The following is a 115,343-nucleotide window of genomic DNA, read 5'->3' as shown; positions in this document are numbered from 1 at the left end:
TTATCTACAGTTTTAAATAAATAGAAGCAATTCCAAACTTATAAACGTTTACACCTCCTTAGGCAAAAACACCTCAGCCATCATACAACGCGCACTACCACCTCCACAAGTTTCAATAGTCTCTAATGAACTCGACAAAATCGGACAATGTTTTTCTATTCGATTGATTTGGTCTTTTGTTAAACTCTTGTGTGCAGCTTCACTCATTACCAAATAGCGGCTTTCATTTCCACGTAGTTGTAACATATTGCCCGCAAACTGGTGCATCTGAGCTTCAGTAATAGAAATAATCTCTTTACCATCTTGCTTTAAATGCTTCACTACATTTTTACGTTCTTTTTTATCATCAATACTGTCCAAACAAATCACAGCGAAGTTTTCAGCCAAACACATCATTACATTGGTATGATAAATTGGCAAACGATCATCATCTACAGTTTGGTTGGCGGTAAAAATGACTGGAGTATATTCGAAATCTTCACAGAATTCTATAAACAAATCCTCATCTGCTCGTGGTGACAAAGCACAATAGGCTTTTCTGTTCATACGATCCATTAAGATACTTCCCGTGCCTTCTAAAAAAACACCTTCATCTTCTGCAGACGTGTAATCAATAATATTTTCAATTTTAAACCCTTCTTTTTCGAGTCTCATAAAGACTTCATCTCTGCGTTCACGTCTCCTATTCTCAGCAAACATTGGATATACAGCTACATCACCATTACTATGGAAACTTACCCAGTTATTCGGAAATATAGAGTCTGGAGTATCTCTTAACTTGTCATCTTCTTCAACAATCACATTAATACCAACAGCTCTCAATTTTTCAACAAAAGCATCAAATTCCTCCTGTGCTTTCGTATTGATTTCAGCATTTTTAATATCTAAATCTTCCTGAAAATAGTTGTTGACGGCAGTTTGCTCGTTCATTCTGAAATTAACAGGACGAATCATTAATATGGTATCTGTGGTTTGTTGCATGTATTAAATTTTGAAAGTTTTGCAAAATTAGTGATTTTTCTAATCTGAATTTTATGAAGTTGGTAATTTTTATTCTTAAAATCTGTAAGTTTGAAGCACAATCCTATTCATCATGAAAAAACTTTTAATTCTACTATTATTAATCACTTCTTGTTCAGAAAATAAGGAAAATAAAGTGGATAACCATACGGATATTGACTTTACCACTGTGTTTGAAAAAAGCAAAGGTTTAGAAACGGCAACCTATGACGAAACAATTCAATATTATTCAGATTTGGCGGATAGTTATTCTGAAATTTCAATCCAGGAAATTGGTGAGACCGATTCCGGGAAACCCTTGCACATCGTTACTTTAAACATGAACAATTCTGGTGATGATTTTGAAACGCTGAGAAAAGATAACCGAATTCTGCTTATTAATAATGGTATTCATCCTGGCGAATCTGATGGTATCGATGCTACCATGATGCTCTACAGGGACATTGTGCAAGGCAAGATTGAAGCACCAAAACGTACGATTTTAGTGACCATTCCAATCTATAATGTCGGTGGAAGTCTCAACCGAAATTCAGGTACACGCACCAACCAAAACGGACCAAAAGAATATGGTTTTAGAGGTAATGCACGTAATTATGACCTCAATCGGGATTTTATAAAGTCCGACACTAAAAACGCCAAAACTTTTGCGCAGATTTTCCATTTGGTACAACCCGATGTTTTTATAGACAATCACGTGAGCAATGGTGCCGATTACCAATATATCTTAACCCATTTATTTACGCAGCACAACAAACTAGGCGGAAAATTAGGAGATTATCTACATACCGAAATGATGCCACAATTAGAACAAAAACTCGAAGCAAAATCTTGGGACATCACACCTTACGTTAATGTATTTAACCGCACACCAGAATCTGGCTTCACACAGTTTATGGATTCACCTCGATACTCAACAGGCTACACCACATTGTTTAACACCTTGGGCATGATGGTAGAAACCCACATGCTAAAACCTTACAAGCAACGTGTAGAAGGCACATATGAATTAATGAAAAGCATGTTGGAAATCACGGAAGAGCAAGGTGACAGAATCACCCAACTACGTGCTGAGCAATTCAACACGTGGTCTGCTGGAGATACCTACCCTTTAGCTTGGACTGTTGATACCATACGAGCATCAACCTTAAATTTTAAAGGTTATGAAGGCGAAATGATAGAAAGCGAACTAACTGGTGCACAACGTTTAAAATATGACCGATCAAAACCTTTTACCAAAGAGGTTCCTTATCAAAACTATTTTGTGCCAACCACAGAAGTTAGCATTCCAAAAGCTTATATCATTCCGCAAGGTTGGCATCATGTGATGGATTTATTAGAATTGAATAACGTAGCGTTTACACAGATTGAAGCCGACACCACATTAACCGTAGAATCCTACAAAATAGATATTTACGATACACGTCGCAATGCTTACGAAGGCCACTACCCACATTACAACACCAAAGTAAAATCCTCTGAAGAGAAAATAAGGTTTAGAAAAGGGGATTATATGGTAAGTACAGACCAAAAGGCGATGCGCTACCTGCTCGAAACCTTAGAACCAACGGCTCCAGATTCATTTTTTAATTGGAATTTTTTCGATACCATTTTACAGCAAAAAGAAGGCTTTTCCCCTTATGTTTGGGAAGACAAGGCTAAGCAACTTTTAAGCGCAAATCCAAAACTTCAGATTGAATACAATATTAAAGTGAGCTACAATGAGGATTTTGCCAACAACTGGTTTGCGCAATTAGATTGGATTCATAAGCAGAGTGGTAATTATGAAAAGGCGCATTTGCAGTATCCTGTTTATAGGGTAAACTAAATCAAAACCCTAATATCAGGACAGCTATTTTCCTATTTCGTATTGGTCTTTTATTTTAAGTATTGAACTTTGTCTTCAACTCTTCAACAATCATTTCTATTTCTAAATTCTTTTCGTCTTCTTCTAGAACCATCGGAGGTGCCTGCCTAACTTCACAATTCTCAATAGTACATCGTTCACAAGTAACACCCACTTCTTGCTTAACAATATTTGAGTCTGAGAGGAAGTTAATTTTCCGCTGAAGTTGTTTGTTAATTAGCAAGCCGACACTAATACTACGATAATAATCTTCACTAAATGGATCTTTAGTGGCTGAAGATAATACCAAATACTTTCTACCTTCATTAGTATAATTTGAAATCTGAATATCGAATTGATGATCATTATCATTTGTGCTTATTTCATTTAATACCTGCAAAGACACCCATCGCCTACAGTAATGCTCGTTGCGCTCGTTAGCTCGAGGAGAATGTTGGTGTGACAAATGCAATTCTTTCTTAAGATGAAATCTACCACTATTCACTTTATGTGTGAATCGTAAAAAAAACAAATCCTGAATATTAAATACTTCTGGTAAAATATTGGTCAGTCTTTGATAAAATGATTCAGGCGAAGCATTAAACGCCTTAATAGCCATTAAGAACGACACCCTATCAAATACATCTTTTTCAAATATATCCTCTAAAAGACCAACAATCATCTCTTTAGGAATAGTTAGAGCTCCTGCAAAATAGGAGGCGTAGAAATTATTAAGCACTTGATCAAAAGTGTCAAATTTTATCCATGGAAATGTAAATAATCGTTCCTTAATTCCTAAAAAATTATAAGCTAATTCTTTTGCATAGATAAAGGCGCGTTGTCCCTCGTCAATCTCATTAGTAAGTAACAAGGTTTTTGTTTTAGGTACGTATACTGAGCGTAAATTATCCAAAGCTTTGTACTTACTCAATTCATCGTGTATGATTTTATAATCATATTCCTCTATCAAAATATCTTCTAAATCCTTAGCAGAAATACTATGATTTGTATCTATTTGATAGGCCTCTATAAATTTTGAAACCTGTAATTCTATATCACCAAAATAATTGTTATTCGCTTCTTGAAAAGATCTTACAGAAGCCAAAAAGAAATTCTCGCGAGTAAAATTATAATGTTGTGCAATTTTTATAATCGTACTAATAAATGCATTTACTTTTGCTGGTGCATTGGCAACAATATCTATAAGGTGGCTCTCTTTTATACCAAAAAGCTCCAAAGGAATTTCTTTAAAAATTTTGGAGCGCAATAATTCACCAATCGGAGCAAGGTTTTTGTCCAACTTTAACGACACCATTTGGTCGTAAGGCACATTCAGTTTTTCTGAAAGTGTCACGATTTTATCTGGTTTGGGATATTTTTTGCCATTTTCAATCTCATTGAGATATGATTTTGACAATCCTGAAATCTTGGATAACCCGAACAACGACAGGTTCTTTTCCGTTCTAATCTGCTTTAGTTTTAGCCCAAATATGAGCTTAATGTAATCTTCTTCCATATATAATTCAAAGATAATATAATTTGCGAATAAACTAATTTTTGTGAATTTTATCGTTTTAGCGAACGTTCGCTTGTTTTTTAAAAAACTTTGTTCTAATATTGTTTCAAAATAATTTAGATATGGAACAAACGCTTCTCAAACAAACCAAAATTAACTTCTCTAAAGAAGTGAATAATTATTTTCCCGAAATACTAACCGATGAAGCTCTCGATTTTCTTATTGCGCTTCATGAGAAATTCAATTCAAAAAGATCGGGACTTCTAAAATCCCGAGTTGAGCAACAGATGGTTTTTGATAATAGTGAATTTCCAAAATTTCCACCGGAAACCAAAAACATCAGAGAAAACGACTGGACAGCAGGCGAAATTCCTGCAGATTTACAGGACAGACGTGTGGAAATCACAGGACCTGTGGATAGAAAAATGGTAATTAACGCCTTGAATTCTGGCGCCAAAACTTTTATGGCAGATTTGGAAGATAGCAACGCTCCAACATGGAAAAACACTATTAAAGGTCAGCGAAACCTAAAAGATGCCAATAACAGAACCATCTCATTAACGGATTCCAAACGTGGCAAGTATTATGAGCTCAACGAAAATCCTGCTGTGTTATTGGTTAGGCCAAGAGGTTTGCATCTTGATGAAAAACATATCTTAATAAATGATGAAGTTACTTCTGGCAGCTTGGTGGATTTTGGACTTTATGTGTTTCATAATACCAAAACCTTAATGGAAAAAGGAACGGCTCCGTATTTCTACCTTCCAAAATTAGAGCATTATTTAGAGGCGCGCTGGTGGAACGACGTTTTCAATTTTGCCCAAGAGTATTTGAATGTTCCAATCGGCACATTTAAAACAACCGTTTTGGTTGAAACCATTACAGCGAGTTTTCAGTTAGACGAAATCATTTATGAATTGAAAGACCATATTGTTGGTCTTAATTGCGGACGTTGGGACTATATTTTTTCATACATCAAAAAATTCAGAAACCACGATGGCTTTTTAGTGCCAAATCGCGACCAGGTAACGATGACCACGCCTTTTATGGATGCCTATTCAAAACTTGTGATTCAACGTTGCCACAAACGAGGAATTCTAGCAATTGGTGGCATGGCAGCACAAATTCCGATTAAAAACAATCCAACAGCAAACGCTGAAGCTTTGGAAAAAGTAAGAAAGGACAAAGAACGTGAGGTGAAAAACGGACACGATGGCACTTGGGTGGCGCATCCTGCTTTGGTAGAGGTTGCTATGAATGAATTCAACAAGCATATGCCAACCGCAAATCAATTACATGTCACTCGTGATGATATTTCCGTTACCGAAAAAGATTTGGTCGAACTGCCAAAAGGCACCATTACCGAAGCTGGAATAAGAAAAAACATAAACGTTGGCATTCTTTATACTGAAGCTTGGTTACGTGGCCACGGAGCCGTAGCGCTCTATAATTTAATGGAAGATGCTGCAACGGCTGAAATTTCCAGAACGCAAGTGTGGCAATGGCTTAAAAACGAAGCTAAGCTTGAAGATGGAAGAACGTTTAACATGGCACTTTACAAAACATTGTTTGATGATGAAATTGAAAAAATTATCAAGGAAGTTGGCGAGGGTAATTGCAGTAAAACCAAATTTAAACTGGCATTTGAGCTTTTCAATAAACTGGTAGTTTCAGAAGAATTTGTAGAATTTTTAACGCTTCCTGCGTACAAGCATATATAAAAGCGATCCTGCGATTGCGGACACAATCAACAGGATCTAATTATTAATCAAATAATCATTTCAAAATTATGAAAAATTTATCACAACTCAATTACAGTTCTGCATTGGAAACCATTCAGAATCTTAAAGCAAAGTATGGCGAAACTTGGAACGCTATCAAATCTGAAAATGCTGCCAGAATGGTTGCACAAAACCGTTTTAAAACCGGTCTGGACATTGCGAGATATACAGCTGCAATTATGCGAGAAGACATGGCAGCTTATGATGCAGATTCATCTAACTATACACAATCATTGGGTTGCTGGCACGGGTTTATAGCGCAGCAAAAAATGATTGCCGTTAAAAAGCACCATAAAACCACGAGCAAAAGATACCTATATCTTTCTGGTTGGATGGTTGCTGCACTACGTTCAGAATTTGGACCGTTACCAGATCAATCCATGCATGAAAAAACTGCTGTTTCTGGTCTCATTGCAGAAATCTATGATTTTCTGAGACAAGCTGATGCGATAGAGCTAAACGATTTATTCAGAAGGCAGGAAAATGGCGAAGACGTACAGGATGAAATCGATAATTTTGAAACACACATTGTACCAATAATAGCAGACATTGATGCAGGTTTTGGCAATGAGGAAGCGACGTATTTATTGGCAAAAAAAATGATTCAAGCTGGGGCTTGTGCCATTCAAATTGAAAATCAAGTGTCAGACGCTAAGCAATGTGGCCACCAAGATGGTAAGGTTACCGTACCTCACGAGGATTTTGTTGCCAAATTAAATGCCATTAGATATGCCTTTTTAGAATTGGGTGTAGATGATGGTATCATAGTCGCAAGAACAGATTCCGAAGGTGCAGGTTTAACACAGAAATTACCTGTAAGCAAAGAGCCAGGTGATTTGGCTTCCCAATATTTGGATTTTGTTGAAGCTAAAGAAATTGCTATTGAAGACGCTTATGAAAATGACGTGCTTATAAAAAGAGGCAACAAATTGGTTCGTCCAACACGTTTACCAAATGGCTTGTATAAATTTAAGGAAGGCTCAAATATAGATCGCGTAGTTTTGGATTGTATTACCAGTCTTGAAAATGGTGCCGACTTACTTTGGATTGAAACTCCAACACCAAATGTGAAGCAAATTGCCAATATGGTAAACCGAGTTAGAGCTGTTGTGCCAAATGCAAAATTGGTGTATAACAATTCGCCATCGTTTAATTGGACGCTGAACTTCCGTAAGCAAGCCTATGAAGAAATGGTGGCAGAAGGAGAGAACATGACCGCTTATGATAGAAACAATTTAATGGCTGCAGAATATGATGGTACTGAGTTATGCTATCGCGCAGACCGAAAGATTAAAACATTTCAAAAGGACGGAGCAAGAGAAGCTGGGATTTTCCACCACCTAATTACACTTCCAACGTATCACACTACGGCACTTCACATGAACGATTTAACCAAAGACTATTTTGGCGATGAAGGTATGTTAGCTTATGTAAGAGGTGTTCAAAGACAGGAAATCAGAAAAGGTGTGTCTTGTGTTAAGCACCAAAGAATGGCAGGTTCTGACCTTGGTGATGACCACAAAACATTTTTTGCTGGTGACAAGGCCTTAAAGGCCGGAGGTGAGAAGAACACATCCAACCAATTTAAGTTGAAGCCAGAAAACCAAAAGAAGAAGAAAAAATTAGGTGTGGTTGCCTAGATAAAAATGGCAAATTAATTAATAGTAAGAGGCAAATTATTTTAATCGGTAATTTGCCTTTATTTTACATTCTATATGGAAATCTTGAAAGATTATACCTTTCGTAGAAATCCTAGCTCTACACCAAAACCCGAATATTAGCATAACTATTTTCCAAAGCTTCTTGAGACGCTTTTTCATCTAGCCACTTTACTTTGGTAATGCCTTCGCTTTTTTCTGGTGATAATTTACCTTCAAAACTGGTTTTCATTTCAAACCAATACGTGATTTTTATTTTATGCTTTCCGTTGCGTTTAAAGATGTGGTAAGTGGTTGAGAGTGGTTTTGTTATTTTCAGTCCTTTTACACCTGTCTCCTCTTCTACTTCCCTTATTGCAGTCTCTTCAATGGATTCCTTTCGCTCTGCTTTTCCTTTTGGTAAATCCCATTTCTCGTTTCGGTAAATAAAAAGAACTTCGTTTTTATCATTGTAAACCTTTCCACCACCAGCAACAACGTTTGGCAATAGCTTCAAGAACTTTTTTAAAAGCTTATCAGGGTTTTTATGGATAAGGTGTACAGCCTGCAAGTCCGTATTGTTGAGGGTTTTAATCACCTTGCCTATGTTTACCGATTTTAACAAAAAATTCTTAAAGTCGGTTTCTTGCTTAATTTCTGTAGTTAATATTATAGGCTTATCACCTACATAAATAGTGTGCATGGATTTGGTCCGTTATTACTTTCTACTTGTAAAAATATTATTTTTTAGCGTAATCGCTTAGTCTCAAAAATTAATTTACCATTAAAAAATGTAATACTTGCAAAAATCATTAATTTTGCGCCATGATTTTTAATAAAGAAACCGCTAAAAAAACCGCAGAAGTTTTATTGCAGATTAATGCTATAAAACTACAGCCCAATGATCCGTTCACCTGGGCATCTGGATGGAATTCACCCATTTACTGCGATAACAGAATCGTTTTATCCTATCCTCTTATTAGAAATTACATAAGAGAAACTATGGCTCGAGAAATTGAGGAACTGTATGGTAAGCCAGATGTTATTGCAGGTGTAGCAACAGGAGCAATTGGTATTGGTGCGTTAGTGGCAGACTATCTAAATCTTCCATTTGTATATGTAAGACCAGAAGCTAAAAAACATGGTCGCCAAAACCAAGTTGAAGGCTACCTTGAAAAAGGACAAACCGTTGTAGTGGTTGAGGATTTAATCAGCACAGGAAAAAGTAGCCTCAATGCAGTCGCAGCACTTAACGAAGCAGAGGTAAATGTAAAAGGAATGGTGGCAATTTTTTCTTATGGTTTTGATGTGGCAAAGAAAAATTTTGAAGACGCCAATGTAGAATTACATACGCTGGGCAATTATGAAAATCTGTTAGAACAAGCCCTAGACACGCGTTACATCACTAAAAAACAACAAGACATTTTAGCCCAATGGAATGCCAATCCTAGCGAGTGGAACGCTAATTGATATGCAATATGTGGATTTGTTTAGTTGTGGAATTTTTTAATTGATTTTTAATCATGAACCTTTAACGTAACAAGACAACTTAACGACTAAACAAAAAACGAATAAACATTTTTAAACATGAATTTAGAATCGCCAAAAGTAACCTTAGATAAGTCTCCTGAAGAAACGTTCAACTTTTTGTCTGACGTAAAAAATTTTGAAAGCTTAATGCCAGAAAACATTAGCAAATTTGAAGTTTTGGAAGACGACAAATTTCTCTTCGCCCTAAAAGGAATGCCAGAGATTATCCTTAAAAAAAAGGAAGCTGTTCCTTATAATAAAATTGTTTTAGGTGCTGCCGGCGGAAAATTGGATTTTTCATTAACAGCAGACATTACAAGAGCTGAACAAGATAAAAGCGATGTTCAATTATCATTTAATGGTGAATTTAATGCCATGATGGCCATGATGATAAAAGGACCAATCAGCAAGTTTATTGAAACTCTTGTCACCAATATGAAAACTGCTGTTTAGTAAAGCAGTGTCAGTTCCTTTAGATCAAAGGTTTTTATAATTTCATCTTCTGTCCAAACTTTTAGTTTTCCAGATTTGTTAACCCCTTTTATAATGCCAGAGAAGGTTTCATCCTTTGAGGTACTAAAGGTTGACGGCTTATCTTTTCTGAATAGCAATGCTTCATATTCAGACTTTAATTGCTCGAATTGTTGAGATTCCAAAAGTTTAAAATAAAATTGAAGCTCCTTTAAAATTTTTGATAAAACTTCGTCTTTATTGTAGAGAACTCCTGTTAATAAGCTCATTGATGAAGCTTGTGGTAAGTTGTCAAAAAACTTCTGGTTGACATTCAGTCCAAAACCAATGACAGACCCTTGAAACTTGTTATGTTTAATGACGTTTTCTATCAGAATCCCACATATTTTTTTATCTGCTGACAAAATGTCGTTAGGCCATTTAATACTAATTTTAGGGATTTGAAAGGTTTTAAGCACCTTACAAATCGCCAATGAAACCACCATACTAATGTAAAACTGATTGCTAACCTTAAACCCTATCATTTTCTTAAACACACTAGCTGTAAGGTTTTTACCGCTTTCCGTTTGCCATATTGTACCCATTTGCCCTCGTCCTTCAGTCTGGTGCTCCGCGACTACAACTGTGTAATCCTTAGGCAAAGCAACCGATGCCATAGTCTTTAGATGCGAGTTTGTTGAGTCAATGGCATCAAGTTTGATAATATACATTTAAACAGCGTTTTATTTTATAGTTTTCTTATGACAATTAGGGCTTACAAGAACTAAAAAAATAATAACTTTGCATAAATTTAATTCAATTTAATGACGAAAGAAAAAACCAGTGCAGACCAACTCATTACAACAATCATTGGAGGAATAGAAGAGGTTAAAGGAAAAGAAATTACAATTTTAGATTTAAGAGATATTGAAAATACGGTTTGCGATTATTTTATAGTTTGTGAAGGTACTTCTAATACACAAGTAAACGCTATCGTCAACTCCATACAAAAACAAGTTAGTAAAACCCTTAAGGATAAACCTTGGCATATTGAAGGTACAGATAATGCCGAGTGGGTTTTAATGGACTATGTTAATGTGGTTGTACATGTGTTTCAAAAGCATATTAGAGAGTACTATGACATTGAAAGTCTTTGGGGAGACGCTAAAATGACGCAAATAGAAACAAGTTACTAAATTAAACAGATGACCGCATTTGCGGAAACAAGATGGCAAAAGACAATAAAAATCCAAATAAAAAACCTAAAGTAAATCCGTATTGGATATATGGCGTTATCATTGCTGTATTCTTATCCATACAATTATTTTCTGGCGGTTTTGGCAGTTCTACAGGAATACAAACCACTCCTTCTCAATTCTTACAATACCTAGAGAATGGTGATGTTGAAAAAGTTGAAATAGTTAATAAACGAGAAGCAAGAGTTTACTTAACCAAAGAAGCACAAGAGCAAGAAGTACATAAAAAATCGAAGCCAAAATCCATTTTGCCTTCAATGACTCCTGTCCCAAACTACAAATTTGAGTTTGGTGATCTTCAAAATTTTGAGAAAGATATACGTGAGATTAAGGAACAGAATAATTTAGATACTGAGGTTAAGTATGAAACCGAACAAAATGTTTGGGGAGATTTCTTATTGACCTTACTACCATTTATTTTAATAATTGGTGTTTGGATCTTCATTATGCGTCGTATGTCCTCTGGTGGCGGAGGTGGTGCTGGTGGACAGATTTTCAATATCGGAAAATCTAAAGCCAAGCTATTCGATGAAAAATCAGATACTAAAACATCATTTAAGGATGTTGCTGGTTTAGAAGGGGCAAAAGAGGAAGTTCAAGAAATTGTTGATTTCTTAAAATTCCCAGAAAAATATACAGCTTTAGGTGGTAAAATACCAAAAGGAGCATTGCTTGTAGGACCTCCAGGAACTGGTAAAACCTTATTAGCAAAGGCTGTAGCAGGTGAAGCCAAAGTACCATTCTTCTCTTTATCAGGTTCTGATTTTGTGGAGATGTTTGTAGGTGTAGGTGCATCTCGTGTAAGAGATTTATTTAAACAAGCGAAGGAAAAATCACCTTCTATCATATTCATTGACGAAATTGATGCTATTGGTAGAGCTAGAGGTAAAAACAACTTTTCTGGTTCTAACGATGAACGTGAAAACACCTTGAATCAGCTATTAACCGAAATGGATGGTTTTGGTACAAACACCAATGTTATTGTACTTGCCGCAACCAATAGAGCTGATGTATTAGATAGTGCCTTAATGCGTGCTGGTCGTTTTGATAGACAGATTTATGTAGATCTACCAGATGTAAGAGAGCGTAAAGAAATTTTTGAGGTTCACTTACGTCCACTTAAAAAAGAAGAAACTTTAGATATTGACTTCTTGGCAAAACAAACTCCAGGTTTTTCTGGTGCGGATATCGCCAATGTTTGTAATGAAGCCGCTTTGATTGCAGCTAGAAAGGGCAAAAAAGCAGTAAATAAACAAGATTTCTTGGATGCTGTTGATAGAATTATCGGTGGTTTAGAGAAGAAGAACAAAATTATAACTCCAGATGAAAAACGTGCAGTTGCATTCCATGAAGCTGGTCATGCTACAGTAAGTTGGATGTTAGAGCATGCTGCTCCTTTGGTAAAAGTAACCATTGTTCCTAGAGGGCGTTCCCTTGGAGCTGCTTGGTATTTACCTGAAGAACGCTTAATTGTTCGTCCTGAGCAAATGTTGGACGAAATGTGTGCTGCTTTAGGTGGTAGAGCTGCTGAGAAAGTTATTTTTGACAAAATCTCTACTGGTGCATTAAGCGATTTAGAAAAAGTAACCAAACAAGCTAGAGCTATGGTTACTATATATGGTCTTAGTGACAAGGTAGGAAACCTAACCTATTATGACTCATCTGGTCAATCTGAATATGGATTCACAAAACCTTACAGTGAACAAACAGCTGAGCTTATTGATAAAGAGATTTCAGATATCATAGAAGAGCAGTATGAACGTGCTATAAAACTCTTAGAAGCAAATAAAGATAAGCTTACCGAACTTGCTGAAGTTCTTCTAGATAAAGAGGTGATATTCAAGGATAACCTCGAAAAAATCTTCGGAAAACGTGCTTTTGATAAGGAAGAAACGATTATAGAAGAAGAAGAGTAATAGCTCTACAGACTTATAAAAAACTTAAATTGACTTAATGTTAGTTTAAGTTTTTTTATATTTGATAAATGCACTAATTACAAGATTAATAGCAACAATTGAATGAGCTTATTTCGTAAACTCTTCGGAAAAAAATCTGATCAGTCCGAAGAACAAATACCAAATCAAGAGCGTGGCAAATATATGCCTGAAGTTAAGTTGCCTGCTGATGAACGTTTTACCATAAACTTTAAAGCAAACGGCGGAAAATTCTTGTATTGCGAAAACATGAAAGAAGTAAAGGATAGCTTCAATTCTATTTTGGATGAAAACCAATGGCACAATGACAAGGTTTTTCTAATTGATGAGCGTTTGTCATCTTTGTTTAAGGACTTTAATCTTAATACTACTAAGAAGGTTTCTGAAAGTTCTTATTTCTTATCTACCTGTGAGTATCTTATTTCAGATGATGGTTCGTTATTAATTTCCTCAAATCAAATTGCTGAGAAAAAGCTTAAAGAATTACCTGAGCACTTTATTATTTATGCGACCACAAGTCAGTTTGTAGAAAATATTGGTGAGGGTTTAAAAGGTATAAAGGAAAAAAGCAAAACTTCTATTCCTACAAATATCACAACGATAAAGCATTTTAAAACTGCCGATGATAAAGACTTTCTTACTTATGGTAGTAGTGCTAAGGATCTATACCTGATATTATTAGAAGATTTATAATGAAAGAACTATCCATTAGAGCTATTTCTGGTGCTATATATGTTTTATTACTTATTGGGTCACTATATTTTCAGACAGGACTCATCATTCTACTCGCAGTTTTCGGTATATTAAGTTTAGTAGAGTTTAGCAAATTGATTAAACTAAACGCCAATGTTCAATATATCATATTCATATTCCTGTATTTTTTATTTTGGCACATCTGCGTGTATCAAACTGATTTTATAGGGAGCGGTGAAGCCATCAATATTTTACTTGTAGTAACTATATTTGTTAACCTCATTCTTTTAAAAGACTTATTCACCTTTAAGAAAATACCACTTTTTGAGACCAAGCGCTACATTACTACCACGTTTTACTTAAGTAGTGGTTTTATTTTTATGTTGCTGATTGCCAACTTTCAAAATGTATTTACGCCATTGCTGTTATTGGGTGCATTCATTTTAGTTTGGGTAAATGATAGTGCCGCTTATTTAATTGGTAAAAATTTTGGAAAGCAGAAATTGTTTCCAAGAATCTCCCCAAAAAAGACCGTTGAAGGATTTTTAGGAGGACTATTTTTTGCTTGCATAGCGAGTTATTTTATAGCACTATATACTGAGGCTCTAAATTCCACACATTGGTTGGTCCTAGCGATAATAGTTAGTGTTTTTGGTACGTTTGGTGATTTAATTGAATCTAAGTTTAAGCGTCAGGCTGGCGTTAAGGACAGTGGAGTGATTATGCCAGGACATGGCGGACTCATGGATCGCTTAGATAGTCTTATCTTTGCATCGCCATTTATCTATTTATTTTTAAGAATTGTAAGTTATGTTTCATAAAGAAGGTCATAAAATAATATTTTTCACACTTGTAATCGTCGTTGGTTCATTTTTTTTGATTGATGAATTCATTACAAACGAATGGTTGAGAACGGGTTTAATGATTGCCATCCTGATATTCTTTATTTTAATTCTTCAATTTTTTAGAAACCCTAAACGACATACACATGCTGATGAAAAACACGCTTTATCACCAGTAGATGGAAAAGTTGTGGTTATTGAAGAGGTAATGGAGAATGAAGTTTTTAAGGACAAACGCATTCAGGTGTCTGTTTTTATGTCGCCTATTAATGTTCATGTTACTAGATATCCAATCAGCGGAAATATCACTTATAGCAAGTATCATCCAGGAAAGTATTTAGTTGCTTGGCACCCTAAGGCAAGTGAAGAAAATGAACGTACAACTGTGGTTGTAGAGAACGATGGATTTGGTAAAGTGCTTTACAGGCAAATTGCTGGAGCAATGGCAAAGCGCATTGTAAATTATGCCATAAAAGATTCTACTGCTATTCAAGGGGCGGATTCAGGGTTTATAAAGTTTGGGTCTAGAGTAGATTTATTTTTACCTTTAGATGCTGAGATAAAGGTAAAACTCAACCAAAAAGTACGAGGAGGAGAAAGTATCATTGCAGAAATGAAATGACATCAGAAGAATTAAATATAGAATTTGAAGCAGCTGTAGAGCGTATCAATGCTCATACAGAACCTTTTCCTGCAGATTTTTTACTTCGTCTGTATGCCTATTATAAAAAAGCTACTAATGATTATGGAAGACCTAGTAGTCGTAAACCCATAATAAATGCCTTTAAGACCAATGCATTATTTCAAGTGCAAGATATTACTGAAGATGAGGCCAAACAAGAGTATATAGATCTTGTTAATAATTACTTCTTATATAGAAAGTAAATCTAATCCCTTATTAAAGGTAACGTTGAACAACGTAATAAACCCTCTTGCTTAGCGATTTCTGCATAAGGGACCTCCTCAACCGTGAAGCCATTATCTCTTAGCCAAGTATTAAGTCGTGTAAAATTTCTTTCAGAAATTACCACATCTTCCGAAATGGAGAATACATTACTGTTCATATTGTACATTTCTTCTTTTGTGATTTCGAATACGTTTTCTTTTCCGAAAAAATTAACCAACCACTCATACTCGCTTTCTACTAAAAACCCGTTTTTATGAAGTATCGCTTTATCCTTTCCGATGGGTTGGAAACAACAATCTAAATGCAGTGCATTTTCTTTAGCAACAGTATTTGATTTTCTTAACTCAAAAGATTTTACGGTCTTGTGAGGAAACAATTCTTGAATAGCCTTTACTGCTTCAATATTGGTACGAGCTGTGATATAATCTGGATAATTGGCACCTGTATAAGTACCAATAAAGATATAATCATTCCAAGGCATAACATCTCCTCCTTCTACATGGCACTCTTCTGGTAGGATAATAACTTTATCCTTATCAATCTGCTCTATAACATGTTGAATGGCTTGATACTCTCCTTCTCTATCTGGTAAAATATTAGCCTTAATAAATTTGTCTTCTATAACAAAAGCAATATCCCTTGAAAATATCTGGTTATAATCTTCAATTACTTTTGGTCTGTAAACCTTAACGTTATATTTTTCAAAAACTTTAGCGACGGCTTCCATTTCTTTGACCATATCAGCTTCTTTGGGATAAGTCCCTGCTTTTATATGTTCAACAGATTTTGGGTCGTAAGCTTCTTCTATTGATGGAATTGGACCAACGCTTTTGGCCGTCCCTAAAACAACAGCTCTAAGTCTTGAAGTTTCGTTTTTTATATTCAATTTCATAGGTAACGAAAATACAAAAAGCTCCATAAATATATGAAGCTTCTTATTATTCTTAATCTAGAAATTTATCTTTTATCGATAGACTTAAATTCTCTAGAGGTTTCACCAATATACAATTGTCTTGGGCGACCTATTGGCTCGTTACGCATACGCATTTCTCGCCATTGAGCTATCCATCCTGGAAGTCGGCCAAGCGCAAACATTACCGTAAACATCTCTACAGGAATTCCCATAGCTCTATAAATTATCCCTGAATAGAAATCTACGTTAGGATAAAGTTTTCTATCCACAAAGTACGGATCCTTTAACGCTTCTTGCTCAAGACCTTTGGCGATATCCAAAATCGGGTCCTCAACACCTAAATCACCTAATACTTCATCTGCAGCCACTTTAATAATTTTGGCTCTTGGATCGAAGTTTTTATACACACGGTGACCAAAGCCCATTAAACGGAAAGGATCGTTTTTGTCCTTAGCCTTGGCCATATATTTCTTAGTATCACCACCATCTTCTTTAATGGCTTCAAGCATTTCTAATACCGCTTGGTTTGCTCCACCATGTAATGGTCCCCAAAGTGCCGATATACCTGAAGCAAGAGATACAAATAAACCTGCATGAGATGAACCAGCTATTCTTACAGTAGATGTTGAACAATTTTGCTCATGGTCTGCGTGAAGTATTAGTAACTTATCCAACGCATTCACCAAAATAGGATTTTGTTCATATTCACTATTTGGGCTCTTAAACATCATTTTAAGAACATTCTCTACATAACCCAAATTTTTGTCACCATAGTCTAACGGTAATCCTTGCTTTTTACGCATGGTCCATGCCACAAGTATTGGAAATTTTGCCAATATCCTTACAATGGCATTGTACATCGCCTCCTCTGATTTTACATCAACCGAAGACGGGTAAAATGCAGTCAATGCACTTGTTAATGACGATAATACTCCCATTGGGTGAGCCGACTTTGGAAACGCATCCAAAATCTTTTTAATATCATCATCTACAACAGATCTTTCCTTTATGTCAGCTTCGAATTTGTTTAATTGCTCATGGGTAGGTAATTCACCAAAAATCAAAAGATAAGCCACTTCTAAGAAATCTGCTTTTTCAGCGAGTTCTTCAATAGAATACCCTCTATACCTTAAAATACCTTTTTCACCATCTAAAAACGTAATGGCGCTTTCGCAACTTCCTGTGTTTTTATAACCAGGGTCTATAGTAATAACACCTCCGGTTGCATTTCTCAAGGTTTTAATATCAATGGCAACTTCGTTTTCTGTACCAACTTTAATTGGAAATTCGTACTTGTCACCATTAATTTCTAAGGTCGCTTTATCTGACATATGTATTTGTGTATTTTGTAATTTTTAAAGGATTGTAAAATTACGAAATATCAAGTGATTTTGGAAGTAGAATTATAATCGTTTTAACAATTGAAGTATTTGGTTTTTCTATAGAAAACAAAAGCGATTATCCTTCGATAATCGCTTTTTATAATTTAATTAGTGGTTTTTAAATTTATTTCACCTTAAACGCATTTTCCTGAGGAAAATAAGCTACATCACCCAATTCTTCTTCAATACGTAATAACTGGTTGTATTTTGCCATACGATCACTACGAGAAGCAGAACCTGTTTTAATCTGTCCTGTATTTAATGCTACTGCCAAATCTGCAATGGTATTGTCTTCTGTTTCACCAGATCTATGCGACATTACAGATGTATAGCCTGCATTGTGTGCCATATTCACTGCCGAAATGGTTTCAGTCAATGTACCTATTTGATTTACTTTAATTAATATGGAATTAGCTATGCCATTTTCAATACCTCGCGATAAACGCTCTACATTTGTCACGAACAAATCATCACCAACCAATTGTACTTTGTCTCCTATTTTTTCTGTCAATAACTTCCAACCGTCCCAATCATTTTCATCCATACCATCTTCAATTGATATAATTGGGTATTTTGAAGCAAGTTCAGCTAAGTACTCAGCTTGTTCTGCTGATGTTCTTACTTTACCTGAATCTCCTTCAAATTTAGTATAGTCATATTTTCCATCTACAAAAAACTCAGCTGCCGCACAGTCTAGTGCAATTTTAATATCGTCGCCAAAGGTGTATCCTGCTTTTTCAACAGCAACTTTAATGGAATCCAATGCATCTTCAGTTCCTCCTTCCAAGTTTGGTGCAAAACCGCCTTCATCTCCAACAGCAGTACTCAGACCTCTATCGTGCAATACTTTTTTAAGGTTGTGGAAAATCTCTGTTCCCATCTGCATAGCATGTGTAAAGTTTTTTGCTTTAACAGGCATCACCATAAATTCTTGAAACGCAATTGGCGCATCACTATGTGAACCTCCATTGATAATGTTCATCATTGGTAACGGTAAAGTATTTGCCGAAACACCGCCAACATATCTATATAATGGCATATTTAATTCATTTGCTGCTGCTTTGGCAACTGCTAAAGACACTCCCAAAATAGCGTTGGCACCTAAAATAGATTTGTTTGGTGTACCATCTAATTTTATCATTAGATTATCTATGGCATTTTGCTCAAACACAGAAACTCCCATAAGTTCTTGAGCTAAAATCGTATTAACATTTTCCACTGCTTTAGACACGCCTTTGCCCATATAAGCATCGCCTCCATCTCTTAATTCAACAGCTTCATGTTCACCTGTAGAAGCACCAGAAGGTACTGCTGCACGTCCCATAATTCCATTTTCAGTTACAACATCTACCTCTACGGTTGGGTTTCCTCTTGAATCTAAAATTTGTCTTGCGTGTACATTAATTATAATGCTCATTATGTTTAGTTTAAGTTATTTTAATTTTGAAAATCAAATTTACAAAATAGTTAACCTAATTAATATCTCTTGATATTAGAATTGCATTAAATCTTAACTATAATGTTTTCGTAAAACAAAATTGGCAATGAACTTTAGGTTTCATTGCCAATTTGATATTAGTTATTTTTTATATTTTCAATAAACTGATCAAATAAATACCCTGAATCATTTGGTCCAGGGCTTGCTTCTGGGTGGTATTGTACTGAGAAACAGTTTTTGTCTTTTATCTTAATACCTGCTACTGTATCATCATTTAGATGTACATGCGTAATTTCTACATCACTATTAGCTTCTGTTTCTTCTCTGTTGATAGCAAAACCATGGTTCTGAGACGTAATTTCACCTTTACCGGTTATTAGGTTTTTAACCGGATGATTAATACCTCTATGGCCATTATGCATTTTATAGGTTGAAATACCATTTGCCAAAGCTATAACCTGATGTCCTAAACAGATACCAAACAAAGGTTTGTTTTTAGATATAATTTCCTTTGCCACAGCTTGAGCTTCAACCAACGGCTCTGGATCACCAGGTCCATTTGATAAGAAATAACCGTCTGGATTAAAAGCCTCTAAATCTTCAAACTTTGAATTGTAAGGAAACACTTTAATATAAGCGTCTCGCTTTGCTAAGTTTCTAAGAATGTTCTTTTTTATACCAATATCTAAAGCGGCAATTTTGTAGGTCGCATTTTCATCTCCAAAATAATAAGGCTCTTTAGTTGATACCTTAGAAGCTAATTCTAGACCTTTCATCTCTGGCTGCTCAGCCAATTGTTTCTTTAGCCCATCTATATTATCCACCTCTGTAGAAATAACAGCATTCATGGCTCCATGATCTCTAATATAACTTACCAAAGCTCTTGTATCGACATCTGCAATAGCTAAAGTATTATGCTTTTCGAAGTAATCTTCTAACGCGGCATCGCCTGCAGGTCTCGAATATTCAAAACTGAAATTTTTACAAATCAATCCAGCAATTTTTACTGTATCCGATTCATTCTCATCTTCTTTAGTACCATAATTACCAATATGGGCATTTGTGGTGACCATTAACTGCCCATAATAAGAAGGGTCAGTGAAAATTTCCTGATAACCTGTAGTACCAGTATTAAAACATACTTCACCAAATGCCGTACCTTCTTTTCCTATGGATTTTCCGTAGAAAATTGTGCCGTCAGCTAATAGAATAAGGGCTTTTTTTCTTTGTGTATATTTCATGTGTTGTATTATTGTTTTTTAAGCTATGCCTTGTTTTAGTCTCTTCTATTAATTGCACTTAGACTACACTCAGTGCAACGCAAAATTCCAAAAAAAAAGGATAAACTTAAAAAGTTTATCCTCTATATTTATTAATCGTTATCAACACTCGATTATTCTTCTTCGTTAGTAGCTTTAGTTTCTACTGGTGGAACAGCAGCAGTGCTCTTTTTACCACCTCTTCTTCTACTTCTACGTGTTTTCTTCTCAGGCTTACCAGCAGTATAGATATCGTTGTAATCTACCAACTCTATCATTGCCATATCAGCGTTATCACCTAATCGATTTCCTAATTTGATGATACGTGTATAGCCTCCTGGACGATCAGCTACTTTTGCAGCAACATCTCTAAACAATTCAGCAACAGCCTCTTTTTGTTTTAATCTAGACATCACAATTCTTCTATTGTGAGTAGTGTCTTCTTTAGATTTAGTAATTAAAGGCTCCACAAACTGTTTTAAAGCTTTGGCTTTAGCAGTTGTTGTGTTAATACGCTTGTGCTCAATTAAAGAACAAGCCATATTGGCTAACATTGCTCTTCTGTGTGCAGTCTTTCTACCTAAGTGGTTGAATTTTTTTCCGTGTCTCATGACATTTGTTTTATCATCTTGCTACCAAACTCTTTATTCGAGGAGCAAAAATATGATTAATTATTAATTTTTGATTTACGATGTTAGATTTACGAATGAGTTTTAAAAAATCGTCATTCGTAAATCAGCAATCGTCAATCCTTAGTCTTTGTCTAATTTATATTTGCTTAAATCCATCCCGAAGTTAAGCCCCTTTACATTCACTAATTCTTCTAGCTCAGTTAAAGACTTCTTACCAAAGTTTCTGAATTTCATTAAATCATTTTTGTTGAACGATACTAAGTCACCTAGAGTATCTACTTCTGCAGCTTTTAAACAGTTAAGTGCACGTACAGAAAGATCCATATCCACCAATTTGGTTTTCAATAGCTGTCTCATGTGAAGTGATTCTTCATCATAAGTTTCAGTTTGTGCTATTTCATCAGCTTCAAGAGTAATACGCTCATCAGAGAATAACATGAAGTGGTGAATTAATATCTTAGCTGCTTCAGTTAAAGCATCCTTTGGATGAATAGATCCATCAGTTTGGATTTCGAAAATTAACTTTTCATAATCCGTTTTTTGCTCAACACGGAAGTTTTCTATACTATATTTTACATTCTTTATTGGAGTGTAAATAGAATCTGTAAAGATAGTTCCGATTGGTGCTGAAGCTTTTTTGTTTTCTTCAGCAGGAACATATCCTCTACCTTTCTCGATAGTTAATTCCATATTGATGTTTACTTTTGGATCTAAGTTACAGATTACTAAATCCGTATTTAAAACTTGGAAACCAGAAATAAACTTTTGAAAATCACCAGCTGTGATTTGATCTTGTCCCGAAATAGAAATTGTAACTGTTTCGTTATCAACTTCATCAATCTGACGCTTAAAGTTAACTTGCTTTAAGTTTAAGATCATTTCAGTAACATCCTCAACTACACCAGAAATTGTAGAAAACTCGTGATCTACACCCTCGATTCTCACTGAAGTGATTGCAAAACCTTCTAATGATGATAATAAAACTCTTCTAAGAGCATTACCAACTGTTAACCCGTATCCTGGTTCTAGTGGTCTGAATTCGAATTTACCTTCGAAATCAGTAGAATCAATCATGATTACTTTATCAGGCTTCTGAAAATTTAATATTGCCATTTTTTTCTTCGTTTTAATTGTTATTTAGTTGCGCGGTCTAAAAGTTTGAAGAAGACCAATAAACCCTTTGGCTAAATCCCAATATGATTAATTTATTATTTAGAGTAAAGTTCAACGATGAATTGCTCGTTGATTTGTTCTGGAATTTGGATTCTAGCAGGAACAGAAACATAAGTTCCTTCCATTTTGTCCTTATTCCAAGTAATCCATTCGTAAACATTGCTAGAATTAGCTAATGAATTTTGAATAGCTTCTAATGACTTCGATTTTTCTCTAACACCTACAACATCACCAGCCTTTAATTGGTAAGAAGGAATGTTCACCTTTTCACCATTAACGGTAATATGTCTGTGAGATACTAATTGTCTGGCACCACTTCTTGTTGGAGCAATACCCATTCTGTAAACAACGTTATCTAAACGCGACTCACATAACTGTAATAATACTTCACCTGTGATACCTTGAGCTGCAGTTGCTCTTTTAAACATGTTTCTGAATTGACGCTCTAAAATACCGTAAGTATATTTTGCTTTTTGCTTCTCCATTAACTGGATAGCATATTCAGATTTTTTTCCACGACGACGGTTGTTTCCGTGCTGTCCTGGAGGATAGTTTCTTTTTTCGAATGCTTTATCTTCTCCGAAGATAGCTTGCCCGAATTTACGAGCGATTTTAGTTTTAGGACCAGTATATCTTGCCATTTTTAATTTGTTTTGAGAGTGTTTAGTGAATTAAGGTCTTAATCTTATCCTTCAAAAAACGTTTGTCTCTCGTTGATACTTGTTAATAAATTCGATTTTTTCAGTTTGCAAATTTACGTATAAAAAAATTAATATCAACCGAATAAACGACTGATATTAATCTTCTTAATGATGTAAATTATACACGACGTCTTTTTGGTGGACGACAACCGTTGTGCGGCATTGGAGTAACATCAATAATCTCAGTTACTTCTATACCTGAGTTATGTATAGATCTGATAGCAGATTCTCTACCGTTACCAGGACCTTTTACATATACTTTCACTTTCTTTAAACCAGCTTCTTTAGCTACACCTGCAGCATCTTCTGCAGCTAATTGCGCTGCATAAGGAGTATTCTTTTTAGAACCTCTAAAGCCCATTTTACCAGCTGATGACCAAGAAATAACGTCACCTTTTTTATTTGTTAAAGAAACGATGATGTTGTTAAAAGATGCTGTGATATGAGCTTCTCCTATTGCATCAACAATTACTTTGCGTTTTTTTGTACTTGACTTTGCCATATTTTTTAGTTTCTAGTTGTTAGCTTTAGTTGTTAGAATCCTAAACTTTTACATTTCAGGCAGATTCATCTAACTTCTAAACTAATGACTAATGTCTGTTATTATTTAGTTACTTTTTTCTTGTTAGCAACTGTTTTTCTTCTACCTTTTCTCGTACGAGAGTTATTCTTAGTACGTTGTCCTCTTAATGGAAGACCAGCTCTGTGACGAATTCCTCTGTAACATCCGATATCCATTAATCGCTTAATGTTTAACTGAGTTTCAGAACGTAATTCACCTTCGATTTTGAAAGTACCAACAGCTTCACGGATCGCTCCTATTTCGTCGTCAGTCCAATCTTGTACTTTAGTGCTTTCGTCAACTTTAGCAGTTTCTAAAATTTCTTTAGCTCTACTTCTACCTATTCCATAGATATAAGTTAAGGATACTACTCCTCTTTTTTGTTTTGGTATGTCTACACCTGCAATTCTTGCCATATAATTTAGTTTTTAGCTGTTAGCTTTTAGTTGTTAGAATCCTAAACCTTTCGATTTCGAACAGATTCATCTAACTACTAATTACTAATGACTTTTTTTTATCCTTGTCTTTGTTTGAATCTAGGATTCTTTTTGTTAATGACGTAAAGTCTACCTTTTCTACGTACTAATTTACAATCAGCACTTCTCTTTTTAACTGATGCTCTTACTTTCATCTGTTTCTGTTTTAAAATACCAGTATTTAGTATCTATAAGTTATACGAGCCTTAGTTAAATCGTAAGGACTCATTTCTAATTTTACTTTATCTCCTGGTAACAACTTAATGTAATGCATACGCATTTTACCAGATATGTGTGCAGTCACAATGTGACCATTTTCTAATTCTACACGGAACATAGCATTAGATAATGCTTCTATTATCGTTCCGTCTTGTTCTATTGCTGCTTGCTTTGCCATAAATAATTTTTAGTATTCAACCCTCAATTAGCAAATACCTTGCCGTTTTTTGGTGACTGAACTTTCTAAGTTTTATAGTTATGCGGTAACAGATTTTCTGTTTTTACCCGTTTTCATCAAGCCGTCATAATGCTTATTTAATAAATAAGAATTAATCTGCTGCATTGTATCAATAGCTACACCAACCATAATTAATAGTGATGTACCACCAAAGAATAATGACCAACCTTGCTGTACACCTGCAAATTGAAATACAAATGCTGGGAATACTGCTACCAGAGCCAAGAAAATAGATCCTGGTAATGTAATTTGAGACATTATCTTGTCTAAATACTCAGCTGTTTCGGTACCTGGTCTTATTCCCGGAATAAATCCTCCACTACGTTTTAAATCATCAGCCATTTTATTAGTAGGTACAGTTATCGCTGTATAGAAATATGTAAATACAATAATCAATAATGCGAATACAAGATTGTACCAAAATCCGAATAGGTTGTTACCAAATTCTGCTTGTAGCCATTGTCCTGTATCAGTACCTTCCAAAAATGATGCCTGCCCTATTAATCCTGGTACAAACATAATTGCTTGTGCAAAGATAATTGGCATTACACCTGATGCGTTTAGCTTCAATGGTAAGAATTGACGAGATCCGAATACATTTTTCTCATAACCACCAGATGCAGTTCTTCTTGCATACTGTACGGCAATTTTTCGGACTGCCATCACTAAGAACACTGATGCTAAAATGATTAAGAACCAAATCACCATCTCAATTAATATCATCATAAATCCACCATTACCACCTTCTAATCTAGAAGCCGCATTTTGTATAAATGACTGTGGCATGGTTGCAATGATACCAACCATAATTAATAATGATATACCATTACCAATACCTTTATCTGTAATCTTCTCACCTAACCACATTGCGAATACACAACCAGTTACCAAGATAATTACTGAAGAAAAGTAAAAGATGTTTTCAGAAAAACCAGGAACCAATAAATTACTCATAGATTGTGCTCCAGATAATGCTGGGACACTCGCTAGGTAACCAGGTGCTTGTACTAAACAAATACCTATAGTTAACCAACGTGTAATCTGTGTGATTTTCTTTTGTCCACTAGCTCCTTCTTTCTGAAGTTTCTGTAAATAAGGAATCGCAATACCCATTAACTGAACAACGATGGATGCAGAAATATAAGGCATAATTCCTAAAGCAAATACGGATGCATTAGCAAATGCACCACCTGTAAAAGCATTTAACAATCCTAAAATACCACCATCAACTCCTGCTTGTAAACCACCTAATTTATCAATATCAATACCAGGTAATACAACCTGAGCACCAAAACGGTAAACTAATAACAAACCTAAGGTAAGAATGATTCTATCCTTAAGTTCCGTGATTTTCCAAACGTTTTTTAATGTATCTATTATTTTCATCCTTATATTCTTATAAAGTTACAGCTTCACCACCAGCAGCTTCAATAGCAGCTTTTGCCGTAGCAGTAAATTTATGAGCAGTTACTTTTAATTTAGATTTTAATTCACCTCTACCTAAGATTTTAACTAGATCGTTCTTTCCAGCTTTACCCAATGATACAAGTGTTTCAAAATCTACAGTATCCTTAATTTTCTTTTCGTCTACTAACTGTTGTAAAGTATCTAAGTTTACACCTTGGTACTCTACTCTATTAATATTAGTAAATCCGAATTTAGGAACACGTCTTTGCAAAGGCATTTGACCACCTTCAAATCCTAATTTCTTAGAATAACCAGAACGTGACTTTGCACCTTTGTGTCCTCTTGTCGCAGTGCCACCTTTACCAGATCCTTGACCACGTCCAACACGCTTTCCTTGATTTTTTACTGAACCTTCTGCAGGTTTTAAATTACTTAAATCCATTTTTAAGTTATATTTTTAAGCTTCCTCTACAGAAACTAAATGTTCAACTTTTTTTACCATACCAAGGATATTTGGTGTGGCATCGTGCTCTACTACTTGACCAATCTTTTTTAGACCCAAAGCCTCTAATGTTAGCTTTTGTCTTTTAGTACGATTGATTGCACTCTTTACTTTAGTTACTTTAATCTTTGCCATCTTGTGTTTATCCTTTAAATACTTTTTCAAGTGAAATTCCACGTTCTTTAGCTATAGATTTAGCATCTCTTAATTGTAATAAAGCGTCAAAAGTTGCTTTTACTACATTATGAGGGTTAGAAGATCCTTGAGACTTTGATAATACATCATGTACACCAACTGCTTCAAGTACTGTTCTTACAGCTCCACCAGCAATAACACCTGTACCAGGTGCAGCTGGGATAATGTTTACTCTAGCTCCACCATACTTACCTTTTTGCTCGTGTGGTAATGTTCCTTTTATAATAGGAATTCTCACTAAGTTTTTCTTAGCATCTTCAACAGCTTTAGCAATTGCAGTAGCAACGTCTTTAGATTTCCCTAAACCTTGTCCTACAACTCCTGCTTCGTCACCTACAACAACAATAGCAGAAAAACCAAATGCTCTACCACCTTTTGTTACTTTAGTTACACGCTGTACACCAACTAAGCGATCTTTTAAATCTAATCCGCCTGGTTTTACTAATTCTGCGTTTTTATATTTTTGATACATAATGTCTTAAAATTTAAGTCCTGCTTCTCTAGCACCTTCTGCTAATGATTTTACTCTTCCATGATATAAGTAACCACCTCTATCAAAAGAAATAGTTTCAACACCAGCTTTCATAGCTTTTTCTGCAACAGCCTTACCAACTAAAGCCGCAACCTCAGTTTTGTTTCCTTTAGACTTTGCGATATCCTTATCTCTTGAAGATGCAGCAGCTATAGTTTCACCAGTTACATCATTCACGATTTGAGCATAAATTTCTTTATTGCTTCTAAAAACAGCTAATCTTGGTCTTTCTGAAGTACCAGATACTACCTTGCGGATTCTGTTTTTTATTCTTGTTCTTCTTTCGTTCTTTGTCAATGCCATAACTTAATTATTAAGCTGATTTACCTGCTTTTCTTCTAATTTCTTCACCAACAAACTTGATACCCTTTCCTTTGTAAGGTTCTGGCTTACGGAAACCACGAATCTTAGCGGCTACCTGACCTACCAATTGTTTGTCATGAGATGTTAATTTAACGATTGGGTTTTTTCCTTTTTCTGAAACGGTCTCAACTTTTACTTCTGGAGCAATGTCCATTACGATGTTGTGAGAGAAACCAATAGCTAAATCTAATTTCTGTCCTTGATTTGATGCTCTGTAACCTACACCAACTAATTCCAATTCTTTGGTCCAGCCTTTAGAAACACCTTCTATCATGTTAGCAATTAACGCTCTGTAAAGACCGTGTTTTGCTCTGTGATCTTTTTTCTCAGACGGACGTTCTAATGTAATTGTACCGTCTTCTATTTTAATTTCAACTTCTGAATACTCTTGAGTTAATTCACCTAATTTACCTTTAGCGGTAATTACGTTATCTTTAACTTCAACTGTAACACCTTCAGGAATTGTTATCGGGTTTTTACCTATTCTTGACATAATTTCCTGTTTTTAGTAAACGTAACATAATACTTCGCCACCAACGTTTTCTCTTTGCGCTTGTTTACCTGTCATCACACCGTGAGACGTAGAAACAATTGCAATACCTAAACCATTTAAGATTCTTGGCATTTCGTTAGAGCCAGCATACTTACGTAAACCTGGTTTACTGATTCTTTGAATTTTTTTGATAACAGACTCCTTAGTGTCTTTGTTATACTTTAAGGCAATCTTAATTGTACCTTGTGCAGTAGATTTGTCATCAAACTTGTAACTTAAAATAAAGCCCTGATCGAACAATATTTTAGTTATCTCCTTTTTTAAGTTAGATGCAGGAATCTCAACCACTCTGTGGTTTGCTTTCACAGCATTTCTAACTCGCGTTAAATAATCCGCTATTGGATCTGTGTACATAGTTATTAATTTGCGGTAGCGGTTTTTGGCACTATTACCAAACCTGAAACCAATTTATAATTTTACCAACTTGCTTTCTTTACTCCAGGAATTAACCCTTTGTTAGCCATTTCTCTAAACATTACACGAGAGATACCAAATTGTCTCATATAACCTTTTGGTCTTCCTGTAAGTTTACAACGGTTGTGCATACGTACTGGTGATGCGTTTTTTGGTAACTTTTGTAATGCTTCGTAATCGCCAGCTTCTTTTAAAGCTTTACGTTTTTCAGCATATTTTGCAACCATCTTTGCACGCTTCACCTCACGAGCTTTCATTGATTCTTTAGCCATACTTAATTCTTTTTAAATGGTAATCCTAGTTCTGATAACAATGACTTTGCCTCTTTATCTGTATCGGCAGTAGTCACAAATGTAATATCCATACCATTGATTTTATTGATTTTGTCAATATCAATTTCTGGGAAAATGATCTGTTCTGTTACACCTAAGTTATAGTTTCCACGACCATCAAAACCTGAGGCTTTGATACCGTTAAAATCTCTTACTCGTGGTAAAGCAGAAGTCACTAAACGATCTAAGAACTCATACATTTGCTCCCCTCTTAAAGTTACCTTAGCGCCAATTGGCATCCCTTTACGTAACTTAAAAGACGCAACGTCTTTCTTAGACATAGTAGCAACTGCTTTTTGTCCAGTGATTTTTGTTAACTCATCCACTGCGTGATCAATTAACTTCTTATCTGCAACAGCAGCACCAACACCTCTAGATAAAACTATCTTTTGAAGCTTAGGTACTTGCATCACATTTTTATATCCAAATTCTTCTGTAAGAGCTGGGATTACTTTATCCTTATACTCTTGTTTTAATCTTGCAACGTAAGCCATAATTAAATTACTTCATTAGATTTTTTAGAAAATCTTACTTTGTTGTCTCCATCCATTCTATAACCTACTCTTGTTGTTTCCCCTTTTGAAGTTAACAACGACAAGTTAGACATATGAATTGATGCTTCCTTCTCTACAATACCACCTTGAGGGTTTTGTGCACTTGGTTTAGTATGTTTCTTCACCATGTTTACACCTTCTACGATAGCCTTGTTCTTATCTTTTAATACTTTAAGCACCTTGCCTTCAGAACCTTTATGGTCTCCAGCAATAACTTGTACTGTATCTCCTGATTTTATTTTAAGCTTTGTCATCTTATTTATCAATTAAAGCACCTCTGGTGCCAATGATACAATTTTCATGAATTGTTTATCACGAAGTTCTCTAGCTACAGGTCCAAAAACACGTGTTCCTCTCATCTCACCCGTTGGGTTTAATAATACACATGCGTTGTCATCAAATCTGATGTAAGAACCATCTGGTCTTCTTACCTCTTTTGCTGTACGAACAACAACGGCTGTAGAAACAGCACCTTTTTTGATGTTCCCGTTTGGAGTCGCATCCTTAACAGATACTACAATCTTGTCTCCAACCGACGCATAACGTCTTTTAGTTCCTCCTAGCACACGGATAGTTAAAACTTCCTTTGCACCAGTATTGTCAGCTACTTTTAATCTTGATTCTTGTTGTACCATAATTACTTCGCTCTTTCAATTATTTCTACTAATCTCCAACATTTGGATTTACTCATAGGTCTTGTCTCCATGATCTTTACAGTATCTCCTTCGTTGCAGTCGTTTGTCTCATCGTGTGCGACATATTTCTTTGTCTTTAACACGAATTTTCCATACATAGGGTGTTTTACTTTTTTAACTTCAGCAACTACAATAGATTTCTCCATTTTGTTACTAGTAACTACTCCTATACGTTCTTTTCTTAAGTTTCTTTTTTCCATCTTTCAGCAGAATACAATTATTGATCTTCTCTTTTAGTTAATTCTGTCGCCACTCTAGCTACAGTACGGCGTGCGTGACGTAACTGGATTGGGTTTTCTAAAGGAGAAATTGCGTGAGCCATTTTCAGGTCTGCATAACTCTTTTTAGTCTCACTAAGTTTTTCTTGTAACTCAGCTGTTGAAAGCTGTTTAATTTCTGATTGCTTCATAATATTATTTTATTAAGCTTCGTAATCTCTAGCTATGACAAACTTAGTTCTTACTGGAAGTTTTTGAGCTGCCAAACGTAACGCTTCTTGCGCAGTTTCAATTGGCACACCACTTACTTCAAATAATACACGTCCTGGCTTTACAACGGCTGCCCAATATTCTACGGCACCTTTACCTTTACCCATACGTACTTCAAGAGGTTTCTTTGTAATCGGTTTGTCTGGAAAAATCATAATCCAGATAGAACCTTCCCTCTTCATGTAACGAGTTGCGGCAATACGTGCAGCTTCTATTTGACGAGCAGTTACAAAAGACGAGTCTAATGATTTAATACCAAAAGTACCATTTGATAATCTATGGCCTCTTCCAGCATTGCCTTTCATACGACCTTTTTGCTGCTTACGAAATTTTGTTCTTTTAGGCTGTAACATTTTTGTTTTTCTTTAAAAAATTACTTTCTACGACGTTGGTTCTTGTTTCCACCACGTCCACCTTTTCCTTTTTGCTTAGAAAGACCTACTAATGGAGAAAGTTCTCTTTTTCCATATACTTCACCTTTCATAATCCACACTTTTACACCTAATCTACCATAAGTAGTATGTGCTTCAACAAGAGCATAATCAATGTCAGCTCTAAATGTAGATAACGGAATACGTCCTTCTTTATAGTGCTCAGAACGTGCCATTTCAGCACCGTTTAAACGACCACTAATTTGAATTTTGATTCCTTCAGCATTCATACGCATTGCTGCAGCGATAGCCATTTTTATTGCACGTCTATATGAGATTCGACTTTCAATTTGACGAGCAACACTTGCCGCTACTAAATGTGCATCTAGTTCAGGTCTTTTAATTTCAAAGATGTTCAATTGAACCTCTTTACCAGTAATCTTTTTAAGCTCTTCTTTTAACTTATCTACCTCTTGACCACCTTTACCGATAATAATACCAGGTCTAGCAGTAGTGATAGTAACGGTTACAAGTTTAAGCGTACGCTCAATAATTACTCTACTCACACTAGCTTTAGATAAACGAGCATGGATATACTTACGGATTTTATCGTCCTCTGCAAGTTTATCTCCATAATCATTTCCGCCATACCAGTTAGATTCCCATCCTCTGATAATACCTAAGCGATTTCCGATTGGATTTGTCTTTTGTCCCATATCTCTATCTTAGCTTTGTGTTTTATTTAATGCATCTACAACCACTGTTACGTGATTAGAACGCTTTCTAATTCTATGTGCTCTACCTTGAGGTGCAGGGCGTAATCTCTTTAACATAGATCCACCATCTACTCTAATCTCTTTGATAAATAGATTAGCTTCCTCAACATCAGCATCTTCGTTTTTAGCTTGCCAGTTTGCAATTGCAGACATAACCAATTTCTCTAAACGACGAGACGCTTCTTTTGGGCTAAATCTAAGAATCTGAAGAGCTTTCTCAGCCTTTTCACCTCTTACTAAATCCGCAACTAAGCGCATTTTTCTTGGAGATGTAGGACAGTTATTTAGCTTAGCAAAAGCAATCTGCTTCTTTTCAGCCTTAATAGCTTCCGCCATTTGTTTTTTACGACTTCCCATGATTCTTATTTTTTACCTTTATTCTTAGCACCTGCATGACCTCTAAAAGATCTTGTTGGTGAAAATTCTCCTAATTTGTGACCTACCATATTCTCAGTAACATAAACCGGAACAAATTGACGACCATTGTGAACTGCAATTGTCTGACCAACGAAATCTGGAGAAATCATTGATGCTCTAGACCAAGTCTTAATTACCGTCTTTTTGTTTGAAGCTACATTTTCTGCAACTTTCTTTTCTAATTTATAGTGGATATAAGGTCCTTTTTTTAATGAACGTGCCATACTATCTTAATTATTTCTTTCTACGTTCTACAATATACTTGTTACTCGCTTTCGTTCTAGAACGCGTTCTATAACCCTTAGCAGGAATACCGTTTCTAGATCTTGGGTGCCCACCTGAAGACTTACCTTCACCACCACCCATTGGGTGATCCACTGGATTCATTACTACTGGTCTTGTACGTGGACGTCTTCCTAACCATCTGCTTCTACCTGCTTTACCAGATACTAACAATTGATGATCTGAGTTAGAAATAACACCTATTGTAGCCATACACGTTGCTAATACCATTCTAGTTTCACCAGATGGTAATTTAATCGTAGCAAACTTACCATCTCTTGCCATTAACTGAGCAAAAGCACCAGCACTACGCGCCATAACAGCACCTTTACCTGGACGTAACTCTATACAAGAAATAATAGTACCTAGAGGTATTTCACTTAATGGCATTGCGTTTCCAATTTCTGGAGCCACACCACTTTCACCAGACACAACATTCTGTCCTACTTTTAAACCATTCTGTGCGATGATGTATCTTTTCTCACCATCTTGATAGTTTAACAAAGCAATAAATGCTGTTCTGTTTGGATCGTACTCTATTGATTTAACCTCACCTGGAATTCCAGTTTTGTTACGTTTAAAATCAATAATACGATACTTCTTCTTATGACCACCACCTTTGTAGCGCATGGTCATTTTTCCTTGACTGTTTCTACCACCAGATCTCTTTTTCGGAGCAAGCAAGCTTTTCTCCGGCTTATCAGTAGTGATGGCGTCAAATCCATTTACTACTCTAAATCGCTGAGCTGATGTGATCGGTTTTAATTTTCTTACTGACATAAGTCTAATTACATATTAGCATATAAATCTATTGTCTCACCTTCCGCCAGTTGTACAATTGCCTTTTTAACAGCATTTGTTTTACCATGTTGAATACCCGTTTTTGTAAAACGAGTCCTTCTATCTGGACGGACATTTATCGTACGAACTTTTTCAACAGAAACACCATAAGCAGCTTCTACCGCTTTTTTGATTTCTACCTTGTTCGCCTTTGTATTCACTTCAAACGCATAAGCGTTAAGCACCTCGCTTTGCATGGTTGCTTTTTCTGTGATGATAGGTTTAATTAAGATACTCATCTGTGTTTTATTTACTTAAATTCGATTCAATTCCTTCTAACGCACCTTCTAAAACAACAACTTTATTAGCGTTCATTATTTTATAAGTACTTAATTCTGAGCTAGTTATAACTTCAGAGCCTTTCAAATTGCGCGACGACAAATATACGTTATTATTTGAGTCACCCAACACAAATAGAGATTTTTTGTTGTCTATCTCTAATGCTTTCAATACATCTACGAAATTTTTAGTCTTTGGAGCATCGAAGTTAAAATCTTCTAATACTACTATTGACTTATCATTTGCCTTGATGCTTAATGCAGATTTACGTGCTAGTCGCTTTACGTTTTTATTAAGCTTAAAACCATAATTTCTTGGTCTTGGACCAAACATACGACCTCCGCCTTTAAACAGACCAGACTTTATAGAACCTGCACGAGCTGTACCAGTTCCTTTTTGTTTTTTGATCTTACGCGTACTTCCAGTAATTTCTGCTCTTTCTTTAGCCTTATGCGTACCTTGTCTTTGATTTGCTAAGTATTGCTTAACATCTAAATAGACAGCGTGGTTATTAGGCTCTATAGCGAATACGTCTTTAGAAAGCTCAGCTTTTCTTCCCGTATCTTTTCCGTTTATATCTAAAACTGCTACCTTCATTACTTCTCAATAATTACATAAGAGTTTTTGTGACCAGGAACACATCCCTTAACAACAAGTAAGTTCTTTTCTGGAACTACCTTATAAACTCTTAAATTTTGAACTTTAACTGTTTCACCACCCATTCTTCCGGCCATCTTCATTCCTTTGAATACTCTCGCAGGATATGAAGCTGCACCAATAGAACCTGGAGCTCTTAAACGGTTGTGCTGACCATGCGTTGCTTGACCTACACCACCGAATCCGTGACGTTTTACTACACCTTGAAAACCTTTACCTTTTGAAGTTCCGGAAACATCCACAAACTCACCTTCGATAAACTGCTCTACAGTTATAGCATCACCTAATTTGTACTCCTCATCAAAACCATTAAATTCTACGACTTTGCGTTTAACAGAAGTACCCGCTTTCTTAGCATGCCCTTGAGCTGCTTTAGTAGCGCTTTTTTCTGTCGCGTCATCGAAACCTAATTGAAGTGCATTATAACCATCCACTTCTTCAGTTCTGACTTGGGTAACGATACATGGTCCAGCTTCGATTACTGTACATGGAATGTTTTTTCCATTTTCGTCGAAGATGCTGGTCATACCGATTTTTTTTCCAATTAACCCAGACATTTTAATTTACGATTTACGATTGTTGATTTACGATTTCTCGATTTATCTTCAATCAATTATTAATTTACTTATTTAAATATTTCAAGGCTGAAAAATACGTTTCAGCCTTGAATTGTATTTTTTACCGTTTTTCCTTCGCTCGCAGCTCCGGACATGTTCACTTCGACATCGCTAAGCGACCGAAGTTTTATAATTACACCTTAATCTCTACTTCAACTCCGCTTGGTAATTCAAGCTTCATTAAAGCATCAATTGTCTTAGAAGAAGAAGAGTAAATATCCAATAATCTCTTGTAAGAGCTTAATTGAAATTGTTCTCTAGACTTCTTGTTAACGTGAGGTGAACGTAACACAGTGAAAATTTTCTTGTGTGTTGGCAAAGGAATTGGTCCCGTTACTACTGCACCTGTGTTTTTTACTGTTTTTACAATCTTATCAGCAGACTTGTCAACTAAATTATGATCGTAAGACTTTAATTTTATTCTAATTTTCTGACTCATTTTCTTTTAGTTTTAAGCTTCTACGCCTTTTGCTGCTTTGATTACTTCTTCTGATATATTAGATGGTGTCTCAGCATAGTGAGAGAATTCCATTGTTGATGTTGCTCTACCTGAAGACAGTGTTCTCAACGTAGTAACATAACCAAACATTTCAGATAATGGAACAGTAGCTTTTACGGTTTTTGCACCAGCTCTATCACCCATATCACTTACTTGTCCTCTTCTTCTATTTAAATCACCAACGATATCACCCATGTTCTCTTCTGGTGTAATTACTTCCAATTTCATAATTGGCTCCATAATTACAGCCTTAGCAGCTTTTGCAGCATTCTTAAATCCTAACTTAGCAGCTAATTCGAATGATAATTGATCAGAATCCACATCGTGATAAGAACCATCAGTCAACGTAACTTTCATAGCATCTACTTCATAACCCGCTAACGGACCATTTACCATAGCTTGCTTAAAACCTTTTTCAATTGAAGGGATAAATTCTTTAGGAACGTTACCACCTTTAATTTCAGAAACGAATTCTAAACCTACTTTACCTTCTTCAGCTGGCTCAAGTGTAAATACGATATCTGCGAATTTACCACGACCACCAGATTGCTTCTTGTACACTTCTCTATGTTGTGCAACTCTAGTGATAGCTTCTTTATACTCAACTTGTGGCTGACCTTGGTTAACCTCAACTTTGAACTCACGTCTTAAACGATCTACAATAATATCCAAGTGAAGCTCACCCATACCAGAAATAATTGTCTGACCTGAAGCTTCATCGGTTCTTACTGTAAATGTTGGATCCTCTTCAGCAAGCTTACCTAAAGCCATACCTAACTTATCAACATCTGCTTTAGTCTTAGGCTCAACCGCAATACCAATTACTGGATCTGGGAAGTCCATAGATTCTAAAACGATAGGATGTTTTTCATCAGACATGGTATCACCAGTCTTAATGTCTTTAAATCCTACTGCAGCTCCAATATCTCCAGCTTCGATAAAATCGATAGCATTTTGCTTATTCGAGTGCATTTGATAGATACGAGAGATACGTTCTTTCTTACCTGAACGGTTGTTCAAAATATAGGAACCAGCATCCAAACGACCAGAGTAAGCTCTAAAGAATGCTAAACGTCCTACGAAAGGATCTGTAGCAATCTTAAATGCTAAAGCAGCAAACGGCTCCTTTACATCTGGCCTACGAATTTCTTCTTTTTCAGTATCTGGGTTTACACCAACAATACCTTCCTTATCTACTGGAGAAGGCAAGTAACGACATACAGCATCTAATAAGAACTGTACACCTTTGTTTTTAAATGCAGAACCACAAATCATTGGAATGATAGACATGTCCATTACGGCAGCTCTAAGTGCAGCGTGCACCTCGTCTTCAGTAATAGAATCTTCATCCTCCATATATTTTTCTAACAGATTCTCATCATAAGCTGCAACTTCTTCAATAAGTTTACCTCTTAATTCTGCAGCTTCTGCTTTTAATTCTTCAGGAATATCGATAACATCGAAAGTTGCCCCTTGTGTTTCATCGTGCCAAACAATAGCACGGTTCTTCACCAAGTCAACAATACCTTTAAAATCGATTTCGTCACCAATGTTCATTACAATTGGCACAGCATTAGACCCTAACATGTCCTTAACCTGCTGGCAAACTGCCATAAAGTTAGATCCTTGACGGTCCATTTTGTTTACGAAACCAATACGAGGTACTTTATAATTGTCAGCAAGTCTCCAGTTAGTTTCAGATTGTGGCTCAACACCATCAACCGCACTAAATAAGAATACTAAACCATCTAATACACGTAATGATCTGTTTACCTCAACGGTAAAATCAACGTGACCAGGAGTATCGATAATGTTAAAGTGGTAATCCTTAGTTTCAGGTAATGGTTGTGCATTTTCCATAGGGAACTTCCATGTACAAGTTGTAGCAGCAGAAGTAATTGTAATACCTCTTTCTTGCTCTTGCTCCATCCAGTCCATAGTAGCCGCTCCATCATGTACTTCACCAATTTTGTGAGATACACCTGTATAATAAAGGATACGCTCTGTAGTTGTAGTTTTACCAGCATCAATATGTGCGGCAATACCTATATTTCTTGTATATTTTAAATCTCTTTGTGCCATTCTAATTAAAATCTAAAGTGTGAGAATGCTTTATTTGCTTCAGCCATTTTGTGAGTATCTACTCTTTTCTTAACGGCCGCACCTTCTTCTTTAGCAGCAGCTAATACTTCTGAAGCCAAACGTTGTGCCATAGATTTTTCGTTTCTTTTACGTGCGTAGCTAATTAACCACTTCATCGCAGTAGAAACTTTACGATCTGGACGAATCTGCATTGGAATTTGGAATGTTGCACCACCAACACGACGGCTACGTACTTCTACGTGAGGCATCACATTAGATAACGCTTCTTTCCAAATCTCTAAAGCTGTTTTTTCGTCGTCATTCTTTTTCTCCTCAACAATATCAATTGCATCGTAGAATACTTTAAAAGCTACAGACTTTTTACCGTCCCACATCATCATGTTAACAAAACGCGTCACTAACTGATCGTTGAATCTTGGGTCTGGTAAAAGCGGTCTCTTTTTTGCTGCTCTTTTTCTCATGTCTTCTTCTTAAAGTTTTAAATTACTTCTTAGGGCGTTTTGCACCATACTTAGATCTACGTTGTGTGCGACCAGCAACACCTGCTGTATCTAATGCACCACGAACGATGTGATATCTAACTCCTGGTAAATCTTTTACCCTTCCTCCTCTAACCAATACTATCGAGTGCTCTTGTAGATTGTGACCTTCTCCACCGATGTATGCATTTACTTCGTTTCCGTTTGTTAAACGAACCCTTGCTACCTTACGCATTGCTGAGTTTGGTTTTTTAGGTGTCGTTGTATAAACACGAGTACATACACCACGTCTTTGAGGACACGAATCTAAAGCAGCCGATTTACTCTTCTTGGTTATTTTGGCTCTTCCTTTTCGTACTAATTGTGAAATTGTTGGCATATATTTCTATATAATAATTTATTGAACCCTCACTTTTGAGGGCTGCAAAGGTAGAAATATATATTTATAATTCAAACACTTGAGAATTTATTTTTCAAAGAAATATCACTATTCATTTTACACATATATAATATGGTCTATTTTTACGTTATCATTCCTAAGAAAAAAAAGACCTAGACAAATCTAAAATGTTAAACATTCATCGTTCAATTTTTGCGGCTTTAGCATTGGTTTATGCACTTCAGTCCAATGCCCAGACCTTGAACCTCGATGTGAGTGGTGAAGACAAAAACAAAACAGCCATTATCGATTCAATTGGGTATTCAACTTCTTTTGATAATTATAATGGTATTGAATCAGAACTAAACAGCCTAAAATACAGACTAACAAGATTGGGCTTTATTGATACTACCATTGATAGTATTATAAAACAAAATGATACTCTATTTAAAGCCAGTCTTTTTTTGGGAAACAAAATCAATAGAATAAGAATAGTTTACGATTCAAGTTTTAATGCTGAGTTATTAAACTTTATTAATCATACTAAAGATGAGAACTATTTTGAACTAGATATTACAGAGCTCGAAAGTGCCCTAAACCAGTTAAATTCAAAAATCGCAGAACAAGGCGATCCGTTTTCAACACTTCAATTAATTAATATCTATAAACTCAATCCAGATTTAATTTCAGCGCAGTTAAAAATTGTCAACAACCAAAAAAGACGAATAGACAAGATCATTGTTAAAGGGTATGAGAAATTTCCACAATCATATATAAAGCGATTTATGAAACTAAGAACTGGGAAAACTTTCAATCTCAACGAAATCAAAAACAAAGTTGAACTCTTAGAGGATTTACGCTTTGCTAATAAAATTAAAGACCCAGAAGTTCTTTTTACTCAAGATTCAACAACACTCTATTTATATGTAGAAAAAAAGCAAACCAATAATTTTGATGGCTACCTAGGTTTTGGCACCAACGAAAACACAAATAAAATTGAGTTTGATGGTTATCTCGATTTAAGACTCATTAATAATTTAAACTTTGGTGAAACCCTTAACCTATTTTACAAAAGTGATGAGATTGATCAGCAAACATTTAGAGTAGATGCTGATTTACCTTATCTATTTGGCTCACCAGTTGGGTTGCAGGTTGGATTGAACATTTTTAGAAAAGACACTACGTTTTCCAACGCTAAACAATATGCTAAAATCAACTATCAAATAAATGCACGGCATAGAATTGGTGCAGGAATCACCTCAACCAACTCCACTAACCTCTTAAATAATGATACTTCTATATTAAATGATTACAAAAGCAATTATTACACCTTAAACTATAACTTTACAGAACCTCAGTTTTATGACCCTTTATTTCCTATAAATTTTTGGTTCGATCTATCATATGGTTTTGGTGACCGCGAGAATGATATGGGTAATCAAAGTCAAACTGTTTCCAATTTAGATACTTATAAAATTTTTAACCTTAATCCTAAAAATAGTGTATACACTAGGTTTAATGGTGCAATCTTAACCTCGGATGATTATTTAGACAATGAGCTGTTTCGCTTTGGAGGTATTAATTCCATTCGTGGTTTTGAAGAGAATAGTTTAGTAGCAAATCTATACGGAGTTATAAATACGGAATATCGATACCGATTAAGTAATAGCATATATGTACACTCCGTACTGGATGCTGCTTATTTTGAAAACCAAATAACTGACACTAAAGAAAAGCTTTTTGGTTTTGGTTTTGGACTGGGTTTACTAACAAATGCTGGTTTATTTCGATTAAACTATTCAAGCGGAAAATCTGAAAACAGACAGTTTAGATTATCAGATTCTAAGGTACACGTAAGTTTAACGACTACATTTTGATTAATACGAAATATTCTAATAAATTTGAGGCGCTACAAAAAAGGAAAATCGAATGATAAAAAAATTACTTTTTCATCTTATTATCTTACTTGCCTTAAATTTAAGTTTTGGGCAAAATACAATGGGCACAATTTTAATAACGGAAGATGCCTATGAAGGATATACACTATTCTCAACACATACCAAAGCCTATTTAATAGACAACTGTGGTCGCGAAATAAACTCATGGTCTAGTTCTTACGTTCCTGGTAATGCTGTTTATTTAATGCCCAATGGGAATTTACTTAGAGCGGGAAGATTAGTGCAGAGTCCTGACCCAGTAGCACTTGGTGGTGCAGGTGGTGTAATAGAAATGTTTGATTGGGATGGAAACGTCATTTGGACATGGACGGATAGTTCTGACTCCTCTAGAGCGCACCATGATGTATTTCCATTACCTAATGGAAATGTTCTCATTTTAGCCGCTACTGTAGTTGACGGTGCTGATGCTATACAAGCAGGCAGAGATCCTAATTTGCTCACAGACAACCAATTGTATAATGAGCGTATTTACGAAGTAGAACCTATCGGTGCTACTGGAGGGAATATTGTTTGGGAATGGAATGTTATGGATCACGTTATACAGAATATTGATGCCTCAAAAGACAACTTTGGTATTGTTGAAGATAACCCAGGTAAAATAGACATCAACTTTTTAAATGGATTTGACCCTATAAATAATTGGTTGCATTTTAATGCCATACAATATTATGAAGAGTTTGATCAGATTGTAATCAGCTCAAGACGAATGAGTGAAGTTTGGGTTATTGACCATAATACCACAACTTCTGAAGCTGCAGGACCTGCTGGTGATATATTGTATCGATGGGGAAATCCTCAGGCTTATGGACAAGGTACGGAAATGGACAGAAAACTCTACGGACAACACACTCCGTATTATATCCCAACTGGCCTTCCAAACGAAGGGAAACTGATGATATTCAATAATGGGTTTCAGAGAACGCCAGAATATTCGCAAGTTGATATTATCGAACCACCTGTAGATGTTAATGGAAATTACACTTATATTGCAGATACTGCCTATGGACCAACTGATACATTCTATACTTTTCCTGGTACACCACCGACAGAACCCTCAGATTTTTACTCTGCGATTGTAAGTAGTGCCAGACAGTTACCAAATGGCAACATTTTAATATGCGAAGGTAGAGAGGCTCATTTCTTTGAAATAGATTCTAACGAAAATGTGGTTTGGGAATATATTTCGCCAATTAGTAATGCAGACGGTACCGTTTATGAACAAGGAGAACCATCTCCACCAAACAATTTTTCATTTAGAGCTACAAAGTTCAGCCCTGATTATCCTGCATTTATAGGTCGAGATTTAACACCTGGCGATCCTCTAGAAGCAAATCCAGATTTAACTCCTTGCAATAATTTGGGTGTCTCTGAATTCGAAAATTCAATCGTGAGCTTATACCCTAACCCTACGAAAGATAGAATTCAAATCAACTCCACAACTGTTATTGATAGAGTTGAAATATATAATATGATGGGAAGTAAGATAGGTGAAACATCATCTAAAACTATTGACCTATCTAATAATTCAGATGGTGTATATTTTCTGAAAATTTATTCAGACACAAATATGGTGAGTAAAAAAGTGATTAAGGGTTAATCATTTTAATTACGCATTGATTATAATAAACTATTTAACTTCTTAAATAATGGAAAAAGAGACTACCATATTTGGAATACGCGCTATCATTGAAGCTATTAAATCGGGCGAAACCATTGACAAGGTATTTGTTCAGAAAGGTGTACGTAGCGAACTTTTTCAAGAACTTGAGTATTTGTTAAGGTCTGAAGGCATTAATTCATCTTACGTACCCATTGAGAAATTAAACAGGCTAACTCGTGGAAATCACCAAGGTGCTGTTGCTCAAATTTCTCCTATTGAATTTCACGATATCGACGACTTGGTACTCAATGTTATTGAATCTGGAAAAACACCTTTGTTTCTATTATTGGATCAACTGAGCGATGTCCGTAATTTTGGAGCCATTGTACGTACTGCAGAATGTACTGGTGTTTCAGGAATTATTATTCAGAAGAAAGGTGGAGCTCCTATTAACGGAGACACCATAAAAACAAGCGCAGGCGCAATTTTTAAAATTCCTATTTGTAAGGTCGACCATATTAAAGATGCAGTATTTCATATGCAGTCCTCTGGTATTAAAGTCATCGCTGCAACGGAAAAAGCCGAGGACTTTTTATATGATGTTTCTTTTAAAGAACCTTGTGCTATCATTATGGGATCTGAAGGGAGGGGAATTAACCCTTCGGTTTTAAAAATTGTAGATAATCAGGCAAAGCTTCCGATTCTAGGTGAAATAGAATCACTGAATGTTTCTGTGGCTTGTGGTGCTTTTTTATATGAAGCGGTTAGGCAGCGTTCTTAGCGGACAATTCTAATCTTCAACCTTCTTTTTAAAAATATATCTAATCGTTGTGGCGCTTTCATTTTCAAGTTCTGAATCAGCCTCAATTTCATCTTCAGGTAGAGTTTCAATAAAGTTTCCATCTTCATCAAAATGTCGCATAAAAGGATCGTCCTCTTCGTTGTAGTCTGGTTGTTCCCATTTGTAACGCTCTGGTTTTGCAATTTCTTTTCTAAATATTACGGCAAACAATAGACCAGTAATCAGGCCTCCTAAATGCCCTTCCCAAGACATACCTTCTTTTATAGGAAACACGTACCAAATCATGCTCCCGTATAAAAATATAACCATTAGAGACAAAGCTATTAGCCTATAATGTTTAGCAAATATTCCTTTAAAAAATATAAAGCTAACCAATACATAAATTAATCCACTTGATCCAATGTGATTACCCGAACTTCCAATTATCCAAGTTAAAAACCCAGATAATAAAATACCATAAAGAATAACTTTCCATGCAATTTTATTATAGAAGTAGAACAGCGCCAATGAAAGCACCAAAAGCGGAATGGAATTATTATAAAGGTGATCGATATCTCCATGCAAAAAAGGGCTAGTAAAAATCCCTATAAGCCCTTCGAGCTTTTGTGGTCTTATGCCAAAAGATTTTATACCATAATCGACACTAACCTGATACCAAAACACTATCCATATCAATAATACCATTAATATAGGATAAATAATGATACTGTTAGAATATCTAAACTGTTGCTGTGAAGACATATAATTCTTTTAGTTGTAGTGCTTCAAATTTATAACCAAAACAGATTTCTATGAAATATTGTCATGTTTATCACAACTTTCAATAAAAAGCATAATTTAATGCAAAATATATGTACATTTAGCTTTAATTTTAAGAATTATTCAATAAACAATCAATTAAATTCATTAATCTATGAAAAAAAACTACTCAGGTATTTTAACCTTGTTGTTGGTCTTCTTATTTCAGACCATATCGGCACAAGAAAAAAACATTTCGGGTGTTGTTAAAGATGAGGTTGGACTTCCCTTACCAGGTGTTAACATTTTAGTTAAGGGCACTACCAATGGTGCTCAAACTGATTTAGACGGTAATTATCAGATTACCGCAAATGTTGGAGACACACTTGTCTTTAGCTATATTGGTATGCAAAGCCAGGAAATGGTCGTTGGAGACTCTAACACTATTAATGTAACCTTAATAGAAGATGCGTCTCAATTAGAAGAAGTAATAATAACCGCTGTGGGTATCAAAAGAAAACCCGATGAAATAACCACAGCATACGAAAACGTAAAGGCCGAAGAAATTGTTGCGGCAAACAACCCAGATGCAGTTCAGTCTTTAGCTGGTAAAGTATCTGGTCTACAAATTAACACTACCAATACTGGTGTTAACCCAAGTACAACGATTAGACTTAGAGGTACAAGATCTTTATCTGGTTCTAACTCGGCATTAATTGTTATAGACAATGTTATATCTACCGCAGGTACGTTATCTGATTTAGATCCAGAAATTATCGAATCTATTAACGTATTAAAAGGTCCTAATGGAGCTGCACTTTACGGTTCTAGAGGTGGTAATGGTGTCATTGTAGTAACTACAAAAAAAGGTGAAAGAAATCAAGGTAAGCTCAATATCTCGTTATCTTCAACAGTTACATTTGAAGAAGTTGCTTTTTTACCTCAATTACAAGACCGTTATGGAAAAGGGTATTGGGGTGAAATAGATGCTTTTGACCAAGGGTCTTGGGGACCTGAGTATGATGGCTCTATTCAACCTGTTGGCTTACCATACCCAACATTTAATGATTTTAGATACGGCACTTATGAATTTAAAGAGGATAACATGGAAGAATTCTTTGTTCAAGGTGTGGCTAAACAAAATACAATTTCCTTATCTGGTGGTGACAGAGAAGGATACTACTCTCTAACCGCTAACAGAAGAAATACTGATGGTATAATCGGTGGAGATGAATACAAAAAAGACTTTTTTGCTTTAAGCGCAGGTAAAACTTTTGGTAAATTATCTCTTGCTGGAATTGCTCGTTTTACAACTGAAGATCAATCAGTATCTAATGGAGTATATGGCCAATTAGCTCAAGTTCCTAGTGATGTTGAAGTAGACCAATTTAACTCTGGTAGTAACAGTGACCACTGGACAGCTTTTGGTGATAGTCCGTTCTGGGTTAGAAACAATCAGAGATCTAATGCTGACAATGTACGTTCAGATTTAACTGCAGAGTTAAGCTATCAGTTTAATGACAATATATCATCTGTATTAAGAACAAACATAGTTACCAATGGTGGTAAATCAATATCATATGTCAACGATTATGTTGCAGAATATACAGTTACTGGAGATGGTAGAGACATACAATCTTCTTTATCGGTAAATAGCTCAAGTTCTAAACGTTTATACACAGATTTAATAACTAACTTTAATTATCAACTAACAGAGGATATTGGGTTAAAATCGTTAGTTGGTTTTAATGCTACAGAGTCAGAAGCATTTTCACAAACAACTTCTGGTACACAGTTGACCTTACCAGGACTTTATACCGTAGAAAATATTTCTACTGGTGTTACAGTTACTGATGCTAGTTCTAAATTTAGACAACAAGCAGTTTATGCAAATGTAGATTTAAGTTACAAAGACTATTTGTACTTAAATCTTACAGGAAGACAAGAATGGGACTCAAGATTACAGTCTCCAGGTAGAGATATTGGAGATATCGGATTCTTTTATTGGTCAGCTGGCGCAGCATTTATACCAACAAAGGCTTTTCCAGATTTGAAAACAGACTTTTTACATAAGATGAAAGTATCTGGTGGTTTTGTAAAGGTGGCAAATATTTCTGCTCTTGGAGCTCACGATTTATATGATACCGGTTTTAGACCAGCAGCTTTTCCTTATCCGAACGGGATTAACTCTTTCATTATTCCATCGTCAACTTTTGACAATTCGATTGAGCCTGAGTTTATTAATACTTTTGAAGCGAATCTTAACTTAGAATTATTAAATCGTGGAGGTATTCCAAGGATAACATTAGATGGTAGTTATTCATTCTACACTAACGAAAATCAAATTTTAAATGCGTCTGTATCAAGCTCAACAAGTGTGTTTAGCGCAGGTGTAAATGTTGGTGAAACAGAGACTAATGCATATGAAGTTGATTTAGGTTTAACACCATTCAAAACTGATGATTTTGAATGGAACTTAAATTTTGGATATGCATCCCAAAGAACAGTAGCAACAAAAATTACGGATGATTCTGATATTTTAGGTTCAGGAGCACCAGGAATCTATGCCATACAAGGACAGGAATTTCCTTTAATTAGAGGTAGTGCTTATGAAAGAGATGAAAACGGTCGCGTTATCCTAAATTCAGATGGTTCCCCTCAGGTCGCTACAGATTTGAAAGTATTAGGAAGAACAACACCAGACTATATTTTAAACTTTGGTACGGAAATCAACTATAAAGGGTTTAGATTAAGTGCTACAGCCGACTTTAGAACAGGTCACGTATTTTACTCTGGTATCTATGCTAACCTAACTGGCCAAGGACGTAGTTTTATTACTGCAGAAAATGGTCGTGGTCATTTTATATTTCCTAATTCTACTGTTGAGGGCACAGGCACACCTAATACAAGTGTGTTAACTGGTCCTTCTTATGGTGGGCCAACACCTTATGCGGAGTATCAATCATTTGTACAAAGTGGTGACTTCTTAGGAGTTGACGAAAATTTTGTGATAGATGCCACTGCATTTAAACTAAGAGAAGTAGCTTTAAGTTATACTATTCCTAACGAATGGTTAGAAGGTTTGTTCATCAATGGTGCTTCTATCGGTGTTAGTGGTCGTAACTTACTTGTGGTTCTACCAAAAGAAAATAGACGTTACAATGATCCTGAAATTGGTTCTGGAATTGGTGGTTATGGACAAACACCACCAACAAAGTTCTATAATTTTAATGTGAAACTTAATTTTTAAAAAAAGCTATGAAGACAACAATAATAAAATCAATTCTACTTTTGCTGGTTATGTTCACATTCTCGTGTGAAGATGTACTGGTTAACGAAGATCCAAATGGTGTTGTAATTAATGATTTACCACCAGAAGTAATAATGCCTGGAGCACAAACTGTCCCAGCAGCCACCTTTATCTCAAGGATGAATGGTCTAGGTAACCTAATGACGGCTACTTGGTCTGGTAACGCCCAGCAAGTACAGGCTCCTTATTTTACTGAATTTCAATATCAATTAACTACAGATTTCTATGATGATATTTGGGATAATTTAATGGCACGAACAGGGAATTTGACCCAAATCATTAATAATGACAATGCTGGTAATTATGATTATTTTAAAGGCGCATCATTAATATTGAGAGCGTTTTACTTTCAATATTTAGTAGATTTATATGGTGATATTCCTTTTACGGAGATTCATCAGCGTGGTAATAATTTATTTCCTTCTTACGACAGTCAAGAAATGGTGTATATGAATTTAATTACGCAAATAAATGATGCCATAGACATGATATCAAATACTGATGCAAACTCTGCAATTGACATGGGATCTAACGATGTAATGATGAATGGTGACATGGATAAATGGATTCGTTTTGCCAATACCATTAAGTTAAGGATGATTGTTAGAATATATGACTATGCGCAAACAAATTCTGAAGCTTCAACATTTGTAAATGCTGAAATAGCGACACTGAATCAGCCTGGTACAGCATTTATAACTTCTGGTGATGATGTAATTATCAATCCAGGATATGCAGATACTAACAATCAAATGAGTCCTTTTCCAAGCACTTATGGTTATGCTGCAGGCGAATTTGGGAATTCAGGAAACGTAACGTTTGGTAACTTAGCAACTGGCCCAACAATCTTTCTTGTGGAATTGCTCGATGGAACAACAACATCAGTTTCAGATAGTAGATTAAATAGACTTTATGCATTACGAGGAGGACAATCTAGCATCCAAGGAAATACCCAAGGTGGTGGTGGTCAGCCTTCGCGTCTGGGTCCTGGTTTATTGAGCTCACCTTTGCAAGATGGCTATATTATGACAGCTTCAGAAGCATTGTTCTTACAATCTGAAGCAGTGTTTAAAGGTATATTGAATAGTGGTGATGCTAAAGGTCTTTTCCAGGAAGCGATTTCATCTTCTTTTGCAAGATTAGGCGCTAATATTGGCAACTATCTGACTGAATCAGATAATGTAGACGGTATTGGTTGGGAAGGAACAGCTGATAAATTAGAGGCTATAATCACCCAAAAATGGATTGATCTAGGTGGAACAAATGGTATTGAAACCTGGATAGAATTCACTAGAACAGGTTACCCAAGTGATATGCCTTTACCAGATATTACAAATAGACCTAATCGTCCTATTCGTTTATTATATCCGACCTCAGAATATGCAGGTAATACTGCCAATGTTAGTCCATTTAACCAAACTGTTGACACTGCCTTTGAAACTAGTATTTTCTGGGATGTTGACTAAAAAAATATTGATTATGAAAAACACAAAATTATTAGCTTTAATACTTTTTAGTATGCTATTGACAACATCATGTGTTGATGATGATGTTCAAGAAGTTGAAGGAGAATTTGCCACTACTCCATTTGTAATTGGATTTTCTGAGACTTCTAGAGATGCCATTTTTCAAGTAGATGGATCTGTGCAAACATTGGAAATTCCTGTAAACCTAATAAATGGATTAGAGTATGCATCTTCACCAAATATAACTGCTTCATTAATAGTAGATGCAACAAGCACTGCGGTTCCAGGTACTGATTTTAATTTTACAAATCCGAGCCAAACAGTAACCATTGAAGAAGATAGAGATTTTGGTATGATTGAATTAACTGTAGATACAGACAATATAGATGTTGACAATTCTAAAACATTGGTTTTAAGGTTGGCAGAACCAAGTGTTGGTCTAGTAGCTCAGCAATTTCAAACTATATCTATTGAAATTATCGGTCTATGTGTCTCAGATTTAGCAGGAATGTACAGTGTTACAACCACATATGGTTATCACGACTTTTTACCGGCTTATAATCCTAATACTATGGATATCGAAGTTGTAAGCGTTGGCGATGGGTTGTATGAGGTATTTGACTTCTCAGGAGGTTTATACAGTTCTGGTCCTTATGCTGATGCCTATAATACAGGTCCTACGAGTTTTACAGTACAATTTAGTGATATATGTAATAACATAACTTGGTCCGGACAAACCGATCCTTGGGGGGCATGCATCCCTCTTGATGGAGGTGTAAATGCTGTGAATCCAACCACAGGAGTCATAACGATCTCATGGTTCTGTGAAGGTTACGGTGAGAATGGAGTTTCTGTTTATACACCTATTGATTAATCTAAAAAAATGAATACAATGAAATACATATATAATAAAATAACTATCGTTTTAGCTGTAACACTAGTGTTCTTTTATACAGCTTGTGAAGACGACGATTCAATACCTCGAAGAGGCAAACCTACAATTACTGTAGTTGAGTCTGCCAAAACCGTTGATGAAGGCCAAACTGCGGTATATGACTTTAATGTGGAGTACCCTGTCAATGAATCTATTTTTATAAGAATAGATGTTCTTGATGCGGATGGCAACCCAATCCCAACCACTGAGCCAATAGGAGATCCAAACAGTGGAAATGGATATGCAGCTTTAGTGCTTGATGACATCAATGTACCTTACAATACTTGGTTTGACTCAGGTTTCTTTAGTTATGGATATCTTGGAGGTTCTGGTTATGTAGCAGAAATTCCTGCATTTACAGAATCATTCTCTTTATCTATTGACGCACTCTTAGACTCTGTAGCTGATGAAGCTCCAGAGACTTATATTTTTAGATTAACGGGAGTGTCAACTGCTGCTGCAGTTATTGATGAAGAAATCACTTTGACCATAAACAACGTTAACGCCTGTATATGGACATTGGTAACAAACGATGCTTTTGGCGACGGATGGAATGGTGGTTTTATCACTGCCACAATAAATGGTGTTGATACTAACTATGCTGCATCAGGAGAAGGTTCTACTTTCGAAATAGGCATGGTAGATAATGATGTTTATTCATTTTCCTATACTCCTAACGGAGGTGCTGGTTCACCAGGATGGGAGGAAGAAAACACTTATACATTAACTGCACCAGATGGTACCGAGTTTTCTGACGGACCAGTTCCTGCTGCAGGCGAAATAACCTCAGGGACAAACATTTGTCCTAACTAAGGTTTATCAAAAACCTTTTTAGGGTTAGACAAAAAACCATCAAATATTATTTGATGGTTTTTTTATGGATTAAATTCTAACTATAAGCAAAATTCTCTATAATTTTATGGTATGAATATTCCTTTAGCTGAAAGGCTACGACCAAAAACTCTCGAAGACTACTTAAGCCAACAACACCTAGTAGGGAAAGAAGGTATGCTCTATCAACAAATAAAAAGTGGAGTCATTCCTTCCCTTATTCTTTGGGGACCTCCTGGTATAGGCAAAACCACATTGGCTAATGTTATTGCCAATGAGTCTGAACGTCCTTTTTTTAAATTGAGCGCTATAAATTCAGGAGTTAAGGATATTAGGGATGTTATTGACAAAGCCAAAAAAAGTGGCGGGTTATTTACTGCAAAAAACCCTATTTTGTTTATTGATGAAATCCATAGATTCAGTAAATCGCAACAAGATTCACTATTGGAAGCTGTCGAAAAAGGCTGGGTGACTTTAATAGGTGCCACAACCGAAAATCCAAGTTTTGAAGTGATTTCGGCATTACTATCAAGATGTCAGGTTTATACTTTGAATGCGTTCAGTAAAGAGGATTTAGAAGCCTTGTTGCAACGTGCCATGAAAGAGGATGAAATCATTTCAAAATTAAATATTGAATTAAAGGAATCTGAGGCGTTGTTACGATTTTCTGGAGGTGACGCCAGAAAACTATTGAACATCTTTGAGCTTTTAGTAACCTCATTTGAAGACGAACCAATTGTTATTACCAATGATCTGGTGATGAAACAAGTACAGAGCAAGGCTGCTCGATATGACAAAACTGGCGAACAACATTACGATATCATTTCAGCTTTTATTAAGTCCATACGTGGCAGTGATCCTAATGCAGCTGTATATTATTTAGCACGAATGATTGAAGGTGGTGAAGATGTGAAATTCATTGCCAGACGATTACTTATTTTGGCCAGTGAAGATATTGGCAATGCCAATCCAACGGCTTTGGTCATTGCAAACAATACGTTTCAGGCGGTTTCTGTAATTGGTAATCCTGAATCTCGGATTATTTTGAGCCAATGCGCCACCTATTTAGCAAGTTCTACTAAAAGTAATGCAGCTTACGAAGCCATTAATAAAGCGCAGCAGTTAGTTAAGGAAACTGGTGATTTGTCAGTTCCTTTATCCATAAGAAATGCTCCAACAAAATTAATGAAAGAACTGGGTTATGGTGACCAGTACAAATATGCCCACAGTTACGAGAATAACTTTGCCAATCACGAGTTTTTACCAGATGAAATTAAAAACACGACACTTTATAACCCAGGAAATAATGCTCGAGAGCAGGCACAACGCAATTATTTAAAGGCACTTTGGAAAGATAAGTACGGTTATTAGAGGTGTTTAGAATTTAATATCCAACTCTTTTGAAACTTTTGAAGTTCCATCATTTGCCGAATACATCCATTTTATACCACTCTTAAAAACTATAGCATCTTCTCCTTTGACAATATAGACATCCTCTGCTGCTGTTTTCAACAAGGTCATAACAATTTTAGATTCAGCATTTAAAATTTGAAATCCTTGAGGAATACTTTTTGCATTTAATCTATTAGTATCTTTAGTAGTGGGTGTTTTCTCTGTTTCTTTTTTAGTTTCAATTTTAATAACAGGTTTTTCCTTTTCAACCTCTTTTTCTTTTTTTAAGTCTTCAATCTCCATAACCGTTACGGCATCAACCTTCTCTTCCACATTTTTTACGGCTACTTTTTCTTCAGTATTAACTTCCTGTTTTTCCTTAGGTTTATAGCTGTAATTAAGCTTTTCAATAGATTTAAATGCATCTGCTAAAGCTTCACGATGCCTTTTCTCATGATTGTTCTCTCCAGATTGCCCAACATCACTCTTTAGAACAAGTTTACCATTGCAGTCTTTTAGAATAATCTCCAACTTGGTTTTTCTAAATCCGCCTTTTACCTCCTTTACATCAGCATACAGTGCCTTGCATCTGTCATTAAACAAATCTTCTGGCAATTGCTCCTCGTTAAAATAGACATCAAAGCCTTCGCCCTTAAACAGAACTCTTGTCACTGTGTTTAATCTATAAGTATCTTTGCCTTTTAGAAACTCATACTGAAGTGGAATAACGATGTATTTATAATTGTTTATATCTGTTTGCGCTTCAGATTTAAAGGCAAAAGTTATAAGGATAAATAATATGAGGATTTTTTTCATCTCTAAAATTTTATGTTCATGGTGTACTTGGTGATGTCTCCATTGGTGTTTTCGTAATATATCCATTGATTATTTTCCTTATAGACAATGGCATTCTTGTTCTTTACCATAAACACATCTTTTGCACCTGTATTAATTAAAAGCATTATGATTTTAGGTTCGGAATCTACTAATTGGTAACCGTCTTTCACAGCTTGGGCATAATAGAGTTGGGCATTGCCTCCTGTTTCAATAGTTGTTTTAGGGACTTCATCAGGTTGTTTCTCCTCCAGTTCTTTTTCATCATTAGACTGAGGTTCTTCTTTTTCTACTGTCGTTGCAGTGAGTTCAGGTTTTGGGTTATAACTGTATTCCATATTCTTAAACGTCTCAAAAGCATCTCTTAAAGCTTCATTATAGGCTTTATCAAACTTCTTTAATCTAGATTCCCCAACTTTAGAGACCATCACCTCATTATCAAAACAATCTTTTAAGGCGATTTCTATTTTTGTTTTAAAAATTCCGCTTTTATCGTTAGACACGTCTACCATTAATGCCAAACATCTATCATTTTTTAAATCTTCGGGCAACTCCTCGTCAATGAGATAAGATTGATAACCATATTTATTGAACAAAAAATTAGTGAGTGAGCTTAGTTGGTATTCATCAGCACTTTTAGAAAACTCAAATTGTTTTGGCACTAGTATATATTTATAATCATTAATGCTCGTTTGTGCAAACCCGCTCAAACACATTAAAGTGATGGATACTGTAAGTACTACTTTTCTGAACATAATATAGGCTATAAATGGTTTACTAAATCTTTTAACTGAATTATCCTTTTGTAGTGATGACGATGAGCGTTTTTATAATCAAAATGAATGGTGTCCATCCCTACCTTATCCGCTCCTTCTATATCGGCCTCTATACTATCGCCGACCATTATACTTTCTTCTACTTTAGCATTTGCAATATCTATAGCAAAATTAAAAATTTTTGGATTAGGCTTTTTTACTCCAACCATTTCGGAATTGGTAATAGTTGTAAAGTAGTCTCTAATGTTAGAGCTCTTCATTTTTCGCTCTTGTGCTTCCTCAAACCCATTGGTTATTATATGCAATTCATATTTGTCTTTGAGATAGTCGAGGATTTCAAAAGTGCCATCAAACAAATGATTAAAAGTGGTTAAGTGATCTATGTATGCGACGGATAGATTGTTGATCATATTATCTTCAATCTTAATACTTAAAGCATCAAAAGCTTCTTTTAACCTTCCGTAGCGTAAATCTGTTTTAGACACACGCTCTTCTCTGTAAAGCTTCCAATATTTTAGATTTATAGGCTCGTAAACTCCTAAAAAATCATCAAGCTTTGCATTAATATTATTTAACTCAAAAATTTTCTGAAATGTCAATCCAGAATTTTTATCAAAATCCCAAAGGGTATGATCTAAATCAAAAAAAACGTGCTTTATATTTCGTTTCATTCGGCAGATTCTAGTATTAAATTAAAAAGTGCCCTAAAGCCTTCCCATTGATTGAAACCACTAAAGGTATAATTATGAAATACTGGTGTAAAAGTACCGTTAACAGCTTTCACCTCGTTAATCAATTTTTGCAAGTGCTCTTGTTTATCCAACTGGGATTGGTACTTTAATAGGGCAAAATCCAAACAGTGATATGGGTTAATTTTTAACGGTGTTTGTACCTCATAATCTAAATCATAAAACTGAAAAGGTGTACAAGTTCCTGCTCTAAAACCAAGTGTATCAATATAACCCATCGTAAAGTCTTCATTGATTTCCAACTCTATTAAATTTCTGTAAGATTGCGGAAGGTTGAGCTTAGAAAACGAATGCCTTACCGCTTTTAATTCGGTATTGATAATGGCTTCCATTTTAAGCTTTTCTTTCTTTAATATTGAAATATCCTCTAGTGCAAAATAAGAGGCTTTTATACCTATATCGCAATAATCAGCAACGGATTTTATGAGCGATACAAATTCCTTTTTATTGATACTGATATTTTTATCATAAGTAGAATAATCTCCAATTAGAAACAGCACCATAAACTTAAAGTCACTTTGCTTTTGCTTGTTTATTATCCATTTAAAAGTATCATAAGGATCGCGCTTAAAACCCATAAGTACCAAATAGCGCTGATACAGTTGTCTTAATCTAAGTCTTCCTAGATCAGAAAAGGTTCCACCAATAGTGCGCAATAATCCTTTTTTTCTGAAATAGTAAGCCGATGGCACATCTATAACGGGCTGAAGCTTATAATCTCGTTTCGGAAAATCAAAATCAGGAAAACGACTTTTTAAAACGGTTTGCAGTTTATACGCCCAAATATCAACAACAGGCTGATTTAAAAATCGATGTTTATGAGCTATACTCTCTTTAGCCATAAATCGTCCGTAGTCATCTTTTACATGTGGTAAATATTCTTCATATCGACTCAACAAATAAAATGATGCCGCAAAAATATCGAAAGGTAAATCACTGCGTTCGCTTGCTGCAAAAAAGCCCTTGGTGTTGTCCCATTGATGCACCTGTATATCTATGTCAGACAGGCCTTGCTCAAACAACAACTCGTTACTTCTCACAAACAATTCATTGCTTAAAGGTTGCTTGGCATAAGACATCTTAAGGCTATCATGGGCAATAAAATCCTCTACTTTGGATGTGAATTTTACTTCCAAACCCAATATACGCTTACATATATGCTTAAAAACATATTTTAAACGTGGCGTAATTTTATGGGTGTAAACTAATAGCATTTTTTCAGTTTGCAGTTCTCAGTAGCAGTTTGCAGTTTTAAAATTAAAGAATGCCTTCATCAGCGAAACTAAAATACGCTTTCTCTGTAACAATAAGGTGATCTAGTACTTTAATATCTAAACTTTGGGCTGCAGTTTTTAATTTTTGGGTAATATCCTTATCGGCATTACTTGGTTTTAATGTACCAGATGGATGGTTATGACAGAGGATTAAAGCCGTAGCGCCTACTTCTAGAGCATTCTTTAGCACTAAGCGCACATCGACCAAAGTGCCAGTAATACCGCCTTTGCTCAATTGATTTTTCTGAATGACTTTATTTGAATTGTTGAGATACAAAATCCAAAACTCTTCATGAGGCAATTCTCCCAACATAGGTTGCATAATATCAAAAACCGAACGACTAGATTCTATCTTATCTTCATTGACCGTGTCTTCTATGCGTCTTCGTCTACCCAGTTCTAAAGCTGCGGCAATGGTTATGGCCTTTGCTTCGCCTATGCCTTTAAATTGCATTAACTGTTTTATGGAAAGTTTGCCTAAAGCATTAAGATTATGGTCTACACTTGCCAAGATACGCTTACACAAGTCCACAGCACTTTCTTCCCGACTTCCCGAACCAATAAGAATGGCAACCAATTCTGCATCGCTCAATACAGCCTTACCCTTATCTCTTAATTTTTCTCTTGGTTGATCATCTTGTGACCAGTTTTTAATGGAAAATGACGTCTGTTTTTCTGACATGCCCTAAAGATAAAAAATTGTAAATTTAAGCGTCTAAATAATTCGACTAAAAATCAATCAAAATGAAATCTATTTTTGAAGAAGACACTTATAACGAAATTAAGGAACGCATCTCAAACCTCGATGAAAACACACAAGCCAAATGGGGCAAAATGAATGTCGGGCAAATGACCTGGCACTGTCAAGGTCCTTTTAACATCATACTTGGTAAAGATCATTATGGTATGAAACCCAACTGGCTCGCAAAAGTATTCTTTAAAAAATCACTTTACAATGATAAACCATGGCGAAAAGGATTGCCAACGGCTAAGTTTTTAAAAACACAAGAACAAAAAGATTTCAATGCCGAAAAAACAAAACTCGAAGCTTTATTAGATGAAGCTTATTCCCAAAGAGACAAAACCGAGTGGGAACCACATCCTGCCTTTGGTTATTTTACAGCTCAGCAATGGGGACAAATGCAGTATAAGCATTTAGATCATCACTTAAAGCAATTTGGAGTTTAGTTATTGTTTATTTTCAATTGAAGAATGACGAATTATTTTTCCATTAAACATTATTAAATAATCATTAGTCATTATATGAACTATCCTCCAAAACATCACCAAGACGACGACATCAATCACATGATTGAGGTTATTAAAACCTATCCATTGGCTACGGTGATTTCCGTTAAGGATAATCAACCGTTGATTACTCACTTGCCCTTGATTTATGATAACGGAAAACTTATTGGACATATTGATATTTATAATCCACAGAAAGAATTGCTCAAAGACGATAATGATGTGATGCTCATCTTTGGCGGACCACAATGTTATATCTCGCCTACGGTCTATTCCACAACCCAATTACCCACTTGGAACTATATAAAAGTCCACTTAAAAGGAAAAGTAAAGGCCATTGAAAGTAAGGAAGCCTTAAAGCAATCCTTAATTACAATGACCGAATTTTTGGAAGCGCCAGACCATAAGTATGTACTCGAACCAGACAACCCAAGATTAGATAAAAACCTCAACTATATTGAAATGTTTGAAATTTCCATTACCGATTGGGAAGGGAAATTTAAACTATCACAGGATAAAAAACCAAAAGACATCAAATTGGCTCGAGAGGAATTGTTGAGGGCAAACCAAAAAATTGTAAAAGCATTTTTAGATAAAGTGTTCTGAAAATCAGTAACTTTAGAGAACAATTTCTAAAGCCATAACCATGAATGATCTCAAAAAAGAAGACATCAAACAAGAAGTGTTTGATCTTTACGACGATTACGCCCACAATAAACTCAACCGACGCCAGTTTGTTGAAAAACTATCGCTTTATGCAGTAGGTGGTATTACGGTAACTTCGCTTTTGAGTTTTATGTCACCTGATTATGTCAATAGCCTATTGGTAAAACCAGATGACCCAACATTAGATTCTAAATTTATTGAATACGAATCGCCTAAAGGTGGCGGAACAATAAAAGGCCTATTATCCAAACCTAAGGATATAGACGGTAAATTACCAGGTGTTGTCGTGGTACACGAAAACAGAGGACTCAACCCTTATGTTGAAGATGTGGGCAGACGTACAGCAAAAGCAAATTTTATCTCTTTGGCGCCAGATGCACTTTCCCCTTTGGGAGGTTATCCAGGAAATGACGACGACGGCAGAACCATGCAAAAAAAGCGTGACCGAAATGAAATGCTCGAAGACTTTATTGCCGCGTACCACTATCTTAAAAATCACAAAGATTGTAATGGCAATGTTGGTGTCGTTGGGTTTTGCTTTGGAGGTTGGATTTCTAACATGATGGCTGTAAGATTACCAGAATTAGGAGCTGCAGTGCCTTATTATGGCAGACAGCCTGAAGCCGAAGATGCTAAAAAAATTAAAGCTCCACTCCTACTTCAATATGGCGAGCTAGATACCAGAGTTAATGCTGGTTGGCCTGCCTTTGAAAAAGTGCTTCAAGAAAACAAAATTGAGTACGAAGCTTACATCTATCCTGGTGTCAATCACGGATTTCATAACAACACCACGCCAAGATACGATAAGGAAGCTGCACAATTATCTTGGGATAGAACCATAGCTTTTTTCAACAAGCATTTAAAATAAAATACTCGAAACTTCCTCTGAGATTTACGATAAAATGTTAACTAATGTATCTTTACAACCCATTAGTAAGAAAAAATTCATGCAACATCAAAAAGTCCTCAATTATATACAAGACATAATAGAAAACATACCTACCGATTGGTTGAACTTAACGACCCATCGTTTAGATATTTACAACGAAAAACTGGCAAAGATCCAATTCATTGCACAGTTCGAAAAATTGTATTCAGCAGAAAATGCCAGTACCAAAGCTTTAAGCGAACTACCAACAGCATACGATTATATAAGATTAGGACATCCCTTATCTTCCGTATTAGAATGGACCATTGCCAAACTCAACAATTTAAATGCTGAAAATGTCATTAGTTTTTCTTCGGAAACTATTCCGGTTATGGCTGTTTTACGTACCAATTTGTTAGCCAGCAGAAACACAAGAATTCTATATACCGAAAGCTTGCCAAAAGCTTTTAATGCAGAACTTCTAAAATCGGTGTACAATTATAATTTTGAAGTTGAAAAAATTCAAGACCTCAACCAAGTAGACCCTTTTGATGGTTCCACAATTTTGATTTCTAACCATCAAAACATCGAATCGAATATTCAGAATGAAAACATCGATTTTTATGTAAATCTGTATGAATGTTTAGGTAGCGTATTATTGATTTCAGGACAGGCAAAAACCAGTTTCATTTCAGATATACAACATGTACGACGACGTGAAACCATTGCCATGACACCAGCCAATTGCTTAGTGGCATTAAAAGCATACGCTGAACAAACCACTTTTTCAACTGACAACCTAGATACTAAAAGTCATAAGGCTACCGTAAAAGCTATAATCAATGATATCAACGCAACTTCTGGCGAAGCCTTGGTAGCATCTAGCGGTTTATCGATGCAGTATGCCATAATGATGGGATTAATTGACGATGCCCAAAAACAATATCCTGGTAAAGCCATAAAATTTGTTGTTCCACCAAATTGTTATGGTGGCACCAACGACCAAGCCAGACGTGTGGCTGCATGTTTGGACAATGTCGAAATTGTGGACTTACCTGTAGATGGAGACAACGATATGGTAAATAGCGTAGAAAATGTATTAACACAACTCGCAAAAGAAGATGCCATACCATACATCATTGCAGAAATCCCAACCAATCCACGTGTGGAAGTTCCTGATTTAGAAAATTTAAAAGCAGCATTAAGCAAAGGACGACAAACACCAAATGGAGATGTAGCAATTGCACCAGTATTTATTTTAGATCAGACCTTTTGCCCTAACGTGCAGTTTTTAGGTGAAGACGGTATATTGTCTGGCGTAAAAACCATTGCGTATGTGAGTGGCTCAAAATTCCCAAGTGGTGGAAAGTGTACGGCTGGTTATTGTGTTGCCAATGCCAAAGCAGAACATTTGGTTCAGCCTATTGCCACACACCTCAAGCTTTGCGATAACGAAGCTACAGCTTTACAATACCAAATTTTAGCAGCGCAAATGCCTTCCATGCTAACACGTATTGCTGACGCTTACAAAAACACAAGAGCATTTGTCAACTATATCCAAGGGGTATTATCCGAAGCAAATATCAATTTTGTGTCTGAGGAATTGGCTGAGCAAGGCTTTACTCCTTCTGTGTTTTCACTGGACTTACCTACAAAAGGAAACACTGACGAAGAACGTGAACAGTATAAACGTGCATTAAACCTCAGATTAATTAACTTAATGATTACAGAAATCCCTAACGAAAGTAAATACTGCGTTAGTTACGGACAACTAAAAGGTTGCTATTGGACTATACCAGCCACCTCAACACAAGGCACCACCAAAGAAGGTGATAAGGATTATATAGCTCGTGTTTCTGTTTCACCTGATTTAGATTTGGAGAAACATAAAGATGTGTTTTTGGAGTTTGTTGGGAGTATTTAGATATTTTAAGATTTGACTTTCTAAATAATTTAATTGAACTTAGTCATCAAAATTATTTATGCTAATAAGATTATTTTATTTAAAATACAATGGGAAGAACCAAAGAAATTGACAAAGGAAAAGTAGAAGATGGAATAATTGAAATCACATTAACTCATTGGAAACATTTTCCAAAATTAATAACTAGAGATTTGTTGAATTTCCCTTCCTATATTTTTAGAGGTCAATCACGTTACAACTGGAAGTTAGAATCTTCATTTGATAGACTTTCAAAATCAAAGAAAATCAAAAACCCAAATTTGAGTCAGCATTTAAATGCATTCAAAAATGCTTCAAAAGGCAGAAGAGGTAAAAACCCTCAAGAATTGAAAAGCGATAATGAGTGGTGGGCTTTAGCTCAGCATTATGGATTAGTTACGCCATTATTGGATTTTACTAGATCAGCGTTTGTTGCTCTTTATTTTGCTTTTTGGGATGAATCTGATAACGGTAAAAATAGAGTTGTGTATGCTTTACACGGACATAATCTTCAGAAGAAGATGGATGAACTTGAAGAAGAGGATGAAAAGGTTGAATTGTTTTATCCCAGTTCCGATGGCAATGAAAGATTAATAAGTCAATCTGGTTTGTTTATGAAATTACCTGTTAACTCAAATTTTGAACAAATAATAAAAACGAATTTTAAAAATTATAATCGTGCTATTCTTATAAAAATTAAAATTCCTAATACGGATGTTAAAGATTGTCTTATCATGTTGAATAGAATGAATATAAATCATTCCACTTTGTTTCCAGACTTATATGGAGCCGCAAAATTTGTAAATTGTTTATTTGATAAGCCAAGATATGATTATATAGGAAATTTGAATATTACTATTCCAGAATAATTTATTCTTTAAGTATTTCATATAAAAAACCTCTTCAATATTCCAAAATTTAAACTGTCTGTCATTCCGCACTTGATGCGGAATCCACAAATTAAAAAAGAATTATGATGAGATCCTGAATCAAGTTCAGGATGACAAAATTCTAGAATAGTTTTGTCACCTCTCCAAAATCCAAACCACCATAATTACCAGAACTCATTGACTACAATGATTTATTTTCAAAACACCCTGAGAACAGAAATATACTTTAATTACTTATCTTTATGATAAGAATATTAGATCTTTAGAAAATGGAAGTAAACAATAAACCACCAAATTATTTTTGGGCAGTGGCTATTTTTGCCATTGTTTGGAATATAATAGAAATCTATTTTAGTTCTGTTGAATTCAATTTTTTAGAAAAAAACTCAACTGTTGAGGAATTTGAGAGAATACAGTCCCTTCCGATTTGGTATATCGCTGTATTTCTTGTTGCATTATTCTCCGAAATGCTTGGAAGTTTTATGCTATTTATGAGAAAAAAAATCGCAACTAAATTTTATCTTGTTTCTCTTATTATGTTAATTTTTGTTGAAATCTATTGGATATTTTTCTTCGATATTAAAAATACATCTACGCTAATTTCAATTGTTATACCACTTTTGGTAATTACAATAGCTATCTTTCTTTATTACTTCAGTAAAGGAGCTGCTAAAAATGACTGGATCAAGTAGTGAAATAATAATCTTTTTTATTACAAACTATTGGATTCCTGCTTTCTCAGGAATGACAAATTTAATTAATAAGCTTTGTCACCTCACCAAAATCCAAACCACCATAATTACCAGAACTCATCAACAACAACGACTTGTTATCAAAATTCTGAGAGAACAAAAAGTCTTTAAATTCTTCTGGGTTAGTATAGATAATTAAATCATCACGTTTAAAAGCATTGGCAATTTGCTGTTCTGTAACTTCTTCGAGTTTTTTAATTTCGACGGCGTGCGGAGAATAGAACACCACAGCAACATCTGCAGCATCTAAAGCACCTTTGTATTCTTTTAAGAATTTGGCGTTTAAGCTACTGTAGGTATGTAATTCTAAACACGCGACTAAAGTTCTGTCGCTATATTGTTCTTTTACGGCTTTGGTCGTGGCTTCAACCTTACTTGGTGAATGTGCAAAATCTTTATAGGCAACACTTTTTGAGGTTTCAGCAATTTTTTCTAAACGTTTGCTTGCACCTTTAAAGGTAGAAATTGCTTCGTAGAAATCATCTTCGTCAATGCCCATGTGTTGGCAAATCCATTTGGCACCAGCTAAGTTGTTTAGGTTATGTGCACCAAATACTTCAATTGGCATTGGACCTTCTGGAGTTTCCAAAAGGGTTTCACCATTTTCAACCGTATATTCTGGCGTTTGGTAGGCAATCTTTCTGATTTGGTTTTCAGAGGCTTCCACTACGCGTTTTACTTCTTCGTCTTCTTCGTTATAATTAATACTTCCACCAGTGACAATAGAATCTACAAAAATGCTAAACTGCTCCACATAGTTTTCATACGTTGGAAATACATTGATATGATCCCAAGCAATGCCGCTCAGCAATGCAATATTAGGTTTGTACAAATGGAATTTTGGTCGCATGTCAATTGGCGAACTCAAATATTCATCACCTTCCAACACCATAAAGTCATTGTCTTCGGTCAGTTTTACCATCACATCAAAACCTTCCAACTGCGCACCCACCATATAATCCACATCCTTATCGTGATAATGCATCACGTGCAAGATCATTGAGGTAATCGTCGTTTTCCCATGACTTCCACCAATAACCACTCGGGTTTTATTTTTGGCTTGTTCGTATAAAAATTCAGGATAACTATAGATTTTTAAACCGAGTTCCTGGGCTTTTAGCAATTCAGGATTATCGGCTTTGGCATGCATACCTAATACGATAGCGTCTAAATCCGAAGTGATTTTTTCAGGATACCAACCAAAAATTTCAGGCAATAAACCTTTAGCCTCCAACCGTGATTTGGATGGATCAAAAATAGTGTCATCACTACCTGTGACCTTATAACCTTTATTGTGAAGTGCCAGAGCAAGATTGTGCATCGCTGCACCACCAATGGCGATAAAATGTACGTTCATAGAACAAATATAAATATAGATAAGAGATTAAAGAATAGAGATGATAGAAAAAGGTAAATCTAGATTACTTTTTCTATCTCTGTTCTCTTTTCTAGTCTCTTTATTCTAGAATTTACAACTCTGGATTCACAGCTAAACTATTAAATAATTTCGCCTTTGTACTAAAGAATTTATTCTGAATCTCAATGGCTTTTAATTGACCATCAATTAATTTTGACTCACGAGAATTGACCAAGAACAAAGAGCTTTCTCCCAATTGGAACTTACGTTCTTCTGCCTGTAGCATTCTTTGGTAATCGGAAACCATTTGCTGTGTGATTTCATTTTGAACAACATACGATTGCAGTTCTTGCTTTAGTGCATTAATCTTATTTTTAAGGTTAATGCGTGTGGCATCGATTTCAAATTCTGTGTCGTTCTGTTTGATTCGTGCCAGTTTTAAATCTCCGCGTTCCTTTCTTAAAAATAATGGAAAACTGATATTAAATCCGCCTTTGTAATCTGCAGTATTGAACGTTCTGGCTACCTCTGGAGTTTCCGTGATGAAATTATATTGAACATCGATTCTTGGCAACAACTTGTTGGCTTTTAAACGCGTATCAACCTCTAGGCTTTGTAATTTGTAATCTAGTGATACCATTTTGGGATGGGACTCAATAATGGTTTCTTCGCTTCGTAATCGGGCGATATTAAAAGTTGCATCTACAATGGGCTCCGTATCCACATCTGGAACAACATAGGGTTGTAACTCCACAGGAACATTATTCTCTAACCATAAAAAATTAGAAAGTTCTAAAGCCGTTTTCATTAACTTCACTCTAGACTGCTCCAGACTCAGTTTTCTATTATTTACAGCTATTCTGGCTTCCGTGGCATCGATTTCGGCATTTTCCCCAACTTCCACGCCCATTAAAACACCTTGATAACGTTGTTGGGCATTGACCAAAAAGTTTTCGAACAACTGTAATTCATTATAGGCCTGCAACCATTTAAAATACACCAAGGAGGCCTCGTACAAAATCTTATTGACATAAATATCGCGATCTGCTTTAGCCTGCTCCCTAAACAATTTAGCTTGTTTTAAAGCTGCCATTCTATTATTAATCAACAGACCTTGACCAAGCGGTACGGAAACACCAGCGCTGTACAAACCATCTTCGGGCACAAAGGCTTGAGGATTTAGAAAGTCGCCTGTATTTTCTTCAAATGTAGCCTTTAACTCTACACCGAACCATGTCGGGATTTTAAACATTCCATTTAGCCTATCAAAATATTCTGTATTCTTGAATTTCTTTCGATCATAATCTACCTCCAATTTTGGATCGAATGCTCCACGAGATTTCATGAGTTTCGCCTGACTTTCATCAATGACCAATTCGGCCTGTTTTACAATAGGATGAAATTTCTTCACATAGCCCAAATACTCATCAAAACGAAGTACATTAGATAATTCTTCGGTTTGTGCAAAACCAAATGCTCCAAAACAAATACAAAGTACCGTCAATAGATATCTCATCCGTTATTTTGTTTTAGTGTTTGACGTTGTCTCTGGTTGATAATAATTTGGTGGGAAGCCGTTAAGTTTTCGCCATAGCTCAAACCAAATTGGCACATCATCCAATAAGGCCATGGTAAAGGCGCCTGAACCTGCTCGTATATCCCTTGGCCAGGGGTTATCTTCCTCGTCTGGTGCCAACAACACTCTAAACTTACCATTATCACTTATAAAATTCTCAATCGCAACCACCTTTGCTCCATAGGTTCCATAAGATACATTTGGCCAACCACTAAAGACAATTGCAGGCCAACCATCAAACTGTACACGCACTTTTTCACCAATGTTGAGCAGTGGCAAATCTATTGGCTCAACAAAAGTTTCTACTGCTAAATCTACTTGTGCCGGCATAATACCAACCAAGGCTTCCCCTTCCTTAAATGTTTGCCCTACTCCACCTCTGAGCGCCTTATTGATGTAGCCATCGTAAGGTGCAGTAATGTACTGAAGCTCGTTTCTCAGCTTGTAGTTAGAGTATTCGTTATCTAGTTTAGACACTTGTGCTTCGGTATCGAACTGGCTCGATTGGGCCGTAAACTTATCGCTTTGCGCTTTTGAAATCTTATCGGAATACTCGGCATTGACACGAGAAATTTCGTACTGCGCATTAATAACCTCGTTCTTACTCGCTAATAATTTATTTTCTTGAGAGATTAATTTCGCTTCTGTTTCCTGAAGTTTTAAACGCTTATCCTCAACGTCTTTGGTAGCTTTAAAACCTTCCTCTTGCAATGTTACAGTTCGGTTGAACTGACGTTGTGCAATTTGTTTGTTGGTTTTAGCAGCTTCTAAATCGATACTATCACTCTGTACTTTGAGCTTCGCTTGCATCAATTTATTTTTGGCCTGCTCTAGTTTTAATTTTCGCTCATTTATCAATGCAGCTATTTGTCGGTCTAATGCTTTCACTTTTTCACCATAGGAACCAACAGATAATGCTTTAGCATCACGTTGCTGTGCTGTTCGTTCTACTAGATTAGGGTCGAAATATTCGCTTTTGATTTCTGAGATTTTCATAATGGTATCTCCCTTCGCAACAAAATCCCCTTCGCGCACAAACCACTGTTCTATACGGCCAGGAATTGGGGATTGAATACTCTGCGGACGTTGATCTGGTGTTAAGGTTGTGACTTGACCTCTACCTGTAATATTTTGTGTCCATGGCAAAAACAAAATGATAAAACCTATGATTGTAAATGCTCCAAGAAATCGATTAAAGTACTTGTAGTAGCGACCGTGGAATACACGTTTTCCAGATTTTGAATCGGAAATATCCACAGATTTATTAAGCTGGTTATGTGATATATTTAGCATCGTTGTTCTTTTTAAATGATTTCACCTTTGTTCAGTGTAATAGCCTTTGTGCAGTTGCTCGACCAGTCGTTGTTTGTACTCACAACAATTAAGGTCCAAGGATTAGCATCGTCAGTAAGGAAGTCAATGATTTTCTTCACTTCATTTTCCTCAAATTGCTCTAATGGATCTTCTAAAATGAGTATTCGTGGTTTATCTACAATAGCTCTAGCCAATACAATCTTTTTGGCTACACTGAATGAAATTTGTTTCCCTTCTGGATAGAGAACCGTGTTTAAACCTTGTGGACTTTCCTTGATGAATTGTGTTAAACCAACATTTTCAATTGCCCACATTAATTGTTCATCTGATATTTCTGTATTTCCAAAAGTAATGTTCTCCCTTATCGTTCCTTCAAAAGGAGTTTCATCTGCCAAGGACATTCCAAAATGTGATCTATAATGGTTTAAATTAATGTTACTGAGCATATACTTATCGAGGTATATTTTACCTTTGGTAGGCTCAATGACTCCTCCAATTAATCGCAGTAAACTTGATTTACCTGCTCCACTTTCACCTTTAACCAAAATACGGCTCTTAGGGTGAATCTTTAATGATACGTTTTTCAGAATATCCTCTTCCCTATTAGGAACGTTATAAGAGACGTTATCCAATTCTATACAGAAGTCGTCCTTAAACTCTGGTCTATCTCCGTTGTGCATTTCTAACTCTTTATCTACAACCTGACCCATTTTTTCCAATGACGTCAATACATCGTAAAATGACTCTAGACCAAGGATTAATTTTTCAACTGAACCAATAACCAAAAGAATAATAATTTCAGCAGCGACAAATTGTCCAATATTCATCTCTTGGTTCAATACCAATAAACCACCAATTAACAACAGCCCAGCTGTGACAATTACCTTGAAGCCTATCATTTGTATAAACTGCAAAACTAAAATCCTAAAGTGGCTTTCTCTGGCCACCAAATAGTCGTTGACCAATTCGTCATTTTTATCGACAGCAAGAGTCGTTTTTCCTGAAAGCTTAAAGCTTACTATGGCTCTAGCAACTTCCTGAATCCAATGCGCCACCCTATATTTGTTTTGGGATTCCATTAAACTCGTTTCCATTCCTTTTTTGGCCGTGAAATTAAATACCACATACACCAACAAAAGCAATAGAATACCAAAAGCGATAAAAAACGGATGGTAAAACGACAGTAAAATCAAAGAGAATATAATCTGTAAGACTGCAGCAGGAATATCCACCAATATCTTCGCCAAACCTTTTTGAATGTTCAAGGTGTCGAAAAAACGATTTGCCAACTCTGGCGGATAGTAGTTGCGTAATTCATTCATTTTTATCTTTGGGAACCTGTAGGTAAACTCAAAAGAGGCTCTGGTAAAAATACGTTGCTGAATGGTTTCTATGATGCGCATTTGCATGAGTTGCAATATGCCCACAAATGCCACACCCACCGTTACCAAAATCACCAGAATGACCCAAGATGTGCTTACTTGAGCTCCCTGGATTAAGTTTACTATGGCCTGTATTCCTAGTGGTAAAGTCAAAGCTAAAATCCCTGAGAAAACAGCATAATAAACCACTTGTAATAAATCTCTCTTTTCTAATTTTAAAAGGCCTACAAGCCTTTCCCAAGGAGACATTAATTCTTTATTGTTCATAACTAATCGGTTATAGCATTGATGGTTAAATCTTTGAAAAATTCTGTTGGAGTTGTTTTAGAGTCACAATCTGTTATGGACCTAAAGTGTTCTTTAAGAAAATGTTGATGAAGTGCACCTTCTACAATTGTACTAGCCAAACTAGACGCGAATTTATAATTTGGATTGACATTAGAAATCATATCGCTCAAACGTTTTATCAATCGCTTATAGACTACAAAGTAACCCTCTTTGTTTTCCTCATCTACTTCTTTGGTTAAATATGATTTTGAATATTCATTAATGATTATTTTATTGAGCACAACCTCGTTGACATGTGTAAACATCACATCCTCCTCAATAGTTTTGGTAACTATTTCAATGGCCTTAAAGAGTTTCTGTTTTTCATCTGGCATGTTGTGAGTGGCAAACACCAATTGATACTCAACCCATGCCCAGTACCACGAGGTTAAGTACAATAAGAGCTTATGTTTACTTTCAAAATAACGATAGATTGAACTTTCGTTTGAACCTATTTTAGCGCCCAACTTTTTAAACGTGAAACCGTCGAACCCAATCTCATCAATAAGCAAAATACCGTGCTCTATTATACGCTTACCCAAATCAGAAGACTCGGGATCTTTGATATATATTTTATCAGGTACTGCTATTTTTAAATTTGAAAGTAAATTTATCATAATTAAAATATTTAATTGCAAAGATAATAGTATTACTATTAATTTTAAATTTTTAACAAAAAATTATGCTAGTGATACACTAGCATAAAATATGATATTAACTTGATGATTATGGTCTAAAGCCCTTCTATAGCCTCTTTTTCATCTTTAAACACCTCAATTTTTGGTAAGCCGGTAATGGCTTTATCTATCCATTTTAAGGCTTCGGTCTTTTTGTTTTGGTGTTTATAGATTTGCGCCAAACGGTAATAAGCCCATTCTTTTGGTACTCCATCTTTAGCAGAGTGGTTGGCTAAATAGGCTTTAAGGCATTTTTCACCTTTATCGAGCTGTAAATTGTAATCGGCACAGACTTTCCCGATTTGGTAATGCATAGCGTTGCGTTGGAGCTTTTGTTGCGCTTCCTCTAAATTACCAATAGCTTCGTTCGGCTTATCTTGGGTTTCATAAAAATTGGTCAGTTTTTCGTAACAGGTTACTGAACCACCAACTTTAATGGCGAGTTTATAATATTTTTCGGCGAGTTCTGGTTCGTCATCATATTCATAGACATAACCTTTAGCCAAGTAGCCATCAACTTTAGACAAGTTTTGTAGTTCATTGGCATATTTTAGCGCTTTAGAATTACTTCCGCCTACAATACCTGGTAGAGATACATACAATTCCACCAAAGCCCAACGTGCATCAATATGTTTTGGGTCTAATTCAGCAGCTTTTAAGAAAGAGCTCTTAACATCACCTATAATGGTCAGTGCTTTTAGTTTACTAGTACTTAAGGCCTTCATACCTAAGGCTCCACCATATTTATAATGGTAATTGGCATTGTTTGGGTAAGTCTCTTTTAATTTTTCGTATTGTTCAATGGCTTTATCCCATTTTTTTTGATGTCCATAAGCATCTCCCAAAAGTTCAATAGCTTCTTTATCATCTGGATTAGTTTCTAAAAATGTAAGCATTTCGCTTTGGGCATTTTTAAACTGTTTTTTGACAATAAACGTTGTGGCCTTTTCTTTTGCTGTTTGAGAAAAGCATAGTGATGATATTAAGAATATCCAGAAAAATTTATACATAGCATATTTAAAAACTTAAACAAAAATACAATTAATGGTTTAGTCGTAAAATCTTAATTTAATAACGTTTCGTTTCACTCACAAATTGTTTAACTTCACTCATTGAAACGACACACTCACGTTTTAAAGCTTTTTTTGGAACACCTTTTGAAGGTATTTTGTACAAAACGAAATGAATTCATGAAAACTTATATCTCAATACTAATGCTAATTTGCTTTGCTTCTTTTTCTAATGCCCAGAACGATTTTGAAAGTCAATGGGAAAAAGTCACCAAACTCGAAAAAGATGGACTGACTAAAAGTGCAGCAGAATTAGTTGACACCATCTACAATGACGCTGTTGAAGCTGAAAATAAGCAACAACAAATAAAAGCCTTATTGCACAAGAGTAAATATATGCTTGTGCTGGAGGAAGATGCGCAACTCAATATCGTTAATCTTTTTAAGTCAGAAATTGAAGCTTCAGAAAATATCGTTACCAAGCACCTTTTAGAAAATATGCTGGCAACGATGTATTGGCAATATTTTCAGCAAAACCGATATAAATTTTATAATCGTACTAAAACTGCCGAAAAAGTAGATAATGTGGATTTTAGGACTTGGGATTTGGAAACCTTATTCCATGAAATTCATGTGTATTTTCAACGTTCACTTGAGAATGGCTTATTGCTTCAACAAGAACCTTTAAAAAACTATAGTATGCTTCTACACGAAGCCGAAGGTTCTAAAACTTACAGACCAACCTTATACGATTTGTTGAGCCACAACGCGCTTCAGTTTTATAAGACTGACGAAAATAGCATTACGCAACCAGCTTATAAATTCACCATTGACCAACCTGAATTTATTGCGGATAGCGAACAGTTCATCAACTTGAATCTAACCTCAAAAGATTCAACATCGCTTCAACTACAGGCTTTAAAAATTTATCAAAACCTATTAAAGTTTCATCGTGATGACACCATTACAAAAGCTTTTGTTGATGTAGATTTAGAACGCTTAAATTTTGTGGCGCAACATGCCACCTTTCAGAATAAAGAAGCTTTATTGCTCCAAACTTTAAAAGGAAAAGCAGACGCTCTTAAAAACAATCCGCTTTCAGCACTTTATAATTTTGAAATTGCCTCGGTTTACAAAGCAATGGGAAACCGCTACAATAGTAATCCAGATGGAAGTAAAGTGGATGACACCAACCGTTGGAAGCTAAAAGAGGCTTTGGAAATATGTGAAAGTGTTATTTTAAAATTTCCTGAAAGTGATGGCGCAAAACAATGTAAAATCCTAAAAAAGCAAATTCTACTGCCAAACATAAGACTTCAGGCTGAAGAATATATTCCGATCAATTCTGCATCACGAATTTTAGTGAGCTACAGCAATCTCACCAGTTTAGATTTCAATATTTATAAGGTCAGTAAAAACCAATTAGAGAACTATAATAAGTCTTATAATGCTGAAGAAAAAAGTAAGTTTTTCAGCAAGTTGAGTCCAATAAAATCATTTTCCAACACTTTAAAATCCGAAAACGACTACCAAGAACACACTACGGAAATCATTGTGCCAGAATTGGCAAATGGCCTATATCTTATAAAAGCAGATACCAAAACCAATGATGTTTTTGCGGCTTCTCATATTCAGGTGACGGATTTAGCGTTATTGGAAAGCAATCAAAATGATGTGGTGAATTATCAGCTCATCAACAGAAGGAACGGAGCTACAATTGTAGATGCTGCAATTACCATTACCTACCGAAACAATAGAAACAAACTGTTATCCAAAACATACACTACAGACCGTTTTGGAAAATTTAAGTTCAACAAAAACAGTAGTTATTACAGAGCTGTAGAAGTCCGCGTGAATCACAAAGACGAAACCGCCTACTTTGGTGATTACCATATTGGCAGAAAATACCAAACACGAGAAAACAAGGACACCAAATACAGCGTTTTTCTGTTTACGGATCGTAGCATTTACAGACCTGGACAAACCGTTTATTTTAAAGGTATTGCCACAGCTACCAAAGATGGAAATACTGAGGTTTTTGCGAATGAAGATGCCAAAGTAAAACTCAAAAACGTTAACGGTGAAGTGGTTAGTGAACTCACATTAAAAACCAATGAATTCGGTTCGGTGAGTGGTGAATTTATTTTACCTAACGATGGACTTACGGGCAACTACTCCATAGAGATGTTCAGCGGAAGAAATGGCTATACCTATTTCTCAGTTGAGGAATACAAACGCCCGAAATTTAAACCAGAATTTCAACCCATTACCGAAACTTTCAAAGTTAACGACAGCATTATCGTAAATGGCTTAGCCAAGGCTTTTGCTGGTAGCAATATCACAGATGCCAAGGTGGTTTACCGTGTGAATCGCCAAGTACAATACCCAACTTGGTGGTATTGGAGACGACCAGGTCATTTCAATGCCGAAGCGCAAGAAATCACGTTTGGTGAAACTAAAACCAATGATAAAGGTGAGTTTAAAATCACTTTTAAAGCCATACCAGATGAGAGTGTCTCAAAAGACAATTTACCAATTTTTAGATACGAAGTCACTGCAGATGTTACCGATATTAATGGAGAAACACGTTCCGTAAGTACAACGGTTAATGTGGGTTATCATGCCGTGACTTTACAGATTTCAGCACCAAACACTATTGATAAATCGAAAAAAGCAATTGAAATCTCTCTAAATTCCATGAATTTGAATGGAGAGGAAGTTCCTGCAAAGGGAACATTGAAGATTTATAAGCTAAACGCACCTGATCAGGTATTGCGAGAAAGACCTTGGAATGCACCAGATTACCAAGTGATTTCCAAAGAGGAATTTAAACGCTTATTTCCTCACGATCCTTACAATAATGAGCACCTGATGACTAATTGGGAAAAAGGAGAGGAAGTTTTCAGTACATCATTCGATACTGAAGAAGAAAAGACCATAACGCTTAAAAAGTTGAGAAAATGGGATTCTAGCAAGTATATCATTATTGCCGAAAGCGAAGACAAGTATGGGCAAGAGGTAAAGGATGAAGTCTTTACAACACTTTACAGCGATGATGACAAAACCGTTGCCGACAACCAATTATTTGAAGCCACTTTAGACAAGGAGAGTTACAACGTTGGTGATATAGCAAAGCTAACCTTGGGCTCTGCTGCCAAAGATATTACCATTACGGTTGAAGTTGAAAAAGATGGTAAAATCATTGTCACGCAATTGGTAAAACTGAGCAATTCTAAGCAAACGATAACCATTCCCGTATTAGAAGGTGATGTCGGAGGATTTGAAGTTCATGCAAGTTTTGCGGCTTTCAATAGTTATATAGCACAACGTTTTGGAGTGAATGTGCCTTATCCAAAAACCGATTTAGAGATTGAAACCACCACGTTTAGGGATAAATTACAACCAGGACAAGATGAAACCTGGAGCTTTAAAATTAAAGGCCCAAAAGGAGATAAGGTTTCTGCTGAATTATTAGCAAGCATGTACGATGCCTCATTGGATGAATTTAGAACACACGACTGGAATTTTAATCCAATTCACAGAAGGTATTACTCTGGTAGAATAAACAAAAACCATAGGCAGAGTTTTGGCAATACGAGTTTTAGGGTATTTAACCGTTTTGAACAAATTGCGAATTATAGCTCACAAAACTATGACCAGTTGAATTGGTTTGGGTTTTATTTTAAGTATGGTAGAACTCGTTATTTGACGAGAGGAATAGCTTCTGGTCTTGAAGTTGAGGCAGCTGTTAGTGAAGCATTTGAATCTGACGAAAATTTAGAGTCAGTAGTTGTTATGGATTCTGAAAGCAAAAAGGCTTTAGTTTACAATAGTGTCACAGAACAAAGCGGAGGAACCATTATAGCTGAAAGAAATCCAAAAGAAGAAAAAGTTGATTCTGATAATATCCAAATCCGAAAAAACCTAAACGAAACAGCCTTCTTCTTTCCGCATTTACAAACCGATGCAGAAGGTAATGTAAGTTTTAATTTTAAAGCTCCAGAAGCCTTAACCAAATGGAAACTGCAATTATTGGCACATACCAAAACTTTGGAAAGTGCAGTTACACAATTGGAAGCTGTTACTCAAAAAGAGTTAATGGTGATTCCAAATGCACCTCGATTTTTACGTGAGGGAGACCAAATTACCATTAGTACTAAAATTGCTAATCTTACTGATAATGAGCTAACTGGTATGGCTAAATTAGAATTGACAGATGCTGTTACTGGAAAAGATATTTCTAAGGACATACTGGTCGTTGAGCGTAGTCGAAACGACAATTCTGAAGATGGCACTTCGACTTCGCTCAGCGCCCAGAACTTTTCTGTCGACGCAAATGGAAACACACAAGTCTCATGGTCTTTGGCAATTCCAGAAGGTTTACAAGCCGTACAATACAAAGTCATTGCAAAAGCTGGTGATTTCAGTGACGGCGAACAAAACGCTTTACCAGTCTTATCAAATAGAATGCTAGTCACAGAAACACTACCAATGTGGGTACGTTCTAATCAGACGAAGATGTTTACGTTAGATAAATTGAAAAACCAGACATCGACGACGCTCAGTCACCATAAATTGACCTTGGAGATGACGTCCAACCCAGCTTGGTATGCGGTTCAGGCGTTGCCTTACTTAATGGAATATCCTTATGATTGTAATGAGCAGACGTTTGCACGTTATTATTCAAATGCGTTGGCGCAACATATTGTAAAGTCTAATCCAAAAATTGAAGCCGTTTTTAACCAGTGGAAGTCTTCAGATGCGCTTTTAAGTAATTTGGAAAAGAATGAAGAATTGAAGTCAATATTAATCCAAGAAACACCTTGGTTACGCGATGCACAATCTGAAACGGAACAGAAAAAACGCATCGGATTGTTATTCGATCTTAATAAAATGAATAATGAACTGAGTTCAGCCTTACGTAAACTGAAACAAAACCAATTACCATCTGGTGCTTGGCCTTGGTTTAATGGCGGCTATGCGAATCGTTACATTACGCAACACATTATTTCTGGTTTTGGTCACTTGAAACAACTCAATGTCATTCAGAGCGACAGCGAAGAATCTCAAATGATTCAAAACGCCATACAATACCTTGATGCGGAATTTGTAAAAGAATACAAAGATATCAGAAAGTACAATAAGGATGTTGATTTGAACAAGGACCATCTGTCTCACATGCAATTGCATTATTTGTATGTCCGCAGTTTGTATCCTGAAATAAAAGCTTCAAAAGAAGTGGAAACCATCATGGATTATTACAAAGGTCAGATTCAAAAGTATTGGTTAAAACGTTCATTGTATGCCAAAGGGTTAATGACTTTAACCATGCACAGAATGAACGATGATGCCACTGCTGGCAAAATTCTAAAATCATTAAAAGAAAACAGCATCACTTCTGAGGAACTAGGCATGTATTGGAAATCTAACACCAACTCATGGCATTGGTACCAAGCACCAATCGAAACCCAAGCCCTGTTGATTGAAGCATTTGCTGAAGTTGGTAATGTCATTCAGAGCGAAGCGAAGAATCTCGAAGACATCGACAACCTAAAAATCTGGTTGCTAAAAAACAAGCAAACCAATAGCTGGAAAACCACAAAAGCAACGACGGAAGCTGTTTACGCCTTATTATTACAAGGCAGCGATTGGCTAAGCGTTACCGAAATGGTAGATGTGAAGGTTGGTGATGAAACTATTTCACCAGAGACTTTAGACGACGTAAAACTTGAAGCTGGTACTGGCTACTATAAAACATCATGGACAGGTTCTGAAATTGAACCAGAAATGGCGGATGTCACTATTTCCAAAAAGAATGATGGCATTGCTTGGGGAGCGATGTACTGGCAATATTTTGAGGATTTGGATAAAATCACCTCGGCAGAGACTCCTTTAAAACTGAGTAAGAAATTGTTCTTAAAAACCAATACAGATAAAGGTGAGGAAATTTCTGAAATCACTTCAGATACTAAATTAAAGGTTGGTGATTTAGTTAGAGTGCGAATAGAACTAAGAACGGATCGCTCTATGGAATTTGTACACCTTAAGGATATGCGTGCTGCAGGTTTTGAGCCAATTAATGTATTGTCTCAATACAAATGGCAAGATGGATTGGGTTACTACGAAAGCACTAAAGATGCCGCTACCAATTTCTTTATGGATTATCTACCAAAAGGTGTTTATGTGTTTGAATACGACCTAAGAGTAAACAATGCTGGTAATATGAGTAATGGTATTAGTACAATTCAATGTATGTATGCGCCTGAGTTTAGTAGCCATAGTGAGGGAGTTAGGGTTAATGTTGAATAGTTGTCTCGCTAAGGCGCTAAGACGCAAAGATTGAAAACCTTTAAACTGACTCGTCGTTGCGAGTTCATTTGTCTTTGCGTCTTTGCGACTTTGCGAGTTCTTTATTTACTACTAGGAGGCGTCGTCGGACGCACTTCAATTTTACTAGGTAAGGTTCTCGGATTCATTTTTAATAAATCGATGACCAGTTCACCGATATCTTCAATCTGAATTTTCCAAGCATCTTTATCACTAGGCTCATTACCATTAAAGTGTGTAGAAACCGAACCTGGCATAATGGTACTCACTTTAACTCCATACTTACGCAAATCCAACATTACCGCTTGCGTAAATCCGGTAACACCAAATTTACTCGCATTATAAGCAGAGCCACCAGCAAAGAAATTCGTTCCTGCTAAACTTGAAATGGTGATGTAATAACCTTTTGTGTTTTTAAGTGCATCGACACTGGCCTTTATGGAATTAAAAGCACCTGTAAGATTAGTGTCTATAACTTGGTTCCATTGCTCTGAAGTTAAATCCTCTATACTTCCAAAATGGCCAAGACCAGCATTAGCAATAACAATATCTAATTGCCCAAAGGTCTTTATAGCTTGATTAACCGCTTCTTTTTGGCTATCGAGTTGCCTCACATCTGCTTGAACACCAATGATAGAACCTGTACTGTTGGTTTTTGTTGCTAATTCTTCCGCTACTTCGTCTGCTGCATCTTTGCTCCTACTGGTTATAACTACTTTTAAGCCTTGATTGAGCAAAGCTTCTGCCACACCATATCCTATACCTTTTGTACCACCTGTAATGAGTGCTACTTTTCCTTTTAAATTGTCCATGTTTATTTTTTTGATTTCATTCAAAATTACGAAACCAATGAGGAAACCTGAAGTTTAAAATGTTAGGGAAATGATAAAGTTATTCTTTAGGCGGATAACCCTCAAAAATTTTATCTACCAATTTAGCCAAAGTAGCTTCGCGTTTTTCAACTGAAGCGTTTCCTTTGTAAGTACTCTCACTAACGGCTTGCCAAAAAAGTCTTTCATTTTGGTTTTTATCTACAAAATCGATGGTGATCTCTCTTGTGTATTTGTTAGCGTTTAAAGGCACTCCAACAGAAACACCTCCAAAGCCTCCGCCTCTACCTCCACCGACACCAACACCAACATTAGGGCTATTTCGGTTCATCAACTCCCTACTTTGAATATCGATATAAAAATCTGGGTTGTCGGATCGTTTCAGACCCATTGAGGACAATTTAGTATCTATAGTACTTATGATACGAATACTATCAAACTTGCTTAAACCCGTCTGCATATCATCAAAATAGTCGTAGGTTTTGTATTGCGTAAAGTCTGTGGATGTTTCGTAGTCGTAGTTGACAAAGGTTGTTCCACAGGAAGTAAATAACAAGGCTAGTATAATAAACTTGAAAGCTTTCATTTTTTTATTTTAAAGATAACGAAAAATAGATTCAGCATAAAGCACGGCAAAACAGAAAGGTACACTTTAACTATTCTCCATCAGAATTAGGCTCAACAACTTTGGTCAATGAGGAAGAAATGATTCCGGTAGGTATAGCAACAATGCCTAAGCCAATAAGGAGAATAATAAAGGTAAATACTCGCCCACCAACCGTAATAGGATATACATCACCATATCCTACGGTAGTCAAGGTGACGATAGACCACCAAAGGCTGTCGAAAATAGATGAAAAATGCTCTGGTTGTGCTTCGTTTTCAAAATAATAGATCCCAATGGCCGCAAAATATATTAAGACCAAAGTGACACCCATAAAAAGGACAATCTGTTCTTTTGCCAAAATCATTGCTTTGGTAAAATGACGCATGGCCTTATTGTAGCGCACCAATTTTAAAAGTCTAAACAATCTGAACATTCGCAATACTCGCAACGAGCGCAAATCCACACCAAATGACAGATAGAATGGCAGTATGGCGAAGAAATCTATTAGACCAAAAAAGCTGAAAATAAACTTTGGTTTGTTATCTGCTACGTAGATTCTGGCTAAATATTCAAGCGTAAATATTATGACACAAAAAATCTCAATAGAATTGAGTATAACTTTAGTCTGTGGTTTTAAGTTGGGTAAGGTTTCAATAGAAAATGTAATAACCGATAAAACAATTAACACCTGAATAAAAACCGCAAAGCTCTTACTGAGCTTATTGTCGTTATATTCTACGATGCTTTTGACGGTTTCTTTCATTGAAGCGCAAATGAGAGTTTAGTCATTCAACATTTTCCAAAGTTTATCTTTTAATTCGGTCAATCCTTGCTGTGCTACAGAAGAGATAAACATATAATCACTTTCTAAATCTTTGTCTAATATAGTGGAAATTTCAGATTTGAGTTCTTCGTCCAACATATCGGATTTAGATATACAAACAAATCGTTCTTTATCCAACATCTCAGGATTATATCGTCTAAGTTCATCGACCAAAATTTCATACTGCTCAACTATATCCTTAGCATCTGCAGGAATCAAAAACAATAGAATGGAATTCCGTTCTATATGTCTTAAAAAGTAATAGCCAAGTCCTTTACCTTCTGCTGCTCCTTCAATAATACCAGGAATATCAGCCATTACAAACGATTGAAAATCGCGATACTCTACAATACCCAAATTTGGTTTTAAAGTCGTAAACTCATAGTCAGCAATCTTAGGTTTCGCTGCCGTTAACACCGACAATAATGTCGATTTTCCTGCATTTGGAAACCCCACCAAACCAACATCAGCCAATACCTTAAGCTCTAAGGTAATATTTCTTTCTTCTTGTGGAATACCTGGCTGTGCATAACGTGGAGTTTGATTGGTCGAACTTTTAAAATGCCAATTGCCACGACCACCTTTACCACCTTCAGCGACTATTTTTTCCTCACCGTCTTCGGTAATTTCAAAAAGTATGTCGTTGGTTTCCGTATCTCTTACAACGGTCCCTAGTGGTACTTCTACAATTGCATCTTCTCCATCAGCTCCTGTACTTCTTCCAGAACTACCATGTTCACCATGGCCAGCTTTAATGTGGCGCTTAAATTTTAAGTGAATGAGTGTCCAAAGGTTAGAGTTTCCTTTTATAATGACATGGCCACCACGACCACCATCTCCACCATCTGGTCCGCCTTTTGCTATATATTTTTCACGATGTAAATGCGTAGAGCCTTTACCTCCGTTACCAGAAGAGACGTGCATTTTTACGTAGTCTACAAAATTTCCTTCAGTCATCTAATACGTTTAATTGTTTATTCGTTGTGTCGTTTATTTGAGAAGAAACTTCGAAACATTTCACTTTATCAAATAAACGAATAAACGCATTAACTAGAGTTTATCAAGAACGGTACTTAAACGTTCTGTAATATCCTCAATACTTCCTACTCCATCAACACCAAAGTATTTATCTTGATCTGAATAGTAGTCTTTTAATATCGCCGTTTTGTTGTAGTATTCCTTGATACGGTTTCTGATAATACTTTCATCAGCATCGTCAGCTCTTCCACTAGTTTCGCCTCGTTTTAACAAGCGTTCTACCAAAACTTCATCATCAACTTCTAGTGCAACCATAGCATTGATTTGGGAATCTTTTGAATCCATCAACTCATCTAAAGCTTTAGCTTGTGCGTTGGTTCTTGGGAAACCATCAAAAATAAAACCTTTAGCACCGGCATTTTTTTCAACCTCTTTATTCAGCATATCAATAGTCACCTGATCTGGAACCAATTCCCCCTTATCCATATAGGACTTTGCTAACATACCTAAGGCCGTCTCATTTTTGATATTAAATCTAAAGACATCTCCTGTAGAAATGTGTATTAAATCATACTTTTCCTTTAAGAAATTAGCTTGTGTCCCTTTTCCTGCACCTGGAGGTCCAAATAGCACGATGTTCGTCATGTGTTGTGTTGTTTTTAATTGATATACGTTTGGTAAATCCCTTCCTAGTCCATTGTAATCGAGTCCGTAACCGACAATGAATTTATTCGGAATTTCAATACCTACATAGTGAAGTTTAAAATCCTTATCATAAGCTTCAGGTTTGTAAAATAAGGTGGCTATTAGCAGTTCTTTTACATTTTCATTTTTGAAAATGCGGTGGACTTCCTCTAGCGTCTTACCTGAATCTATGATGTCTTCTAAAATAACGACGGTTCTGCCTGTTAAATCTTGGGTCAACCCAATCAATCGTTGAATATCTTCGGTAGATTTAACTCCTTCGTAAGATGCCAACTTAATAAATGTGACTTCACAAGGTTTTGGATACTTCTTTACAAAATCACTCACAAACATAAATGACCCATTTAAAATACCCACAAAAACCGGCATTTCGTCTCCTAAGTCTGTAGAAATAGCATCTACCATTTTATCTACCGCAGCATCAATTTCTTGCTCAGAGATAAAAGGTTTAAAGTATAAATCGTGAAGCTTTATCACAGCCTAATTATTTTAGAAATGCAAAGATAATCAAATGATTGAGGATTGACGATTTTTTGAAATACGAATTTAACTGCATGTCTCATATTTAATGTATTTTTGTAACGAATAAATATTGAATTTTTAAAGATTCCCTCCTATCTGGAGAATAAATATGAATTACTTTTCTTCAAACTTTAAATTAGGTATTCTTGGTGGTGGTCAATTGGGCAAAATGATACTTTACAACACACGCAAATTTGATATTTACACCTGTGTGTTAGACCCGAGCAAAGAAGCACCTGCAAGATTGGCTTGTGATGAGTTTACAGTAGGTGATCTAATGGATTATGACAGTGTGATTAACTTCGGAAAAAATGTCAATGTCCTCACCATCGAAATTGAAAACGTTAACGTTGATGCGCTTGAAAAACTTGAAGATGAAGGTGTAAAGGTTTTTCCAGCTTCAAAGACATTAAGGACAATTCAAAATAAAGCGACTCAAAAATTATTTTATCGCGATCATAATATTCCAACAGCAGATTTTTCGAGATTCGCTCATCCTTCAGAAATTGAAGATGCTGTGGATAATGGAGGTTTAAGTTATCCTTTTGTATGGAAAAGTGCTCGATTTGGCTATGATGGTCAAGGTGTTAAAGTTATTAGATGGGCTACGGATTTGGTTGATTTGCCAAATGTGGAATGTATAGCAGAAAAATTGATTCCGTTTAAAAATGAATTGGCTGTTATTGTTGCCAGAAATACAGAAGGGCATTTAAAAACCTATCCTGTGGTTGAGATGGAGTTTCATCCTGAAGCCAATCAGGTAGAATATGTCATTTGCCCAGCTCGTATTCCTGACGCTATTGCCAAAAAAGCAGAATTAGTAGCTTTAAAAGTTGCATCTGCCTTTAAGCATGTTGGGCTGTTGGCTGTTGAAATGTTTCAAACCGAAGATGATGAAATTCTGGTTAATGAAGTAGCGCCAAGACCTCATAACTCTGGTCACTATAGTATTGAAGCTAGTTATACAGACCAGTTTGAACAGCATCTTAGATGTGTTTTAGGATTACCATTAGGCAACACGGAAAGCAAAGTCGCTGGAGTTATGGTCAATCTAGTAGGTGCTGAAGGTCATACAGGAAATGTACTTTACAAAAATATTGAAGACATTATGGCGATGGCTGGAGTAACACCTCATATCTATGGTAAAAAACAAACAAGACCTTTCCGAAAGATGGGTCATGTTACAATAGTTGATAAAGATATTGCAAAAGCACGTGAAGTGGCAGAAAAGGTAAAACGAACAATTGAAGTAATCAGTGAATAAATCATGAGTAAAGTAGGCGTAATAATGGGAAGTAAAAGCGATTTGCCAGTGATGCAAGACGCTATAGATATTTTAAAAGGTTTTGATATTGAAGTGGAGGTCGATATCGTTTCAGCACATCGTACACCAGATAAGTTATTTGACTATGGCAAAAATGCCCATACCAGAGGTATAAAAGTGATTGTTGCTGGTGCTGGTGGAGCTGCACATTTACCAGGAATGGTCGCTTCTCTATCACCTTTGCCTGTAATTGGTGTTCCTGTAAAAAGCAGTAATTCTATTGATGGTTGGGATTCGGTGCTTTCCATTTTGCAAATGCCAGGTGGAGTTCCTGTAGCTACCGTAGCTCTAAATGGAGCAAAGAACGCTGGGATTTTAGCCGCACAAATTTTAGGTAGCTCAGACCAATGTATTTTAGATAAAATCGTGGTCTATAAAGAAGGGTTAAAAGCCAAGGTAATAGATTCTGCCAAAGACCTATAAAAAAGCCTCAACCGGAGTCGAGGCTTTAAGCTATTAACCAATTTCTCAGAGTAAACCATTATCACTCTGAAAATATGCTGCAAAAATAACCAAACTTAAGGTCTTAATCTATTATTACGTTCTTAAATATGCGTTAAAATTCAGATAATCAATTAGATAAGTAAGAAAAATTAGACATTTCATAATATGACTATTCTAAATCAGCCATTTGGCACCAAATATAATTCTGCACCTTTTTCAAAAATAAAAGACGAAGACTTTCTTCCGGCTTTTAAAACTGCTATTAAAAAAGCTAAATCAGAAATTGATGCTATTGTTAAAAATGAGGCAAATCCAACATTTGAAAACACCATTGAAGCCTTAGATTATTCTGGTGAGGAATTAGACCGAATTTCGAGCATTTTTTTCAATTTGAATTCTGCTGAAACCAACGATAAAATTCAAAAGATCGCACAAGAAGTGTCACCTCTACTTTCAGAATTTAGTAACGACATTACTTTAAATGAAGATTTATTCAAACGTGTTAAAGCGGTTTATGATTCAAAATCAGACTTAGATCTAACCACAGAGCAAGAGACCCTTCTCGATAAAAAATATAAAGGTTTTTCAAGAAATGGTGCCAATCTACCCAAAGACAAAAAGGAAAAACTGCGTGCCATAGACAAAGAATTAAGTCAATTGAAATTAAAGTTCGGAGAGCACATTTTAGCTGAAACCAACAAATTTGAAATGCACCTTACAGATGAATCTGAAGTTTCAGGATTGCCAGATGGTGCAAAAGAAGCCGCAAAGCAATTGGCTGAATCTAAAGGTAAAGACGGTTGGCTGATTACTTTAGATTATCCGAGCTACATTCCGTTTATGACCTATGCAGACAATCGTGAGTTGCGAGAAAAGCTATCGAAGGCGTTCGGCAGCAAAGGTTTTCATAATGATGAATTAGACAATCAAGATATTGTATTGCGAATTGCAAATCTTCGTTTTGAGCGTGCACAACTTTTGGGCTATAAAACCCATGCGCATTTTGTACTAGAAGAGCGCATGGCGGAAACACCTGAAAAAGTCAATGCGTTTTTAGAAGAATTATTGGAAAAGGCAAAGCCTGCAGCAGAAAACGAATTCAAAAAACTTGAAAGTTTTGCTAAAGATTTAGACCACATAGATCAACTTCAAAAATGGGATTCTGCTTATTATTCTGAAAAGTTGAAACAAAAATTATTCGATTTAGATGACGAAAAATTGAAGCCTTATTTTAAGTTAGAAAATGTCATCAATGGTGCGTTTATCGTTGCCGAAAAATTATATGGATTACAGTTTGAAGACATCAAAACCATAGACAAATATCACGAGGATGTTCTCACATATAAAGTGACTGATAGTGAAGGCCAATTGGTATCCATTTTTTATGCCGACTTTTTCCCAAGAGCTGGTAAGCGCAACGGAGCTTGGATGACGTCCTACAAACCACAGATGGTTAAGAACGGTGAGAATGAAAGGCCTCACGTCTCTATCGTCTGTAACTTTACAAAACCTACCAAAAGCAAGCCCTCTTTATTAACCTTTAATGAGGTAACAACTTTATTCCATGAATTTGGTCATGCTTTACATGGTATGTTGGCAAACACAACATATCCGAGTTTATCTGGTACCAATGTATATTGGGACTTTGTGGAATTACCTAGTCAGGTTTTAGAAAACTGGTGTTACGAGGAAGAGTCGCTAAAACTATTTGCCACCCATTATGAAACCGGAGAGGTTATTCCGATGGATCTCATTGAAAAAATTAAAGCCTCCTCTACCTTTCATGAAGGTATGCAGACCTTAAGACAGATTAGTTTTGGATTACTGGACATGGCTTGGCATGGAATTGACCCTTCAAGTATCAGTGATGTAAAACAACATGAACTAAAGGCTTTTGAAGGCACAAAACTTTATCCAGATGTTGGCGAGAATTGTATGAGCACCGCTTTTGCACATATCTTTCAGGGAGGTTATTCTTCTGGGTATTACAGTTATAAGTGGGCAGAAGTTTTGGATGCAGATGCCTTTGAGTATTTTAAGGAGGAAGGCATCTTTAGCAAAACGGTTGCAGAAAAATTCAAGTCTTTTGTTTTATCGCAAGGAGGTACAGAAAACCCTATGGTGTTGTATAAAAAATTCAGAGGAAAAGAACCACAACCAGATGCTTTATTAAGACGTGCTGGATTGATTGAGAAGCGGTAAATTTTAGAAAAAATTTGCTAGAATTTGACGCCAAAGTCTAGACGAAACGTACTAATCTAAAGAAATAAGTGATTAGTTTGTTCGTTATCTATCTATGAAGCTTGTAAAATTTCTTGGTCATTTATCTATTGTTTTGATACTGACCGTCCTTACTCAAGTTGGTGGAATTATATGGCTAATATCTCTTGTCATTGCTATAAAATTCAAAAAGAAGAAACGTTATGTATTTCTTAGTCTGTATTTAATATGCAACCTCATCATTGTACCACCTGTGGCTTCGCTTTTTGGAAGAGTACAACTTCCTTGGTTTAATGACAATCTAGCACCTAGAAATTGGTTTTATCCTTTAGCATTCAGGAACTATGTGAATCCAGAGTTACGAGACTTACTTTTGAAAAGTTCTAAGTCAAGTGGAATACAAATAACATATCTCGATGCTAATTTTCCGTTCTTAGATGGTTTTCCACTGCTACCTCATCTAAGTCATGACAATGGTAAAAAAGTTGATTTAAGTTTTCAATATACCAATGAAGATGGGACAAAAACCAATAAAAAACCATCATTCTTGGGTTATGGCACTTATGTAAGTTCTAATAACAGAATATCTCAAAGCTGTTTAGAAAAAGGATATTGGCAATATGATTTCCCAAAGTATTTAGCATTTGGATTACATAACGATTTACAATTTGATTCTAAATCTACTCGATCATTAATACAAACCCTATCCTCTCATTCTGAAACTCAAAAAGTATTTATTGAACCCTACTTGAAGCAATCTTTAGGCTTAGAGAATGAAACTAGAGTTAGATTTCATGGCTGCCAAGCCGTAAGACATGATGATCATATTCATTTACAAATAAAATAAACTTTCAATAATTATTGAAAGTTTAAAAATTATTGTATATTTGTACTATGGAATATAAAGAGGCAAAAGAAAAATTCATAAGTACTTGGGGAAGTTTAGGCTCACTTTGGGGCATAAACAAAGCCATGGCACAGATACAGGCTTTGCTTTTTATTTCCACAAAACCTCTGTCTATGGAAGATATTATGGAGGATCTTAAAATCTCTCGTGGTAACACCAGCATGAATTTAAGACAACTCATGGATTGGGGAATTGTAACCAAAGTCTTGGTGTCTGGTGAGCGCAGAGAATATTTTACTACAGAAAAAGACGTACAAGAGTTGGCACGTATCGTTGCCAAAGAGCGAAGCCGAAGAGAAATAAAGCCTGTAATAAAAGTTTTGGACGAAGTCTCTTCCATTAAAGATGACGGTACAGAAAACACTAAAGAATTGATAAAACAAACTAAAGCTTTAAGAGAATTGACAGATGATTTGGACACACTGATGAACAAGCTTGTAAATCAAAAACAAAATTGGTTAACAAAATCGGTTTTTAAACTGATGAAGTAGTCAATATATTTTTTTTATCAAACTTTCAATTTTTTCTGAAAATTTAAAAACAATAGAATTATGAAGTTATTGTACCAATTTAACAAGATCTGTTTAATTATAAACCTAATCCTTTACCTAACCTTCTTTTTTGGACTATATGCTCAAATTGTATTAGGTGGAATTCAAGTTATAAGCGCAATAGGACTTTTTTTCATATGGAAGAAGTTTAAAGATAACCATAAAAAGCAATTTTTAATATACTGGATCTTGGTATCTCTTTATGGAATTGCCTGGTTATCAGAAATCCAGCTCAACGATTTTTGGTGGTTAAGTATTATAGTTATTCCAATGTCTATTGCTATCTATTTTGTTTGGTTATTAAATAATTTAAAAAATATTAATGATGAAAACAGATATTCCTAATTGGCTCATTATTCTTGGTGGATGCGGTCAAATATTCACAGCGCTTATTTATCCGTACATAAGACATAAGGTTTTTGATTGGTATAATGATGTTAAACAGTTAAAACCATTGAATCAAGAAATCGCTAAAACCTATGGTAGATACATACAAGGGCTTAATTTCTCTTTTGGTCTAATTGCTATCATTATTCCATCTGATTTAAAAAATGGAACAAATTTATCAATTGCAATAACAGGTCTCATTGCAGCTTATTGGGTGGGTAAAGTAGCTACTCAAATTGCCTATTATCCCATGTATGAAATACCTCAAAAAGTTATCTTTAAAATTGGAAGCTATTTCATGAACTTTCTATTTACACTATTCGCTGTAGTTTATACATGGCTACTGCTATATAACATTTACGAAACCATTTAAATCATGAAGGCACAATCAATTACATACACAACGGATTCTGAACATAACAAAATAGAAATGGTAGATTTCTACAACGAAGCTACCGAAGACTACGAATTCTGGAGCAACGATTACAATATGCACTTTGGGTATTTTATCCCGTTTAAAACCAATCCGTTTAAACGTGATTCTATGCTCAATGAAATGAATAGTCAAGTACTTAAACGCTTACATATTGGTAAATCCAAAACCCGTTTGGTTGATATGGGCTGCGGCATGGGAGCCACAATGAGACATGCCCTAAAGCAATACAAAAATATCATTGCCTATGGAATAACACTTTCCGATTTTCAGGTGAAACAAGGTAATGAACTTCTTAAAGGCAAAAACGGAATTATACTCAAAGAAAACTATAACCATACATCATTTCAATCCAACACGTTTAATTCAGCGGTCGCTATAGAAAGTTTATGTCATTCTGGTCATGATTATAAATCATTAAAGGAAGCACATCGTATTTTAAAACCTGGCGGACGCTTTGTAATTGCAGATGCTTTCTTGAAAAAAGATCAATCTAAGCTGTGTAGAGGTGGCAAATACTCTTATAAAAAACTATGTAGCCATTGGAGCTTAGAAAAATTAGAAACACATGGCTACATAAGAGAAAAACTAGAAGCACTAGGCTTTATTGACATTAAAGTAGAAAACGTTTCATTTAAGGTTGCACCTTCAGTTTTGCACGTACCTTTTGCCATTACAGGATTTATCTTAAAAAAGCTCTTTAACTTTAAAAGATTAAAGCAAGAAAGTTTTCATAATCTAAAAGGGTCATTTTACGCCTTGCTATCTGGCCTTCATATGAGAAGTTTCGGGTATTATATCATCAGTGCTACCAAAGCTAATTAATAAGTTGGCTTATATTAGAAGTTAATATTTTATCCTATTTTTGGTCTTGCAATGATATTCTAAATGACTAATCATAAACTAGATCCCAATAACTGGATAAAACTTTATTCTGACTATCTCTTTAACTACACGATTTCGCGAGTTAACAATAGAGAGATTGCTCAAGATTTGGTTTCTGAAACATTTTTGGCAGGACTCAAGGCCATGAAAAACTTTAAGGGTGAAGCTAGTGAGCGTACGTGGCTAATTTCAATTTTAAAGCGTAAGATCATTGATTACTATCGTAAAATAAATTCTAAAAAAGGCCAGGCAGAAGTAAGAATGAGCTATAGTAACCATACAGATGCTGAAGGTGATTGGCTAGAAGAACGCGTTGCAGATCCTTTTGATAAAACGGCCGAAGACCGATTGGAAAATTCAGAATTGGGCGATGCCATTTACGATTGTATCTCCAAACTACCTGAAAAACAAGCCCAAGTTTTTAAAATGAAAACAATTTTGGGCTACGAAACTGAAACAATTTGTAATGAATTAAATATCACTGCGTCTAATCTTTGGGTAATCATTCACAGAGCAAGAACAGCTTTGGCAGATTGCATGGAAGAAAAATGGTTTTAAAATATAATAAACCCTTCTCTTAGGAAGGCTAGAATAGAAATGAAAAAAAGTTTTTTATTTATAAGTTGTGAGGAAGCAAAGCATATTTGTGACAAAAGACAATATGCTGAAGCTACAACATTGGAGCGAATTAAACTTGCTCTTAGGCTTTCTTGGTGCCGTATAACTAGAGCTTATTCCAGCAAAAACAACAAATTGACTGAAGCACTACAAAAGGCTGAAGTCAGTTATTTAAGAAATGATGAGCGAAGTAAGCTTCAACAACAGTTTGAAGAAGAATTAGCCAAGTACCAATAATATTACGAGCCACATAATCGGCAAACCCTCCACCCAAAAAGCACTATAGTATTTAGATTGGCGCTTGTTGGAAAACACCACAAACAGAAGCGTCACAAATACCATTACTAATGTAGAAAGTATTGCATTTGCTGATAGCTCATCTTTAAAATACTCTAAAAAGAAAAACACCATTAACAACAAAACACCTGTGATTTTTGTGTTTTTGATTCCTATTTTTTGAGGAATAGTTCCCAATTTTAAACTGTCAAAATTCAAGTCCCTTATCTCAAAAGGCAACATTAATACAATGACTAAAATAAAGCGCTGTACAGTTGTTATTATAACATCAGAATCAATCGCAACGCCCAATTCAATCAAAGGCAAAAGCGCAGTTGTAAACGCCCAAACCAAAGCTATTACATAAATTTTCAACCCGCTTATCTCTCGTAAATTCATCTGGCTGTCCCTAAAATAACTCATAGGCAATAAAGGCACAGCATACAAAAACGTAATAAGACCAAACACGGATAAATATATCAAGGTTTTTAGATTGAGTTGAAACGCATAATAGCACATAGCAACAAATGCAAGAAGTGAGAATATTTGAATAGCTTTTAGCCATCCCGCTAAACTTCTATGGTGAAACTTAGCCACTCCAAAATATTTTACAAAGTTATAACCTGTAATGGTTGCAAAAAAGACAAAGTAAAGCACACTTTCGTCATAATTCAGTCCAAACTGTAACAAGGTTATCCAAGTAAAGGCATATACAGCCAGTGCTGCATGTATACTGCTATTAAGATAAAAATCAACAATGGCTTTTAAAACCTTCATAAAACAAAAATAGGCAATGTGTTAATAACCCTTGCTTTCCGTTAAAAACTTTAGTTTTCATTAACTAATTAAAAGAGGTAAAGCTGTATTTTTGCAAAACTAAACAAACACAACATTTTTTAATGGACACAACCTCTTTTGCACTTAGACATATAGGCCCAAGTTCTCAAGAACAAAAAGACATGCTAAATACCATTGGCGTGAGTAGTATAGACCAATTGGTTTCTGAAACTATTCCTGCAGGAATACGTTTAGAAAAAGATTTGGATCTAGAGCCTGCCATGAGCGAGCAAGAATACCTAAACCATATTAATAAGCTGTCTCAACTCAATAAAGTCTATAAGTCTTACATAGGTCTGGGATATCATCCGTCTAATATGCCAGCGGTTATTCAGCGTAATATTTTAGAAAACCCTGGATGGTACACGGCTTACACTCCATATCAAGCTGAAATAGCTCAAGGTCGATTGGAAGCGCTTTTAAATTTCCAGACTATGATCATAGATCTTACAGGAATGGAAATTGCCAACGCTTCACTTTTAGATGAAAGTACAGCGGCAGCAGAAGCGATGAGTTTGCTATTTGCTGTAAGAGACAGAGCCCAGAAAAAAGCTGGTGTCAATAAGTTTTTTGTTTCAGATTTAGTGTTGCCACAAACCATTGACCTATTAGAAACCAGAGCAACACCAATTGGAATTGAACTTGAAATTGGAAATGAAGCCGAATACAATCTTTCGGATGAATATTTTGGTGCCTTATTGCAATATCCTGGGAAAAATGGTCAGATTACGGATATCAAGTCCTTTATAGAAAAAGCAAATGCCGTTAACATTAAAGTTGCCGTAGCTGCAGATATTTTAAGCTTGGTTAAGCTTGAAGCACCAGGAAAATTTGGTGCTGATGTGGTTGTTGGTACTACACAACGTTTTGGTATTCCGATGGGTTATGGTGGTCCACATGCTGCATATTTTGCCACAAAGGAAGCTTATAAACGAGATGTTCCTGGGCGTATAATTGGTGTGACCAAGGATGCCAATGGCAACAGAGCCTTGCGTATGGCTTTACAAACTAGAGAACAACATATTAAGCGCGATAAAGCAACTTCTAATATTTGTACAGCACAGGTATTATTAGCCGTTATGGCTGGGATGTATGCAGTATATCACGGACCAAAAGGTTTACAGTTTATTGCAGATAAAGTAAAAAATACGGCTTCAACATTAGCTAAAGCTTTAGAAAGTCTTGGTGTAGAACAAGTCAATTCACATTATTTTGATACGCTTCAGGTTAAAGCTGATCCTGTTAATGTGAAATATTATGCGGAGAAAAAAGAAGTCAACTTTTATTATCCAGACAGTAACACTGTAACTATTTCTGTAAATGAAACCACTACTATTGAAGATCTAAATGAAATTGTTTCAATTTTTGAAATCGTTACCGAAAATAAAGCTGATAAAATTACTGAACTCATTGAAGGTGATATTATTCCAAGCGAATTGAAGCGCCAGACCGATTTTCTGAACTTTGAAGTGTTTAATTCTTATCATTCTGAAACAGAATTGATGCGCTACATAAAGCGATTAGAACGAAAAGATTTAGCCTTAAATCATTCTATGATTTCGCTTGGGTCTTGTACTATGAAGCTTAATGCAGCATCAGAAATGCTACCATTAAGCTGGCCAAGTTGGGGAAATATGCACCCTTTTGCACCAGCTGACCAAGCTGCTGGCTACAAATTAATGCTAAATGCCTTAGAGAATCAGTTGACTGAAATCACAGGATTTGCAGCCACCTCATTGCAGCCAAATTCTGGAGCTCAAGGTGAGTTTGCTGGTCTTATGGTTATTAGAGCTTACCATGAATCTCGTGGTGACCATCATAGAAACATTTGTTTAATCCCGTCATCAGCGCATGGTACAAATCCTGCAAGTGCTGTAATGGCAGGCATGATAGTAGTTGTGACCAAAGCATCTGAAAATGGTAATATAGATGTTGATGATTTAAGAGAAAAAGCAGAGTTGCATAAAGACAATCTAGCAGCTATAATGGTTACCTATCCTTCAACACATGGAGTATATGAATCGGCCATAAAAGAAATTACACAAATTATTCACGATAATGGCGGACAAGTTTATATGGATGGTGCAAATATGAACGCCCAAGTTGGATTGACCAATCCAGGAAATATCGGAGCTGATGTATGTCATCTTAACTTACATAAAACCTTTGCTATTCCACATGGTGGTGGTGGCCCAGGTGTTGGACCAATTTGTGTTGCTGAGCAGTTAGTGCCATTTTTACCAGGAAATCCAATTATAAAAACTGGTGGACATCAAGCTATTTCCGCTATTTCATCAGCACCGTTCGGTTCATCATTAGCATGTATAATTTCCTATGGTTATATAACAATGCTTGGAGCTGATGGCTTGAAAAAAGCGACGGAAGCAGCCATACTAAACGCCAACTATATCAAAGAGCGATTAGAAGGTTATTACGACACACTTTACACAGGTGAAAATGGACGTGCTGCCCACGAAATGATTGTAGATTGCCGAGATTTTAAAGCCAATGGTATCGAAGTCACAGATATTGCAAAACGTTTAATGGATTATGGATTCCATGCGCCTACGGTATCTTTCCCAGTTGCTGGTACTATGATGATAGAACCCACTGAGAGTGAGAGTAAAGCAGAAATGGATCGTTTTTGTGACGCCATGATCTCCATACGCAAAGAGATAGACCGTACCTCTAAAGATGAGCCAAACAATGTGTTAAAGAACGCTCCACACACCATGGATATGTTAACCTCAGATGAATGGTTGTTGCCATACACTAGACAAGAAGCTGCATTTCCATTAGACTATGTAAAAAACAATAAGTTCTGGCCTAGTGTTAGACGTGTAGATGATGCCTATGGCGATAGGAATTTAATGTGTAGTTGTGCTCCAATAGAAGATTTTATTGAGGCATAATTTTTGCTGTTGAACATCGTAAAATTGAACATTTTTTAAAAACTATTAAATAAAATATAGTTAAATTGTAGGTTGATTTGCAAAATATAATTTCAGACACGGTATTATGAATGTTAAAATAACGGGAACAGGTAGTTATATCCCGAAGAGTATAGAGAAGAATGAGGATTTTCATGAGCATAGATTTCTCAATCAAGATGGGACATCTATCGACTATCCAAATGAAATCATTGTAGATAAGTTTAAAGCTATTACTGGTATAGCTGAGAGACGTTATGCAAATGAGCAACTAACCTCATCTGATATTGGTTTTTTAGCGGCTCAAAAAGCCATTGACGACGCTAATGTTAACCCAGAAGAAATAGATTATATTATTTGCGCCCATAATTTTGGTGATGTAAAAGCCAATACCATTCAAAGTGATTTACTGCCTTGTTTGGCATCTCGAGTAAAACATAGTTTAAGAATCAAAAACCCAAAGTGTGTTGCATATGATATTCTTTTTGGGTGTCCTGGCTGGTTAGAAGGTGTTATACAGGCGCAAGCTTTTATCAAAGCGGGAATAGCTAAACGTTGTTTGGTTATCGGTTCTGAAACATTATCTCGTGTGGTAGATAAGCACGATAGAGATTCTATGATTTATTCAGATGGTGCTGGAGCGACAATTGTTGAGGCATCGGAAGAGGAAGGAATTTTGGCCCATGAAACTGCCAGTTTTACGTACGACGAGGCTTATTATTTATTCTTCGGAAAATCGAACAACCAAGAGTTGTGCAAGGATACAAAGTACATTAAAATGCATGGCCGAAAGATTTATGAATTTGCATTGAATAATGTTCCTAACGCCATGAAAACATGCTTGGATAATAGTGGAATTGACATCTCTGAAGTTAAGAAAATATTGATTCATCAGGCTAATGAGAAAATGGATGAGGCCATTATAAAGCGATTCTACAGATTATACAAAACACCAGTTCCTGAAGGTATTATGCCAATGAGCATCCATAAATTGGGTAACAGTTCTGTCGCCACTGTGCCAACACTTTTTGACCTTATCAGAAAGAACAAAATGAAAGACCATAGTATTGAAAAAGGTGACGTTATCATCTTTGCTAGCGTTGGTGCAGGAATGCATATAAATGCTATGACGTATAGGTATTGATTTTAAAATATAACGCTTTCGCGGCAATAACATGTACGAAAAAACATATCCGAATAAGCGTTATAAACTTACGCTTCAATTCCTAAAAAAACATATTAATACCTCTGAATCTATTTTAGATTTAGGCGTTAAAAATCCCTTTTCAGAAATTCTGATTTCTGAAGGTTTTTCGGTTGAAAATACAACAGGAGAAGATCTGGACGAAGACCGTTCTGCCTTGAAAAACTCATCAGCAGACGTAGTAACAGCATTTGAAATTTTTGAACATTTGCTCTCCCCATATGAAGTTTTAAAATCAATTAAATCCAACAAAATAGTGATAAGTGTCCCTTTGCGATTATGGTTTGCATCTGCTTATAGAAGTAAGACGGACAAGTGGGACAGGCATTATCATGAGTTTGAAGATTGGCAACTCGACTGGTTATTAGAAAAAACCGGATGGAAAATTAAAGACAGGCAAAAATGGACTAACCCTGTAAAGAAGCTTGGTATAAGACCAATTCTTAGGAGGTTCACTCCACGTTATTATATCGTTTATGCAGAAAGGCTTTAAAATTCCAAAACCTAAAACTCAAAATTCCAAATGGGTTTGCGTAGTTTTGGTTTTTGAAATTTAGCAATTGGGATTTGAACTTCTACATCATCATACCAGCACACAACGAAGAGGATTATATTGGCAAGACCTTGCAATCTCTGGTGGAGCAGACTTCATTACCAAAACAAGTTGTTGTTGTTAATGATAACTCTACAGACAAAACCGAAAATATTGTAAAAGATTTTGCTTCAAAATACAACTGGATTTCTTTAGTCAACATCACCTCATCAGACAAGCATCTACCAGGATCCAAAATTATCCATGCCTTTAACAAAGGACTAGAAACCTTAGATGACAATTTCGACATCATCTGTAAGTTTGATGCTGATTTAATCTTTCCGAGAGATTATCTGGATGTGGTTTCAAATCATTTCAAAACCAATAAACAACTTGGTATGGCATCCGGTTTCTGTTTCATTGAAAAAGATGGAGATTGGGTTTTGGAAAATTTAACCAACAAGGACCATGTTAGAGGTGCATTGAAAGCTTATCGCAAAACATGTTTTGAGCAGATTGGTCAACTTAAACCATCAATGGGTTGGGATACAGTCGATGAGCTATTAGCCAAATATCACGGTTGGGGAATTCTCACAGATGAATCGCTTAAAGTAAAACACCTAAAGCCAACTGGAAAATCTTACAACAAGGCTTCAAAATATCTGCAAGGTGAAGCCATGTACAAAATGCGCTATGGGCTTTGGATTACCTTGATTTCGGCATTAAAACTCACCTATAAAAAGGGAAGCTTTAGATTATTTAAGGATTATATGAGTGGATACTTTAAAGCTAAGTTCAATAAAGTGGAATTCTTAGTCTCAAAAAACGAAGGGAAATTCATTAGAAAATTACGCTGGGATGGGATTTTTAATAAATTATTCTAATCAATCACAAAACCCAAAACACTTCCCGTTGCTCTATTAGGAAAACTAATGCCCAACAACGCAGACATTGTTGGTGCGATATCTGGTATTACCGTTTTTTCAAATGTGGCACCATGCTTTATGCCTTTTCCAAAGAATAAAAGTGGTACATGTGTGTCGTGGTTTAATCCGCTGCCATGTGTGGAACCCGTTTTTCCGTAAGAAATATAATCTGGGTCTGGCACTAAAATAATATCACCAGAGCGTTTTTGGTTAAAACCATTTTGAAGTAGTGTTTCTATTCCCTGAGTGAAATCCGTCGTCGTCATGGTTTTTGCAGAATATACTTTATCGACATGTTCATACTGTATTAATTCGTTAACGAATTGCTCGGTCACTGTATTAATATTTAGTCCCAAACTATCAATACGCTTTCTATTTAGGAATATTTGATTATTACTTACATTTTCAATCAAATCAGAATTATTGAATGTGCGCAGTAAATATTCTTCGAATCTGGTTTTTGTTGCCCTGTTGTTTAAATACCCAGCAGGAATCTTTAAGCTTCTTAAATAGTTAGGAACGTCTATTGCGCCGTGATCAGCTGTTAAAAACACCGTATACTCTCCCACTCCAACTGTCTCATCGAGATAATTGAAAAAACGTTCCAAATCTTTATCTAATCTAATGTAAGTGTCTTCTACCTCTTTTGAATTTACCCCAAAATTATGACCTACATAGTCCGTACTCGAAAAGCTAAGTGTGAGGACATCCGTAACATCATCCTCACCCAATTGCTCACCTTTTATAGCCGCTATTGCAAAATCTGTAGTTAAACTGTTGCCATAAGGTGTTGCTTTAAGGATTTCAAAATTGCGATTGTGCTCACGTAAGGCCTGCAAGTCATAAGGAAACGTTGCTTTTTCCTTTCCATTAAATCCTCCTTCAAACTTGTTGTCATCTGTACCGCTTTCGGTATAAGTAGTTATGTCATAAAGCGTGTTCCAAACTTTAAAGTAAGACTCTGCAATATCAGAAGCATTAAATTCTTTAACCCAATTTGGTAAATCTTGCATATAAAAACTACTGGTAATCCAAACCCCTTCGTCCCTTCCATGAAACCAATATGCAGCATTCGCTGTATGGCCAGCAGGCAACACAGCACCTCTATCCTTCAATGAAACACCAATGGTTTTTCCTTGTAATTGCGTAAATAAACGGTTTTCATCTGCAAATGTGGTAGTTTGCATTCTATGCGGAGACATTTTACCTGCCATGTGATCTGTACCAACCGATTCAACCTTATCATCACCTGCACAATACACAGTTTCTTTCGTCTGCTTATCATACCAATTATTACCAATCACCCCATGGTATTTTGGCACTGTACCAGTAAAAACCGATGCGTGCCCTGGCCCAGTATAAGTAGGCACATAATTAAAGTGATTGTTCTTACAATTAAACCCTTCTCGCATCATGCGCTTAAAACCACCATCCCCAAACTTAGATTCAAAACGAGTTAAATAATCGTAGCGCATCTGATCCACAACAATACCAACAACCAATTTTGGTTTAGAATTAGAGTCAGTTCTTTTTATGTCTTCATTTGAATTCATTGTCTTTTCTTGTGACCCACAAGACAAAACCAAAGTCATTGATAAGATTATTGTGAAGATGTTTTTCATGATAATTATGTCATTCTTTAGAGTTTCAAAAATACGTTTTTTAGACTATCTTAATTTAAATTAACATTAATAAACTCATCTTTTTTCATACTTTAGCATAATAAATTCTTGCATGAGTTACCTCCATAATATTGGCGCTTACTTTTTAATGATTAAGAATGTTTTCCGCAAACCTACCAAGTGGTCTGTGATGAAACCCTTAATTCTTAAAGACATTGATGATCTTATCATAGGTTCTCTGGGTATTGTTGCTTTTATTGCATTTTTTGTTGGCGGAGTTGTTGCCATACAAACCTCCTTAAACATTAGCAATCCACTGATTCCAAAATACCTGGTTGGTTTTGCTACGCGCCAATCTATAATTTTAGAATTTGCTCCTACTTTTATTTCCATTATTATGGCTGGTAAAGTCGGATCATTTATCACGTCGAGCATAGGCACTATGAGAGTTACTGAGCAAATAGATGCTCTCGAGGTTATGGGAATTAATGCCATTAATTATTTAGTGTTTCCCAAATTTGTTGCTTTAACATTATACCCTTTTGTGATTTCCATTGCTATGTTTCTAGGGATTTTAGGTGGTTTAGCAGCATGTGTGTATGGTGGTTATGGAACATTGGAAAATTATATTGAAGGTGTGCAAAATGACTTTATACCATTTCATATGGTCTATGCCTTTATAAAAACTATGGTCTTTGCATTTATCCTAGCTACGATTCCATCCTTCTATGGCTATTTTATGAAAGGTGGAGCACTTGAAGTTGGTAAGGCTAGTACTACCTCTTTTGTTTGGACTAGTGTTGTAATTATTTTATTGAACTTTTTACTAACCAGTTTACTCTTGGGCTAATGATAGAGGTGAAAGACTTACATAAATCGTTTGGTGATGCTCACATTTTAAAGGGCATTTCTACCTCTTTTGAAAAAGGAAAAACCAATCTCATTATTGGTCAAAGTGGCTCTGGTAAAACTGTATTTTTAAAATGCTTACTTGGCCTATTTGAATATGAAGAAGGCAGTATTTCTTACGATGGTAAAGTTTTTAGCAAACTAAGTACCGATGAAAAAACAGAATTAAGATCAAAAATTGGCATGGTCTTTCAAGGCAGTGCGCTTTTTGACTCCATGACCATTGCTGAAAATGTGATGTTCCCATTAAGAATGTTCACTAAACAGAGTAAAAGTGAAATGGAAGATCGGGTGGATTTTGTTTTAAAACGTGTTAATTTAGATGATGCGCATCATAAAATGCCCAGTGAAGCATCTGGTGGAATGCAAAAGCGTGTAGCCATTGCCAGAGCTATTGTAAACAAACCGAAGTATTTGTTCTGTGACGAACCTAATTCTGGATTAGACCCTAAAACTGCTATAGTCATAGATAATCTTATACAAGAAATCACAGACGAATATCAAATTACTACAGTCATAAACTCTCACGATATGAATTCCGTTATGGAAATCGGCGAGAAAATCGTTTTCTTAAAAGATGGTCTTAAAGCTTGGGAAGGCTCAAAAGAAACGATTTTTAGAACAGATAATGAGGCTGTGACTAATTTTGTGTATTCTTCAGAATTATTTAAAAAAGTGCGTAAGATGTATATTGAGGAAAATCAGTAATTAATTTCTTCTAATATATACTGTATCTACTTTTAATTCTTCTTTGAGCCATTTTTGAAGTGCTCTTTCCTTAGCTAACACTATGCTATCATTTAAAGCGACTTTCCATCTTACATTCGCAACATTAACAGTATCTATATTTATAAAGTCTTTAGATTCTAACATTTTGGCATAACCAAAAAACTCTAAATCATTGAATCTTACTTTGGCATCGCGTGACAAACTGCTGAATGAAATAGCATCTTTATTGGTATTACTCGATTCAATAAGTTGGTTTAAGTTGGTGATGTTTTCTTCTAAAGCCATAATTTGCTTCTGTAATCCATCAATTATATTATCCTTTTCATCTAAATCAGCATAAGCTCTATCTAAAGATTGATTAAGGCGATCTGCACTTCTAGTTTTGTTGGCATTAATAACAAGGTCAAAATCTACTAGATTTTCATAGTTGCGCTTTTCATTCTGAAGATCTGAAATCATTTCATCGCTTACATCTCCGTTAAAAAAAAGACTTATTCTTTTATTGTCCTTATCTAACACTTTGCGTTGCAACCAAAGATTGGGATTAGTCTCAATTTCATTTTCAACATAGCTTTTATAGTCCCTTTCGTATTTACTTTCCTGTAAAACGGTTAAAAATGTCCAAAATGCAGGAATCATAACAATAATTGCTACAAGCGAAGCCAACCTTGCAATACGCTTGCGTTTTTTGGAGTTAGCATACTTTAGCATAGGAAAGCGTAATAGCTTCAGCACTAGAAATGTCGCCAATGCAATGAAAATGGTATTAATACCAAACAGGTACATTGCTCCGCCAAAATACTCCCAATTACCTTTTGCCAAACCATACCCAGCGGTACATAATGGAGGCATTAACGCTGTAGCAATGGCCACACCAAAAATTACAGAAGCAATAGTCCCTCTTTTGGTTCTAGCAATGATAAGAGCTAATCCACCAAAAAAAGCAATCAACACATCTCGAATATCTGGTCTAGTTCGTCCCATTAATTCAGATGTATCTTCACTTAAGGGAAATAACCAAAAGAACAAAAACGCTGTCAATAAACTCAGCACTATCATTGTTAGCAAGTTAATCAGCGATTTTTTTAAAGTATCAATATCGTTTATTGCTATAGAAAGCCCAACTCCCAATATTGGACCCATTAAGGGAGAAATTAACATGGCACCGATTACTACGGCTGTAGAGTTAGCATTCAATCCAACGGAAGCTACCATTATAGAACAAACCAATATCCATGCTGTTGCACCTTTAAAGGGAATATCTGCCTTTATAGCCGCAACAGTTTCATCACGATCTGTATCATCTCTAAAATCTAAAAGCTCACTTAGAAAATTAGAAATACTTGAAAACAGACCTTGAGCATCTTTCTTTACAGCTTCCTTTTTTTCTTCAACAGCATTTTCCTTGTTCATTTCATTCGTCATTTGCGAATTCTCATCTTCGGAAAAGTTGAATTTATTTTCGTCACTCATAATTAACCATATTCTTCCCCAAAATTGGCTTTTACATTTTGGAGTACTTTCTTAATATCTTGCTCTTTAGACTTAGGAAAGATAAGTAAAACTTCATCTTTATCTACAATGATATAATCTTTTAAACCATCTATAACAACGATTTTATCCTTTTTAGATCTAATCATATTACCAGATGCATCTTCCGCCAGGACTTTAGAATTTACTACTGCATTGTTGTTTTCATCCTTATCCAATTTATCATAAAGACTTCCCCAAGTGCCCAAATCATTCCAATCAAAGGTTGCCGGAATTACATAAACATTATCGCTCTTTTCCATTAACGCATAATCGACTGAGATGTTTTCAGCCTTACCGTAATTATCCCTTATAAAGTCATCTTCAAATTCAGTATTATAGACACTATAACCACTTTCAAATAGTTGAAATAATTCAGGTTGATTATTTTTAAAAGCAGAAATCACAGTTTTAACACTCCACATAAAAATACCAGCATTCCATAAGAAATTGCCTTGCTCTAAGAACGACTTCGCTGTGTTGTAGTCTGGTTTTTCCCTAAACTGACTAACAGGCTTAATTTCTGAAGTTGAAGATTTATCATATTCAATATAGCCATAACCTGTATTTGGAAATGTTGGTGTAATTCCTAAAGTCATTAACGCATCGTTAGATTCACAAAAATCAAAGGCTGTTTTTACGTTATTTGAAAACGCCTCTTCGTCCTCGATCCAATGGTCACTTGGTGCTACAATCATTACGGCATCTTCATTTTCTTTCTGGATTTTTAATGATGCATACAGAATGCATGGTGCAGTATTTCGCATAGCTGGCTCTAAAACCACCTGACGCTTAGTGACACCAGGTAATTGCTCAAAAACCAAATCATTATAACGCTCATTGGTTAGAATGAAAATATTTTCTTCAGGAATAAGGTTTGCCAGGCGGTTGAAGGTTTTTTGTATCAAGGTATCTCCTGTACCCAGCATATCATGAAACTGCTTCGGAAAGTTTTGCGTACTTATAGGCCAAAATCTAGAGCCTACTCCACCTGCCATTAATATGGCGTAATAATTTTTATTTTTCATCAAATAATTCTACTTCTGCATTAGGATTAAACAAATATAACTTACCTGTTTTAACTTCTACACATTCAAAACGTTTTCTTCTTTGGTTGCCACGTTTAAAAATTCTACCATTATATAACTTGAAATTTTCTCCCATAGGTACTTCAAACACAAAGGTTTTGTCTTCGCCTTCATCAAACTGTTTTAAGGCATAAGCCAATTTTGTGTCGGTATCGCTTGAGGCCTTTGGGTTTTTAAAATGTTCTGCCAACAATGGTAATATTTCCATTGGAAAGATTTCTGGTCGTAAAAATGGTAACATTAAATGCTGAAACGTATGTTTCCATTCTTTACCATGTGGTTTTATAAAACGACCAAATTTGTTATAAGCTTCAAAATGTGCAATTTCATGAATCAACGTGATTAAAAATCGATACGGATTTAAATTACCATTAACCGTAATTTGATGCTTGCCATTGGCCAATTGCCTGTAATCTCCATGTTTAGTCTTGCGTTCGTTCTTAACTTTAACAACAAGATTGTCTTCAGCCAATAAGGCTTCGACCTGTGGTTGCGCTTCGGTAGGTATAAAATCTAAAAGCTGTGTTTGCATTGTTGCAAAAATAATTGTAATTATTTAGACTCCTAATCCTTAACCACAATCATTTTAGAAGTATCGTTAACCCTTATCAAATACAATCCTGAGGCTGTATCATTAAACTTTAGTGAGGTAGTATGATTTAATTCGTCATAAGTTCTATTGGCTAACTCTATTCGTCGTCCACTGATATCAAAAACCTCAATAGTTTCACTACCATCTGTTTGACCAATAAAAATTTCCCTATCAACAGTTGGGTTTGGATATATCTTGATAGGCGCATCAAGTTCTTCAACACTTAGTTGTCCGCTAAAATATGGCACGGCAAAATCAAAAGTATCTTCTGCAACCACTTGACCTATAAAACGACCAGGAATATCATCTGCTGGTGGGTGAATGCCTCCCCAAATCCTACTTAAACTCGTTTGGTCAGATGCATCTCTATAGGTTGCCCATTGCAAGACCACATCCACTGAAGGACCTTCTTCGAATACTAAAAACTCATTGGCCTTTGCGGTAAACTCTCCCAATCCACCTGGGAAAAATTCGCTACCCGTCATCATAGTCATCAATTCTGCCGCAGCTCTTGAAAAAGTAGAATGCCCAGACACATAGCCTGCAAATGGTGGTGTAACAAATGTGGGGCGTTGATACGGATACCAATCCTCTGCTAAAATCCAGCCTACTCCTGCTTGGTCGGTTTCTGTACTACCAATAAAGTCATGACCTTTCCAAGTATATAATTTTATTTTACCAACGTGTTGATTGGCAAAACCTGCCAAAGGATCACCTTCCTCAACAATTTCTATATGATCATCAATAAGCTGAATGCCTCCAACATCGTAATTATCTAAAGTGTTGTCTGTGCTCTGTCCTCGTTCTGCCATAGAGCGAATTGCAGAAATCGGTCGAATATAATCATACCAACCCTTAACGCTCCACGCAGAAATTGCCGAATCGTGCATACCTCCTCCTAAAATAAAATACGCTTTTACGTCCCATTCCAAAGGGTCTAAAATGTCTCCTTCACCTTCAAAACGTTTTTCAAATTGTGGATGATCATTCACATAGTTTAAAATTGTAAACCAATGGCCAGGAGGAGTTTCAGAATCTGGGCCGTCTGCCCAAAATTCTGCTAATACTCTTGCATAATCTCCACGCGGTACCATATTAACGTCATATGGGTTACCTGTTACAGGGTTTAATGCATGGCCGTTGCCATTGGCACCTCCTTCAAAAAAGTTATAGAAACTGGGATAATCAGCATAGTCTGTCGGGAACGTACTGATATCAACATTACCGATGGAATTAGGGGAGATATCCCACATCACTCCATCGTTTTGATCTAAATGCGATTGCCAAACCGAAACCATTGAAAATCCCCATTTATAGGCATCGCTTTCTGCGTTATCTTCTGTCCAGCTGATATAAGGCGGATCTGAAGGGTCATGAAAAACATGAAAATCATTACCATCTCTTTGAAACGTTACTTTATCGTCTTCGGATAAAGCAAATCCAGATACATTTCCCCATTCTGGACTCAAAAACGGTGGAGTGTCTTCATCAATAATTTGACCTCCTTGATCTATAAAGATGTTTAGCGCCAACGGTTGCCAGCGATTAGGATCTATAATCGGTGGATTCTCTCCACTATTAGCATCTAAAGCATACGGATCGTTAACCGGTTCGTAATAAGCATTATCATAGCCTGTGGTTTCCCTAGAGCCGTCTTGCAAACCATAGTCAATTAAATTTTGTGCTACATAATTCCCAAAGGCTGCTGCATCTCCGTCTTCATACATTAACGATGTAAAGTTTGTATCATAGCCCAATTTTTCCATTAATAAACTCAATCTTGCTTGAGTTTCCTCTAATCCTGGCGAATTCTGAAAACGATGCAACATTAAACGATACATGGCGTAACTAATGGACTTACTCAAAGAAGTCTCTAAATCTTCAGTTGGCGTGAATTCTTCAAGTGTACTCGAGAAACCATTGACCGTATTACCAATTAAGTAAGGTGTAGCAACGTCATCATAAATTGCCCAAATATCGTACATAGCTACACTGGTATGAAATAAGTTTCTGGCATGTACCGTTGGTCTGGCAAAATCATCCCTGATTGCCTCAAGCAAGGCTTCATTCCACAATCTTGCAATGGATATACCTTCGGGAAGATTATCAACACCTAATGTTACATCAATCGAGGCTTCTAAACTTGAGCATTCATCGTCAGATTCAGTAACAGCTACGCGCCCTGATTCCTCTAAATGCCACTTTACCATTATACTATTTGTTCCTTGTCCACTTAAAATCTCTCCTCCTGAAACTTGCCAATTAGCTGTTGAACCTGGTGCAATGTTGTAAGAATAAGTTTCGGTTCTTAGAAAAGAAGAATTTGTATTACCTATTATAACTTGTGATGGCAAATAGGTGCACGAGCCATCATCTAAGGTTGCATCCGAATTATAATTACAGGATACAGGGTCTGTACAACCATACACTTTTTGACTAGGCTGAATATCTAACACCTCAATTCCTTGCCCTTCAACAACCTTAACGGTTTTATTTGTTTCTAAGTTATTGTATGTTTCCTCCAATCCAGAAGGCCACTCAATTTGTATCTGTGTAATTTCTGTTGCGTTATTTAACCCAAAATGCAATGGTTGTAGATTCTGACTCAAAAACCCAACTCCCGAGTAATATCTTTTAAATACACCTATGTCAGTCGTTAAAGTAACCGTTGTTCCTATGGCATCTCTATTAGACGTTGTTCCCTGTAAAACCACCTTATACCAACTTAAAGCACTTACGATGTCATCATAGTTGAGCGTTTTGTTTTCATAAAAGAATACAGATCTATCACTATTGGTTACCAGTAAATCGACATCTCCATCATTGTCATAATCAAAATCGTTAGCTTCAACACTTATTCCAAGTTCATTTAAACCCAACTGAGAAGAAAAATCAACAAATGAACTCGAACCCTGTGAAGCCATATTTCTATAATAAAAATTTGGTTCTTCACCTCTACGGTTAGGAACAAATCCATTTGCAACAAATAAATCCTCATCACCATCTAAATCAAAATCCGAGAAACGTGTTCCCCAAGACCATAATGAGTTACCAACGCCATTAGCATCTGCCAATTCTGAAAAAGTACCATCGCCATTATTTGTTAACAGAAAATTGTCATCTATAGCAGTAACAAAAATATCAAAAAAGCCATCTAAATTGTAATCACCAACAGCTATTCCCATATCATCTCCTGTTGTGTTGACATTATAGCCTACAGCCTCATCAACAAAGCTAGTTCCACTTTGGTTTATAAATAATTCATTAGGCTCACCGAGATCATTAGAAACATATAGATCCATAAAACCATCAGAGTTAAAATCAAAAGGTAATCCTACAAAACTCGCATATATGTTAGTGTTAGAAATACCCGTAGTTTGGCTAACATCTGTGAATGTTGAATCGCCATCGTTTAAATACAGTGTACTTTTTGAACATCTTGCCCAATCTGCGATAAACAAATCCAAAAAACCATCGTTATTATAGTCAAACCAAGTTGCGCCTGTATTGCCACAATCATTAACACTTGTTATACCTGAAATCTCTGTTACATCTGCAAACGTTCCGTTGCCCAAGTTTCGCCATAACTGCACCTCATCGAGAAACGTCATAAACAAATCTGGGAAACCATCGTTGTTATAATCGCCCCAGGATGCTCCAAATTTATAACCATCTAGACCTGTAAATTCTTCAGGTGCCATTTCTGGAGCGTACATTTCGGAAAAACCAGCCTCTTCAGTAACATCCGTGAAAGATCCATCGTTATTATTTCTGAATAGTCTACTCAGTGTTATAGGATTCTCAGGATCATCGATTGCTTTTGCCACAACAAATATATCGAGGTCATTATCGCCATCGTAGTCGGCAACTGCGATTCCGTTGTTGTTTTGCAGTTCACCTAATCCTACGATGGTTTCCACACGGTCAAAAGTCTGAGCGTAACCATTGAACATAAAGGTTAATGCAATGAATATTGAAGAAAGATAGAGTTTATAGTCGAGTAGTTGTTTTATCATATCCTCAAATTTTTCATAAATATAATAATAACACTAAATAATTAAATATATATTATTGTTTTAACAGACTGCTTTTGTTTTTATCGATGTTTTTTACTTTTTAACACATATAACACAATTAAACAATACTCTTATTCAGTCAATAAATTCATTGAAAAAGCGCAAAAAATCTTTTAACTTAGTAATCGTTCAAATTTAAATAGTTTAAAAAATTCATGGCATTTATTGATTATTATAAAATTCTCGGCGTAGATAAAGATGCTTCAGAATCTGAAATTAAAAAAGCATATAGGAAACTGGCACGAAAATACCATCCAGATCTAAATCCTAATGACAAGGAGGCAGAAATCAAATTTAAACAACTCAACGAGGCCAATGAAGTATTGAGCAATCCAGAATTTAGAAAGAAATACGACAAATACGGAGAGCATTGGAAAGAAGGTGAAGCTTACGAACAGGCTAGACAGCAACAACAATCTCGTGGTCAATATCAAGGTGCCGATGGATTTGAAGGGTTTGAAGGATTTGAAGGGTTTGGTGCTGGGTCTGATTATTCAGATTTCTTTGAATCCATGTTTGGCGGAAGCTTTTCAGGGAGAGGTAGAGGACAAAACATAAAATTTAGAGGTCAGGATTTTAATGCACTATTGCAGCTCAACCTTACAGATGTCTATACATCCCAAAAGCAAGTACTCACTGTCAACGGTAAAAACATTAGACTTACAATACCAGCGGGAGTTACAGATGGTCAGGTCATAAAAATTAAGGGTAAAGGTGGGCCAGGTGTAAATAATGGGCCAAACGGCGATCTTTATATTGAGTTTAAAATTTTGAATAACACGCCCTTTAAACGAGACGGTGCTAACCTCTATAAAACAGAAAATATAGATATATATACGGCTGTATCAGGAGGGGAAATCACAATTGAAACCTTTAATGGTAAAGCAAAATTAAAGGTTAAGCCACTTACCCAAAATGGCACGAAAGTTAAACTGAAAGGCAAAGGATTTCCTAAATACAAAAAAGAAAATGAATATGGTGACTTATATGTCACATACAACGTTGAGCTTCCAAAAAAACTAAGCTCTCAGGAAAAAGAACTTTTTCAAGAATTAGCAAAACTACAATAACAATGAAAGACACATATTATATAGCATTACCAGAATTATGCACACATTATCAAATTGAAATGTCTTTTTTTAATGGGCTAAAAGAATACGGGCTTATAGAAACCATAACCGTTGAAAAAAAACATTGTCTTCATCGCGATCATATTGCAGATGTTGAAAAAATGATTCGCATGCACCAAGAGCTCAACTTAAATTTTGAAGGTATCGATACCGTTTTTAATCTTCTAAAGAAAATTGACCACCTAAAACAAGAATTGACCAGGACCAAAAATCGATTAAAACGTTTTGAGGATATTTAAATAACTAAGGAGTAGAATTTGAAACCTGTAGCGTTTTACCATTATAATATTTATTACCATTAAGCGCAAAATCATGTATATATTCTGCCATTTGAAGCGCAGAAGTAGAAGCTTTATAATCAGGAAAAGCTTCTGCAAGCATTTCGGTTTGCACAGCACCTAAAGCTAATGTATTAAACTGAGGACCTGATTCCTTGTATTCTTCAGCTAAAAGTTCCATTAAGGTAATCACAGCCCCTTTACTAGAACTATATGCAGAAAGTCCCGCAAACTTTACACTGCCTTGGATACCACCCATGGAACTAATGGTCACTACGTGCCCATCGTTCTTCATAAACGGCAATACGATTCTGGTCATTTCAGCAACACCGAAAACATTAGTTTGATATACTTGCGTAAAATCTTTAAAGCTAGTTTCCGCAAAAGGTTTATTTAATAATAAACCTGCATTATTTATAAGAATATCAACTTGTTCCCATTCTGTTTCAATAAATTCTTTAACTTTTAAATAGTCTTCTTGTTTACATAAATCAAAAGCGAAAGATGTGATGTTATCAAAATTCAAATTGTTTACTGGCTGCGCATTTCTAGAGAGCGCTAAAACATTATGACCTTGATTGGCGAAAAGATGTACCAACTCAAATCCCATACCTCTACTAGTTCCTGTGATAATTATATTTTTACTCATCGCTTAAAATCACTTCTTTGGTTGGAGCATTCATCATCCCTTCTAATCCAGGAATCATTTTATTGATGAAACTTGCCATATGGTTATAATCCATCTTATCGGCTTCGTCATCTACATGATGGTAATACTCAAAATTCGTGAAATCGAATGTTGATATTGCGTGTGCTGGCATATTAAACTCTTTATAGAAAGGAAAGTTATCTGATCTAAAGAACAAATTGAATTCCTTAGCCTTTGGAAAGAAACCAACGACCTCCTCACCCGCATATTTATTTAAAATTGGCGCAAAATTAGAGCGATTATAACCACTCATATATGCCATGGTCTTATCTTCAGATCTTGGTACACCAATCATTTCAAAATTTATCATGGTATATGCGTTTAAGCCATTATCCTTTAGTCGCTTAGCCAAATGAGCAGAGCCTTTTAATCCCATTTCTTCTGCAGCATATAATGTTATTAAAATACTGCGCTTGTTGGTTTTTGAATTAGCAAAGTGTTTTCCAAACTCCATAGCTGCAATAGTACCAGAGGCATCATCGTTTGCTCCATTGGCAATTTTATCACCGTTGACCTCTTTACCCTCTCCAATATGATCGTAATGCCCACCTAATATGATAAACTCATCTTTTAATTTTGGATCATTCCCTTCTATCATCCCTACTACATTATAACCAATAATGTCACCAAGCTTAAAAGTGTCTCGATAAGTTTCAAAATATGGTTTGATATTATTTTTCTTAAAATAGTTCTCAATAAAAACAGCTGCTTTTTCTATACCTTCACTACCAGTAGCCCTACCTTCTAACTCGTCGGAAGCCAAATACTCCATACTTTCTTTAATCGCCTCGGGTGTTACAATAGGGAATGCTGGTGTTGAAGTTACAATCACTTCTTGTGGCAGACTCTTTTCTTCTGGCTGACTATCAATCTTTTTTTGGGTCGATGAGCATGCCACTATAACAAAAAAGAGAATAAAGAATTTTACTTGTTTCATAGAATTGTGTTTAGATTTTAAAGATAAAAAAATCCTGTTTCAAAAAGATAAAACAGGATTTTTAATATTTAGGTTCTGAACAGAGTTCAGAATGACATGTCGTATTAAACCAACATGGTTACAGGATTCTCAATATACCCTTTTAATGTTTGAAGGAATTGTGCTCCCGTAGCACCATCAACCGTTCTGTGGTCACATGCCATGGATAATTTCATAGTATTCCCAGGAACAACCTGCCCGTTTTTAACCACTGGTTTTTCAATAATGGCACCAACAGAAAGTATCGCTGAATTTGGTTGATTAATAATAGAGGTAAAACTTTCGATACCAAACATCCCTAAATTTGAAACCGTAAAGGTGCTACCTTCCATTTCATCAAGCGTTAATTTCTTGTTTCTTGCCTTACCTGCATATTCCTTTACTGCAGCATTGATCTGTGGTAAAGATTGCTCATTTGCAAATTTTACAACTGGTACAACAAGACCATCTGGCACTGCAACCGCAACACCAATATGTACATGATTATTCATTCGCATTTTATCGTCGAACCATTGTGAATTGACTTGTGGATGCTGCTTTAACGCTAAGGCACAAGCCTTAACAATCATGTCGTTATAAGATATTTTAGTATCTGGTAAAGAGTTGTATTGCGCTCTAAAGGCAATGGCGTTTTCCATATCAAATTCTACATTCAAATAATAATGCGGTGCACTGAATTTAGATTTCGCTAAATTTTTGGCAATGGCTTTTCGCATATTAGAATTGGCAACCTCATCATAATCCTCTTGGCCAGTTGGCACAAATTTCCCAACAGATGCTGTTGAAGAACTTGGTGTATAGTTTTCGATATCTCGTTTTACTATTCTACCGTTTTCACCTGAACCTTTGACTTGATTAAGATTGATGCCTTTTTCATTTGCCATTTTTTTAGCCAATGGCGAAGCGAAAATGCGTCCTCCAGAAGACGTCTCGGCTGTGCTTGACGTGACAGAGTCATTAGATTTAGGCTCTTTCTTTGGTTCTTCCTTCTTAGATTCGGTTTTCTTATCTTCTTTTTTTGGTGTTTCTTTTTTCTTTTCCTCTGAAGATCCACTTCCTGATTTAAAGTTTTTGGCTATAGCTGAAACGTCAGTTCCCGCAGGACCGATTATTGCTAACAGCGCATCTACTTTTGCAGATTCACCTTCTTTTAATCCAATATGTAAAAGTGTACCCGATTGAAATGATTCGAACTCCATAGTCGCTTTATCAGTTTCAATCTCAGCTAAAATGTCCCCTTCCTCTACTTCATCACCAACTTTCTTTAACCATGTTGCCACAGTTCCTTCTTCCATGGTATCACTCAAACGAGGCATAGTAACCACAGTAACACCTTCTGGCAATTCAGTTTCGCTTTCTGATTTTGAGCTGTCCTCAGATGTATTTTCTGACGAATCTTCCTCAGATTTTTCGTTTGAAGTTTCAGAATCGTCTTTATCTGCGTCCTCTTTCTCTTCAGTTTCTGAAGCACTTCCATTTACCAAGTCCGAAATATCCTCTCCTTCTTCACCAATAATTGCTAAAAGTGTATCTACTTTGGCAGTCTCACCTTCTTCAATACCAATATGAAGTAAAGTACCTTCGTTGAAAGATTCAAACTCCATGGTTGCTTTATCAGTTTCAATTTCAGCTAAAATATCTCCTTCCTCAATTTTGTCACCAACTTTCTTTAACCAAGCAGCAACAGTTCCTTCTTCCATTGTGTCGCTCAAACGCGGCATATTTATTACTTCTGCCATAGTTTTATCTTATTTTATGGTCTATAAATGGATAATCCTTTTGCTCATAAACAGCATCGTACATCACACTCTTTTCTGGAAATGGTGATTCCTCTGCAAATTTTTCACATTCAGAAACTCGAGCCTTCACACGCTTATCAATTGCCTTAATCTCTTCTTCTGTAGCGTATTTCTTTTCTAAAAGAACTTCTTTCACCTGGGTAATAGGATCTATTTTCTTGTACTCCTCAACTTCATCCTTTGTCCTATAATGTTGTGCATCGGACATAGAGTGTCCTCTGTAACGATATGTTTTAACCTCCAAGAAAGATGGTCCACCACCTTTTCTAGCACGTTGAATAGCTTCATCAAAAGCTTCGGCTACTTTAATAAGATTCATTCCATCAACTGGACCTGATGGCATTTCGTAACCTAAACCAAGCTTCCAAATGTCTGAGTGATTGGCTGTACGCTCCACTGAAGTTCCCATGGCATATCCATTGTTTTCGCAAACAAAAACTACTGGTAAATTCCAAAGCATTGCTAAATTAAACGTTTCGTGTAACGAACCTTGTCTCGCGGCACCATCACCAAAACAACAAAGAGTTACGGCGTCACTGTCGTGATATTTATCCCCAAATGCAATACCAGCACCTAAAGGAATTTGCCCACCTACGATACCATGACCTCCATAAAAACGGTGTTCTTTAGAAAATATATGCATAGATCCACCAAGGCCTTGAGATGTACCTGTTGCTTTACCGTACAATTCTGCCATTACGCGCTTTGGATCTACTCCCATACCTATAGGCTGAACATGATTACGATATGCAGTAATCATTTTGTCCTTGGTTAAATCCATGGCATGTAAGGCTCCGGCTAAAACAGCCTCTTGTCCATTATACAAATGAAGAAATCCTCTTACTTTTTGCTGAATGTAGACTGCTGCGAGTTTGTCTTCAAACTTTCGCCAGAATAACATATCCTCATACCACTTTAGGTAAACCTCTTTAGTTATTTTTTGCATTTTATGATTCGTTCTTTATTATCGGATTAACAAAAATAACATATTAGAAACTAAAGGAGAAACTGAAAATAGTAAAATTTGTTACGAAAACGTTACAGGAAACTTCTATCGAAACCTAAAGGCAATAAATTGGCCAATGAGTTTGATTTTACAACCTTTCCCTTAGCACCCATAAAATAAATTTCAATGGGTTGATTTTGTTTAATTTCGTATTCTGCAATAGCTTGTCTACAGGCTCCACAAGGTGGAATAGGTGTGTCTGTAATTTGATTTTGTGAAGAAGCCGTTAATGCCATTTTTAAGATTTTGGCATTGGAATGTTTAGCACCAGCATAATATATCGCTGTTCGCTCAGCACATAAGCCCGAAGGGTAAGACGCATTTTCTTGATTGCTACCAATAACAACCTCATTATTATCTAAATATATTGCGGCACCAACCTTAAATTTAGAATAAGGAGCATAGGCATTTTCCCTAGCCTCTAGGGCCGATTTCATTAATTCTTGAACATCAGTTGGAAGTTCGCTAACATCATCATAAACCTTTAGTTCAGTTTCTATTTTCACTTCCTTCATAATCTTGACTTTATTTTAGACAAAAAAACTATTGCTTTTTGTAAAACAATAGTTTTTTGTGTTATGATTATTTTTAATTTCTAATACTCATCATATTCACCATCTCCAAAATTGAAAGTAAGAGAAAAACGCAATGTATTCTCAAGCGGACTTTGCACCCTTGATGCCGAGAACAAATATGACAAATCTATATTAATAGTAGTGTATTTAAATCCTGCTCCTAAGGCAAAGAACTTACGAGCTCCTTTGTCTTCAGCTTCGTTAAAGTAACCTGCTCTAAATGCAAAGTTTTCTTGATAAGTGTATTCAGCTCCCAATGCCCAAGTAAACTCTCTTAGCTCTTCACTAAATCCACCTGGTGCATCACCAAAGGATTGAAAAATTCCATTTAAAAAACTTACATTATTATCTTGTCCTTGGGTTATTATGGTTGGCTCATTTTCATTTACATCTGGTGTACTCGGATCATCTTCCGTTTGTTCACCGTCTCCGTTGGTATCTACAAAACCAAACTTTGGTGGTGTTGGCACCAATAATTTAGCTACCTCAGCAGTGATTCCTAACTTACTATATTCATCGAATATAAAGTCAAAGCCAGCACCTAACCTAAGATTTGTTGGCTGAAAATTTTCTCTACCACCATCATCGTATTTAAACTTTGGCCCCAAATTCTGAATCGCAAAACCCGCTCTCCAACGGCCATTAAAATCGTTATAGGCTTCTTCTTCGCTTTGATAATAACCTGTTAAATCTGCTCCAAAAGTACTTGCAGCATCAGCATTAGGATCAACTTGATCTATTCTTAAATCAGACCTCATGTATCGTACCGCTACTGCCATAGCAAATTGATCTGCTAATCTTAAAGTATATGCTACATCAGCCGTAAATTCATTAGGCTTAACGTTTACACCAGGATCATTTTCACTTTGTGTTAATGTAATTTCACCTAAACTAAAATACTTGAAACTTGCAGAAACTGCACTATATTCATTTATTCTATTAAAATAGGTTGCATAACTGATTGATATATCATTAACCAATTTACTCAAATATGGTGTGTAACTTAAACTTACTCCAGATTTAGCTTCTGAGAAGGCATATTTTGCCGGATTCCATTGTTGTGAAAATCCGTCCATTGACGTAGCGACTCCCATATCTCCCATTGAGGCAGATCTTGCGTCTGGCGCTATGAGCATAAATGGAACTCCTGTAGTGATTACAGAAGATTGGTCAGGAAATGTTATGGTTTCTTGAGCAAAAGTAAAGCTAAGCGTTACAAAAGCGATAAGGGTTATTGCGTATTTATTCATATTAAATATTAAGTTATTAATGCTAATGCCTTAGCATCAATTGGTTTGCAAATATAATTTATTATTAGAGTATGACAAGTTTTTGAATTTTTTCAACTTGCTTATTTAAACGGTTAGATCTCACTTTTAGTTTATAGACATAGACACCTTTTCCTATTTTATCTCCAAAATCATCTCTTCCATCCCATACAATGTCTTTAGATAGAGAGCTTACGGACTTACTGCCTCCAGTAGTTTGTCCGTTTAAAGTTCTTACTAATTTACCGGAAACTGTAAATATCTGTACTGAAACGTCTAAAGGCTCTATACTATTGTGGTTAAACCAAAATTCTGTATAGTTAACAAAAGGATTTGGATAATTTAATACATTGGTAACTACAAGTTCTTCATCTTTATCGAATACAGTAAACTGAATTTCTGCTGTAGAAGAATTATTATAAACATCCCAAGCCTTTAGGGTTAGCGTATGCAAGCCAGGTTCTAAATCTCTAAAAGGGTAGCTTACCGTACCATTAGTATAATCATCTACATTGGCCTGATAATAATCATTTAAGACTATTGGGTTGGTTTCATCACCATCAATAATAGCCGTTATATCATGACCTATACCGCTTGCGGTATTTATACCATTATCATCTTGAAGTTTAGCCAATAAATTTGGAGACTCATTGGTTATACCTCCAGAAACGAAATTCTCGTCGTTCATGAATAAATTAATTACTGGCCCAATATTATCTTCTGGCGCATTTTCGTTTATGCCTCCAACTTTTATATCGAAGTTGGCACCTGTTTGATCTGATAGTGGATTATTGGTCTGTGCATAAAAACTCACTTTACCATTACCTACTGGAATACCAATATCTCGAGGGACAACAAAATCGAACTCAAATTGCCCATTTTCAATCGTAGCTTGTCCTCTAAATATAATCTCACCCAGAGTGGTAAAGTCTAAGATTATTTCCCCGTTGCTATCGGTTACACCATCATTTGCTAAAGTTTGGCGATCAATTTCTTTATCAAATACAGTTGCCGTTAAAGTCCCGTTATAATTAGATAATAAGTTTCCGTTGACATCGGTCACTTCTCCTGCCAGTTTTGTATAACTCAGTGCTTTAAGTGTATCGATAGGTTGTGTGATTACTACATCATTAACCTTAGTCAACCTAATATCGGGCTTAGGAAAAGCCAGTTTCATTGCTGGGTCACCAATTAAAAACACCAAACGCTTCTGTGTAATCCCAGATATACTATTATCTGTTTTTGTAAGTCTTAAGGCTTCACCAATTGTTGGATAATCATTTGAGCCAAAAGCGAATAAATAATCGTCAAGTATTTCATTATAAGCCACGCCTACTGTCACAAAAATTTGCCTAGTAGTTGTAATAAGCGCAATTGCACCGCCATTTTTGTTCCAGAATGTAAACTCACCTGCTGTATCTCTTTGAGGATCATCAAATTTGGTGTATTCGCAAGTTACAGTTATGAATAAGTTGAATTTACATACATTATTTACTTCTTGCGCATCAAACTTATCAAAGATTCGTTCTTTAGCTAATCCGTCCTCACCACCATGTCCAAAATAATTTACGACTAACGCACCAACTTCAATAGCATCCTTAACTGCATTATTTACTTCTGGGTATCTATTTCCTGCCGCCGAGGATTCTTGCTCAAAAGCATCCGTATGAATTTTCACGACATTAAAAAATGGTTTTTCATCCTCTATCTCTGTACCTATGCCATCAGTAGTTTCCTGTAAAATTCTTTCCCATTGTATATCTACGTCATCAGAAATGAGCAGCACATTGTTTCTCCAACCCCCATAAGCTTCAGGTTGATAGTACGCATCTATCTTATCTACCATTTCCTTAGCGCGCTGAACATCTTCAGCTAAAATTCTTCCTACGGCAATATCCATTCTATCCGCATTACTCATTGAGCCCTCATTAAAATCCAACATGGCATAAAAATCATCTGACACAAAAGAATTGGTAAGGCTAAAACTTTGATTGGAATACCATGAAGGTACCAAATTGGTATTGTTAGTAATTCTATCTTTATAATCATAAGAACCCTCACCAAACAGGCATAAATATTTCAATCTATTACTTGGAGTACTGGCATTATCATAGACGTATTTCACAAAATTTCTTAAGGCTGCTATATCCTGACTGCCAGTACTAAATTCATTATATATAGTCTGTAGGTCTACAACCTTTACATTTAAATTATACTGATTTCTATTAATTTGAGCCAAACGCTCAGCCTGAGATAACAACTGAGTTGGACTTAAAATGATATAGTCAATATCTTCAAAAGCTCCCTGAGCATTATTGAAGATGGTTCCTTTTAAATTTTGATTGGCTACAACAGAATTATTGTCTTTTTTAGGCTGCAACGTATTTGAAGTAGAAAATGCCAAATAAATGCGCTCCTCACCAGACTGGGCTTTAAAAGATAAGTTACCTTGACTGTCTGTGTTGAGTAGATTTGCAACATTAAATCGGTCGGTGATATCCCATATTTCTTGAATACCAGAAGCGTTAGCCAAGTTATATTGTGCAATACCAGGTGTAGTTACAACATCTCTGTGTTTAAAAACCAATTGCTCACCCTCATAGATCAACGCTCTTGTTGCTTCTATATTAATAAAATCTAAGTACGCATTTGCTGAAGGATTTCCGTTATTGTTATAATCTAATATCACTGTAATGGCATCGGACGAAATATTAAGGTTCTCCCCAAATGAAGCTGAAGTTCCTAAAACCGAACCTGGACTGATTACCCCTAAATTTAAGCTGGAAACGAAATTACCGTTAATAGTGACTCCCATTGTAGAACCAGCTGTTTCTGAAACAGAACCAACGGCTATATCAAAACGCACAGGTTCGCTAGCCACCAAATTTGGAAATTGAAAATTGTAAACACGTTGATTTTCTATATCGAAATCATCACCAAACCATCGACGACCCAATTTCGCTAAGTTGTGTTCATCAACT

At 35.8% G+C, this 115,343-nt stretch carries 113 protein-coding genes (1 of these 113 running past the window's edge); 43 read left to right on the top strand and 70 right to left on the bottom strand.

Translation table 11 applies throughout. The features are described 5' to 3' along the window. Nucleotides 1–48: 48 nt before the first annotated feature. Nucleotides 49–981, bottom strand: coding sequence for a citrulline utilization hydrolase CtlX (gene ctlX, locus ACQ65V_RS08575; RefSeq protein ID WP_430467582.1), 933 nt, complete (start codon nt 979–981; stop codon nt 49–51). 112 nt (nt 982–1,093) lie between these two features. Between ctlX and ACQ65V_RS08570 the strand changes: the two genes are divergently transcribed. Further along, on the top strand, nt 1,094–2,845 hold the full coding sequence (locus tag ACQ65V_RS08570) for a M14 family metallopeptidase (RefSeq protein WP_430467581.1): 1,752 nt from the start codon (nt 1,094–1,096) through the stop codon (nt 2,843–2,845). A 55-nt stretch (nt 2,846–2,900) separates the two neighbouring features. Here the strand turns inward: ACQ65V_RS08570 and ACQ65V_RS08565 are convergent, their stop codons facing one another. Beyond that, nucleotides 2,901–4,379 (bottom strand): helix-turn-helix domain-containing protein, encoded by a 1,479-nt coding sequence (locus ACQ65V_RS08565; RefSeq protein WP_430467580.1) that lies wholly within the window; start codon nt 4,377–4,379, stop codon nt 2,901–2,903. A gap of 122 nt (nt 4,380–4,501) precedes the next feature. Here ACQ65V_RS08565 and aceB point away from each other — a divergent pair, with 122 nt between their 5' ends. After that, the gene (aceB, locus tag ACQ65V_RS08560) at nt 4,502–6,100 is read left to right on the top strand and encodes a malate synthase A (protein ID WP_430467579.1); all 1,599 of its coding nucleotides are present in this window, start codon (nt 4,502–4,504) and stop codon (nt 6,098–6,100) included. A gap of 68 nt (nt 6,101–6,168) precedes the next feature. Then, nucleotides 6,169–7,800, top strand: coding sequence for an isocitrate lyase (locus ACQ65V_RS08555; RefSeq protein WP_430467578.1), 1,632 nt, complete (start codon nt 6,169–6,171; stop codon nt 7,798–7,800). A gap of 118 nt (nt 7,801–7,918) precedes the next feature. Here ACQ65V_RS08555 and ACQ65V_RS08550 read toward each other — a convergent pair whose 3' ends face one another. Further along, entirely contained in the window at nt 7,919–8,500 is a 582-nt protein-coding gene (locus ACQ65V_RS08550) for an NUDIX hydrolase (RefSeq protein ID WP_430467577.1), read from the bottom strand. A gap of 122 nt (nt 8,501–8,622) precedes the next feature. Here ACQ65V_RS08550 and pyrE point away from each other — a divergent pair, with 122 nt between their 5' ends. Both pyrE and ACQ65V_RS08540 read left to right on the top strand, forming a co-directional pair. After that, nucleotides 8,623–9,267: an orotate phosphoribosyltransferase gene (pyrE, locus tag ACQ65V_RS08545; protein ID WP_430467576.1), complete on the top strand. Its 645-nt coding sequence runs from the start codon at nt 8,623–8,625 to the stop codon at nt 9,265–9,267. A 117-nt stretch (nt 9,268–9,384) separates the two neighbouring features. Beyond that, nucleotides 9,385–9,780: an SRPBCC family protein gene (locus ACQ65V_RS08540; protein ID WP_430467575.1), complete on the top strand. Its 396-nt coding sequence runs from the start codon at nt 9,385–9,387 to the stop codon at nt 9,778–9,780. Here the strand turns inward: ACQ65V_RS08540 and ACQ65V_RS08535 are convergent. After that, entirely contained in the window at nt 9,777–10,508 is a 732-nt protein-coding gene (locus tag ACQ65V_RS08535) for a biotin--[acetyl-CoA-carboxylase] ligase (protein ID WP_430467574.1), read from the bottom strand. The two genes, ACQ65V_RS08540 and ACQ65V_RS08535, sit on opposite strands and share 4 nt — an antisense overlap. Before the next feature lie 93 nt (nt 10,509–10,601). Between ACQ65V_RS08535 and rsfS the strand changes: the two genes are divergently transcribed. The 6 genes from rsfS to ACQ65V_RS08505 all read left to right on the top strand — a co-directional run bounded on the left by rsfS (nt 10,602) and on the right by ACQ65V_RS08505 (nt 15,387). After that, nucleotides 10,602–10,973, top strand: coding sequence for a ribosome silencing factor (gene rsfS, locus ACQ65V_RS08530; protein WP_155089938.1), 372 nt, complete (start codon nt 10,602–10,604; stop codon nt 10,971–10,973). Between the two features lie 32 nt (nt 10,974–11,005). Then, nucleotides 11,006–12,949 carry an ATP-dependent zinc metalloprotease FtsH gene (gene ftsH / locus ACQ65V_RS08525; protein WP_430467573.1) on the top strand — a complete coding sequence of 648 codons (1,944 nt, stop codon included), beginning with the start codon at nt 11,006–11,008 and terminating at the stop codon, nt 12,947–12,949. A 102-nt stretch (nt 12,950–13,051) separates the two neighbouring features. Further along, nucleotides 13,052–13,660: an LUD domain-containing protein gene (locus tag ACQ65V_RS08520; protein WP_155089940.1), complete on the top strand. Its 609-nt coding sequence runs from the start codon at nt 13,052–13,054 to the stop codon at nt 13,658–13,660. Beyond that, complete coding sequence (locus ACQ65V_RS08515) at nt 13,660–14,481, top strand: phosphatidate cytidylyltransferase (RefSeq protein WP_155089941.1); 822 nt, start codon at nt 13,660–13,662, stop codon at nt 14,479–14,481. The genes ACQ65V_RS08520 and ACQ65V_RS08515 overlap by 1 nt, the downstream gene beginning before the upstream one ends. Continuing rightward, a complete protein-coding gene (locus tag ACQ65V_RS08510; protein WP_155089942.1) occupies nt 14,471–15,124 on the top strand; it encodes a phosphatidylserine decarboxylase family protein in 654 nt (217 codons plus the stop codon). The genes ACQ65V_RS08515 and ACQ65V_RS08510 overlap by 11 nt, the downstream gene beginning before the upstream one ends. Beyond that, nucleotides 15,121–15,387: an acyl-CoA-binding protein gene (locus ACQ65V_RS08505; RefSeq protein ID WP_155089943.1), complete on the top strand. Its 267-nt coding sequence runs from the start codon at nt 15,121–15,123 to the stop codon at nt 15,385–15,387. The genes ACQ65V_RS08510 and ACQ65V_RS08505 overlap by 4 nt, the downstream gene beginning before the upstream one ends. A gap of 2 nt (nt 15,388–15,389) precedes the next feature. Here ACQ65V_RS08505 and ACQ65V_RS08500 read toward each other — a convergent pair whose 3' ends face one another. The 36 genes from ACQ65V_RS08500 to rpsL all read right to left on the bottom strand — a co-directional run bounded on the left by ACQ65V_RS08500 (nt 15,390) and on the right by rpsL (nt 38,136). Next, nucleotides 15,390–16,301 (bottom strand): dimethylarginine dimethylaminohydrolase family protein, encoded by a 912-nt coding sequence (locus ACQ65V_RS08500; RefSeq protein ID WP_430467572.1) that lies wholly within the window; start codon nt 16,299–16,301, stop codon nt 15,390–15,392. 65 nt (nt 16,302–16,366) lie between these two features. Next, nucleotides 16,367–17,653 (bottom strand): citrate synthase, encoded by a 1,287-nt coding sequence (locus ACQ65V_RS08495; RefSeq protein ID WP_155089945.1) that lies wholly within the window; start codon nt 17,651–17,653, stop codon nt 16,367–16,369. Nucleotides 17,654–17,828: 175 nt separating this feature from the next. Next, nucleotides 17,829–19,121, bottom strand: coding sequence for a phosphopyruvate hydratase (gene eno, locus ACQ65V_RS08490; RefSeq protein ID WP_430467571.1), 1,293 nt, complete (start codon nt 19,119–19,121; stop codon nt 17,829–17,831). Nucleotides 19,122–19,279: 158 nt separating this feature from the next. Further along, nucleotides 19,280–20,383 carry a glutamine-hydrolyzing carbamoyl-phosphate synthase small subunit gene (gene carA / locus ACQ65V_RS08485; protein WP_430467570.1) on the bottom strand — a complete coding sequence of 368 codons (1,104 nt, stop codon included), beginning with the start codon at nt 20,381–20,383 and terminating at the stop codon, nt 19,280–19,282. A gap of 152 nt (nt 20,384–20,535) precedes the next feature. Beyond that, the gene (gene rplQ, locus ACQ65V_RS08480) at nt 20,536–21,012 is read right to left on the bottom strand and encodes a 50S ribosomal protein L17 (RefSeq protein WP_155089948.1); all 477 of its coding nucleotides are present in this window, start codon (nt 21,010–21,012) and stop codon (nt 20,536–20,538) included. A 141-nt stretch (nt 21,013–21,153) separates the two neighbouring features. Next, complete coding sequence (locus ACQ65V_RS08475; protein WP_155089949.1) at nt 21,154–22,146, bottom strand: DNA-directed RNA polymerase subunit alpha; 993 nt, start codon at nt 22,144–22,146, stop codon at nt 21,154–21,156. Between the two features lie 95 nt (nt 22,147–22,241). Then, complete coding sequence (rpsD, locus tag ACQ65V_RS08470; protein ID WP_430467569.1) at nt 22,242–22,847, bottom strand: 30S ribosomal protein S4; 606 nt, start codon at nt 22,845–22,847, stop codon at nt 22,242–22,244. 178 nt (nt 22,848–23,025) lie between these two features. Beyond that, nucleotides 23,026–23,409, bottom strand: coding sequence for a 30S ribosomal protein S11 (rpsK, locus tag ACQ65V_RS08465; RefSeq protein ID WP_155089951.1), 384 nt, complete (start codon nt 23,407–23,409; stop codon nt 23,026–23,028). A 101-nt stretch (nt 23,410–23,510) separates the two neighbouring features. After that, the gene (gene rpsM / locus ACQ65V_RS08460; protein ID WP_155089952.1) at nt 23,511–23,885 is read right to left on the bottom strand and encodes a 30S ribosomal protein S13; all 375 of its coding nucleotides are present in this window, start codon (nt 23,883–23,885) and stop codon (nt 23,511–23,513) included. A gap of 98 nt (nt 23,886–23,983) precedes the next feature. Beyond that, the gene (ykgO, locus tag ACQ65V_RS08455; RefSeq protein ID WP_008269159.1) at nt 23,984–24,100 is read right to left on the bottom strand and encodes a type B 50S ribosomal protein L36; all 117 of its coding nucleotides are present in this window, start codon (nt 24,098–24,100) and stop codon (nt 23,984–23,986) included. 26 nt (nt 24,101–24,126) lie between these two features. Then, on the bottom strand, nt 24,127–24,342 hold the full coding sequence (gene infA, locus ACQ65V_RS08450) for a translation initiation factor IF-1 (protein ID WP_007094967.1): 216 nt from the start codon (nt 24,340–24,342) through the stop codon (nt 24,127–24,129). Nucleotides 24,343–24,420: 78 nt separating this feature from the next. Next, a complete protein-coding gene (gene secY, locus ACQ65V_RS08445; protein WP_155089953.1) occupies nt 24,421–25,788 on the bottom strand; it encodes a preprotein translocase subunit SecY in 1,368 nt (455 codons plus the stop codon). 10 nt (nt 25,789–25,798) lie between these two features. Then, nucleotides 25,799–26,251: a 50S ribosomal protein L15 gene (gene rplO, locus ACQ65V_RS08440; protein WP_155089954.1), complete on the bottom strand. Its 453-nt coding sequence runs from the start codon at nt 26,249–26,251 to the stop codon at nt 25,799–25,801. Nucleotides 26,252–26,266: 15 nt separating this feature from the next. Continuing rightward, complete coding sequence (gene rpmD / locus ACQ65V_RS08435; protein ID WP_114300031.1) at nt 26,267–26,446, bottom strand: 50S ribosomal protein L30; 180 nt, start codon at nt 26,444–26,446, stop codon at nt 26,267–26,269. A 7-nt stretch (nt 26,447–26,453) separates the two neighbouring features. Then, entirely contained in the window at nt 26,454–26,978 is a 525-nt protein-coding gene (rpsE, locus tag ACQ65V_RS08430) for a 30S ribosomal protein S5 (RefSeq protein WP_155089955.1), read from the bottom strand. Nucleotides 26,979–26,984: 6 nt separating this feature from the next. Then, the gene (gene rplR, locus ACQ65V_RS08425) at nt 26,985–27,341 is read right to left on the bottom strand and encodes a 50S ribosomal protein L18 (RefSeq protein ID WP_155089956.1); all 357 of its coding nucleotides are present in this window, start codon (nt 27,339–27,341) and stop codon (nt 26,985–26,987) included. Nucleotides 27,342–27,351: 10 nt separating this feature from the next. Further along, nucleotides 27,352–27,894 carry a 50S ribosomal protein L6 gene (rplF, locus tag ACQ65V_RS08420; protein WP_155089957.1) on the bottom strand — a complete coding sequence of 181 codons (543 nt, stop codon included), beginning with the start codon at nt 27,892–27,894 and terminating at the stop codon, nt 27,352–27,354. Between the two features lie 12 nt (nt 27,895–27,906). Beyond that, nucleotides 27,907–28,308, bottom strand: a complete 402-nt coding sequence (rpsH, locus tag ACQ65V_RS08415) for a 30S ribosomal protein S8 (protein WP_155089958.1) — start codon at nt 28,306–28,308, stop codon at nt 27,907–27,909. A gap of 62 nt (nt 28,309–28,370) precedes the next feature. Beyond that, complete coding sequence (gene rpsN / locus ACQ65V_RS08410; RefSeq protein WP_007094975.1) at nt 28,371–28,640, bottom strand: 30S ribosomal protein S14; 270 nt, start codon at nt 28,638–28,640, stop codon at nt 28,371–28,373. A gap of 2 nt (nt 28,641–28,642) precedes the next feature. Next, on the bottom strand, nt 28,643–29,194 hold the full coding sequence (rplE, locus tag ACQ65V_RS08405; RefSeq protein ID WP_155089959.1) for a 50S ribosomal protein L5: 552 nt from the start codon (nt 29,192–29,194) through the stop codon (nt 28,643–28,645). 2 nt (nt 29,195–29,196) lie between these two features. After that, entirely contained in the window at nt 29,197–29,508 is a 312-nt protein-coding gene (rplX, locus tag ACQ65V_RS08400) for a 50S ribosomal protein L24 (RefSeq protein ID WP_155089960.1), read from the bottom strand. A gap of 12 nt (nt 29,509–29,520) precedes the next feature. Next, nucleotides 29,521–29,889 carry a 50S ribosomal protein L14 gene (gene rplN, locus ACQ65V_RS08395; RefSeq protein ID WP_155089961.1) on the bottom strand — a complete coding sequence of 123 codons (369 nt, stop codon included), beginning with the start codon at nt 29,887–29,889 and terminating at the stop codon, nt 29,521–29,523. Nucleotides 29,890–29,891: 2 nt separating this feature from the next. Further along, complete coding sequence (gene rpsQ / locus ACQ65V_RS08390) at nt 29,892–30,149, bottom strand: 30S ribosomal protein S17 (protein WP_155089962.1); 258 nt, start codon at nt 30,147–30,149, stop codon at nt 29,892–29,894. A gap of 17 nt (nt 30,150–30,166) precedes the next feature. Further along, entirely contained in the window at nt 30,167–30,358 is a 192-nt protein-coding gene (rpmC, locus tag ACQ65V_RS08385; RefSeq protein WP_155089963.1) for a 50S ribosomal protein L29, read from the bottom strand. Between the two features lie 12 nt (nt 30,359–30,370). Continuing rightward, nucleotides 30,371–30,790, bottom strand: coding sequence for a 50S ribosomal protein L16 (rplP, locus tag ACQ65V_RS08380; RefSeq protein ID WP_155089964.1), 420 nt, complete (start codon nt 30,788–30,790; stop codon nt 30,371–30,373). 20 nt (nt 30,791–30,810) lie between these two features. Next, nucleotides 30,811–31,524: a 30S ribosomal protein S3 gene (gene rpsC / locus ACQ65V_RS08375; RefSeq protein WP_155089965.1), complete on the bottom strand. Its 714-nt coding sequence runs from the start codon at nt 31,522–31,524 to the stop codon at nt 30,811–30,813. 9 nt (nt 31,525–31,533) lie between these two features. Next, nucleotides 31,534–31,941, bottom strand: coding sequence for a 50S ribosomal protein L22 (rplV, locus tag ACQ65V_RS08370; protein WP_155089966.1), 408 nt, complete (start codon nt 31,939–31,941; stop codon nt 31,534–31,536). Nucleotides 31,942–31,946: 5 nt separating this feature from the next. Next, on the bottom strand, nt 31,947–32,225 hold the full coding sequence (gene rpsS / locus ACQ65V_RS08365; protein ID WP_008269180.1) for a 30S ribosomal protein S19: 279 nt from the start codon (nt 32,223–32,225) through the stop codon (nt 31,947–31,949). Between the two features lie 10 nt (nt 32,226–32,235). Beyond that, nucleotides 32,236–33,063, bottom strand: coding sequence for a 50S ribosomal protein L2 (gene rplB, locus ACQ65V_RS08360; RefSeq protein WP_155089967.1), 828 nt, complete (start codon nt 33,061–33,063; stop codon nt 32,236–32,238). 8 nt (nt 33,064–33,071) lie between these two features. After that, nucleotides 33,072–33,362 (bottom strand): 50S ribosomal protein L23, encoded by a 291-nt coding sequence (gene rplW / locus ACQ65V_RS08355; RefSeq protein WP_162306983.1) that lies wholly within the window; start codon nt 33,360–33,362, stop codon nt 33,072–33,074. Between the two features lie 7 nt (nt 33,363–33,369). Next, nucleotides 33,370–33,999, bottom strand: coding sequence for a 50S ribosomal protein L4 (gene rplD / locus ACQ65V_RS08350; RefSeq protein ID WP_155089968.1), 630 nt, complete (start codon nt 33,997–33,999; stop codon nt 33,370–33,372). Next, on the bottom strand, nt 33,999–34,616 hold the full coding sequence (rplC, locus tag ACQ65V_RS08345) for a 50S ribosomal protein L3 (RefSeq protein ID WP_155089969.1): 618 nt from the start codon (nt 34,614–34,616) through the stop codon (nt 33,999–34,001). Before rplC ends, rplD begins: the two co-directional genes overlap by 1 nt. Nucleotides 34,617–34,809: 193 nt before the next feature. After that, nucleotides 34,810–35,115, bottom strand: a complete 306-nt coding sequence (gene rpsJ, locus ACQ65V_RS08340; protein ID WP_155089970.1) for a 30S ribosomal protein S10 — start codon at nt 35,113–35,115, stop codon at nt 34,810–34,812. A gap of 12 nt (nt 35,116–35,127) precedes the next feature. Further along, nucleotides 35,128–37,257 (bottom strand): elongation factor G, encoded by a 2,130-nt coding sequence (gene fusA / locus ACQ65V_RS08335; RefSeq protein ID WP_155089971.1) that lies wholly within the window; start codon nt 37,255–37,257, stop codon nt 35,128–35,130. Between the two features lie 5 nt (nt 37,258–37,262). After that, a complete protein-coding gene (rpsG, locus tag ACQ65V_RS08330; protein WP_155089972.1) occupies nt 37,263–37,739 on the bottom strand; it encodes a 30S ribosomal protein S7 in 477 nt (158 codons plus the stop codon). A gap of 22 nt (nt 37,740–37,761) precedes the next feature. Further along, nucleotides 37,762–38,136 (bottom strand): 30S ribosomal protein S12, encoded by a 375-nt coding sequence (gene rpsL, locus ACQ65V_RS08325; protein WP_008269190.1) that lies wholly within the window; start codon nt 38,134–38,136, stop codon nt 37,762–37,764. A 188-nt stretch (nt 38,137–38,324) separates the two neighbouring features. On the opposite strand from rpsL, the gene ACQ65V_RS08320 reads away from it, so the two are divergent. The 3 genes from ACQ65V_RS08320 to rlmB are packed head-to-tail and all read left to right on the top strand — an operon-like array spanning nt 38,325 to nt 42,475. Next, nucleotides 38,325–40,013, top strand: coding sequence for a POTRA domain-containing protein (locus ACQ65V_RS08320; RefSeq protein ID WP_430467568.1), 1,689 nt, complete (start codon nt 38,325–38,327; stop codon nt 40,011–40,013). 52 nt (nt 40,014–40,065) lie between these two features. Beyond that, a complete protein-coding gene (locus tag ACQ65V_RS08315) occupies nt 40,066–41,691 on the top strand; it encodes an aryl-sulfate sulfotransferase (protein WP_430467567.1) in 1,626 nt (541 codons plus the stop codon). Between the two features lie 49 nt (nt 41,692–41,740). Then, on the top strand, nt 41,741–42,475 hold the full coding sequence (gene rlmB, locus ACQ65V_RS08310) for a 23S rRNA (guanosine(2251)-2'-O)-methyltransferase RlmB (RefSeq protein WP_155089975.1): 735 nt from the start codon (nt 41,741–41,743) through the stop codon (nt 42,473–42,475). Between the two features lie 9 nt (nt 42,476–42,484). Here rlmB and ACQ65V_RS08305 read toward each other — a convergent pair whose 3' ends face one another. Then, on the bottom strand, nt 42,485–43,237 hold the full coding sequence (locus ACQ65V_RS08305; protein WP_430467566.1) for a rhomboid family intramembrane serine protease: 753 nt from the start codon (nt 43,235–43,237) through the stop codon (nt 42,485–42,487). 172 nt (nt 43,238–43,409) lie between these two features. Between ACQ65V_RS08305 and ACQ65V_RS08300 the strand changes: the two genes are divergently transcribed. The 5 genes from ACQ65V_RS08300 (at nt 43,410) to ACQ65V_RS08280 (ending at nt 51,146) form a co-directional block, all read left to right on the top strand. Then, nucleotides 43,410–46,484, top strand: coding sequence for a SusC/RagA family TonB-linked outer membrane protein (locus ACQ65V_RS08300; RefSeq protein ID WP_430467565.1), 3,075 nt, complete (start codon nt 43,410–43,412; stop codon nt 46,482–46,484). A gap of 8 nt (nt 46,485–46,492) precedes the next feature. After that, nucleotides 46,493–48,010 carry a SusD/RagB family nutrient-binding outer membrane lipoprotein gene (locus ACQ65V_RS08295; RefSeq protein WP_430467564.1) on the top strand — a complete coding sequence of 506 codons (1,518 nt, stop codon included), beginning with the start codon at nt 46,493–46,495 and terminating at the stop codon, nt 48,008–48,010. Between the two features lie 13 nt (nt 48,011–48,023). Then, nucleotides 48,024–48,884: a hypothetical protein gene (locus tag ACQ65V_RS08290; RefSeq protein WP_430467563.1), complete on the top strand. Its 861-nt coding sequence runs from the start codon at nt 48,024–48,026 to the stop codon at nt 48,882–48,884. Nucleotides 48,885–48,902: 18 nt separating this feature from the next. Further along, entirely contained in the window at nt 48,903–49,757 is an 855-nt protein-coding gene (locus ACQ65V_RS08285; RefSeq protein WP_430467562.1) for a hypothetical protein, read from the top strand. Between the two features lie 111 nt (nt 49,758–49,868). Then, nucleotides 49,869–51,146, top strand: a complete 1,278-nt coding sequence (locus ACQ65V_RS08280; RefSeq protein ID WP_430467561.1) for a replication-associated recombination protein A — start codon at nt 49,869–49,871, stop codon at nt 51,144–51,146. Nucleotides 51,147–51,152: 6 nt separating this feature from the next. Here the strand turns inward: ACQ65V_RS08280 and ACQ65V_RS08275 are convergent, their stop codons facing one another. Genes ACQ65V_RS08275 through radC form a run of 5 tightly spaced genes read right to left on the bottom strand, consistent with a single transcriptional unit; the run spans nt 51,153 to nt 55,482 of the window. Then, nucleotides 51,153–51,983 (bottom strand): hypothetical protein, encoded by an 831-nt coding sequence (locus tag ACQ65V_RS08275; protein WP_430467560.1) that lies wholly within the window; start codon nt 51,981–51,983, stop codon nt 51,153–51,155. 2 nt (nt 51,984–51,985) lie between these two features. Beyond that, a complete protein-coding gene (locus tag ACQ65V_RS08270; protein WP_430467559.1) occupies nt 51,986–52,756 on the bottom strand; it encodes a hypothetical protein in 771 nt (256 codons plus the stop codon). 8 nt (nt 52,757–52,764) lie between these two features. Continuing rightward, a complete protein-coding gene (locus ACQ65V_RS08265; protein ID WP_430467558.1) occupies nt 52,765–53,448 on the bottom strand; it encodes a YjjG family noncanonical pyrimidine nucleotidase in 684 nt (227 codons plus the stop codon). After that, a complete protein-coding gene (locus ACQ65V_RS08260; protein ID WP_430467557.1) occupies nt 53,445–54,740 on the bottom strand; it encodes a polysaccharide deacetylase family protein in 1,296 nt (431 codons plus the stop codon). The genes ACQ65V_RS08265 and ACQ65V_RS08260 overlap by 4 nt, the downstream gene beginning before the upstream one ends. 43 nt (nt 54,741–54,783) lie before the next feature. Next, nucleotides 54,784–55,482 carry a RadC family protein gene (gene radC, locus ACQ65V_RS08255; RefSeq protein ID WP_155089986.1) on the bottom strand — a complete coding sequence of 233 codons (699 nt, stop codon included), beginning with the start codon at nt 55,480–55,482 and terminating at the stop codon, nt 54,784–54,786. 62 nt (nt 55,483–55,544) lie between these two features. On the opposite strand from radC, the gene ACQ65V_RS08250 reads away from it, so the two are divergent. From ACQ65V_RS08250 to ACQ65V_RS08225, 6 genes are all read left to right on the top strand, one after another. After that, nucleotides 55,545–55,988, top strand: coding sequence for a DUF1569 domain-containing protein (locus tag ACQ65V_RS08250; RefSeq protein WP_412561530.1), 444 nt, complete (start codon nt 55,545–55,547; stop codon nt 55,986–55,988). A 75-nt stretch (nt 55,989–56,063) separates the two neighbouring features. After that, complete coding sequence (locus tag ACQ65V_RS08245; RefSeq protein WP_430467556.1) at nt 56,064–56,654, top strand: FMN-binding negative transcriptional regulator; 591 nt, start codon at nt 56,064–56,066, stop codon at nt 56,652–56,654. 40 nt (nt 56,655–56,694) lie between these two features. Then, nucleotides 56,695–57,582, top strand: coding sequence for a dienelactone hydrolase family protein (locus ACQ65V_RS08240; protein WP_430467555.1), 888 nt, complete (start codon nt 56,695–56,697; stop codon nt 57,580–57,582). A 79-nt stretch (nt 57,583–57,661) separates the two neighbouring features. Continuing rightward, nucleotides 57,662–59,506, top strand: coding sequence for a cystathionine beta-synthase (locus tag ACQ65V_RS08235; RefSeq protein ID WP_430467554.1), 1,845 nt, complete (start codon nt 57,662–57,664; stop codon nt 59,504–59,506). An 89-nt stretch (nt 59,507–59,595) separates the two neighbouring features. Beyond that, entirely contained in the window at nt 59,596–60,393 is a 798-nt protein-coding gene (locus ACQ65V_RS08230; RefSeq protein ID WP_430467553.1) for an FRG domain-containing protein, read from the top strand. 290 nt (nt 60,394–60,683) lie between these two features. Continuing rightward, on the top strand, nt 60,684–61,106 hold the full coding sequence (locus tag ACQ65V_RS08225) for a hypothetical protein (protein WP_430467552.1): 423 nt from the start codon (nt 60,684–60,686) through the stop codon (nt 61,104–61,106). Between the two features lie 61 nt (nt 61,107–61,167). Here ACQ65V_RS08225 and ACQ65V_RS08220 read toward each other — a convergent pair whose 3' ends face one another. The 6 genes from ACQ65V_RS08220 to ACQ65V_RS08195 form a co-directional block, all read right to left on the bottom strand. Further along, nucleotides 61,168–62,523 (bottom strand): UDP-N-acetylmuramate--L-alanine ligase, encoded by a 1,356-nt coding sequence (locus ACQ65V_RS08220; protein WP_430467551.1) that lies wholly within the window; start codon nt 62,521–62,523, stop codon nt 61,168–61,170. A gap of 112 nt (nt 62,524–62,635) precedes the next feature. Next, nucleotides 62,636–64,039 carry a TolC family protein gene (locus ACQ65V_RS08215; protein WP_430467550.1) on the bottom strand — a complete coding sequence of 468 codons (1,404 nt, stop codon included), beginning with the start codon at nt 64,037–64,039 and terminating at the stop codon, nt 62,636–62,638. A gap of 3 nt (nt 64,040–64,042) precedes the next feature. Then, nucleotides 64,043–65,392: an HlyD family secretion protein gene (locus ACQ65V_RS08210; protein ID WP_430467549.1), complete on the bottom strand. Its 1,350-nt coding sequence runs from the start codon at nt 65,390–65,392 to the stop codon at nt 64,043–64,045. An 11-nt stretch (nt 65,393–65,403) separates the two neighbouring features. Further along, a complete protein-coding gene (locus ACQ65V_RS08205) occupies nt 65,404–67,062 on the bottom strand; it encodes a peptidase domain-containing ABC transporter (protein ID WP_430467548.1) in 1,659 nt (552 codons plus the stop codon). Nucleotides 67,063–67,064: 2 nt separating this feature from the next. Further along, on the bottom strand, nt 67,065–67,739 hold the full coding sequence (locus tag ACQ65V_RS08200) for a TetR/AcrR family transcriptional regulator (RefSeq protein ID WP_273289515.1): 675 nt from the start codon (nt 67,737–67,739) through the stop codon (nt 67,065–67,067). Nucleotides 67,740–67,855: 116 nt separating this feature from the next. Next, entirely contained in the window at nt 67,856–68,809 is a 954-nt protein-coding gene (locus tag ACQ65V_RS08195) for a tetratricopeptide repeat protein (RefSeq protein WP_430467547.1), read from the bottom strand. Nucleotides 68,810–68,989: 180 nt separating this feature from the next. Here ACQ65V_RS08195 and ACQ65V_RS08190 point away from each other — a divergent pair, with 180 nt between their 5' ends. Beyond that, nucleotides 68,990–75,118, top strand: coding sequence for an alpha-2-macroglobulin family protein (locus ACQ65V_RS08190; RefSeq protein WP_430467546.1), 6,129 nt, complete (start codon nt 68,990–68,992; stop codon nt 75,116–75,118). Between the two features lie 101 nt (nt 75,119–75,219). On the opposite strand, the gene ACQ65V_RS08185 is transcribed toward ACQ65V_RS08190, so the two are convergent. From ACQ65V_RS08185 to ACQ65V_RS08165, 5 genes are all read right to left on the bottom strand, one after another. After that, nucleotides 75,220–75,948, bottom strand: coding sequence for an SDR family oxidoreductase (locus tag ACQ65V_RS08185; protein WP_430467545.1), 729 nt, complete (start codon nt 75,946–75,948; stop codon nt 75,220–75,222). A gap of 79 nt (nt 75,949–76,027) precedes the next feature. Continuing rightward, a complete protein-coding gene (locus ACQ65V_RS08180) occupies nt 76,028–76,552 on the bottom strand; it encodes a DUF4136 domain-containing protein (RefSeq protein ID WP_430467544.1) in 525 nt (174 codons plus the stop codon). Between the two features lie 70 nt (nt 76,553–76,622). Next, nucleotides 76,623–77,336 (bottom strand): ion transporter, encoded by a 714-nt coding sequence (locus tag ACQ65V_RS08175; protein ID WP_430467543.1) that lies wholly within the window; start codon nt 77,334–77,336, stop codon nt 76,623–76,625. 18 nt (nt 77,337–77,354) lie between these two features. Next, nucleotides 77,355–78,353 carry a GTPase ObgE gene (gene obgE / locus ACQ65V_RS08170; RefSeq protein WP_430467542.1) on the bottom strand — a complete coding sequence of 333 codons (999 nt, stop codon included), beginning with the start codon at nt 78,351–78,353 and terminating at the stop codon, nt 77,355–77,357. A gap of 93 nt (nt 78,354–78,446) precedes the next feature. After that, nucleotides 78,447–79,556, bottom strand: a complete 1,110-nt coding sequence (locus ACQ65V_RS08165) for an adenylate kinase (RefSeq protein ID WP_430467541.1) — start codon at nt 79,554–79,556, stop codon at nt 78,447–78,449. Nucleotides 79,557–79,710: 154 nt separating this feature from the next. On the opposite strand from ACQ65V_RS08165, the gene ACQ65V_RS08160 reads away from it, so the two are divergent. The 9 genes from ACQ65V_RS08160 to ACQ65V_RS08120 all read left to right on the top strand — a co-directional run bounded on the left by ACQ65V_RS08160 (nt 79,711) and on the right by ACQ65V_RS08120 (nt 87,607). Next, nucleotides 79,711–80,865: a 5-(carboxyamino)imidazole ribonucleotide synthase gene (locus ACQ65V_RS08160; protein WP_430467540.1), complete on the top strand. Its 1,155-nt coding sequence runs from the start codon at nt 79,711–79,713 to the stop codon at nt 80,863–80,865. 3 nt (nt 80,866–80,868) lie between these two features. After that, a complete protein-coding gene (gene purE, locus ACQ65V_RS08155; RefSeq protein ID WP_430467539.1) occupies nt 80,869–81,348 on the top strand; it encodes a 5-(carboxyamino)imidazole ribonucleotide mutase in 480 nt (159 codons plus the stop codon). Nucleotides 81,349–81,534: 186 nt separating this feature from the next. Further along, a complete protein-coding gene (locus tag ACQ65V_RS08150; RefSeq protein ID WP_430467538.1) occupies nt 81,535–83,571 on the top strand; it encodes a M3 family metallopeptidase in 2,037 nt (678 codons plus the stop codon). Nucleotides 83,572–83,665: 94 nt separating this feature from the next. Next, nucleotides 83,666–84,436: a hypothetical protein gene (locus ACQ65V_RS08145; protein ID WP_430467537.1), complete on the top strand. Its 771-nt coding sequence runs from the start codon at nt 83,666–83,668 to the stop codon at nt 84,434–84,436. A gap of 47 nt (nt 84,437–84,483) precedes the next feature. After that, nucleotides 84,484–84,987, top strand: a complete 504-nt coding sequence (locus ACQ65V_RS08140) for a GbsR/MarR family transcriptional regulator (protein ID WP_273289526.1) — start codon at nt 84,484–84,486, stop codon at nt 84,985–84,987. 382 nt (nt 84,988–85,369) lie between these two features. Continuing rightward, on the top strand, nt 85,370–85,807 hold the full coding sequence (locus ACQ65V_RS08135; protein ID WP_412561551.1) for a hypothetical protein: 438 nt from the start codon (nt 85,370–85,372) through the stop codon (nt 85,805–85,807). A gap of 3 nt (nt 85,808–85,810) precedes the next feature. After that, entirely contained in the window at nt 85,811–86,692 is an 882-nt protein-coding gene (locus ACQ65V_RS08130; RefSeq protein ID WP_430467536.1) for a methyltransferase domain-containing protein, read from the top strand. A gap of 63 nt (nt 86,693–86,755) precedes the next feature. After that, entirely contained in the window at nt 86,756–87,310 is a 555-nt protein-coding gene (locus tag ACQ65V_RS08125; protein ID WP_273289529.1) for a sigma-70 family RNA polymerase sigma factor, read from the top strand. A gap of 39 nt (nt 87,311–87,349) precedes the next feature. Further along, a complete protein-coding gene (locus tag ACQ65V_RS08120) occupies nt 87,350–87,607 on the top strand; it encodes a hypothetical protein (protein WP_155090011.1) in 258 nt (85 codons plus the stop codon). On the opposite strand, the gene ACQ65V_RS08115 is transcribed toward ACQ65V_RS08120, so the two are convergent. After that, nucleotides 87,590–88,423, bottom strand: coding sequence for a hypothetical protein (locus ACQ65V_RS08115; RefSeq protein ID WP_430467535.1), 834 nt, complete (start codon nt 88,421–88,423; stop codon nt 87,590–87,592). The two genes, ACQ65V_RS08120 and ACQ65V_RS08115, sit on opposite strands and share 18 nt — an antisense overlap. A 122-nt stretch (nt 88,424–88,545) precedes the next feature. Between ACQ65V_RS08115 and gcvP the strand changes: the two genes are divergently transcribed. The 4 genes from gcvP (at nt 88,546) to ACQ65V_RS08095 (ending at nt 94,033) form a co-directional block, all read left to right on the top strand. Beyond that, nucleotides 88,546–91,395: an aminomethyl-transferring glycine dehydrogenase gene (gene gcvP, locus ACQ65V_RS08110; protein ID WP_430467534.1), complete on the top strand. Its 2,850-nt coding sequence runs from the start codon at nt 88,546–88,548 to the stop codon at nt 91,393–91,395. A 106-nt stretch (nt 91,396–91,501) separates the two neighbouring features. Further along, the gene (locus ACQ65V_RS08105; RefSeq protein WP_155090014.1) at nt 91,502–92,557 is read left to right on the top strand and encodes a 3-oxoacyl-ACP synthase III family protein; all 1,056 of its coding nucleotides are present in this window, start codon (nt 91,502–91,504) and stop codon (nt 92,555–92,557) included. 31 nt (nt 92,558–92,588) lie between these two features. Further along, nucleotides 92,589–93,110, top strand: a complete 522-nt coding sequence (locus ACQ65V_RS08100; RefSeq protein ID WP_430467533.1) for a methyltransferase — start codon at nt 92,589–92,591, stop codon at nt 93,108–93,110. 74 nt (nt 93,111–93,184) lie between these two features. After that, nucleotides 93,185–94,033, top strand: coding sequence for a glycosyltransferase family 2 protein (locus ACQ65V_RS08095; RefSeq protein ID WP_430467532.1), 849 nt, complete (start codon nt 93,185–93,187; stop codon nt 94,031–94,033). Here the strand turns inward: ACQ65V_RS08095 and pafA are convergent. Continuing rightward, nucleotides 94,030–95,697 (bottom strand): alkaline phosphatase PafA, encoded by a 1,668-nt coding sequence (gene pafA, locus ACQ65V_RS08090; protein WP_430467531.1) that lies wholly within the window; start codon nt 95,695–95,697, stop codon nt 94,030–94,032. The two genes, ACQ65V_RS08095 and pafA, sit on opposite strands and share 4 nt — an antisense overlap. Before the next feature lie 112 nt (nt 95,698–95,809). Here pafA and ACQ65V_RS08085 point away from each other — a divergent pair, with 112 nt between their 5' ends. Continuing rightward, nucleotides 95,810–96,547, top strand: a complete 738-nt coding sequence (locus ACQ65V_RS08085) for an MlaE family ABC transporter permease (RefSeq protein WP_155090017.1) — start codon at nt 95,810–95,812, stop codon at nt 96,545–96,547. Next, entirely contained in the window at nt 96,547–97,314 is a 768-nt protein-coding gene (locus ACQ65V_RS08080; protein WP_430467530.1) for an ABC transporter ATP-binding protein, read from the top strand. The genes ACQ65V_RS08085 and ACQ65V_RS08080 overlap by 1 nt, the downstream gene beginning before the upstream one ends. Here the strand turns inward: ACQ65V_RS08080 and ACQ65V_RS08075 are convergent, their stop codons facing one another. Genes ACQ65V_RS08075 through ACQ65V_RS08060 form a run of 4 tightly spaced genes read right to left on the bottom strand, consistent with a single transcriptional unit; the run spans nt 97,315 to nt 104,561 of the window. Then, complete coding sequence (locus ACQ65V_RS08075; protein ID WP_430467529.1) at nt 97,315–98,808, bottom strand: DUF389 domain-containing protein; 1,494 nt, start codon at nt 98,806–98,808, stop codon at nt 97,315–97,317. It lies immediately after the preceding gene. Between the two features lie 2 nt (nt 98,809–98,810). Next, entirely contained in the window at nt 98,811–99,893 is a 1,083-nt protein-coding gene (locus ACQ65V_RS08070) for a mannose-1-phosphate guanylyltransferase (protein ID WP_430467528.1), read from the bottom strand. Then, entirely contained in the window at nt 99,883–100,485 is a 603-nt protein-coding gene (locus ACQ65V_RS08065) for a SprT-like domain-containing protein (protein ID WP_430467527.1), read from the bottom strand. The genes ACQ65V_RS08070 and ACQ65V_RS08065 overlap by 11 nt, the downstream gene beginning before the upstream one ends. A gap of 32 nt (nt 100,486–100,517) precedes the next feature. After that, nucleotides 100,518–104,561 (bottom strand): FG-GAP-like repeat-containing protein, encoded by a 4,044-nt coding sequence (locus ACQ65V_RS08060; protein WP_430467526.1) that lies wholly within the window; start codon nt 104,559–104,561, stop codon nt 100,518–100,520. 215 nt (nt 104,562–104,776) lie between these two features. Between ACQ65V_RS08060 and ACQ65V_RS08055 the strand changes: the two genes are divergently transcribed. Beyond that, nucleotides 104,777–105,691 carry a DnaJ C-terminal domain-containing protein gene (locus ACQ65V_RS08055; protein ID WP_430467525.1) on the top strand — a complete coding sequence of 305 codons (915 nt, stop codon included), beginning with the start codon at nt 104,777–104,779 and terminating at the stop codon, nt 105,689–105,691. Between the two features lie 2 nt (nt 105,692–105,693). Continuing rightward, a complete protein-coding gene (locus ACQ65V_RS08050) occupies nt 105,694–105,990 on the top strand; it encodes a chaperone modulator CbpM (RefSeq protein WP_155090023.1) in 297 nt (98 codons plus the stop codon). 4 nt (nt 105,991–105,994) lie between these two features. Here the strand turns inward: ACQ65V_RS08050 and ACQ65V_RS08045 are convergent, their stop codons facing one another. From ACQ65V_RS08045 to porU, 7 genes are all read right to left on the bottom strand, one after another. Then, the gene (locus tag ACQ65V_RS08045; protein WP_155090024.1) at nt 105,995–106,678 is read right to left on the bottom strand and encodes an SDR family NAD(P)-dependent oxidoreductase; all 684 of its coding nucleotides are present in this window, start codon (nt 106,676–106,678) and stop codon (nt 105,995–105,997) included. Further along, complete coding sequence (locus tag ACQ65V_RS08040) at nt 106,671–107,675, bottom strand: M28 family metallopeptidase (RefSeq protein ID WP_430467524.1); 1,005 nt, start codon at nt 107,673–107,675, stop codon at nt 106,671–106,673. Before ACQ65V_RS08040 ends, ACQ65V_RS08045 begins: the two co-directional genes overlap by 8 nt. A gap of 104 nt (nt 107,676–107,779) precedes the next feature. Further along, nucleotides 107,780–109,453, bottom strand: a complete 1,674-nt coding sequence (locus ACQ65V_RS08035) for a pyruvate dehydrogenase complex dihydrolipoamide acetyltransferase (RefSeq protein ID WP_430467523.1) — start codon at nt 109,451–109,453, stop codon at nt 107,780–107,782. Between the two features lie 4 nt (nt 109,454–109,457). Further along, nucleotides 109,458–110,459 carry a pyruvate dehydrogenase (acetyl-transferring) E1 component subunit alpha gene (pdhA, locus tag ACQ65V_RS08030; RefSeq protein WP_430467522.1) on the bottom strand — a complete coding sequence of 334 codons (1,002 nt, stop codon included), beginning with the start codon at nt 110,457–110,459 and terminating at the stop codon, nt 109,458–109,460. 92 nt (nt 110,460–110,551) lie between these two features. After that, nucleotides 110,552–111,034: a cytidine deaminase gene (gene cdd / locus ACQ65V_RS08025; RefSeq protein ID WP_412561574.1), complete on the bottom strand. Its 483-nt coding sequence runs from the start codon at nt 111,032–111,034 to the stop codon at nt 110,552–110,554. Nucleotides 111,035–111,114: 80 nt separating this feature from the next. Further along, on the bottom strand, nt 111,115–112,344 hold the full coding sequence (gene porV, locus ACQ65V_RS08020; RefSeq protein ID WP_273292776.1) for a type IX secretion system outer membrane channel protein PorV: 1,230 nt from the start codon (nt 112,342–112,344) through the stop codon (nt 111,115–111,117). A 64-nt stretch (nt 112,345–112,408) separates the two neighbouring features. Continuing rightward, nucleotides 112,409–115,343: the 3' portion of a type IX secretion system sortase PorU gene (gene porU / locus ACQ65V_RS08015; RefSeq protein WP_430467521.1), read on the bottom strand. The gene runs 917 nt beyond the window's last position; the window shows 2,935 of its 3,852 coding nt (coding positions 918–3,852); its start codon lies beyond the right edge, outside the window; its stop codon occupies nt 112,409–112,411.

The sequence above is a fragment of the Winogradskyella ouciana genome, assembly GCF_965284585.1.
Lineage (GTDB): Bacteria > Bacteroidota > Bacteroidia > Flavobacteriales > Flavobacteriaceae > Winogradskyella > Winogradskyella ouciana.
The sequence above is the reverse complement of the archived record's forward strand: the minus strand, read 5'-3'. Positions and strand labels throughout refer to the sequence as shown.

What these genes read in the sequence shown, in the direction of transcription:
- ACQ65V_RS08250 (WP_412561530.1), top strand. Translation starts at nt 55,545, where the DNA reads ATGAAATCTATTTTTGAAGAAGACACTTATAACGAAATTAAGGAACGC.
- cdd (WP_412561574.1), bottom strand. Translation starts at nt 111,034, where the DNA reads ATGAAGGAAGTGAAAATAGAAACTGAACTAAAGGTTTATGATGATGTT.
- ACQ65V_RS08140 (WP_273289526.1), top strand. Translation starts at nt 84,484, where the DNA reads ATGGAATATAAAGAGGCAAAAGAAAAATTCATAAGTACTTGGGGAAGT.
- pdhA (WP_430467522.1), bottom strand. Translation starts at nt 110,459, where the DNA reads ATGCAAAAAATAACTAAAGAGGTTTACCTAAAGTGGTATGAGGATATG.
- ACQ65V_RS08475 (WP_155089949.1), bottom strand. Translation starts at nt 22,146, where the DNA reads ATGGCAATATTAAATTTTCAGAAGCCTGATAAAGTAATCATGATTGAT.
- rpsS (WP_008269180.1), bottom strand. Translation starts at nt 32,225, where the DNA reads ATGGCACGTTCATTAAAAAAAGGACCTTATATCCACTATAAATTAGAA.
- rpsJ (WP_155089970.1), bottom strand. Translation starts at nt 35,115, where the DNA reads ATGAGTCAGAAAATTAGAATAAAATTAAAGTCTTACGATCATAATTTA.
- rplF (WP_155089957.1), bottom strand. Translation starts at nt 27,894, where the DNA reads ATGTCAAGAATAGGTAAAAACCCGATAACAATTCCTGAAGGTGTTACA.
- ACQ65V_RS08130 (WP_430467536.1), top strand. Translation starts at nt 85,811, where the DNA reads ATGAAGGCACAATCAATTACATACACAACGGATTCTGAACATAACAAA.
- ACQ65V_RS08135 (WP_412561551.1), top strand. Translation starts at nt 85,370, where the DNA reads ATGATGAAAACAGATATTCCTAATTGGCTCATTATTCTTGGTGGATGC.
- ACQ65V_RS08265 (WP_430467558.1), bottom strand. Translation starts at nt 53,448, where the DNA reads ATGAAACGAAATATAAAGCACGTTTTTTTTGATTTAGATCATACCCTT.
- ACQ65V_RS08540 (WP_430467575.1), top strand. Translation starts at nt 9,385, where the DNA reads ATGAATTTAGAATCGCCAAAAGTAACCTTAGATAAGTCTCCTGAAGAA.
- ACQ65V_RS08060 (WP_430467526.1), bottom strand. Translation starts at nt 104,561, where the DNA reads ATGATAAAACAACTACTCGACTATAAACTCTATCTTTCTTCAATATTC.
- ACQ65V_RS08195 (WP_430467547.1), bottom strand. Translation starts at nt 68,809, where the DNA reads ATGTATAAATTTTTCTGGATATTCTTAATATCATCACTATGCTTTTCT.
- ACQ65V_RS08145 (WP_430467537.1), top strand. Translation starts at nt 83,666, where the DNA reads ATGAAGCTTGTAAAATTTCTTGGTCATTTATCTATTGTTTTGATACTG.
- rplW (WP_162306983.1), bottom strand. Translation starts at nt 33,362, where the DNA reads ATGAGTATCTTAATTAAACCTATCATCACAGAAAAAGCAACCATGCAA.
- pyrE (WP_430467576.1), top strand. Translation starts at nt 8,623, where the DNA reads ATGATTTTTAATAAAGAAACCGCTAAAAAAACCGCAGAAGTTTTATTG.
- rpmD (WP_114300031.1), bottom strand. Translation starts at nt 26,446, where the DNA reads ATGGCAAAGATTAAAGTAACTAAAGTAAAGAGTGCAATCAATCGTACT.
- ACQ65V_RS08215 (WP_430467550.1), bottom strand. Translation starts at nt 64,039, where the DNA reads ATGAGATATCTATTGACGGTACTTTGTATTTGTTTTGGAGCATTTGGT.
- pafA (WP_430467531.1), bottom strand. Translation starts at nt 95,697, where the DNA reads ATGAAAAACATCTTCACAATAATCTTATCAATGACTTTGGTTTTGTCT.
- ACQ65V_RS08210 (WP_430467549.1), bottom strand. Translation starts at nt 65,392, where the DNA reads ATGCTAAATATATCACATAACCAGCTTAATAAATCTGTGGATATTTCC.
- ACQ65V_RS08125 (WP_273289529.1), top strand. Translation starts at nt 86,756, where the DNA reads ATGACTAATCATAAACTAGATCCCAATAACTGGATAAAACTTTATTCT.
- ctlX (WP_430467582.1), bottom strand. Translation starts at nt 981, where the DNA reads ATGCAACAAACCACAGATACCATATTAATGATTCGTCCTGTTAATTTC.
- ACQ65V_RS08190 (WP_430467546.1), top strand. Translation starts at nt 68,990, where the DNA reads ATGAAAACTTATATCTCAATACTAATGCTAATTTGCTTTGCTTCTTTT.
- ACQ65V_RS08260 (WP_430467557.1), bottom strand. Translation starts at nt 54,740, where the DNA reads ATGCTATTAGTTTACACCCATAAAATTACGCCACGTTTAAAATATGTT.
- ACQ65V_RS08520 (WP_155089940.1), top strand. Translation starts at nt 13,052, where the DNA reads ATGAGCTTATTTCGTAAACTCTTCGGAAAAAAATCTGATCAGTCCGAA.
- fusA (WP_155089971.1), bottom strand. Translation starts at nt 37,257, where the DNA reads ATGGCACAAAGAGATTTAAAATATACAAGAAATATAGGTATTGCCGCA.
- rpsK (WP_155089951.1), bottom strand. Translation starts at nt 23,409, where the DNA reads ATGGCAAAGTCAAGTACAAAAAAACGCAAAGTAATTGTTGATGCAATA.
- rplQ (WP_155089948.1), bottom strand. Translation starts at nt 21,012, where the DNA reads ATGAGACACGGAAAAAAATTCAACCACTTAGGTAGAAAGACTGCACAC.
- aceB (WP_430467579.1), top strand. Translation starts at nt 4,502, where the DNA reads ATGGAACAAACGCTTCTCAAACAAACCAAAATTAACTTCTCTAAAGAA.
- ACQ65V_RS08500 (WP_430467572.1), bottom strand. Translation starts at nt 16,301, where the DNA reads ATGAAATTGAATATAAAAAACGAAACTTCAAGACTTAGAGCTGTTGTT.
- rpsM (WP_155089952.1), bottom strand. Translation starts at nt 23,885, where the DNA reads ATGGCAAGAATTGCAGGTGTAGACATACCAAAACAAAAAAGAGGAGTA.
- infA (WP_007094967.1), bottom strand. Translation starts at nt 24,342, where the DNA reads ATGGCAAAGCAAGCAGCAATAGAACAAGACGGAACGATAATAGAAGCA.
- ACQ65V_RS08180 (WP_430467544.1), bottom strand. Translation starts at nt 76,552, where the DNA reads ATGAAAGCTTTCAAGTTTATTATACTAGCCTTGTTATTTACTTCCTGT.
- ACQ65V_RS08080 (WP_430467530.1), top strand. Translation starts at nt 96,547, where the DNA reads ATGATAGAGGTGAAAGACTTACATAAATCGTTTGGTGATGCTCACATT.
- rpsQ (WP_155089962.1), bottom strand. Translation starts at nt 30,149, where the DNA reads ATGGAAAAAAGAAACTTAAGAAAAGAACGTATAGGAGTAGTTACTAGT.
- ACQ65V_RS08320 (WP_430467568.1), top strand. Translation starts at nt 38,325, where the DNA reads ATGTTAAACATTCATCGTTCAATTTTTGCGGCTTTAGCATTGGTTTAT.
- rsfS (WP_155089938.1), top strand. Translation starts at nt 10,602, where the DNA reads ATGACGAAAGAAAAAACCAGTGCAGACCAACTCATTACAACAATCATT.
- ACQ65V_RS08555 (WP_430467578.1), top strand. Translation starts at nt 6,169, where the DNA reads ATGAAAAATTTATCACAACTCAATTACAGTTCTGCATTGGAAACCATT.
- ACQ65V_RS08230 (WP_430467553.1), top strand. Translation starts at nt 59,596, where the DNA reads ATGGGAAGAACCAAAGAAATTGACAAAGGAAAAGTAGAAGATGGAATA.
- ACQ65V_RS08200 (WP_273289515.1), bottom strand. Translation starts at nt 67,739, where the DNA reads ATGATAAATTTACTTTCAAATTTAAAAATAGCAGTACCTGATAAAATA.
- ACQ65V_RS08175 (WP_430467543.1), bottom strand. Translation starts at nt 77,336, where the DNA reads ATGAAAGAAACCGTCAAAAGCATCGTAGAATATAACGACAATAAGCTC.
- ACQ65V_RS08270 (WP_430467559.1), bottom strand. Translation starts at nt 52,756, where the DNA reads ATGTTCAGAAAAGTAGTACTTACAGTATCCATCACTTTAATGTGTTTG.
- ACQ65V_RS08565 (WP_430467580.1), bottom strand. Translation starts at nt 4,379, where the DNA reads ATGGAAGAAGATTACATTAAGCTCATATTTGGGCTAAAACTAAAGCAG.
- rplP (WP_155089964.1), bottom strand. Translation starts at nt 30,790, where the DNA reads ATGTTACAGCCTAAAAGAACAAAATTTCGTAAGCAGCAAAAAGGTCGT.
- rplB (WP_155089967.1), bottom strand. Translation starts at nt 33,063, where the DNA reads ATGTCAGTAAGAAAATTAAAACCGATCACATCAGCTCAGCGATTTAGA.
- ACQ65V_RS08105 (WP_155090014.1), top strand. Translation starts at nt 91,502, where the DNA reads ATGAATGTTAAAATAACGGGAACAGGTAGTTATATCCCGAAGAGTATA.
- ACQ65V_RS08280 (WP_430467561.1), top strand. Translation starts at nt 49,869, where the DNA reads ATGAATATTCCTTTAGCTGAAAGGCTACGACCAAAAACTCTCGAAGAC.
- ACQ65V_RS08315 (WP_430467567.1), top strand. Translation starts at nt 40,066, where the DNA reads ATGATAAAAAAATTACTTTTTCATCTTATTATCTTACTTGCCTTAAAT.
- ACQ65V_RS08570 (WP_430467581.1), top strand. Translation starts at nt 1,094, where the DNA reads ATGAAAAAACTTTTAATTCTACTATTATTAATCACTTCTTGTTCAGAA.
- ftsH (WP_430467573.1), top strand. Translation starts at nt 11,006, where the DNA reads ATGGCAAAAGACAATAAAAATCCAAATAAAAAACCTAAAGTAAATCCG.
- ACQ65V_RS08240 (WP_430467555.1), top strand. Translation starts at nt 56,695, where the DNA reads ATGAATGATCTCAAAAAAGAAGACATCAAACAAGAAGTGTTTGATCTT.
- ACQ65V_RS08120 (WP_155090011.1), top strand. Translation starts at nt 87,350, where the DNA reads ATGAAAAAAAGTTTTTTATTTATAAGTTGTGAGGAAGCAAAGCATATT.
- rpmC (WP_155089963.1), bottom strand. Translation starts at nt 30,358, where the DNA reads ATGAAGCAATCAGAAATTAAACAGCTTTCAACAGCTGAGTTACAAGAA.
- ACQ65V_RS08225 (WP_430467552.1), top strand. Translation starts at nt 60,684, where the DNA reads ATGGAAGTAAACAATAAACCACCAAATTATTTTTGGGCAGTGGCTATT.
- purE (WP_430467539.1), top strand. Translation starts at nt 80,869, where the DNA reads ATGAGTAAAGTAGGCGTAATAATGGGAAGTAAAAGCGATTTGCCAGTG.
- rlmB (WP_155089975.1), top strand. Translation starts at nt 41,741, where the DNA reads ATGGAAAAAGAGACTACCATATTTGGAATACGCGCTATCATTGAAGCT.
- ACQ65V_RS08510 (WP_155089942.1), top strand. Translation starts at nt 14,471, where the DNA reads ATGTTTCATAAAGAAGGTCATAAAATAATATTTTTCACACTTGTAATC.
- ACQ65V_RS08055 (WP_430467525.1), top strand. Translation starts at nt 104,777, where the DNA reads ATGGCATTTATTGATTATTATAAAATTCTCGGCGTAGATAAAGATGCT.
- ACQ65V_RS08070 (WP_430467528.1), bottom strand. Translation starts at nt 99,893, where the DNA reads ATGAAAAATAAAAATTATTACGCCATATTAATGGCAGGTGGAGTAGGC.
- rpsE (WP_155089955.1), bottom strand. Translation starts at nt 26,978, where the DNA reads ATGTATCAAAAATATAAAAACGCAGAATTAGTAAAACCAGGCGGATTA.
- rplE (WP_155089959.1), bottom strand. Translation starts at nt 29,194, where the DNA reads ATGGCTTACGTTGCAAGATTAAAACAAGAGTATAAGGATAAAGTAATC.
- rpsH (WP_155089958.1), bottom strand. Translation starts at nt 28,308, where the DNA reads ATGTACACAGATCCAATAGCGGATTATTTAACGCGAGTTAGAAATGCT.
- ACQ65V_RS08205 (WP_430467548.1), bottom strand. Translation starts at nt 67,062, where the DNA reads ATGAACAATAAAGAATTAATGTCTCCTTGGGAAAGGCTTGTAGGCCTT.
- ACQ65V_RS08275 (WP_430467560.1), bottom strand. Translation starts at nt 51,983, where the DNA reads ATGAAAAAAATCCTCATATTATTTATCCTTATAACTTTTGCCTTTAAA.
- ACQ65V_RS08115 (WP_430467535.1), bottom strand. Translation starts at nt 88,423, where the DNA reads ATGAAGGTTTTAAAAGCCATTGTTGATTTTTATCTTAATAGCAGTATA.
- ACQ65V_RS08515 (WP_155089941.1), top strand. Translation starts at nt 13,660, where the DNA reads ATGAAAGAACTATCCATTAGAGCTATTTCTGGTGCTATATATGTTTTA.
- ACQ65V_RS08150 (WP_430467538.1), top strand. Translation starts at nt 81,535, where the DNA reads ATGACTATTCTAAATCAGCCATTTGGCACCAAATATAATTCTGCACCT.
- ykgO (WP_008269159.1), bottom strand. Translation starts at nt 24,100, where the DNA reads ATGAAAGTAAGAGCATCAGTTAAAAAGAGAAGTGCTGATTGTAAATTA.
- carA (WP_430467570.1), bottom strand. Translation starts at nt 20,383, where the DNA reads ATGAAATATACACAAAGAAAAAAAGCCCTTATTCTATTAGCTGACGGC.
- rpsC (WP_155089965.1), bottom strand. Translation starts at nt 31,524, where the DNA reads ATGGGACAAAAGACAAATCCAATCGGAAATCGCTTAGGTATTATCAGA.
- ACQ65V_RS08050 (WP_155090023.1), top strand. Translation starts at nt 105,694, where the DNA reads ATGAAAGACACATATTATATAGCATTACCAGAATTATGCACACATTAT.
- ACQ65V_RS08160 (WP_430467540.1), top strand. Translation starts at nt 79,711, where the DNA reads ATGAATTACTTTTCTTCAAACTTTAAATTAGGTATTCTTGGTGGTGGT.
- rplC (WP_155089969.1), bottom strand. Translation starts at nt 34,616, where the DNA reads ATGTCTGGGTTAATTGGAAAAAAAATCGGTATGACCAGCATCTTCGAC.
- ACQ65V_RS08220 (WP_430467551.1), bottom strand. Translation starts at nt 62,523, where the DNA reads ATGAACGTACATTTTATCGCCATTGGTGGTGCAGCGATGCACAATCTT.
- radC (WP_155089986.1), bottom strand. Translation starts at nt 55,482, where the DNA reads ATGTCAGAAAAACAGACGTCATTTTCCATTAAAAACTGGTCACAAGAT.
- rplO (WP_155089954.1), bottom strand. Translation starts at nt 26,251, where the DNA reads ATGGATTTAAGTAATTTAAAACCTGCAGAAGGTTCAGTAAAAAATCAA.
- rpsG (WP_155089972.1), bottom strand. Translation starts at nt 37,739, where the DNA reads ATGAGAAAAAGAGCAGCAAAAAAGAGACCGCTTTTACCAGACCCAAGA.
- ACQ65V_RS08065 (WP_430467527.1), bottom strand. Translation starts at nt 100,485, where the DNA reads ATGCAAACACAGCTTTTAGATTTTATACCTACCGAAGCGCAACCACAG.
- gcvP (WP_430467534.1), top strand. Translation starts at nt 88,546, where the DNA reads ATGGACACAACCTCTTTTGCACTTAGACATATAGGCCCAAGTTCTCAA.
- ACQ65V_RS08300 (WP_430467565.1), top strand. Translation starts at nt 43,410, where the DNA reads ATGAAAAAAAACTACTCAGGTATTTTAACCTTGTTGTTGGTCTTCTTA.
- ACQ65V_RS08290 (WP_430467563.1), top strand. Translation starts at nt 48,024, where the DNA reads ATGAAAAACACAAAATTATTAGCTTTAATACTTTTTAGTATGCTATTG.
- ACQ65V_RS08245 (WP_430467556.1), top strand. Translation starts at nt 56,064, where the DNA reads ATGAACTATCCTCCAAAACATCACCAAGACGACGACATCAATCACATG.
- rplN (WP_155089961.1), bottom strand. Translation starts at nt 29,889, where the DNA reads ATGGTACAACAAGAATCAAGATTAAAAGTAGCTGACAATACTGGTGCA.
- ACQ65V_RS08075 (WP_430467529.1), bottom strand. Translation starts at nt 98,808, where the DNA reads ATGAGTGACGAAAATAAATTCAACTTTTCCGAAGATGAGAATTCGCAA.
- rpsL (WP_008269190.1), bottom strand. Translation starts at nt 38,136, where the DNA reads ATGCCAACAATTTCACAATTAGTACGAAAAGGAAGAGCCAAAATAACC.
- porV (WP_273292776.1), bottom strand. Translation starts at nt 112,344, where the DNA reads ATGAATAAATACGCAATAACCCTTATCGCTTTTGTAACGCTTAGCTTT.
- secY (WP_155089953.1), bottom strand. Translation starts at nt 25,788, where the DNA reads ATGAAAATAATAGATACATTAAAAAACGTTTGGAAAATCACGGAACTT.
- ACQ65V_RS08535 (WP_430467574.1), bottom strand. Translation starts at nt 10,508, where the DNA reads ATGTATATTATCAAACTTGATGCCATTGACTCAACAAACTCGCATCTA.
- ACQ65V_RS08295 (WP_430467564.1), top strand. Translation starts at nt 46,493, where the DNA reads ATGAAGACAACAATAATAAAATCAATTCTACTTTTGCTGGTTATGTTC.
- ACQ65V_RS08305 (WP_430467566.1), bottom strand. Translation starts at nt 43,237, where the DNA reads ATGTCTTCACAGCAACAGTTTAGATATTCTAACAGTATCATTATTTAT.
- ACQ65V_RS08035 (WP_430467523.1), bottom strand. Translation starts at nt 109,453, where the DNA reads ATGGCAGAAGTAATAAATATGCCGCGTTTGAGCGACACAATGGAAGAA.
- eno (WP_430467571.1), bottom strand. Translation starts at nt 19,121, where the DNA reads ATGAGCATTATAATTAATGTACACGCAAGACAAATTTTAGATTCAAGA.
- ACQ65V_RS08100 (WP_430467533.1), top strand. Translation starts at nt 92,589, where the DNA reads ATGTACGAAAAAACATATCCGAATAAGCGTTATAAACTTACGCTTCAA.
- obgE (WP_430467542.1), bottom strand. Translation starts at nt 78,353, where the DNA reads ATGACTGAAGGAAATTTTGTAGACTACGTAAAAATGCACGTCTCTTCT.
- ACQ65V_RS08235 (WP_430467554.1), top strand. Translation starts at nt 57,662, where the DNA reads ATGCAACATCAAAAAGTCCTCAATTATATACAAGACATAATAGAAAAC.
- rpsD (WP_430467569.1), bottom strand. Translation starts at nt 22,847, where the DNA reads ATGGCAAGATATACTGGTCCTAAAACTAAAATCGCTCGTAAATTCGGG.
- ACQ65V_RS08045 (WP_155090024.1), bottom strand. Translation starts at nt 106,678, where the DNA reads ATGAGTAAAAATATAATTATCACAGGAACTAGTAGAGGTATGGGATTT.
- ACQ65V_RS08040 (WP_430467524.1), bottom strand. Translation starts at nt 107,675, where the DNA reads ATGAAACAAGTAAAATTCTTTATTCTCTTTTTTGTTATAGTGGCATGC.
- ACQ65V_RS08085 (WP_155090017.1), top strand. Translation starts at nt 95,810, where the DNA reads ATGAGTTACCTCCATAATATTGGCGCTTACTTTTTAATGATTAAGAAT.
- ACQ65V_RS08505 (WP_155089943.1), top strand. Translation starts at nt 15,121, where the DNA reads ATGACATCAGAAGAATTAAATATAGAATTTGAAGCAGCTGTAGAGCGT.
- rplD (WP_155089968.1), bottom strand. Translation starts at nt 33,999, where the DNA reads ATGAAGGTAGCAGTTTTAGATATAAACGGAAAAGATACGGGAAGAAAA.
- ACQ65V_RS08285 (WP_430467562.1), top strand. Translation starts at nt 48,903, where the DNA reads ATGAAATACATATATAATAAAATAACTATCGTTTTAGCTGTAACACTA.
- ACQ65V_RS08185 (WP_430467545.1), bottom strand. Translation starts at nt 75,948, where the DNA reads ATGGACAATTTAAAAGGAAAAGTAGCACTCATTACAGGTGGTACAAAA.
- rplX (WP_155089960.1), bottom strand. Translation starts at nt 29,508, where the DNA reads ATGACAAAGCTTAAAATAAAATCAGGAGATACAGTACAAGTTATTGCT.
- ACQ65V_RS08495 (WP_155089945.1), bottom strand. Translation starts at nt 17,653, where the DNA reads ATGTCAGATAAAGCGACCTTAGAAATTAATGGTGACAAGTACGAATTT.
- rpsN (WP_007094975.1), bottom strand. Translation starts at nt 28,640, where the DNA reads ATGGCTAAAGAATCAATGAAAGCTCGTGAGGTGAAGCGTGCAAAGATG.
- rplR (WP_155089956.1), bottom strand. Translation starts at nt 27,341, where the DNA reads ATGGCATTGACAAAGAACGAAAGAAGAACAAGAATAAAAAACAGAATC.
- ACQ65V_RS08550 (WP_430467577.1), bottom strand. Translation starts at nt 8,500, where the DNA reads ATGCACACTATTTATGTAGGTGATAAGCCTATAATATTAACTACAGAA.
- rplV (WP_155089966.1), bottom strand. Translation starts at nt 31,941, where the DNA reads ATGGGAAGTCGTAAAAAACAAATGGCGGAAGCTATTAAGGCTGAAAAG.